This is a genomic window from Bacteroides sp. AF32-8BH, assembly GCF_003435205.1.
Taxonomy (GTDB): domain Bacteria; phylum Bacteroidota; class Bacteroidia; order Bacteroidales; family Bacteroidaceae; genus Bacteroides; species Bacteroides ovatus.
The window spans coordinates 7,477-99,228 of the sequence record NZ_QVLZ01000025.1 but is presented as its reverse complement, the minus strand read 5'-3'; the positions used below and the strand labels follow the sequence as shown (position 1 = coordinate 99,228).

Annotated in this window: 89 protein-coding genes, 2 tRNA genes and 1 pseudogene; 27 read left to right on the top strand and 65 right to left on the bottom strand. The window is 36.5% G+C overall.

What is annotated here, in order from left to right; translation table 11 throughout:
• Window positions 1-229 precede the first annotated feature (229 nt).
• Window positions 230-520: a hypothetical protein gene (locus DWZ47_RS18025; RefSeq protein WP_117514040.1), complete on the top strand. Its 291-nt coding sequence runs from the start codon at window positions 230-232 to the stop codon at window positions 518-520.
• 133 nt (window positions 521-653) lie between these two features.
• Window positions 654-2,192: a carbon-nitrogen hydrolase family protein gene (locus tag DWZ47_RS18020; protein WP_117514039.1), complete on the top strand. Its 1,539-nt coding sequence runs from the start codon at window positions 654-656 to the stop codon at window positions 2,190-2,192.
• Window positions 2,193-2,289: 97 nt separating this feature from the next.
• Here the strand turns inward: DWZ47_RS18020 and DWZ47_RS18015 are convergent, their stop codons facing one another.
• The gene (locus DWZ47_RS18015; protein WP_004303305.1) at window positions 2,290-3,339 is read right to left on the bottom strand and encodes a DUF2776 domain-containing protein; all 1,050 of its coding nucleotides are present in this window, start codon (window positions 3,337-3,339) and stop codon (window positions 2,290-2,292) included.
• A 210-nt stretch (window positions 3,340-3,549) separates the two neighbouring features.
• On the opposite strand from DWZ47_RS18015, the gene ileS reads away from it, so the two are divergent.
• The 5 genes from ileS (at window position 3,550) to DWZ47_RS17990 (ending at window position 9,666) form a co-directional block, all read left to right on the top strand.
• Window positions 3,550-7,038, top strand: a complete 3,489-nt coding sequence (gene ileS, locus DWZ47_RS18010) for an isoleucine--tRNA ligase (RefSeq protein ID WP_008640149.1) — start codon at window positions 3,550-3,552, stop codon at window positions 7,036-7,038.
• 35 nt (window positions 7,039-7,073) lie between these two features.
• Window positions 7,074-7,454, top strand: a complete 381-nt coding sequence (locus DWZ47_RS18005; RefSeq protein WP_004295883.1) for a TraR/DksA family transcriptional regulator — start codon at window positions 7,074-7,076, stop codon at window positions 7,452-7,454.
• A gap of 97 nt (window positions 7,455-7,551) precedes the next feature.
• Window positions 7,552-8,208: a lipoprotein signal peptidase gene (locus DWZ47_RS18000; protein ID WP_117514037.1), complete on the top strand. Its 657-nt coding sequence runs from the start codon at window positions 7,552-7,554 to the stop codon at window positions 8,206-8,208.
• Window positions 8,198-9,274, top strand: a complete 1,077-nt coding sequence (locus tag DWZ47_RS17995; RefSeq protein WP_117514035.1) for a DUF4296 domain-containing protein — start codon at window positions 8,198-8,200, stop codon at window positions 9,272-9,274. The genes DWZ47_RS18000 and DWZ47_RS17995 overlap by 11 nt, the downstream gene beginning before the upstream one ends.
• A 5-nt stretch (window positions 9,275-9,279) precedes the next feature.
• Window positions 9,280-9,666, top strand: coding sequence for a hypothetical protein (locus tag DWZ47_RS17990; RefSeq protein WP_004303301.1), 387 nt, complete (start codon window positions 9,280-9,282; stop codon window positions 9,664-9,666).
• Here DWZ47_RS17990 and DWZ47_RS17985 read toward each other — a convergent pair.
• On the bottom strand, window positions 9,617-10,381 hold the full coding sequence (locus tag DWZ47_RS17985; RefSeq protein ID WP_117514033.1) for a TrmH family RNA methyltransferase: 765 nt from the start codon (window positions 10,379-10,381) through the stop codon (window positions 9,617-9,619). The two genes, DWZ47_RS17990 and DWZ47_RS17985, sit on opposite strands and share 50 nt — an antisense overlap.
• A gap of 143 nt (window positions 10,382-10,524) precedes the next feature.
• On the opposite strand from DWZ47_RS17985, the gene DWZ47_RS17980 reads away from it, so the two are divergent.
• Complete coding sequence (locus DWZ47_RS17980) at window positions 10,525-12,834, top strand: BamA/TamA family outer membrane protein (protein WP_117514031.1); 2,310 nt, start codon at window positions 10,525-10,527, stop codon at window positions 12,832-12,834.
• On the opposite strand, the gene DWZ47_RS17975 is transcribed toward DWZ47_RS17980, so the two are convergent.
• The 4 genes from DWZ47_RS17975 to DWZ47_RS17960 all read right to left on the bottom strand — a co-directional run bounded on the left by DWZ47_RS17975 (window position 12,788) and on the right by DWZ47_RS17960 (window position 14,953).
• Window positions 12,788-13,240: a hypothetical protein gene (locus DWZ47_RS17975; RefSeq protein WP_117514029.1), complete on the bottom strand. Its 453-nt coding sequence runs from the start codon at window positions 13,238-13,240 to the stop codon at window positions 12,788-12,790. The genes DWZ47_RS17980 and DWZ47_RS17975 overlap by 47 nt on opposite strands.
• 93 nt (window positions 13,241-13,333) lie before the next feature.
• On the bottom strand, window positions 13,334-13,885 hold the full coding sequence (locus DWZ47_RS17970; protein ID WP_004295891.1) for a DUF3332 domain-containing protein: 552 nt from the start codon (window positions 13,883-13,885) through the stop codon (window positions 13,334-13,336).
• Between the two features lie 93 nt (window positions 13,886-13,978).
• The gene (locus tag DWZ47_RS17965) at window positions 13,979-14,428 is read right to left on the bottom strand and encodes a DoxX family protein (protein WP_004303298.1); all 450 of its coding nucleotides are present in this window, start codon (window positions 14,426-14,428) and stop codon (window positions 13,979-13,981) included.
• Window positions 14,429-14,518: 90 nt separating this feature from the next.
• A complete protein-coding gene (locus tag DWZ47_RS17960; protein WP_008647909.1) occupies window positions 14,519-14,953 on the bottom strand; it encodes a copper resistance protein NlpE in 435 nt (144 codons plus the stop codon).
• 144 nt (window positions 14,954-15,097) lie between these two features.
• On the opposite strand from DWZ47_RS17960, the gene DWZ47_RS17955 reads away from it, so the two are divergent.
• Entirely contained in the window at window positions 15,098-15,346 is a 249-nt protein-coding gene (locus DWZ47_RS17955) for a DUF6965 family protein (protein ID WP_004295894.1), read from the top strand.
• A 112-nt stretch (window positions 15,347-15,458) separates the two neighbouring features.
• On the opposite strand, the gene DWZ47_RS17950 is transcribed toward DWZ47_RS17955, so the two are convergent.
• The gene (locus DWZ47_RS17950; protein WP_004295895.1) at window positions 15,459-15,881 is read right to left on the bottom strand and encodes a BT0820 family HAD-type phosphatase; all 423 of its coding nucleotides are present in this window, start codon (window positions 15,879-15,881) and stop codon (window positions 15,459-15,461) included.
• A 96-nt stretch (window positions 15,882-15,977) separates the two neighbouring features.
• Between DWZ47_RS17950 and DWZ47_RS17945 the strand changes: the two genes are divergently transcribed.
• The 6 genes from DWZ47_RS17945 to DWZ47_RS17920 all read left to right on the top strand — a co-directional run bounded on the left by DWZ47_RS17945 (window position 15,978) and on the right by DWZ47_RS17920 (window position 20,104).
• A complete protein-coding gene (locus tag DWZ47_RS17945) occupies window positions 15,978-17,366 on the top strand; it encodes a peptide MFS transporter (RefSeq protein ID WP_117514027.1) in 1,389 nt (462 codons plus the stop codon).
• Between the two features lie 82 nt (window positions 17,367-17,448).
• A complete protein-coding gene (locus DWZ47_RS17940) occupies window positions 17,449-18,252 on the top strand; it encodes an MBL fold metallo-hydrolase (RefSeq protein ID WP_004295897.1) in 804 nt (267 codons plus the stop codon).
• Window positions 18,253-18,341: 89 nt separating this feature from the next.
• A tRNA-Lys gene (locus DWZ47_RS17935) sits at window positions 18,342-18,414 on the top strand.
• Window positions 18,415-18,446: 32 nt separating this feature from the next.
• Window positions 18,447-18,519, top strand: a tRNA-Lys gene (locus DWZ47_RS17930).
• Window positions 18,520-18,797: 278 nt separating this feature from the next.
• A complete protein-coding gene (locus DWZ47_RS17925) occupies window positions 18,798-19,937 on the top strand; it encodes a site-specific integrase (RefSeq protein WP_117514025.1) in 1,140 nt (379 codons plus the stop codon).
• Window positions 19,934-20,104 (top strand): helix-turn-helix domain-containing protein, encoded by a 171-nt coding sequence (locus DWZ47_RS17920; RefSeq protein ID WP_083790858.1) that lies wholly within the window; start codon window positions 19,934-19,936, stop codon window positions 20,102-20,104. Before DWZ47_RS17925 ends, DWZ47_RS17920 begins: the two co-directional genes overlap by 4 nt.
• A gap of 136 nt (window positions 20,105-20,240) precedes the next feature.
• Here the strand turns inward: DWZ47_RS17920 and DWZ47_RS17915 are convergent, their stop codons facing one another.
• The 49 genes from DWZ47_RS17915 to DWZ47_RS17660 form a co-directional block, all read right to left on the bottom strand.
• On the bottom strand, window positions 20,241-20,843 hold the full coding sequence (locus DWZ47_RS17915) for a GNAT family N-acetyltransferase (protein ID WP_109115690.1): 603 nt from the start codon (window positions 20,841-20,843) through the stop codon (window positions 20,241-20,243).
• Window positions 20,843-21,010: a hypothetical protein gene (locus DWZ47_RS30685; protein WP_171033286.1), complete on the bottom strand. Its 168-nt coding sequence runs from the start codon at window positions 21,008-21,010 to the stop codon at window positions 20,843-20,845. Before DWZ47_RS30685 ends, DWZ47_RS17915 begins: the two co-directional genes overlap by 1 nt.
• A gap of 181 nt (window positions 21,011-21,191) precedes the next feature.
• Entirely contained in the window at window positions 21,192-21,401 is a 210-nt protein-coding gene (locus tag DWZ47_RS17910) for a hypothetical protein (protein ID WP_128131944.1), read from the bottom strand.
• A gap of 110 nt (window positions 21,402-21,511) precedes the next feature.
• Window positions 21,512-22,528 carry a hypothetical protein gene (locus tag DWZ47_RS17905; RefSeq protein ID WP_055268768.1) on the bottom strand — a complete coding sequence of 339 codons (1,017 nt, stop codon included), beginning with the start codon at window positions 22,526-22,528 and terminating at the stop codon, window positions 21,512-21,514.
• Between the two features lie 2 nt (window positions 22,529-22,530).
• On the bottom strand, window positions 22,531-24,108 hold the full coding sequence (locus DWZ47_RS17900) for a phage terminase large subunit (RefSeq protein WP_008647899.1): 1,578 nt from the start codon (window positions 24,106-24,108) through the stop codon (window positions 22,531-22,533).
• Between the two features lie 92 nt (window positions 24,109-24,200).
• Complete coding sequence (locus DWZ47_RS17895) at window positions 24,201-24,527, bottom strand: hypothetical protein (protein ID WP_008768544.1); 327 nt, start codon at window positions 24,525-24,527, stop codon at window positions 24,201-24,203.
• Window positions 24,528-24,576: 49 nt separating this feature from the next.
• A complete protein-coding gene (locus DWZ47_RS17890) occupies window positions 24,577-25,092 on the bottom strand; it encodes a hypothetical protein (RefSeq protein WP_008647889.1) in 516 nt (171 codons plus the stop codon).
• On the bottom strand, window positions 25,089-25,517 hold the full coding sequence (locus tag DWZ47_RS17885; RefSeq protein ID WP_032846307.1) for a DUF5675 family protein: 429 nt from the start codon (window positions 25,515-25,517) through the stop codon (window positions 25,089-25,091). The genes DWZ47_RS17890 and DWZ47_RS17885 overlap by 4 nt, the downstream gene beginning before the upstream one ends.
• Window positions 25,518-25,521: 4 nt before the next feature.
• The gene (locus DWZ47_RS17880) at window positions 25,522-26,202 is read right to left on the bottom strand and encodes a hypothetical protein (protein ID WP_008647886.1); all 681 of its coding nucleotides are present in this window, start codon (window positions 26,200-26,202) and stop codon (window positions 25,522-25,524) included.
• Between the two features lies 1 nt (window position 26,203).
• Complete coding sequence (locus DWZ47_RS17875) at window positions 26,204-26,407, bottom strand: hypothetical protein (RefSeq protein ID WP_117514023.1); 204 nt, start codon at window positions 26,405-26,407, stop codon at window positions 26,204-26,206.
• An 8-nt stretch (window positions 26,408-26,415) separates the two neighbouring features.
• Window positions 26,416-26,901 carry a hypothetical protein gene (locus tag DWZ47_RS17870; RefSeq protein ID WP_008647884.1) on the bottom strand — a complete coding sequence of 162 codons (486 nt, stop codon included), beginning with the start codon at window positions 26,899-26,901 and terminating at the stop codon, window positions 26,416-26,418.
• Between the two features lie 72 nt (window positions 26,902-26,973).
• On the bottom strand, window positions 26,974-27,255 hold the full coding sequence (locus DWZ47_RS17865) for a hypothetical protein (RefSeq protein WP_117514021.1): 282 nt from the start codon (window positions 27,253-27,255) through the stop codon (window positions 26,974-26,976).
• 3 nt (window positions 27,256-27,258) lie between these two features.
• Window positions 27,259-28,032 (bottom strand): PolC-type DNA polymerase III, encoded by a 774-nt coding sequence (locus tag DWZ47_RS17860; RefSeq protein WP_008647882.1) that lies wholly within the window; start codon window positions 28,030-28,032, stop codon window positions 27,259-27,261.
• A gap of 1 nt (window position 28,033) precedes the next feature.
• Window positions 28,034-28,561 (bottom strand): ATP-binding cassette domain-containing protein, encoded by a 528-nt coding sequence (locus DWZ47_RS17855; protein ID WP_008647879.1) that lies wholly within the window; start codon window positions 28,559-28,561, stop codon window positions 28,034-28,036.
• Entirely contained in the window at window positions 28,558-30,753 is a 2,196-nt protein-coding gene (locus DWZ47_RS17850) for a DNA polymerase III subunit alpha (protein ID WP_117514019.1), read from the bottom strand. Before DWZ47_RS17850 ends, DWZ47_RS17855 begins: the two co-directional genes overlap by 4 nt.
• Window positions 30,754-30,759: 6 nt before the next feature.
• Entirely contained in the window at window positions 30,760-32,061 is a 1,302-nt protein-coding gene (locus DWZ47_RS17845; RefSeq protein WP_008768550.1) for an ATP-dependent RecD-like DNA helicase, read from the bottom strand.
• 206 nt (window positions 32,062-32,267) lie between these two features.
• Window positions 32,268-33,977 (bottom strand): PHP domain-containing protein, encoded by a 1,710-nt coding sequence (locus DWZ47_RS17835; RefSeq protein WP_117514017.1) that lies wholly within the window; start codon window positions 33,975-33,977, stop codon window positions 32,268-32,270.
• A 2-nt stretch (window positions 33,978-33,979) separates the two neighbouring features.
• Entirely contained in the window at window positions 33,980-35,017 is a 1,038-nt protein-coding gene (locus DWZ47_RS17830; RefSeq protein WP_117514015.1) for a toprim domain-containing protein, read from the bottom strand.
• Between the two features lies 1 nt (window position 35,018).
• Complete coding sequence (locus DWZ47_RS17825; protein ID WP_008647873.1) at window positions 35,019-36,374, bottom strand: DnaB-like helicase C-terminal domain-containing protein; 1,356 nt, start codon at window positions 36,372-36,374, stop codon at window positions 35,019-35,021.
• Window positions 36,358-36,963 (bottom strand): hypothetical protein, encoded by a 606-nt coding sequence (locus DWZ47_RS17820; protein WP_225684202.1) that lies wholly within the window; start codon window positions 36,961-36,963, stop codon window positions 36,358-36,360. Before DWZ47_RS17820 ends, DWZ47_RS17825 begins: the two co-directional genes overlap by 17 nt.
• Window positions 36,929-37,573, bottom strand: coding sequence for an RNA polymerase sigma factor (locus tag DWZ47_RS17815; RefSeq protein ID WP_050396634.1), 645 nt, complete (start codon window positions 37,571-37,573; stop codon window positions 36,929-36,931). The genes DWZ47_RS17820 and DWZ47_RS17815 overlap by 35 nt, the downstream gene beginning before the upstream one ends.
• 240 nt (window positions 37,574-37,813) lie before the next feature.
• The gene (locus DWZ47_RS17810) at window positions 37,814-38,314 is read right to left on the bottom strand and encodes a crossover junction endodeoxyribonuclease RuvC (RefSeq protein ID WP_008647870.1); all 501 of its coding nucleotides are present in this window, start codon (window positions 38,312-38,314) and stop codon (window positions 37,814-37,816) included.
• Window positions 38,311-40,629 carry a hypothetical protein gene (locus DWZ47_RS17805; protein WP_109115698.1) on the bottom strand — a complete coding sequence of 773 codons (2,319 nt, stop codon included), beginning with the start codon at window positions 40,627-40,629 and terminating at the stop codon, window positions 38,311-38,313. The genes DWZ47_RS17810 and DWZ47_RS17805 overlap by 4 nt, the downstream gene beginning before the upstream one ends.
• A 1-nt stretch (window position 40,630) precedes the next feature.
• Window positions 40,631-41,677, bottom strand: a complete 1,047-nt coding sequence (locus tag DWZ47_RS17800; RefSeq protein ID WP_109115699.1) for an exonuclease SbcCD subunit D — start codon at window positions 41,675-41,677, stop codon at window positions 40,631-40,633.
• A 72-nt stretch (window positions 41,678-41,749) separates the two neighbouring features.
• Window positions 41,750-43,114 carry a hypothetical protein gene (locus DWZ47_RS17795; RefSeq protein ID WP_109115700.1) on the bottom strand — a complete coding sequence of 455 codons (1,365 nt, stop codon included), beginning with the start codon at window positions 43,112-43,114 and terminating at the stop codon, window positions 41,750-41,752.
• Between the two features lie 10 nt (window positions 43,115-43,124).
• The gene (locus DWZ47_RS17790; protein WP_117514013.1) at window positions 43,125-43,601 is read right to left on the bottom strand and encodes a hypothetical protein; all 477 of its coding nucleotides are present in this window, start codon (window positions 43,599-43,601) and stop codon (window positions 43,125-43,127) included.
• Window positions 43,602-43,721: 120 nt separating this feature from the next.
• Complete coding sequence (locus DWZ47_RS17785) at window positions 43,722-44,204, bottom strand: 4Fe-4S cluster-binding domain-containing protein (RefSeq protein ID WP_008768558.1); 483 nt, start codon at window positions 44,202-44,204, stop codon at window positions 43,722-43,724.
• A complete protein-coding gene (gene nrdD, locus DWZ47_RS17780) occupies window positions 44,201-46,402 on the bottom strand; it encodes an anaerobic ribonucleoside-triphosphate reductase (protein ID WP_008768559.1) in 2,202 nt (733 codons plus the stop codon). Before nrdD ends, DWZ47_RS17785 begins: the two co-directional genes overlap by 4 nt.
• 2 nt (window positions 46,403-46,404) lie before the next feature.
• On the bottom strand, window positions 46,405-46,968 hold the full coding sequence (locus tag DWZ47_RS17775; protein WP_008768560.1) for an FAD-dependent thymidylate synthase: 564 nt from the start codon (window positions 46,966-46,968) through the stop codon (window positions 46,405-46,407).
• A gap of 8 nt (window positions 46,969-46,976) precedes the next feature.
• A complete protein-coding gene (locus tag DWZ47_RS31395) occupies window positions 46,977-47,333 on the bottom strand; it encodes a GIY-YIG nuclease family protein (RefSeq protein ID WP_008647857.1) in 357 nt (118 codons plus the stop codon).
• A 127-nt stretch (window positions 47,334-47,460) separates the two neighbouring features.
• On the bottom strand, window positions 47,461-47,826 hold the full coding sequence (locus tag DWZ47_RS17765; RefSeq protein ID WP_032555565.1) for a hypothetical protein: 366 nt from the start codon (window positions 47,824-47,826) through the stop codon (window positions 47,461-47,463).
• An 85-nt stretch (window positions 47,827-47,911) separates the two neighbouring features.
• A complete protein-coding gene (locus DWZ47_RS17755) occupies window positions 47,912-49,411 on the bottom strand; it encodes a hypothetical protein (protein ID WP_008768562.1) in 1,500 nt (499 codons plus the stop codon).
• Window positions 49,412-49,948 carry a hypothetical protein gene (locus DWZ47_RS17750; RefSeq protein WP_109115703.1) on the bottom strand — a complete coding sequence of 179 codons (537 nt, stop codon included), beginning with the start codon at window positions 49,946-49,948 and terminating at the stop codon, window positions 49,412-49,414.
• Entirely contained in the window at window positions 49,945-50,832 is an 888-nt protein-coding gene (locus DWZ47_RS17745; RefSeq protein ID WP_109115704.1) for a hypothetical protein, read from the bottom strand. Before DWZ47_RS17745 ends, DWZ47_RS17750 begins: the two co-directional genes overlap by 4 nt.
• On the bottom strand, window positions 50,829-51,767 hold the full coding sequence (locus DWZ47_RS17740) for a hypothetical protein (RefSeq protein WP_109115705.1): 939 nt from the start codon (window positions 51,765-51,767) through the stop codon (window positions 50,829-50,831). The genes DWZ47_RS17745 and DWZ47_RS17740 overlap by 4 nt, the downstream gene beginning before the upstream one ends.
• Window positions 51,754-52,434 carry a hypothetical protein gene (locus DWZ47_RS17735; protein WP_109115706.1) on the bottom strand — a complete coding sequence of 227 codons (681 nt, stop codon included), beginning with the start codon at window positions 52,432-52,434 and terminating at the stop codon, window positions 51,754-51,756. Before DWZ47_RS17735 ends, DWZ47_RS17740 begins: the two co-directional genes overlap by 14 nt.
• A gap of 21 nt (window positions 52,435-52,455) precedes the next feature.
• Window positions 52,456-54,285, bottom strand: coding sequence for a hypothetical protein (locus DWZ47_RS17730; RefSeq protein WP_109115707.1), 1,830 nt, complete (start codon window positions 54,283-54,285; stop codon window positions 52,456-52,458).
• Between the two features lie 62 nt (window positions 54,286-54,347).
• Window positions 54,348-54,701, bottom strand: a complete 354-nt coding sequence (locus tag DWZ47_RS17725; protein WP_008647841.1) for a hypothetical protein — start codon at window positions 54,699-54,701, stop codon at window positions 54,348-54,350.
• A complete protein-coding gene (locus DWZ47_RS17720) occupies window positions 54,692-56,113 on the bottom strand; it encodes a reverse transcriptase domain-containing protein (protein ID WP_008647839.1) in 1,422 nt (473 codons plus the stop codon). The genes DWZ47_RS17725 and DWZ47_RS17720 overlap by 10 nt, the downstream gene beginning before the upstream one ends.
• Before the next feature lie 12 nt (window positions 56,114-56,125).
• Window positions 56,126-56,527: a hypothetical protein gene (locus DWZ47_RS17715; RefSeq protein WP_008647838.1), complete on the bottom strand. Its 402-nt coding sequence runs from the start codon at window positions 56,525-56,527 to the stop codon at window positions 56,126-56,128.
• 129 nt (window positions 56,528-56,656) lie between these two features.
• Complete coding sequence (locus DWZ47_RS17710) at window positions 56,657-62,686, bottom strand: DUF1566 domain-containing protein (RefSeq protein ID WP_117514011.1); 6,030 nt, start codon at window positions 62,684-62,686, stop codon at window positions 56,657-56,659.
• A gap of 206 nt (window positions 62,687-62,892) precedes the next feature.
• Window positions 62,893-63,153: a hypothetical protein gene (locus tag DWZ47_RS17700; RefSeq protein ID WP_008647836.1), complete on the bottom strand. Its 261-nt coding sequence runs from the start codon at window positions 63,151-63,153 to the stop codon at window positions 62,893-62,895.
• Window positions 63,154-63,155: 2 nt separating this feature from the next.
• Window positions 63,156-65,570 (bottom strand): hypothetical protein, encoded by a 2,415-nt coding sequence (locus DWZ47_RS17695; protein WP_117514009.1) that lies wholly within the window; start codon window positions 65,568-65,570, stop codon window positions 63,156-63,158.
• Window positions 65,570-67,249, bottom strand: a complete 1,680-nt coding sequence (locus DWZ47_RS17690) for a hypothetical protein (RefSeq protein WP_117514007.1) — start codon at window positions 67,247-67,249, stop codon at window positions 65,570-65,572. Before DWZ47_RS17690 ends, DWZ47_RS17695 begins: the two co-directional genes overlap by 1 nt.
• A complete protein-coding gene (locus DWZ47_RS17685; protein ID WP_117514004.1) occupies window positions 67,249-68,163 on the bottom strand; it encodes a hypothetical protein in 915 nt (304 codons plus the stop codon). Before DWZ47_RS17685 ends, DWZ47_RS17690 begins: the two co-directional genes overlap by 1 nt.
• 4 nt (window positions 68,164-68,167) lie before the next feature.
• Window positions 68,168-69,628, bottom strand: coding sequence for a hypothetical protein (locus tag DWZ47_RS17680; RefSeq protein WP_115484571.1), 1,461 nt, complete (start codon window positions 69,626-69,628; stop codon window positions 68,168-68,170).
• 2 nt (window positions 69,629-69,630) lie between these two features.
• A complete protein-coding gene (locus DWZ47_RS17675) occupies window positions 69,631-70,671 on the bottom strand; it encodes a DUF6046 domain-containing protein (RefSeq protein WP_117514002.1) in 1,041 nt (346 codons plus the stop codon).
• 1 nt (window position 70,672) lies between these two features.
• Window positions 70,673-74,419, bottom strand: coding sequence for a phage tail tape measure protein (locus DWZ47_RS17670; protein ID WP_117514000.1), 3,747 nt, complete (start codon window positions 74,417-74,419; stop codon window positions 70,673-70,675).
• 288 nt (window positions 74,420-74,707) lie between these two features.
• On the bottom strand, window positions 74,708-75,094 hold the full coding sequence (locus DWZ47_RS17660) for a hypothetical protein (RefSeq protein WP_008647827.1): 387 nt from the start codon (window positions 75,092-75,094) through the stop codon (window positions 74,708-74,710).
• 226 nt (window positions 75,095-75,320) lie between these two features.
• On the opposite strand from DWZ47_RS17660, the gene DWZ47_RS17655 reads away from it, so the two are divergent.
• Window positions 75,321-76,211: an Abi family protein gene (locus DWZ47_RS17655; protein ID WP_042994397.1), complete on the top strand. Its 891-nt coding sequence runs from the start codon at window positions 75,321-75,323 to the stop codon at window positions 76,209-76,211.
• 168 nt (window positions 76,212-76,379) lie between these two features.
• Here DWZ47_RS17655 and DWZ47_RS17650 read toward each other — a convergent pair whose 3' ends face one another.
• The 9 genes from DWZ47_RS17650 to DWZ47_RS17610 form a co-directional block, all read right to left on the bottom strand.
• Entirely contained in the window at window positions 76,380-76,841 is a 462-nt protein-coding gene (locus tag DWZ47_RS17650) for a hypothetical protein (RefSeq protein WP_008647825.1), read from the bottom strand.
• An 8-nt stretch (window positions 76,842-76,849) separates the two neighbouring features.
• Window positions 76,850-78,163 carry a DUF2586 family protein gene (locus DWZ47_RS17645; RefSeq protein WP_008647822.1) on the bottom strand — a complete coding sequence of 438 codons (1,314 nt, stop codon included), beginning with the start codon at window positions 78,161-78,163 and terminating at the stop codon, window positions 76,850-76,852.
• 11 nt (window positions 78,164-78,174) lie between these two features.
• Complete coding sequence (locus tag DWZ47_RS17640) at window positions 78,175-78,528, bottom strand: hypothetical protein (RefSeq protein ID WP_032844912.1); 354 nt, start codon at window positions 78,526-78,528, stop codon at window positions 78,175-78,177.
• 79 nt (window positions 78,529-78,607) lie between these two features.
• Window positions 78,608-79,678: a hypothetical protein gene (locus DWZ47_RS17635; RefSeq protein ID WP_008768575.1), complete on the bottom strand. Its 1,071-nt coding sequence runs from the start codon at window positions 79,676-79,678 to the stop codon at window positions 78,608-78,610.
• Between the two features lie 20 nt (window positions 79,679-79,698).
• The gene (locus DWZ47_RS17630; protein WP_115484572.1) at window positions 79,699-80,970 is read right to left on the bottom strand and encodes a Clp protease ClpP; all 1,272 of its coding nucleotides are present in this window, start codon (window positions 80,968-80,970) and stop codon (window positions 79,699-79,701) included.
• Between the two features lie 52 nt (window positions 80,971-81,022).
• Window positions 81,023-81,796: a hypothetical protein gene (locus tag DWZ47_RS17625; protein WP_008768577.1), complete on the bottom strand. Its 774-nt coding sequence runs from the start codon at window positions 81,794-81,796 to the stop codon at window positions 81,023-81,025.
• Window positions 81,793-82,287, bottom strand: coding sequence for a hypothetical protein (locus tag DWZ47_RS17620; protein ID WP_032555571.1), 495 nt, complete (start codon window positions 82,285-82,287; stop codon window positions 81,793-81,795). The genes DWZ47_RS17625 and DWZ47_RS17620 overlap by 4 nt, the downstream gene beginning before the upstream one ends.
• The gene (locus tag DWZ47_RS17615) at window positions 82,272-82,985 is read right to left on the bottom strand and encodes a hypothetical protein (RefSeq protein WP_008768578.1); all 714 of its coding nucleotides are present in this window, start codon (window positions 82,983-82,985) and stop codon (window positions 82,272-82,274) included. The genes DWZ47_RS17620 and DWZ47_RS17615 overlap by 16 nt, the downstream gene beginning before the upstream one ends.
• Before the next feature lie 146 nt (window positions 82,986-83,131).
• Window positions 83,132-84,469 carry a DUF935 family protein gene (locus DWZ47_RS17610; RefSeq protein ID WP_008647813.1) on the bottom strand — a complete coding sequence of 446 codons (1,338 nt, stop codon included), beginning with the start codon at window positions 84,467-84,469 and terminating at the stop codon, window positions 83,132-83,134.
• Between the two features lie 222 nt (window positions 84,470-84,691).
• Here DWZ47_RS17610 and DWZ47_RS17605 point away from each other — a divergent pair, with 222 nt between their 5' ends.
• From DWZ47_RS17605 to DWZ47_RS31050, 11 genes and pseudogenes are all read left to right on the top strand, one after another.
• Entirely contained in the window at window positions 84,692-85,225 is a 534-nt protein-coding gene (locus tag DWZ47_RS17605; protein WP_117513998.1) for a DUF4494 family protein, read from the top strand.
• Window positions 85,225-85,689 carry a hypothetical protein gene (locus DWZ47_RS17600; protein WP_117513996.1) on the top strand — a complete coding sequence of 155 codons (465 nt, stop codon included), beginning with the start codon at window positions 85,225-85,227 and terminating at the stop codon, window positions 85,687-85,689. Before DWZ47_RS17605 ends, DWZ47_RS17600 begins: the two co-directional genes overlap by 1 nt.
• Window positions 85,667-86,014, top strand: a complete 348-nt coding sequence (locus DWZ47_RS17595; protein WP_117513994.1) for a hypothetical protein — start codon at window positions 85,667-85,669, stop codon at window positions 86,012-86,014. Before DWZ47_RS17600 ends, DWZ47_RS17595 begins: the two co-directional genes overlap by 23 nt.
• Window positions 85,995-86,438, top strand: coding sequence for a dUTP diphosphatase (gene dut, locus DWZ47_RS17590; RefSeq protein WP_115484574.1), 444 nt, complete (start codon window positions 85,995-85,997; stop codon window positions 86,436-86,438). Before DWZ47_RS17595 ends, dut begins: the two co-directional genes overlap by 20 nt.
• A 56-nt stretch (window positions 86,439-86,494) precedes the next feature.
• A complete protein-coding gene (locus tag DWZ47_RS17585) occupies window positions 86,495-88,453 on the top strand; it encodes a BRCT domain-containing protein (RefSeq protein WP_117513992.1) in 1,959 nt (652 codons plus the stop codon).
• A 121-nt stretch (window positions 88,454-88,574) separates the two neighbouring features.
• On the top strand, window positions 88,575-89,162 hold the full coding sequence (locus tag DWZ47_RS17580; RefSeq protein WP_008647802.1) for a tyrosine-type recombinase/integrase: 588 nt from the start codon (window positions 88,575-88,577) through the stop codon (window positions 89,160-89,162).
• 240 nt (window positions 89,163-89,402) lie between these two features.
• Complete coding sequence (locus tag DWZ47_RS17575) at window positions 89,403-89,825, top strand: hypothetical protein (protein ID WP_225720544.1); 423 nt, start codon at window positions 89,403-89,405, stop codon at window positions 89,823-89,825.
• A complete protein-coding gene (locus DWZ47_RS17570; RefSeq protein ID WP_055268794.1) occupies window positions 89,822-90,154 on the top strand; it encodes a hypothetical protein in 333 nt (110 codons plus the stop codon). Before DWZ47_RS17575 ends, DWZ47_RS17570 begins: the two co-directional genes overlap by 4 nt.
• Window positions 90,132-90,866 carry a TIGR02757 family protein gene (locus tag DWZ47_RS17565; RefSeq protein WP_008768586.1) on the top strand — a complete coding sequence of 245 codons (735 nt, stop codon included), beginning with the start codon at window positions 90,132-90,134 and terminating at the stop codon, window positions 90,864-90,866. The genes DWZ47_RS17570 and DWZ47_RS17565 overlap by 23 nt, the downstream gene beginning before the upstream one ends.
• Window positions 90,867-91,085: 219 nt before the next feature.
• Window positions 91,086-91,274, top strand: a complete 189-nt coding sequence (locus tag DWZ47_RS17555; protein WP_032846052.1) for a hypothetical protein — start codon at window positions 91,086-91,088, stop codon at window positions 91,272-91,274.
• Window positions 91,271-91,752, top strand: a pseudogene (locus DWZ47_RS31050) (helix-turn-helix domain-containing protein); the annotation flags it as partial. The gene DWZ47_RS17555 and the pseudogene DWZ47_RS31050, both read left to right, overlap by 4 nt.

The following is a 91,752-nucleotide window of genomic DNA, read 5'->3' as shown; positions in this document are numbered from 1 at the left end:
TCATTAGCCTTTTTATTTTAATACACTATATAGAATCGCGGAGACGCTTACGAATTTACTGAAAAAGAATGCATAAAATAGATAGTATAATAAAATATATATTTGTGTAAAAGATACTTTTGTTTTTCAATTTATTAGACTAACTTTGATGAATAAACTTATAGCTAACATTGTTTGCTATTCTTAATTCTCACAAATTAGCTGATTATTTTTTTATATTGCTACTATTATGATTAGAATTATAGCTAGTATAAGGTTATATAAGGATGGTCGTAGAACTCCATTTTCTAGTGGTTACCGCCCTTTATTTGATTTTATTGAGGAGACAAAAACTTCTGGTCAAATAACTTTGCTTGATAGGGAATATTTTTATCCCGGAGATGAGGGGATAGTTGAAATAGCTTTTCTTATTAGAAGAGCTTTAGGAAATAATTTTTCTGAAGGCACCAAGTTTACTTTTGGAGAAGGACGAAAGCATGTAGGAGAAGGTGAGGTAAAAGAAATATTAGAGTTAGAGTAATGTCAAAGCAGATAAGTTTGAATTGAATAACTCAATTTACATAAAATACTATTGTTAAATTTTTCTTGATTTGAAAACACAATTAAAGGAATAGCTATACCTTTGCACTATCTTTTATAAAACACGTATTGTTATGGAACAACATCCGATAAAAATTAATAAAGTGCAGATACGCAATTTGCAAATAGAAGATTATGTACAGTTATCCCAGTCGTTTACCCGCGTCTATTCAGATGGTAGCGATGTGTTTTGGACTCGTGAGCAGATCCAGAAGTTAATTAAGATTTTTCCGGAAGGTCAGATTGTCACAGTAGTCGATGATAAAATAGTTGGTTGTGCTCTTTCTATCATTGTTGATTATGATAAAGTAAAGAACGACCATACGTATGCACAAGTGACAGGTAAGGAAACATTCAATACACATAATCCCGAAGGAAATATCTTGTATGGCATTGAAGTGTTCATTCATCCGGGTTATCGCGGTTTGCGCCTAGCACGTCGTATGTATGAATATCGTAAGGAACTATGCGAAACATTGAACCTGAAAGCTATCATGTTTGGCGGACGTATCCCGAATTATCACAAATATGCTGACAAAATGCGTCCGAAAGAATATATCGAACGAGTGCGTCAACGCGAGATTTATGATCCGGTACTAACTTTTCAGCTATCGAATGATTTTCATGTGCGAAAGGTGATGACCAATTATCTGCCGAATGACGAAGAATCGAAACATTATGCCTGTTTGCTTCAATGGGATAATATCTATTATCAGCCACCTACGCAAGAATATATCAGTCCTAAAACTACGGTTCGTGTAGGATTGGTGCAATGGCAGATGCGTAGCTATAAAACGTTGGACGACCTGTTTGAACAAGTAGAATTCTTCGTGGACGCAGTATCTGATTATAAAAGTGATTTTGTTCTTTTCCCGGAATATTTCAATGCTCCTTTGATGTCGAAGTATAATGATAAAGGAGAATCACAGGCTATTCGCGGATTGGCAAAGTATACCGATGAGATTCGGGAACGGTTTATGAATCTGGCTATTAGCTATAATATCAACATTATAACAGGAAGTATGCCATACGTAAAAGAGGATGGGCTACTTTATAATGTCGGTTTCCTTTGCCGACGGGATGGAACCTACGAAATGTACGAGAAATTACACGTTACCCCCGATGAAATAAAAAGCTGGGGACTGAACGGTGGTAAACTTCTGAACACTTTTGATACGGATTGTGCAAAGATTGGGGTTTTGATCTGCTATGATGTCGAGTTCCCCGAACTTTCCCGCCTGATGGCAGATCAGGGAATGCAGATATTATTTGTTCCTTTCCTGACAGATACCCAGAATGCCTACTCCCGTGTTCGTGTCTGTGCGCAGGCACGTGCCATCGAGAATGAATGTTTTGTAGTCATTGCCGGAAGTGTAGGAAATCTTCCCCGTGTGCACAATATGGATATTCAATATGCCCAATCAGGTGTATTTACTCCATGCGACTTTGCTTTTCCAACAGACGGAAAGAGGGCGGAGGCAACTCCTAACACCGAAATGATTTTGGTATCGGATGTTGACCTGGATTTGCTGAACGAGTTGCATACTTATGGTAGTGTACGCAATTTGAAAGACCGTAGGAATGACCTGTATGAGGTGAGATACAAGAAATAAAAAGAGTGACGCTATGCTGTCCGGATAGCGTCACTATATGCCTTGGATAGCGTCACTATCCGGGGCATATAGTGACGCCCTTTTGATAGAATATTTTTTATTTGGATGACGTGCCACTCTCCAATATACTAACGATAGAAAACAGCGTAAAGCAAATAGCTCCGAGACCTACCAAAACACGTGCCGGAATGAAATAATCAGCATGTATAGTGGCAAACTCGAATACAAAAGCCGCCAGGAACAGGCAAGTCAATGCCGTTAATACCGGAATCATAGGAATACGGTTGGCTAATTTGAACTCTTGCCTCCATATCTTAGCCAGCAGGATTACTTTGCTGGAAATACTGTAACATACCAACCCCAATCCGAGCATAATATATCCGGTGGTACCGTTTGCACTTCCGGAATCTGCCAAAATCACGAATAATCCCCATACAAAAGAGATAGATCCCATTAATAAAACCAGTTTCGGCCATTTATTCCGTTCTTTTTCTGAATAATCATTACGTATCTGGCGTGCTATGGTAGCTACCAGTGCAATCAAACTGGTACAAATACATGCCAGACCGACCATTACATGCCCCGCCACAAAATAAGCAGGATGAGAATGACTGTTGCCCAATAATACAAATGCCCATATCCATGCGATCAGCGAAACGATGATGGCAACAATTACCAATGCCCGTCTCTGATTAAGGGAAAAAGCTCCTTCCGGAACTTCATTACTTGTCGCTTTTGAATTCCTCGGAATTAAAGAGAATCGGGTAGAAGAGGTGGCGGCGGTAGCTACACAAGTAGTAATAAATCCAACGCCGGTGATAACGTGTCCTGCAACAAATGCAGAGGTGGAAGTGGCATTACTGAAAATGCAGATGCCTCCAATAATAGTAATGATGGCTGCCAGATAGCCTATGATCGGCAAAACGTATTTGGCCGATTTATTATAAGTATGTATGATTTGCCGGATGATAGTGGCAGCCGTGCAAAACAGTGCAATGCATATCATACCGAGTGAAAACACAACAGGACCGGCCACAACACGACTCCCGTCATCTCCATAACCATAAATAAACGCTCCGTATCCGAAGCAAAAAATAGCCATCGCCAAAGGGATTGCTCTGAATAAAATGCTAATACCGTAATTCATAAGTTAAAGTGCTTTTAGGTTTCCCACTAAAACAAGGAGATACTTGTTTTGTTTAGGCTGTAGGCGGTTTATAATCGTTAACTTCACACGAATCCGATTAAAAGTCCTAGCTTTTTGCTCAACTAAACAAATGTTTTTGTAAATTTGCACCCTTAAAAATGGGGATACCCCTCAAATTGTAAATTGTAAATAGTAAAATCGTAGACAGCTATGGGTAAGAGATTTACTGAATATTCGCAGTTTGACCTTTCGCAGGTGAACAAAGATGTGCTGAAGAAATGGGACGAGAACCAGGTTTTCGCCAAGAGTATGACAGAACGTGATGGCTGTCCTTCGTTCGTGTTTTTCGAAGGACCTCCCTCGGCTAATGGTATGCCGGGTATTCACCATGTAATGGCTCGTACCATTAAGGACATTTTCTGTCGCTACAAAACGATGAAGGGTTATCAGGTGAAGCGTAAAGCCGGATGGGATACGCACGGACTGCCTGTGGAACTAAGTGTAGAAAAGGCATTAGGTATCACAAAAGAAGATATTGGTAAGAAAATCTCTGTTGCCGACTACAATGCGGCTTGTCGGAAAGACGTGATGAAATATACCAAGGAGTGGGAAGACCTGACTCATCGGATGGGATATTGGGTGGATATGAAGCACCCTTATATCACGTATGATAATCGCTATATTGAGACATTATGGTGGCTATTGAAGCAACTGCATAAAAAAGGATTGTTGTATAAAGGATATACGATCCAACCATATTCACCGGCTGCAGGAACAGGATTGAGCTCACATGAGTTGAATCAACCAGGCTGTTATCGGGATGTAAAAGATACAACGGCCGTTGCCCAATTTAAAATGAAGAATCCTAAACCGGAAATGACGGAATGGGGAACTCCTTATTTTATCGCTTGGACAACTACTCCATGGACATTGCCTTCAAATACGGCTCTTTGTGTGGGACCCAAAATTGACTATGTGGCTGTACAGTCTTACAACGCTTATACCGGAGAACCTATCACGGTTGTTCTGGCAAAAGCTTTATTGAATGTACACTTCAATGCAAAAGCTGCTGATCTGAAATTGGAGGACTACAAAGCCGGAGATAAACTTGTACCATTTAAAGTGATTGCCGAATACAAAGGTACTGATCTTGTCGGTATGGAATATGAGCAGTTGATTCCTTGGGTAAAACCGGTTGAGGTATCCGAAAATGGCAACTGGAAGCCTAGTGATAAGGCTTTCCGTGTAATACCGGGTGATTATGTTACTACAGAAGATGGTACAGGTATCGTTCACATTGCACCTACATTTGGTGCGGATGATGCGAATGTGGCACGTGCTGCAGGAATCCCGTCACTGTTCATGATTAATAAGAAAGGCGAAACTCGTCCGATGGTGGATTTAACTGGTAAATTCTATCTGTTGAATGAGCTGGATGAGAATTTCGTAAAAGAATGTGTTGATGTAGATAAATACAAAGAATATCAGGGTGCATGGGTGAAAAATGCTTATGATCCTCAATTTATGGTGGATGGCAAATACGATGAGAAAGCTGCGCAAGCTGCCGAATCTTTGGATATTGTCATTGCCATGATGATGAAAGCAGACAACAAGGCTTTCAAGATAGAAAAGCATGTCCACAACTATCCGCACTGCTGGCGTACAGACAAACCGGTACTTTATTATCCGTTGGATAGCTGGTTTATCCGTTCTACCGCTTGCAAGGAGCGAATGATGGAATTGAATAAAACCATCAACTGGAAACCGGAATCTACCGGAACCGGCCGTTTCGGCAAGTGGCTGGAAAATCTGAATGACTGGAACCTTAGCCGTTCTCGTTATTGGGGTACTCCATTACCTATCTGGCGTACAGAAGATAATACGGATGAGATATGCATCGAGTCTGTAGAAGAACTTTATAATGAAATCGAGAAATCGGTAGCTGCCGGATTTATGAAATCCAATCCATACAAGGATAAAGGTTTCGTGCCGGGTCAATATTCGGAAGAAAATTATGATAAGATTGATCTTCACCGTCCTTATGTAGACGACGTCATATTGGTATCGAAAGATGGCAAACCGATGAAGCGTGAATCAGACTTGATTGATGTATGGTTCGATTCGGGTGCTATGCCGTACGCGCAGATCCATTATCCGTTCGAAAATAAAGAACTGTTGGATAACCGTCAGGTATATCCGGCTGACTTTATCGCGGAAGGAGTAGACCAGACTCGTGGTTGGTTCTTTACCTTGCATGCTATCGCTACCATGGTATTTGACAGTGTGTCCTACAAAGCTGTTATTTCTAACGGTCTGGTACTCGATAAGAACGGTAACAAGATGTCTAAGCGTTTGAATAACGCTGTCGATCCGTTTACTACGATTGAAAAGTATGGTTCCGACCCGTTGCGTTGGTACATGATTACCAATTCTTCTCCGTGGGATAACCTGAAATTTGACGTTGAAGGAGTGGAAGAGGTTCGTCGTAAATTCTTCGGTACCTTATATAATACGTATTCATTCTTTGCGCTTTATGCGAATGTAGACGGATTTGAGTATAAAGAAGCGGATGTACCGATGGCAGAACGTCCGGAGATCGACCGTTGGATCTTGTCTGTATTGAATACATTAATAAAGGAGGTAGATACATGCTATAATGAATATGAACCGACAAAGGCAGGACGTTTGATTTCTGATTTTGTGAATGATAATTTGTCTAACTGGTATGTTCGCCTGAATCGTAAACGTTTCTGGGGTGGTGAATTTACACAGGATAAATTGTCTGCTTATCAGACATTGTACACTTGTCTCGAAACAGTTGCCAAACTGATGGCTCCTGTATCTCCGTTCTATGCAGACCGTTTGTATACTGACTTGATTACAGCAACAGGACGCGACAATGTAGTTTCTGTCCATCTTGCCGAATTCCCGAAATATCAGGAAGAAATGATAGACAAGGAACTGGAAGCCCGCATGCAAATGGCACAGGATGTTACATCTATGGTGTTGGCATTGCGCCGCAAGGTGAATATCAAGGTACGCCAACCGCTGCAATGTATCATGGTTCCGGTGGTAGATGAAGAGCAGAAAGCTCATATCGAAGCTGTGAAGAACCTGATTATGAATGAAGTGAACGTAAAAGAAGTCAGATTCGTTGATGGTGCAGCCGGTGTATTGGTGAAAAAAGTGAAATGTGACTTTAAAAAGCTAGGCCCGAAATTTGGCAAGCAAATGAAAGCAGTAGCTGCTGCTGTTGCAGAAATGTCACAGGAAGCCATCGGTGAATTGGAGAAAAACGGAAAGTATACATTAAATCTGGATGGTGCGGAAGCTGTTATTGAAGCATCAGATGTCGAGATCTTTAGTGAAGATATTCCGGGATGGTTGGTTGCCAATGAAGGCAAACTGACAGTAGCGCTTGAAGTGACTATTACCGAAGAACTGCGTCGCGAGGGTATTGCCCGTGAACTGGTGAACCGTATTCAGAATATACGTAAGTCAAGCGGCTTCGAGATTACAGATAAAATAAAAATAACAATCTCGAAAAATACGCAAACAGATGATGCGGTAAATGAATATAATACTTATATTTGTAACCAGGTTTTAGGCACATCTCTTGAACTTGTAGATGAAGTGAAAGACGGAACAATGCTGGAGTTTGACGACTTCTCATTGTTTGTGAACGTGATAAAAGACTAATACTATATTGATTAACCTTTTAAAATTGTAAAGTTATGGCAGAAAAGACTAGATATTCGGATGCGGAACTCGAGGAATTCCGTGCCATTATTATGGAGAAACTGGAATTGGCACAACGTGACTATGAACAGTTGAAGAAAAGTTTGATGGGACTGGACGGTAATGATACCGACGATACATCTCCTACGTATAAAGTATTGGAAGAAGGAGCTAATACGCTCTCCAAGGAAGAAACGACCCGACTGGCACAACGTCAGCTGAAGTTTATCCAAGGATTACAAGCTGCTTTGGTACGTATTGAGAATAAAACGTACGGCATTTGCCGTGAAACCGGGAAGTTGATTCCGGCAGAACGTCTGCGTGCTGTTCCTCATGCTACATTAAGCATTGAAGCAAAGAACAGTGGTAAAAAATAACAGATAGCAAGTAGGCTACAGGTAACGAGCTACAAGTAGCTGCGCAAAGTTTACGCACGGCACTTGTAGCTCGTTATGTTTAACTTATAATAAACACATGAAGAAACTATTCACGAAGGGGAGAATTGCCCTTCTCGTTATCTTTTCCGTATTGATTATTGACCAGATCATCAAAATCTGGATTAAAACTCACATGTACTGGCATGAAAGCATACGTGTGACAGATTGGTTTTATATCTATTTCACCGAAAACAACGGAATGGCTTTCGGTATGGAGATTTTCGGCAAGCTGTTCCTGACAACATTCCGTATTGTTGCAGTGGCATTGATAGGATGGTATCTTTATAAAATAATAAAGAAAGGGTTCAAAACAGGCTACATTGTCTGTGTGGCTCTTATTCTGACCGGTGCTTTAGGAAATATCATAGACAGTGTGTTTTATGGAGTTTTCTTCAATGAAAGCACTCATTCGCAGATTGCCAGCTTTATGCCCGAAGGCGGTGGATATTCTACCTGGTTTTATGGAAAAGTGGTGGATATGTTTTATTTTCCGATTATAGATACAAACTGGCCTACATGGATGCCGTTTGTGGGCGGAGAGCATTTTATATTCTTTAGTCCGATCTTTAATTTTGCGGATGCCGCTATCAGTTGCGGTATCATTGCCTTGTTACTCTTTTATAGTAAATATCTGAATAAGTCTTATCATTCGCTGGATAAAGATAAAAAGGAAGCTACGGATCATGAAAAATAAATTTCGGTTTCATCTGTGTCTCATCTGCATGTTCGTTTTTGCGGTAGCCGGGTGTAAAGTGAAAAGACCCAGTGATGTAATCTCGGAATCGAAGATGGAGAATTTGCTGTATGATTATCATGTGGCAAAGTCTATGGGAGATAATTTGCCTTATAGTGAGAACTATAAGAAAGCATTGTATATCGACGCCGTTTTCAAGAAATACGGGACTACACAAGCTGCATTTGACTCATCCATGGTTTGGTATACCCGTAACACAGAGATTTTATCGAAAATTTATGATAAGGTGAAAAAACGCTTGAAAGACGAACAGGAACTTGTTGGCGACCTGATAGCCAAGCGTGATAAGAAACCGAAAATGACTAAGCAGGGTGATAGCATCGATGTCTGGCCGTGGCAGCGTATGGTACGTTTGACCGGTGAAATGATGGATAATCAATATGTATTTACTTTGCCGACCGACTCTAACTACAAAGAACGGGATACACTGGTATGGGAAGTGCGGTATCGTTTCTTGGAGCCGATGATTGCCGACTCTTTAAGAGGTGTCACTATGGCTATGCAGGTGATTTATGAGAAAGATACGATCAATCATTGGAAAAAGGTGACTGAACCGGGTGTGCAACAAATTCGTTTGTTTGCAGACACATTAGGTTCGATGAAAGAAATAAAAGGGTTCATTTATTATCCGATGGATAGCCAGGAAAAAGGCGGGGCAGTATTGGCCGACCGCTTCATGATGACTCGTTATCATTGTACGGATACGCTCGCATTTGCCGTACGCGATTCTTTGAATAAGATAGAAGCATTGAAAGCGGATTCTTTGAAGAAGATAACTACTAAAGAAAATGCCGACTCTTTACATAAGGTCATAGACAAGAATAAAGATGACATTCAGCGTCTGACACCGGAAGAGATGAACCGTCGTCGTACGGGAACTCATCGTGAGAAGAAGCCGGAGCAGATTCAGGTGGAACAGCATATCCAAAAGGAACGGATAGAGCAAAGAAAAGAACGCCAGATGAATCAACGTAGGAAGCAACAGCAAAGACGTTCAAACAACTGATTGTAATGAAACGTTTTGCTTCTCATTATTTGCTGATACCTGCCGTCGGATATATGAAGCAGCAGGTAGTGGAGATCACTGACGAAGGAGTTGTCCGAGGAGTGTTCCCATTGACCGAAGAGATTGAATCGGTTGAATGGATGCCGGGAGTGATTGTGCTGCTTTCTGAAAGTCAGATGGAAGAAATAAAAAACACTGGGATGATTTTAAAAAACATCCCAGTGTTTCAAATTAATCTTCCCAGTGTTTCGAATCAATCTTCCCAATGTTTTAATGAGTATCTGCAGGAAGCAGAAAAGAAGGGGGAAGCTTTATTTCCTTATTTGTTTTATCCTTTTGATTTTACTTCCATGCAGCCTGTCGACGGAACTCGGCACAGATTACTGCGGTAGCAATGGCTACATTCAGAGACTCGGATGTCTCTTGGCCTGCCGGGTAATTGGGGATATATAATTTTCTATTGATTAATGTGGCTACCTCTTTTCCTATGCCATTCCCTTCATTTCCCATTACGATCAAGCCATTGGCCGACAATGGTTGTTCATACATGTTTTTTCCATCCAGAAACGTACCGAACACAGGAGTATCTTCGAGCGACCGGATAAAATCGGGGAGGGAAGTATAATGTACTTTCACCCGGGCAATTCCACCCATAGTGGCTTGTATGGTCTTAGGGTTATATACATCTACCGTATTCTGCGAGCAGATAATATGTTCGATGCCAAACCAGTCGGCCAAACGGATAATGGTACCCAGATTTCCGGGATCCTGTACATCGTCCAATGCAAGGCAAAGTGATGAACGAACTGCCTCCGGATCCAAAGTATATTGTAGTTGTTCGAAAATAGCAAGTACCTGTTGGGGAGTTTTCAATAAACTGGCCCGTGAAAGATCTTCCTGTGAAACTTCTACCAGTTCACTTGCGTCAATACCCGGATGCTCCTGAAACCAGGAGGGAGTGGCAGCTAAAAAACGACAGGGGAAATGTCCGAGTAAATCACCTACCAATTTAGGACCTTCAGCCAGGAATACCCGCTCTTCTTTACGTATTTTCTTCAGTTCCAGCGAGTGGATATACTTTATTTTGTTTTTACTTAATGATGCCATAGATTTGATATTCTTTTGCAAAGCTATAAAGATATTTCCAATCTATCCTTACTTTCTTCGTCTTTTTCTTAAATTATTTTCCCCGTCGGAAAATATAATTTATCTTTGTAGGCGCATTTTTCATGCTATCGATGTAAAACCGTATGAGGAGAAATTTTCTTTGTTTGCTTGCTTCTGCTGCTGTCATGTCACTTGCTTCGTGTACTACCACTAAGTTTGTGCCGGATGGATCTTATCTGCTGGATGAAGTCAAAATTCGTACGGACCAAAAAAATATACGGCCTTCTTCCTTGCGCATGTATGTTCGTCAAAATCCTAATGCCAAGTGGTTCAGCCTGATAAAGACTCAACTTTATGTCTACAATCTGTCGGGGCGTGATTCAACCAAATGGGGAAACAAATTTTTAAGAAGGATAGGGGATGCTCCTGTAATATATAGCGAGGACGAAGCGAAACGCTCTGAAGAAGAGATCACTAAGGCTGTGCACAATATGGGATATATGGCGGCAACCGTGAAGCGTTCGACTAAAATAAAAAAGAAAAAGATTAAGCTGTATTATGATGTAACGGCCGGCAACCCCTACGTTGTTCAATCTATCAAATATGATATTTATGATCCTAAAATAGCCTCTCTTCTCAAACAGGATTCTGCCAGAAGCTTGTTGAAGGAAGGAATGTATTTGGATGTGAATGTATTGGATGCGGACAGACAACGTATCACGAATAAGTTGCTTCGGAATGGCTATTATAAATTTAATAAGGATTATATCGGATATACGGCCGATACGGTTCGTAATACTTATAATGTAGATCTGACTCAACATTTGCAGATGTATAAAGCGCATGCGAGTGATTCGGCAAGGGCACATCAGCAATATTGGATCAATAAGATTAATTTTATTACGGATTATGACGTTTTGCAGTCTTCTGCCTTGAGCAGTGTGGATATTAATGATTCGGTTCATTATAAGGGATATCCGATTTACTATAAGGATAAGCTCTATTTACGTCCTAAAGTGCTTACGGATAACCTCCGGTTTGCTTCCGGCGATTTGTTTAATGAGCGTGATGTGCAGCAAACTTATTCCAGTTTCGGGCGTTTGTCTGCATTGAAATATACGAATATCCGTTTTATCGAGACTCAAGTTGGAGATTCAACAATGCTCGATTGTTACGTGATGTTGACTAAGAGCAAGCATAAATCGGTATCCTTTGAGGTAGAGGGAACCAATTCTGCCGGTGACTTGGGAGCGGCAGCTTCCGTTTCTTTCCAGAATAGGAATCTCTTTCGCGGGTCGGAAACGTTTATGATAAAATTCCGTGGAGCGTATGAGGTTATTTCCGGGCTTCAGGCAGGCTATTCAAATAATAACTATACGGAGTATGGAGTGGAAACGAGTATCAACTTTCCTAATTTCCTGTTCCCATTCATTTCCTCTGATTTTAAACGGAAAATCAGGGCTACAACAGAGTTTGGTTTACAGTATAATTATCAGTTGCGACCGGAGTTCTTGCGTACGATGGCTTCTGCTAACTGGAGTTACAAGTGGACACAACGTCAGAAGATACAACACCGTATTGATTTGATAAATATTGCTTTCCTTTATTTGCCCCGTATCTCTGAAAGGTTTAAAGAAGACTATATAAATAAAGGACAGAACCATATATTCCAGTATAATTATCAGGATCGACTGATTATAAATATGGGATATAGCTATAATTATAATAGCGTGGGAGGATCGATTATCAATAATACGATTGCTTCTAATTCATACTCCATCCGTTTTAATTTCGAATCGGCGGGAAATGTAATGTATGCTCTGTCAAAGGCTGCAAACATTCGGAAGAACAGTAATGGTGAATACGCTATTCTGGGAATTCCTTATGCTCAATATCTGAAAGGGGAGTTTGATTTTGCTAAGAATATCAGAATCGATTATCGTAACTCTTTTGCGTTTCATGCTGGTGTGGGAATAGCTGTACCTTATGGAAATGCGAAGACTATTCCGTTTGAGAAACAATATTTCTCTGGTGGAGCCAATAGTGTCCGCGGATGGAGTGTTCGCGATTTGGGACCGGGCTCTTTTGCAGGAAATGGGAATTTGCTCGATCAATCCGGAGATATTAAACTGGATGCCAGTATTGAATACCGAAGCAAGTTATTCTGGAAGTTTCAGGGGGCGGTATTTATTGATGCTGGTAATATCTGGACCATCCGGAGTTATGCCAATCAACCGGGAGGGGTTTTCAAGTTTGATAGGTTTTATAAGCAAATAGCAGTGGCCTACGGATTAGGTCTCCGCCTGGATTTGGATTTCTTTATTTTGCGTTTTGACGGAGGTATGAAAGCTGTCAATCCTGCCTATGAAACGAGGAAAGAGCATTTCCCCATCATTCATCCTAAATTCAGTCGTGACTTTGCTTTCCATTTTGCTGTGGGATATCCTTTCTAATCAGCCATTTATTATTTACTCTTACTAATTCGAGCGTATCTTGCAGGGAACTTACGTATTCCATTTTTCCTCCGATGGGATGAATGACGAATGCATTTTTGATTTGGCAGACAACCGACGCTTCTTCTAAATTAGCATCTATCTCACTTGAAATAACAGAAACTTTTGCAGCGCCTCGTGTCTTAAGTTGCTCCAGATGGGTTTGCCCGACATTAGATGCTAAGAAACTAAGATAAGATTGAGAAGAAGGCGTGCTCCATTCTTTGGCGACCGTATAATTGAAATTATAAAAGGTTTCACAGAAATCTATGGCTGTCTGTTCTATTTGAGTTTGAGGAGTTTGTTGCTGACAAGATAGACAGGTGAAGATTAGAACAGAATAGATAAGTGTATATAGTTTATTCATAGTACAAAAGATTCTTGATAGAAGAAGATAAGATTGAAAAAGGAGATGAAACTCCTATATGATGTTTCATCTCCTTCGTATTTGTTTTTATTTTTAGCGGGCGGCAAACATAAAATTGCTCATTGTAGCCTGGCGTGCTGCCAGCATGCCTTGAGCATCCAGCGTTACATTCATCTTTTCGCCATTTGGCAAGAACAAATCAGCAGTGCCATCATTGTTCATTTTTACTAATTCAGCGCTTTCACCGTTTGCAACGACATTCCATGTGTTGGCTTCTTTGTTGTAGATCAGGTCCATTGAAGCAGTTTCGCCCTCTTTAGTAATGGAATATCCATTCTCAAGAGTTTTCACCATGTAGTTGCCGTTTTCTCCTTTTACTTTCTTTACGTCACCTACATTAGCCATCGGATTGGAGCCACTCCAGAATTCGATTGAGTTGATAACTAAAGCATCAGCCAGGTAAGCTACACCATAAACTGGAACAATGTTGAAAGCAAGGAATACGAGTTCGTTTACAAACTTGTTTCCAACTGATTGATTCCAGGAAGACAGGCGGTTGAATAAACCAAATGATCCTACACAAGAACTGAATAATAAGCTACCACTAAGTACTACTGCGACTAAAGTCAGTTTTCCTCTTTTCATGTTAAAATGTTTTTGATTAATAAAAAATATTGATAATTTCTCTCTTATGTGTATGCAAATATAATATTTTTTAATTAATCGGGGCTGTTATTTCTAATTTTTGTATGCTCTTGACTTCCGCCGTGACAATTCGTTTCCTATGATATGGTCTATTGAAAATTTACCGGGACCGGCAATATACATCAATATAAATACAACTAAATAGATGAAAGCTAGCTCTTTAACCGCAAATACGTCATTAGCATGAACAACAAAGAAGGCTACTATCATTGTGAAAATCATCGGGATCATTGCCAAGCGATACAGGAATCCGATGATAAATGCCATCGAACATACGAGTTCGCCAAAAATTGCTAATCCGAGAGATAGGGGACTTCCTATTCCAAGCGGATCAGGAAATACTGCTGACATCTCCTGGAAGTTACTCCATTTCTGGATACCGTGGTTCATTAATAATATACCGAAGATGATCCGGACAGCCAATAGCAACAAAGATACTTTCGTTGTATTCGATTTTGTGGGAAATAAAAAACTATAAATCATAAGTTGTTCTATTTTTAAGTTTATATCTATTTATATAAACATAAAAAATATTGAATTTGTTCTCTATTGATAGCAAAATTTGTTTGGACCTTATTTCTTATTTAAAACATAATGGTCTGCAAGTTCTCCGGTTATTTCTTGTTTATCCATTGTTAGTTTGCGTAAATGATTTTCTTCTACTTTATAATAAGAAAGTTCTCCGCCTTCTTCATTAAGAGTCAATAGGTTGTCTTTTAAAGTATATGTACCTTTTTCGTCAAATGAGCTGTCTCTATCGATATATACGGAATGGAGGCTGAATGTTTTGTCCGGATTTAATGTCAGGGTTGTTTCAATACCCGGACAATCGGCAGCGGGGAAAACTCCTTTATAAGTTCCTTCGTAATCAAGTGAATTTTCCGCATTATGGATATCGGTTACTTCGATTGAAGTACTGTCTGCACCGGCACTCTTGTTTGTTTTCGCGCTATTGTTGCATGCTGCCAAAAGAGCACATGAACATACTAAAATGAAAATTTTCTTCATTATTATTGTTTCTATTAGTTAGCCTAATTGAGTATATTGGACGTAAAGGTATAAATTTAAAATGGAATCTTTATAGTAAAAAGAAACGAACAACTTTATTTATGAATAAATAAACTTTGTATCTTTGCGGAAAATTCTAAAGATATGGCACAACATACTTATGACAATGAAGCTGTTCAGGAATTATTGAACTGGGCAAAAAAGATGATTGAGACAAAGAATTATCCAACAGAAAGATATCAGGTCAATAAATGTACTACCATTATTGATGGTAAATCGTATTTGGAGTCTTTGATTGCAATGATTTCCAGAAACTGGGAGAATCCGACTTTTCATCCCACTATTGAGCAATTATGGGAGTTTAGGGAAAAGTGGGAAAATAAAGAAGCGTAGCAAATTGCGATTCAATGTTGAATGATAAATCATTTATGAATATAGAAATGCACTCTTATCTGACATGATTAGAGTGCATTTCTATTTTATTAGTTTGATATTTATCAGCTTCCTAAAAAGGCAGCCATCTTTTCTTCTTTTTCAGGGATGTTTTTTCTTCTTCTCCGTTTTGGCTATAGATATCTGCAAACGTCTTTTTCTCTTTAATCATTTCGTAAATGACTCCCCAGTCTGGTAAACCACCCAGATTTCGATCGTCAATGAACATGTCGGCTTTCAACTTTCGAGAGAATCCCTGATGGCCTTTCTGCTCTTCAGGATAATCCTTATTAACGGCATAAAATTCTAAACCTCTGGCTTTACACCATTCGACAGCTTCGTCCAGAAGTGCTCCTTCACGCACACTCCACAGTATTAAACGATGCTTTTCTTGTTGCAATAACTTCAATGTGTCAACAGCGAATGGAATCTCTTCACCAATGCGTGGATAACGATGTTCTACAATCGTTCCGTCAAAATCAACAGCTATAATCATAGTTTTTAATTACCTAATTTGGAACAAAGATACGGACAGTAAGCCAAAAAAACGTATCTTTGTCTCAAATTAACATTTTAATAAAAATATAAATACATGAACAATTCCCCTCAGCGTGCTGCTAAAGGCTTTACGAGAGCATTTTGGGTCAGCAACACAGTCGAACTGTTTGAGCGTATGGCATATTATGCCGTTTTTATCGTTCTCACTATTTATCTATCTTCCATTTTAGGTTTTAATGATTTCGAAGCAAGTATGATTTCCGGGCTTTTTTCCGGTGGATTGTATCTGCTTCCTATTTTTTCCGGTGCTTATGCTGACAAGATCGGTTTCCGGAAATCAATGATTATAGCATTTTCCTTATTATCCATCGGATATTTAGGGTTGGGTGTACTGCCCACTTTACTGGAAGCTGCCGGTTTGGTTAGTTATGGTGCCACTACTCAATTTAATGGTTTGCCTGATAGCTATACCCGGTGGATCATCGTGCCGGTTTTGTTTGTACTTATGGTGGGAGGTTCTTTCATTAAGTCCATTATCTCCGCTTCTGTGGCTAAAGAAACAACGGAAGCAACCCGTGCCCGTGGTTATTCCATATTTTATATGATGGTAAATGTGGGTGCTTTCACCGGTAAAACGATTATCGATCCTTTGCGTAATGTCATTGGTGAACAAGCGTATATCTATATTAATTATTTCTCCGGTGCGATGACAATAGTTGCTTTACTTGCTGTTATTCTTCTTTATAAATCGACGCATACGGCAGGTGAAGGAAAAAGTCTCCATGAGATTGGACAGGGATTTATGCGAATCATCACAAACTGGCGTTTATTGATTCTTATTTTGATTGTTACTGGTTTCTGGATGGTGCAGCAGCAGCTTTATGCCACTATGCCTAAATATGTGATTCGTATGGCTGGCGAGACGGCAAAACCGGGTTGGATTGCCAATGTGAATCCGTTTGTGGTGGTTTGCTGCGTTAGTTTTATCACCCGTTTGATGGCCAAACGCAGTGCGATTACTTCGATGAATGTGGGAATGTTTTTGATTCCTATTTCGGCATTACTGATGGCATGTGGAAATTTGTTGGGTAATGATCTTATTACAGGTATGAGCAATATTACTCTGATGATGATTGCGGGTATAGTTGTGCAGGCGCTTGCCGAATGTTTCATTTCACCGCGTTATCTGGAATATTTCTCTTTACAGGCTCCTAAAGGAGAAGAAGGAATGTATTTAGGATTCAGTCATTTGCATTCATTCCTTTCTTCCATTTTCGGTTTTGGTCTGACGGGAATTCTGCTCACTAAATATTGTCCGGATCCGGCTTTGTTCGAGACGCGGGAAGCATGGGAGGCAGCTAGTGGAAATGCCCATTATATATGGTATTACTTTGCTGCTATAGGCCTGATTGCCGCTGTAGCGCTACTCTTATTTGCAAAAATCACCGAATCCATCGACAAAAAGAAGGAGGCTTCTCGGTAATTCTCTGCTTTTTTATGTATATTTGCCGTCACTTTGCTGTAAAAGTTGACGGCATTTTGCATTTTAATAAAGAGGATAAAACATGAAAGTAAAATTTATAAGCCTGGCGAGTGGCAGTAGCGGGAACTGTTATTATCTGGGCACTGAAACCTATGGAATACTGATAGATGCCGGAATCGGCATACGTACTATCAAAAAATCACTGAAAGATTATAATATCTTGATGGATAGTATTCGTGCGGTATTTATAACGCACGATCATGCTGACCATATTAAAGCAGTAGGTAATCTGGGAGAAAAAATGAATATTCCTGTTTATACAACCGCACGTATTCATGCTGGAATTAATCGTAGCTATTGTATGACGGAGAAACTTAGCTCGTCAGTTCGTTATCTGGAAAAGCAAGAGCCTATGACGCTGGAAGATTTTCACATCGAATCTTTTGAAGTGCCACACGATGGAACGGACAATGTGGGGTATTGCATTGAAATTGATGGCAAAGTCTTTTCTTTCTTAACCGACCTTGGAGAGATTACTCCTACAGCTGCTCATTATATCAGTAAAGCCCATTATTTGATACTTGAAGCCAACTACGATGAGGAAATGCTCAAAATGGGGCCTTATCCTCAATATCTGAAAGAACGGATTGCAAGTAAAACCGGACACATGAGTAACTCTGATACTGCAGAGTTTCTGGCGGAAAATATCACTGAACATTTGCGATATATCTGGTTATGCCATTTAAGTAAAGACAATAATCACCCGGAGCTGGCTTATAAAACGGTGGAATGGAAATTAAAGAACAAAGGTGTTATTGTAGGCAAAGATGTGCAACTACTTGCTTTAAAGCGAAATACGCCTTCCGAGCTTTATGTGTTCGAATAAAGACGAAAAAAAGATAGTAAAAAAGCTGCATGATTGTTTGGTCAAATAAAATAAAAGACCTACTTTTGCAACCGCAAACGAGGAATTAAGCACTCTTAGCTCAGTTGGTAGAGCAACTGACTCTTAATCAGTGGGTCCAGGGTTCGAATCCCTGAGGGTGTACAAATTCAACGTTGCAATAAAAATAAAATGTTGCACTCTTAGCTCAGCTGGTAGAGCAATTGACTCTTAATCAATGGGTCCAGGGTTCGAGTCCCTGAGGGTGTACTAGGAAAAAGGAGGTTTTTACCTCCCTATTTTGTTGGTTTACAGCAGATTAATTGAATAGATGTTATATGAATTGACATCTAAAGGAGTATCAAAAGATAGTACTAATTACGTCAAACTATGACAAGGTATAGTAAATAGTGACATATTTGTGATACCAATGCGATACTAGGGGATGATACCGGTGTGATACCAATGTGATACCCGGTGTGATACCAGACGTAAATCTTCCCAATTTCTCCTTATCTACATTTATCAATCATACTTAAAGTAAAAGTATGAACAATGTATCTGTACGGCTCGTCTTTGATAGAAAGCACGTAGCCACCAAAAAACGTCAATCCTCCGTACAAATGGAGGTTACTTATCAGCGGAAACGCAAGTATGTCGGAACTGGCATAAAACTCTATTCCGACCAGTGGGGCAAAGACCTGAAAGTTAAAAATCACCCCCAGTCATTAGTGTTCAACCAAAAGTTGAATGATATGGTATCTGGGATATATGATTTTGTCTATCAGCTCTCTTCTCAAAACATTCCTTTCACCTTTGAAAGATTGGAACGGTATTTGAACAATTCGGAATCCGGAACCACAAATTCATTTCTGTCCTTTATGGAGAAACGGATATACGAACGGCAAGTTACTGATTCAACGAAGCGAAGGCAGAAGTGTGTACTAAAAGCACTGAAAGAATTTGGCAGGATTAAAGATTTTACTGATATTTGTGATGAAAATATCAGAGCATACGATGAATTCGCCAAAAAACGATGCAAATGCCAGTCTTCGGTATATAATTATCACAAGATACTGAAAGTGTTTGTAAGAGAAGCATACGCGGCTCATTTGATTTCAGAGAATCCATATCAGAATTTCAAATTAGATCGCGGCAAACGTGTAGCAAGAAAGTTCTTGACTAAAGAAGAACTGACTAAACTTGAAACTAAACAGATTGATGATATGTGCCTGAATCGTGTGAGAGATCTTTTCCTGTTTTGTTGTTATACTGGTTTGGCGTATGCGGATTTGGCAATTTTTAACTTCAAAGATGCTATAATGACAGACGGAATGTATAGAATACGAGATGAGAGAATAAAAACCGGAACTCCTTATAATATATCACTCATGGATAAAGTTATGAATATATTAAAGAAGTATGAGTTTAAGTTGCCTGTTATATCTAACCAGAAGTACAATTCATATTTAAAAATTCTGGGGGCGTTCTGTGAAATAAAAAAGAAGTTGACGAGTCACGTTGCCCGGCATACCTTTGCCACTACTATTGCATTAGCCAATGGTGTGAGGATTGAGGTTATCAGCAAAATGCTTGGACATACGAATATCCAGACTACGCAGCTATATGCGCATATATACCAGGCTGAAGTAGACAAAGAGTTTGAACGACTTAACAATATTGTATGAAGGTGAAACTTGTCACTGTAAGAGAAGCAGCTGATTTTCTTCGTATATCTTACAGAACGGCTCAACGATACTTGGCTGAAGGAAGAATACCGTACACCAAGCCAGCCGGTAGAGTATTGATAAAGGAGCAAGACTTGATGAACTTCGTCAATATGACGAATAGATAAAAATATATGCCTCGGTTACTTTGCACTGTGTGTCATTTATGACTTACCAAAATAGGTAAAAGCCCAGATTACTGTTTTGACACATGGTATTCACCCTAAGTGACCGGGGTATTTTTCTTTGTTAGAAGAAAACAAATTATGATTTTAGGATAATCAAATCAAAATACATTAAACGAGTACGTTTATACTCTGGTTCTAGGTCTAGTTTCATGTATTCTATTTCATCTGCAATATTTTCAAATATAAATTTGAATCCATTACGCTGATAAAAATCTATCACTTTTTGATGATTAGAGGCATCAACAATAATATAACGGCATCCAGTCTTATTTAATGGATCAATAAACCAACCTTTTATAAAAGACAAAATTTCATCACCAATATGTTTTCCGGCAAAGGAATCAAATACAGCTAATTGTCCAACTAATACAGCTGGATATTGAGAGTTGCGTTTAATATTGGGTATTGGGCGATTTATTTTGTTTTTTATATTTTTAGGTAAGGACGAAACGGGCAACATTGAATTGGATACGGTAAATGCTGCAACTAATTCTAAAGAAGTGTTAGCCTTGACGAAACCGTATGATTTACCAAGTAATTGATTGTTGTAATTTTCAAAATCATTTTTGAAGAAATTTTCAATATCCTTATCGTGAGTGCATGAAAAGTCAGAACAGTTCTCTATTAGAGGTCTGCTCCATTCAACAAATTCGCAATTATCTTCGATAAATGTACCCACTATTTGAATTTACGAAGGTTTGATTTTTCCAAAATTCTTTTGGTCATTTCTACTTCACGCGAAAAATCAACGGTCCCTCGTTTTTTCTCATTCTCACGGGCAATCTTTTCAAATTTTTCTGCGACTTTGCCGGTTAATGTTGGTATTGGTTTGATATAAATTGCCATAAATCAATTGTTTTACGAGACAAAGATACAACATTAGTTTTACTTTTTATTTCAGCACCATTAAAATCATCTTTATCAGCACTACTTTTAACACAAAGTTCAGTATCTACAGCATCATTAACAAGAATACGGTGAGCAACATCACTATTACCCACCGTATCATTTACTCTAAGAGTAGTACTTACAGCACTCCTAACAGAAGTCCTATGACTCCCCAGATTATATCATGCCAATCAGCTACTCCTTTCCTTATCCATTTGTCTAAAACAACTTCTTTGGCGACAAGTATAATCAGAGTGATTAGTATGGCACTCCAAACAGGTATAAGGTATTTGAGTACATCATAAATCAAGATACCGGCAATCAGATGCTGGGCACCGTCCATTCTCATGTGGTTAAAGCAGAATTCATCTATTTTCTGCCTAATTCTTTTTAGAAGATCCATGTAATTTTTGAGGTTAATTTTTAATTTTGAGATGATGCTATCATATTAAAACCATTTCATACATGCCAAGGGTTTTGATATGGGTCATAAGATGTTTGAAAGGTTGCCATCTGCCAGTCTGTAAGAGGCTCTTTCTTGTTATCAATTTTTCTCGGAATTTGAGGATTTAATTTTAGCCTGGAAGCGTCTTTTAGCCATTGCATAGAATGGTCGTAGTCATCTATTCGTACAGTACTGATATTGTTAGGAGAAATCAGTTTGTGCAACTCGTATAATGACAGTTGAACCATGTGACGTTTCAAGTTATAGTTTCTTGGGTCATGGTATCTGATATTCCTTTCCAGTTCCGGTACATCAGCATTGGGATTGATTATAGGATAATAAATTTTTCCTTTATATTCTACATATTCGTGTTCTGACAACTCATAAGAATTGAGTGAAGGATCATATTCTCCAATCATCCCCCAGCAGTCAGACTCCATTGGATTGACCAGACAGTCATAATTATCCATTGTTAGCAAGGTGAAGAATTTGCCTTCATATTCTACAACTTCCCATTCATTGTATGGAACGGTGTCCCACTTGTATGTATCAACCATTTCCCAGGCATTAACTTCCGGAATACGAATATCGTTGAAGTCTATGCCATTGGCGATGTCACATATATATGTCCTTCCTAAGAACTTTGTCACATCTCCGGGACGATAGTTTTTCATCTGGCTGTATTGTTCTATTTTTTCCAAGTCAAGTATCTCTTCTGTTTCGTGCCAATAAGATATAGGACAAGGAGCTTTGTAGCCATTGATAGCTTGAATTACCTCGCATATTTCTCCGTCAAGGTAAAAATGACATCCTATAGGATAACTGATTCTTCGATCATATTCAAAGATGAATTTACCTCGATTTAGTTCGCGTTCAATTTCGTAATTTTCAGTAAGGTAATCCATAATAGATGCTTCAGCGGCTTGTTCTGCCTGCACAAAACAAATATCTTTCCCACGGGTAAGCTGCGATAAAGCATCCTCCGTAATGATACCCAGATAATCGTTTTTGTTTAAAAACCTTCTATACATAATTAATATTCAAAAGTGTTATAGACTGGTGCTGTATATGTTTCAATTGTTGTCTTTTGATTTTGGAACCGTCTCCATGAGTCGCAGAGAAACAATACCAATACATAATCCAAGATGTCCGATAAGTGCCCGTATTTTTCTTCTTTTCCACCCGTTTTGGGGTTTAATACTTTTTTCTTGGATTTGGTGCCGTCAGAGTTCTTCTGCTGGTATATCATATCTTCAGTAAATTTACGACACCGTAGGTCTGCCATGAATTTCCAACCGTCAAACCCGTTTAATATTGCATTAACAAACTCCAACCTGGTACTTTGTGGCGGCTGCTTCTGAAGCAATTTTATACGTGGCCTTAGCACATTATTTTTCATATTGTCCACTATAATAGTATAGTTGTTGACACCTTCTTCTGTTTGCGTGCTACGTGCTAATCCTGCTGGGTCTCCTGTTATAATTATTCCACCTATATGCTGATTCTGGAGGTGTTTGTCCCTTATTTTTTGAGATAATTTTGGGGTATTGTTTTCTTTGTTCTCTGGTTTACCTAAATTTTCTTCCAGCAGATATATTTCTTTCTTCTCATAATTAATCTGCAACTCCATCTCACTCATATATGGAGCGACATTAAAGTCCCATCCTGATATGATTGGTTTCATCGGATCATAAACTTTTTCCCGTAACCGTTCAATAAGATGTTTTTCGCCATCAAAATTCCAATATGCAGCCATAAGATTTGAGTCAACAAAATCCCAGTTTCCATATAAAAGCCTTTCTCGTGTTGCTCGATCTGTAATTTTGTTTAATGCTGCAACATAGGTCTGTACAAACTGAATATCTGGATTATCAAAAACAGAGAATGGTACGTATGCTTCGCCTTCTTTGCATAATACAGGATTTCCTTCATCGTCTTGAACAAAACGCGAACGTACCCAATTGATGCAAGGGTTGGTTGACATCATCATTCTAGCAGTTTTAAATGTTTCTGCTGTGCGCCAACGAAGACGAGAAAATAATACCTCAATAGCTCTTTCTGAAATCTCTGATACCTCATCTATGAATGCAATAGTATATTCTGAAGACCCGAAACGTTCAAAGTTTGGATCTGAAGGTAAGTCAACCATTTCTTGCATGATGATGACTGAATCATTCCAAAATGTCAATATCCCATCCAGATTGTTTATTTTGTAATTCACCCCTTCTTTTAGCCCCCATTCCTTACATACTTTCTTTATGGTATTCCAAGTAGAACCTTTCAAGCTCTTTAAGGTTTTACGAGCTACAACGGCACGTATATCTGGAAATCTCATACAGCTACTAACAAGCCAGCAGCTTCCTAAATAAGATTTTCCACCTCCGGCTGCACCGCCTCCTAAAATAAGTTGTGGTAGATTCTCAGAGCCGCATGATGTGCAATATGGTTTATATTGTGGGTTTCCTTTAATATCATGTCCGACCATTTTTTGTGATATATGCCCTCCACAATGAGGGCAATAGTCGGGTTGAAGTAATTTCCATAATTCATATTGTTTGGGAGATGGCTTGAAATCAATTTTTATGTTTGGTGCTTTTAATCCTACAGCCATATTGTTAATTTAAAACAATAAATGGGAATCCGTACAGTAAGACAGATTCCCATTCGTATGGAAGATATGATTGTGAGTAAAGAAGTAAGAAATCAATTTTGTGCTTCGTTATAGATGCGTTCAACTACAGCCCACATTTCATCTGGCATTTGTTGTTCTGCAATAGCTTCACAAGACCTACGCATATAATCCAGTTCTTCTTTAGAAAATTCTACCACTAATGGGGTTTCTGCGTCTTTTTGAACGTTCCATTCAATTCGCTTTTCTTCCTTTTTTTCGACTATTTCATAGTCCTTTCTGTCTTGCTCTGAAATAGCAATTTTTCGGGCGATAGACTTTTTCAAATTAAAATCCATAAAATTTCCCCGTTCTGGAAAAATAGAAGGAATAAGCAATCTATCTTTAATATGTAAATCCATAACTTCTTAATGTTTTATCAAGAATAGTCTTTTGCTATAGAGGTGGTTGTTATAAATGATATGATTTTTTGATTTTAACAAGAAATATTGTTATTAGCATTGTAATTATTGCCGATAGATAAATCTTATCTTTATGTAAATCCCACCAACTTAATTCTATAGTCTTTCCTGACGATTTGCTAAGTTCATTAACCCTTTGGTATAGAGAGTCTAGCTTGGATGATATTTGTGAAATGGATATTGATAATGTTTCAGCTGATTCTGTATGCTCGGTATCTTGTTTGTTTATATTAGTTATGCTTTGCTTTATTGGATATTGTTTCCCGGTAGAGTCTGGCATTGATAAATACACAGTTTTATTTTCTAACTTTAAATTACTCAATTTGTCTGCCGTTACTTTAGATTGTTTGTCAATATCCATGTGAAGAGAATCCAGTGAGTTGCGAAGTTGTTGCAGTTCACTGGAGTAATCTATCTGTTGTTGATGCTCCGTATTTTTAGAAGTAGCGCATGAACCGAGTAACAGAATACAAAGAATACAACTTATGATAGTAATTGGTTTCATACAATACTGATAGTAATTGGTTCCCCTTTTTTTTGTGCCTCTTCAATCTTTCTGTTAAGGCAATCAGAAGTATATCTTGATTCAGATAATCGACCTACCGCTGAATTTTTTCCCACTAAAATACAACCAGCACTGTCTGCGGCGGTATTGCCACTATGTATGAGAATACCTTCAAAATGAGGAACGTTTAATAATCTTGGGAGATTACGACCAAATTTTGGAGACCAATTATAGATTATCTTATAAGTACCATACGGAATTGCCGACTCTCCATAAACTTTTTTTTCTCCATTATCGAATATTCCATTTTTATTTTTATCAACTATTTTGTCTTCTAGTGTATTACAGAAAAACTCATTGTTGATATATAGTCTGCCAATTGTATAAGCCTCTTTTGGCCATAGACGTTCTAATCTTAATTCCATAGTCTTAATCATTTATTTGTGATAGTAATGTGGCTACTTTTATGCCACTGCTTCTGATATGTTTTCCAACCAGTTGTTTGTCCATCTTTTTACCGTTACAAAACGATAGACCAATAATTCCAGCGGGCTTTTCTCCATCATACAATGTTAATAAGGCTATTTCGCTAATGTCGTTGGCTTGAAATTTGTAATACAAGCGTTGGTCTATTTTTTGAATATCATCCAACCCACCATAAAAATATCCATCGTCCAATACTTTTGCCACAAGTTTGTATTTTGATAAGCTAAAATCCGCATAGTCTTCGTCAACATTTGATATACTATCCCTAACTTCTTCAATTCGCATCGAACCGAAAAGGAATGGCAATCCTGTTGTCAGATTTTTACTTCCATTATGAAATTCTATTAACCATGCCCGGTCAGCATTAGTGGTAAATATCATTTTAGATAAAATATGGCGAATATTGGAATCCGCAGATAACCTTGTATTTACTAGATGGTCATGTTGGGCAGTTGTTATTTCGGACATGCGATCCAAAAGATACTTTGGATTTAATGCGAAAAATATGATGTAACCGCTTAAAAACAACAGAAATAGTCCTTTTATAATGCTGAAAAAGCCATATCTCTTTTGTAGGTTAAGCAATTTTTGAAGCCATCCGATGCCTTTATCCAACTGTTCCATATTAATGTGAAGTAATTTGTACTGATTGGGTTGGGATAAACCATTCTAGTTCATTTGCAAATGGCTCATTTAAGCGTACCCATACGCCTTTTGTTTTTTGATTTTGATTCTTTTTAATAATAACCCCATCCCTTCCAATTAACTTTTTCAATTTCCATTCTTTCAATAAAGGGGAGGCAATGATTGTAATTTTTCGTCCTACCATTTGTTCTTTTATTCAACATTATTATCATTATTAGATTGAGGAACAATGACATTGAAAACAATACCAGAGTCACCGTTACCTTTCAATTCAACTTTACTTTCTTGTGCTACCTTTACTGGATACATTTCCATTAAAGCTTTTGATGCTTGCACAGCTACAGAACGTAATGGAGCTGGTGATAGCTCTGTGCCTCTTCGATCTGTATATTTTGCTGTAGAAGTTTCGTCTATAATATGCAGTAGTTTTTCTGTTAGACGAGCTTTTAGGTCGGCTGTTTCATAATTAGCGATAGCTCGCAACTGATTGATATACTCTTGTACATCATCCCGTGCCATTAATTGTTTTGCCTTTCTTAAAGAGGTATGACTGGAATCATAGAATATATCTTCGTAGCATTTGCGAGCATTTCCGGCATAAGGGTCACAGCCGAAAATGAATAACTCGCAAAAATCAATTTCTTGTTTATTCAACGATTCTGGTTTCTTTAGTTCCATTCTTTAATTGTATTAAAGCCCAGCCGATATGTTCAACTGGGCTTGGTTTACTAAGAATAGCTAGGAAAGGTCTTATGAGTTTGTTTTTTCAACGTTACTTTCTAATAAATCTTGCATAACAACCCGTCTGAATAGGTCCTTGAGTCCATCTAGCATACTTTCTATATCTGCAATATTCTGTAACTTATCCCGATTAAAATTTATTTGTAAATCATATCCGGAAATTTCCATAATAGTTTCATGGGTATCTTCGGTTTGTACAGCTAGGATTCTTCGGTCTGAAAGAGTGTTGAACACTACTTCTGGCTCCAGTCCAATTGATTGCACTTGTTGCTTTTCTTCTTCTGTTACCATATTTTATATTTTGAAATGAACACGTGATTTTTCTGTTTTGGTCATAACCATACTACCATCATCTATGCCGGAAGCATTACGCATCCTTTGGGAACATACCATAGCCACATTGGTCGTTGCTGTTACATCAGCATCTGCATCATGGGCATCATCTAGTTCGATACCAAATTTTTCTGCCATGATTTCCAATTTATAACTGCTCATGCCATCTAAATGAGATAAAGCCAATTGTCCTAAAACGATTGTGTCTATATATAAAGGCTGGAAGTGCCCATAGAAATCTGTTTCTCCTCTCATTAATTTGGCAAATTCTTTCATTTGTCCTCCATATTCCATTAACTGTTGCATGAATCCTATATCAAATCCAATGTTTTGACCAATTAAGAAGGGTTTTATGTTGCGACCTTTTGATAATATGTTTTTGCGGATAAAATCAATAACCTCTGCCGCAACTTGCTTGATGTCCATACCAAGAGATTCTAACATATCCATTGTTATGGCGGAATAAGTCAGAGCTTTTTCTTCATATTTCATGGGCTGTTCATCGTCTTTATCAAATTTACTCTTCAATACTTTACGTTTAGCCACACCTTTATCCGGCTGTTTATTATATGGGGATATGTATTTTACATATCTGTCAATTGTTTCAAAAGTATCTATACGTACTGCATGGATTGCAATCTGGGTACATGCGCAATCTTGGCAGTCCAAACCGCCAGTCTCAAAGTCTAAGGTAAAAGCCACGATAATTGGCTTTTCGTTATTAGGAGTTGCCATATTATTTTAATAAACTTAGTGTGAGTTGTTTAACTTTTTGTTTAAATTCTTCGAGTGAATAATTATTATGAATAACATAATCATATTCATTTAAAGGTATCTCTATACGATTCAAATCGCGTTCACATCGCTGTTGGTCGATTCCACAATTTATACGATCATCCATACTTCTGTCGATATATACAGAAAATATAATAAATGAGTTTGGAAATTTTTCTTTTAAATATTTCAGACCTTTTTCATCAATTACGTATGTACATATCTTCTGCTTTGCCTGTTGCAATGTAGCCCAATATTCATGTTCGCCGAATTGTGTATAAGCTATCATTTCAGACATTTGGGGCTTGTCTTCCGGAGTTACAAACCAATGTTCTTTTCCATTTGTTTCTTCTTCCCTCATGGGACGTGTTGTATATGATACTATTGTTGGAATGCCGTTTTCAGACATGATGTTTGCCATTGTTGTCTTACCGCTTCCAGATGGTCCGACAATAGTTATAATAATTGGTATATTTGCTTTTATTTTCATAATATGTCTATAATTGAAGATTTATATAACTGAAGATTGTTTCCACCTGTATAGTCACTGTACTTGACTTGGGCGGAACATATAAGCATTTTGTTCTTTGCACTGCTAAGAGAACCACCCTTACAAAGTGTTGCCCGGACATTCATCCATTCATCATTCCAGATGACCATTTCTACCAGATCATTGTTTTGTTGAAGTAAAAGTTTGCAGAAAACTCGATTCTCACCTGTTTTCTTGTCTTTAAACTTTTTCTCCTCAATATCTACAATGTTAGCACAAATAGCAACGCGTTTTCCATCATAATCGGGGTCTTGTATGTTTTTTAAAAGTGCCCAAGATGCTTTTCCTTTTATTTGGGGCTTTGCTTCTGAATTGTCATAAATACGTTTATAGTCGATAGCTCCAATGCCACTAATTGCGATTTGCTGTTGACTCCAGAAATAATGTTTGTTTCTCAAATCTTCCGGTATATCTTTTTCGGATATTTCAAAACCTAAACATTTTGCGGCTTTTTCTAAAATGGCATATCGTTCTATGACTGATTGGGCATTTTCTACTTTGTCAAAACATCCGGATAATATTAAATGACGGACATGTCTTGCATTAACTGGGCATTTAGTAGCTTCATTCGGGTTGTCTGGATCATCCCAATATTTGTACAGCTTTAATTTATACCGGAATATTCGTTCTATAAAGTTTTCAATAGAACTAAATTCTCCGCGTACATTTCGTTCGTTTATAATCCATTCTGTAGCTTTAGCTCCCAACATTTTAATACGAGAAAGAGACCAAAAAATTTTATTGGTTTCATAGTCTGTAATAAAGGTTCCGCCACTTACATTTATATCTGGTGGAACTATTTTTGCTTCACTGCATAGTTCCATCTCACTCATTAATGTAGGAATTTCATCATCTTTAGCCCATTGAAGAGCTATGGTATAAAAAGCTGTAGGGTAATTGGCTTTAAGGTAGGCTCCGGCATAGGCGGTAACAGCGTAAGCGGTTGCATGACTTTTGTTAAAAAGATAACCACCAGCTACCTCAAACATGTGCCATATTGCTTCTGCATCTTCTTTTGGGCAACCATTTTCATTAGCTCCGGCCATAAACTTGTCTCGTAAGGCAAGAATCTTATCTACTTTTTTCTTGGATATAAGTTTTACCAATTTGACACCTTCACTTAAACTGAATTTTCCAACTTCGCGTGCAATCTGTGCTAGCTGTTCCTGGTAACACAGCACACCATAAGTATTCTTCATGGCATTGTATGTTCCCCATAGATATACAGGATCTGCATCTCCCAATTTGCAGTCTACATATTTATCTGTAGATCCGGAATCTAGTGTTGCTGGACGAAATAAGGCATTGGCTGCGATTAAATCTTCAATTTTATCTGGTTGCATACTTACCAAAAATTTAGTCATCCCTTTAGATGAAAACTGGAAGATATTTTGGGTGTATCCCTTTTGCAGTAGTTGATATACTTTAGGATCATCTAGTCCGCTTTGCACGATATTTTGAAAAGTAATATCGGTATGATATTTATCATTACATATATTGATGACAGCTTGTAGTTTTGACAATTCCTTAATACCAAGACAGTCATTTTTTAGTAATCCCTGTTCGTCTAATGAATAACCGTCAAATTCAGAAATCAACACACCGTCTATTTTTTTTATAGGAGTAAAATCAAAGCATTCCAAATCTTTTCCATCTTTTGAATCTGGGGTTACTAGTAGGGCAGAGGCATGAACTGATGAAGAACGAGGTTGTCCCATCAAAGTACGAATATCTTCAATTACTTGTGGGTATTCCATTATGAAGCTATGTACCTTTTTATTAGTAGCAGCCATTGTAAACAGGTCTGTCCAGCTCATATTGTCATCTTCAAATATAGCTGTGATATAATTTACAATATTTACCGGAACTCGATGTACACGCGCTACATCTTTAAGCACTGCTTTCAACTTTAAAGTCGTAAAGGTTCCGGCAGAAAACACACGTTGTTTACCATCATGGTTATAACGGCGTTCAATATACTCTTTTACCTCTTGTCTACGGTCTGATTGGAAGTCTACATCCACATCTGGAAGGGAACCTCCAGGACCTTGCAAATAACCACTGTCCACAAAACAATCTATGGCTTTCACCTCTGTTGAAGATGTTTTATATTTAACTGATATGACTTTCATTTTTAATTAATCTAACCGTTTACCATAATAGTTACCTTCTGATTTGTATGCCCTTTCAAAATCAATTAGAGCATATTCTGGAATAATCATTTGTTTGGTGATAAAAGCATCTGAAACGATGCCTTCCAGCGTTCTACATCGGCTAAGGGCTACATATAGTTGTCCAGGACAAAAAGTATGTGATACATGAATGATAATTTTATCGAATGTAAGTCCTTGGCTTTTATGAATGGTAATGGCCCATGCCAATGTTAATGGGAATTGAGTACATGAACCAATTTCTTCTTTTACAATCTCATTATCTTTTAAAGTATATTGCGTATTACTCCATGTATAACGCTCAAATTTGATAGTCCGGCCATTATCCATACGTACTGTAATTACGTTATCTTCTAATGCGGTCACAATTCCAAGCATACCATTATAATAACCCTTTAATGAGTCGTTAACCAATGACATAACTCTTGCCCCAACTCGAAGTTTTAAATGTAAATCACATGGTATAGATGATTCTGGGAACTTATCCTTGATAACTATATCATAGTTTCGTATCTCTTGTTCCCCTAATTTGTCGGCATTAATTTTCTCAACATCAGCTTTGTGTGTACAAATATGGATGTATTCGTTATCATAACTGCTACTAATTTTGCGGTCTTTCAATTCGCTTAATAAATCCAGTTCATCGGATGTTACTTGGTAATTACGAATATTGTTGAGTACATTAATAAATTCAGGTTCTGTTTGCCTGAATATTTTTGTTAGCTCTACAATGTGGAAACCTGTGCGTTTGAAAACTAAGGCGTTGAAAAAGAAAAAGCCATCATAAAAGTCAGACAATATTTCTCTTTCTTGTTTCTTTGTTACTGGAGGCAATTGAAAAAGATCGCCAAACATTACTACTTGTACACCGCCAAATGGTTCATCACTTTCGTAAACCCACCGTAGTTTGCGATCAATGGTGTCCAGAATATCTGGACGTACCATGCTTATTTCATCAATAATCAGCAACTCCATTTTGAGCAATAGTTCTACCTTGTATTCTGAAAATTTGTTTTCCAGTCGGTCGTAAGGCGTAATAGGTCCAAAAGGAATGCCAAATAGACTATGCAATGTAACGCCCCCTGCATTAATGGCTGCTATGCCTGTTGGGGCAGCTACAATGCAATTCTTCCCGGATTTTTCAATTAGATATTTTAGAAATGTAGTCTTTCCAGAACCGGCTTTACCTGTTACGAATACATTATTCTCATCATCTTGAATGAGATTCATTATTTTTTGCATCTCTTCTGTCAAAATCATATCTTCCATACCTTTTTATTTTTCGATTTTTACATATAAATTGCAATGACAAACATCATGTTCTCTATACGAACTGCACGGACATCGTTTGTCTTCGGAGTCATTGTGGCATGGACACTCGCCATTATTGGCTTCACATCTTTTGAGGATGGCATTAACTACCTTGTCATTGGGATTTAAATCCCATCCCACTTTTCTTAAAATTGGAATCATAATCAAATTTCGTTTAGAGTAAATAAAAGATCTCGATTATCAAATTGAATATCATCGTCAGTTTGCAGTTCATCTGCATATACTACAATAGGATCATCCATTCCGGCACGTTTCACAAGTAACTGTGCGTCTTTGTCTATTTTATAAGTTTTATGATTTTCTAATGTAACTTCGATATATTGATTGGAATCTACGTCATCTCCAATAATGGTTACATCTGAAGGGTATAGTCCGGCACGTTCAGGGAGAAGGAAGCGTTCAAATAACAAATCGTATTTTATTGGATCTATAAGTGTTATTCCTAATAGGTATAAAACTAGACACCCTCCAGCAGAACCACGTCCGCATCCCACTAATATTCCATTTTTGCGTGCCCAATTAACAGTATCATATTGTACGAGCATGTAATCTACGTTGTTGGTTGATTCCAATACATAAATCTCATAATCTAATTGTTTGCGATATATATCTTCTTTACCTTTGGGGACCAGTTTGTTGAACCCATCTTCCAGCAAATCCAAAAACATTTCATGTCGGTTGGCGTACTTTGATTTTTCATTGTCAGCCATGTCATATTGAGGCATAAAGTTGCGTTCAATTTCATATCTAGCTTTTGCCCCTTCAGCAATCTTAACAGTATTTTCACACGCCCAATTGAATATATCCTCTATGTCCCATTTGTGTTCATCAAACAAGCCAGACATAGTAGTCCAATGTTCGTCCAAGTCCTTAAAATATTGGTCATCACTTTGTTCATGTGCTGCCCCTTCAGCAATTTTGTTAAGGATGATTTTGTTTTTTGCATCATCTTTGTCCAAATAATAGCAGTCACAAATTAATACTGGAGGTAGATCGCCTGTATCATATATGTAGTCAAAGTAACATTTTGTGGCATCTAGTACTTTAATATCAATACGTTCAGCTTTGAATTCCGATAAATCTAATTGATAAAAGCAATCGTCAAAACTATCGAAAAAACGGTCAAGATTATTACCTATTTCTTTCAACCAAAATGACGCATATTTGCTAAATACAATTATATTACCGGCTCCATGTTTTAGAAGATCTTGTAAATCAATGATTTTATTTTCTGAATCTACATTTATACATTTTTGAATTCTAAGCAAATTTTGAAGTCCTTCTTGTGACTGACAGTATATTTTGGCATCTATCTTTTCGATACCATCAGTGAATGTAAGTGAATATCCAAACACCCATTGAATGCCAGCAGCTTCACACTCTTTTTGAAGAATAAGGGTTGCTGCCATTGTATTGTAATCACAAATACCTAATGCGGATTGTCCTAAGTATTTGGCTTTTTTTATCCAATCTGTTAGCGAAAAACTTCCATTGAGCAATTCAAAAGGGGTATGTATGCCTAAGTTTACAAATTCTTGGGCATGGTTTAATGGCTTCCTATTGCCTACATACTTTAAAATTTGAAATTCAAAGTCTTTTCTTGTGTCATAATAATACCAGTTGTCTCCAAATTGAAATACTATATAATTAATGTCTTCTTCTTGTAATGTTTGAATGTTTTCCATTGTATTGAACTTGATATTGTTGTCAGTATCAGTACGGAAGATGGACTTAATCATACTAGTATCTTCATAGTACATTTTACCAAAGCCCGTGATTTCAATAACATCTTCATCTATGATATTGAAACACATCTTATTATTATCTAGCCAATTTAATAAATCAGGATTCATATTTAAATTTTGTTTAATTTATATTCGGTTAAAGTTTTCAGTCTGAAAGCGAATGTGTCATATATCTCCCAAAAGTCCATGCTGTCGAAATCTTGGCTGGAATCTTCTATATCGGCAACATAGCAATCAAAATATTCATTTAGTTGATCACCTGTCTTTTTTATAGCTTCTGTAGCGTCTCCATCATATCCAATGACTATTGTATGAACCCCTTTTGCCTGTAACTTATAAATTTGTGTATCAGAGATTTTCTTCCCGAACGTAGCAACAACAGCCACAGATGGGTTATTATACAGGTTTAATTTTCGCGTAAGTGCAATGACATCAAACACTCCTTCTACAAGGATTACGGTATCTGTTTCGTCTTCAATTATACTATCATAGTTGTATAATAATTTGACAAAATCGTTTTCAGTACTATTCCTATAACGCATAATTTGGAATTTTCCATTATGACTTGCTTTACGGTTATATTCATCAATATCAGCTTTATCCCAAATATGCCGAGAAATATACCCAACAATATCTCCACTGTCTATAATCGGAAATATTACATAATCATTAAACTTGAAGTTCATGTTACGTGTAGTGCCGACTGGAAAGAAATCATAATCTTCTTCAGTAAATCCACGTTTTCTTAAATACCGATTAAAATGAGTGCGCTTATAATATTCAGGCATTTCCACAACACACAGAGAGTCATCTATTTCCCTGTCATCGTTTTCCAGAAAAGAAAAATCATTAATTTTTTTATCTCCATCAAGATCAAAAGTATCTGTTATAATTAAGTCCTGACGGCCTATATCTGTTAGCAATTGTTCTAATGTCTGGGTTGAACGTCCACACGAAAAGCAGTGTGCCATAAAAGGCTTTTTCCTTTCGGTTGCTTTACCTATATATATACCGTATTTCCCCCCTTCATGCCCACAATAAGGGCACTGGGGGACAATCAAGTTCTTTCCGCTACCATCCGGTTTTGCATGTAGTTCAATAGAAAGTTCTTGGATTATATACTCTTTTTCTTCTTTACTCAATTCCATATTACGCAACTTTGCTGATATTTAATGTTCTTGCTCTGTCATAAAAACATTCGTTATCATAATCAGTAGCAATTTTAAATGGGTCTCCTTTTTTGAAGAATCGTGATTTTGCAACATTTAGGCGCATGACATTTTCGCGCATTTCATTGATGCTTTGATTAAGAGTAATAAGATGAGTCATTGGTCTGCTCAAACCTTTGGCTTCTGAACAATTATATTCAGTCAATACATTTTGTTCATCGTTAAGCCACTCTCTATTTTCTATAGTTGCCTGATAAGTCACAACCATCCAGACATTTTCGTCACCTGCCAAGTCCTTTAAATCATTAGCTACAGCAACTCGTTTGTGGCGTTCTCCATTTTCTGACCATCTACGTCCGCTGGAATCTGTTAGCAAATCCATAGAATCTATGATAACAACGTCTGGAGATATGCCATAGATTTTTTTGTATTCAGCAATACCATTTTTTATATCAATGGTAGACACTTGATTAGCGAACTTTGGAAAGGATTTGACTTTTAGGGTGCCAGACATTGCTTTGATTTCTTGTATCATTCGTTCTAATTCCCGGTCTTTTAGTGTACCAGTACTATAACGATAAGAATTACAGGAAACTAGTGACGCGGCATAAGCATCCACAACTTCATCTTCAGAACCTTCTAACTGGAAATGAAGTACGTTTAATCCGTCTATTTGAGAGGCGCATTTTCCAATCCAACGTGCGGCATGACTTTTCCCAACACCAGTAGGGGCTAAGAGGCATGTTAATTGAGTACGTAAATCTCGTCCACCGTTCATTTCATCCAGACCATCAATATAAAATCTGGTGATTGGTTTAAATCTTGACTCTTGATTGTGTTTTTCTCTATTACGCCTAAAACGGGATTCAAAGGTTTCGACTACATCAACAAAAGAGTTTTGACGCAAGCTGAAATCATTTTGCCATTCTGCAAATGATTGGAGCAACTTCATTGCTTTGTCACGATCCTGTTTTGCATAAAGTTCACCTATCTCTTTGTAAGTCTTTTGAAATTTTACTTGTCTTAGATAATTTTCAAACTGTTCCAATATAATTTCCGGCTCAACTCCTTCGGCGCAGTCTTTTATATCTTCTAAAAGTGCTGAAACCTCTCTGTTGACAGAAACTATCTGGCTGATAATATTAAGGGTAGGAGATGATTTGTGTTCTGCGAAGTATTTGCACAGATACCCCTGCAATGCTTGAAAATCTCTACCAGGCAGGTACGATTTCTGCATATATTCACACACTAAGCTACATACATAGTCGTATGTAAAACAAGCGTAATATAATTCAAATAAGAAATCTTCTGTTAATACGTTATCTTCTTTCGCCATATTCTTCGAGTCTTATTCGGTATAACTCTGGATATTTTATCGCGGTTTCTTGCTTGCATTTCTCAACATTTGTGCATATTTGACATGCTGGAGAGAATGGACTCCACATCAATGTGGATGTAGAGCATATTAGAAACCCAATATCTGTGTTGATACTCCGTTTCTTAGTGCATTCTTCAGATGGCATATAAATATACTTAGACTGAGGATGCTCTTTTTTACAGATTAGTGAATTTAGATAGGCTCTGGTTAGATTGGCTTCAGATAACCATTGGTCTTCCAGATATTGCTTGGATTTGGAAGACATTGATAGATATTTTTGAAGAGCGGTAGTCCCAAATGTTTTTGGAGCTAATGTACGTTGATATTGGGCATTCCTGTTTTTATGAAGCTGGAATACACAATAGTCTACAAGTCGTGAAGTATTAAATTCTCCACCACAAATTTGAGTAAAGTTGACAATAAATTTGGATAGTTGGCGTTTGGCTTGCCCTCCCTCTGGGAATGAGAAGGAGGGGTCTACCAAACGCTTGGCTATTTCTGTATATACTGTCTTAATCTGTTTCGTCAGTCGTTCTTCTTTTTCCATCACGAGTCAATAGTTGTTGAAGTTGTTGACGCGCCAAGAATAATCGACTTTTGACAGTTTCGATATTGCGAGATTCTAAGGCACCGTTCCGATATTCGATTTCGGCAATTTCTTTGAGTTTATATCCTGCCTGTTGATACAAAAGTGCGCTTCTGTATTGTGGTTTCAACTGTTTTAATGCAGCTAAAACATCATCACTGTATAACTCTTGATAATTGTCAATACCCATTACGTTAGAGCTTACTTCGTCAAAATCTACAATAGATTCACTGGAAGAAAATGTTTCCACATCGTTATCATCACTCAACATGTCTTGATGCCTTTTTTTACGTTGATCCAAATCAAAAACACATCGTTTGGTTACAATATGGAGCCATGTTTGTACAGAACGCTCTGGATTATATGTCTCGATATATTTATACATGTTGGTAAGCACTTCTATGTAATTGTCTTCTATGTCAGAAGGATTAAAAGTATAGCGCATACATAACTTGTATATCATTCGGTTGTACGGTGTTACGTATTTATCAAATAGGGCTTTTCGCCGTGCAGCTACTTCATCACTTATTATTATGGGTTCTGTGGTAACTGCTGAGTATGTCTCTTCCACGCCTCTTGAACATTGAACACAAACAAGTGATCCGAGTTCATCAATTTGTGGACTTTACAATACTTCTTCCACTTATTATTACTAGAGATAAAATTACTTCTTACCTCGTTGTCTGTTGGCTGGGGTTGTTTACTAAGGAATTCGTAAAAATCTCCTAGCAAGCTTCCTAGCATCATTAAATGGGGCTGGCCTTCTCTTTGTTGCCTACGCCTTATGTTTCTTGCGTAACTCATTTTCTGTCTAAAGTTTGTATATTCTTACATAATATTTGAAGATGTGGGTTGCATCAGCCATGTTGTCATCGACTGGTGTAATATTCCATCGTTTGATGCAATATTCAATCATCTTCTTTTTGTCAGCTTTTCCGTCACCGGTAGCCCATTTTTTTACTGTGCTAACGTTTATGAATTTTGGTTCCGGGAGTCCAAGCTGGGCGCATATCAGATATAATATGCCTCTAAATTCGGATAGTTTTCGCGCTGCAATGAAATGCTTTGAAACGCATACATCTTCAGCGATAATCAATTTGATGTTGTATTTTTGGATAAATTCAACCAGTGTGTCATAAAACATTTTATGTTGCTCGGTCGCATTTTTGCCTTTTCTTTGGGTAAAATTCCATGTTCCCGATTCATGGGTTGAGTAATATCCACAGTGCTCTGCTATATCTAATGCAAGCACATTATCACGTGTAATTTGATTTATTGACTCATTTTTAATGTTTTTTGATTCGTTAATCATTCTATGTATGAAACGCCATTAAGTTTATTGACTACAGTCTTGTATGGGTAGCCTTCAGCTATATTTCCATGACTGACTACCAAAGATGTAATCTGTAATTGATTGAGGGCATCAAAAATGTTGGAAAGCCCTTGTTCGTCAGTGGCTTCTAATATTTCATCAAGTATCAGGAGATCTAGTCCTTTATCGTCATCGCAATTTACATTGGTAAGTTTGTGCATTGCCAAAATATTAGCTAGATTAACTCTTGCTTTTTCACCTTCTGAAAATTTATCAAAAGAGCCACAATCTACACCATCGCGAATAAGAGAAATGGAAATCTTATCTCTGATTTTTCCGCTTTTTAAGACTGTAAAACCGGAAAATGCAATACGAATGTCACTACCAATGGCTTCCAGAAACTCGTTAGTTATGTGACTAAGAGCATCAATTTTAGTATTAGCCAGATGGGTTTTAAATTCAGTAAAGGTTGCTTCTTGCTCTTTATATGAATTTAATTTCCGTTCAATAGTTTCTTTTTCAGAAATGGCTAATACCAATTCTTTCTCATATTTTTTCTTGTTGGCTTTGAGAGATTCTATCATGTCAGTTTCGGAAGAGTTTTCGATGTCACGAATAGATTCTTCGTATGACTGAATAGCTCCATTAGCATTGTTAATATTCAACTCGGCCTGCTTTGCTTCGTATTCTTGCTTTCTAATAGCTTCATCTAATATTGCATAAGAATCATCAAATAAATTAGTACGCGCATCATCAATGGATTTCTGAAGGGTATTCATTTGATGCTGGAGGTTTTGCATTTTATTGGTTAAATAAGACGTATTACGTGATAATTCATCCAATGCCGTACAAGTCTCGGTAATCTTATTCGACCATTCTATTTTACTGCGATTCAATTCATCCTGTTCTTTACGAGCTTCGCGTCCTTTTGTTGTAATATCTGAAATGCGTTTTTCATTAGCCTCAATATTTTGGAGAATGTCTTGTGTCTCTCCATTTCGGTCTTGCAATCTTAGTTTAACCTCGTTTATATCTATATCATTAGCCAATGTGAATTCATGTTGACATTTAGGACAAACGATAATTCCGGCAAGTTGTTTTTGGAGGCTGGCTATATCTGCTTCCAACTTAGTCCTTTGTGATCTAAGATTACTATTCTCGGCATCCAACTTTTTAATAGAATCCAATAATTCATTTATTTGATTCTCAATTTTGGTGGATTTCTTTTTGAAGTTTTCTTGAAACTTCTCATGTTGTTTTAACAGCTTCTCATAAGAGGATTTGGCTGTTGCAATCTTTTTCTCATGCTGAATCAGCTGTTGTTGTACATTGGAATATTCTGTTGTAACAACCTCCAATTCTTTCTGATTTTTAATTGATATAGCTGCAAAATCCTTAGGTAATGGCAAAGCGCATGAAGTAAAACGTTCTGAAATAATTTCAAAACATGCACCGGTATCTTTTTTACTGTTTTCCAGTTTTTGCAATACTTCATCTGTTTTATCATATTGCTCCAGTAACTCGTCACTTTTATTTATGAGAACATTTTGCTCACGGATATAAGCTCTTTTCCCGGCAATAGCTTCATTCCAGTTTGCTATACGTTCAGCTTTCTTTTGTGAACGCTCTGTTGATTCTGTAATAGCTGTGTTGATTTGCTCTTGTAATGTTTCAACACGTCCGGTATGATTCGCTACATTCAATTCTGCTTGTTTTAATGATTCTTGAATCGGTATCATATCCTCTTGTAATGCAGCGATAGATTCATCCACCATTACACCATTACTGAAACGATTAATGATTTCTTTTTTCTCGCGATCAGAACTGGAGAGAAATGACGAATATTTGTGCTTAGAAAGAATGAAGTTTGAGAAAACATCATCTTTAGTCAGCCCCAGTGTTTCAAGTATAAATTTATTGTAATCTGCAACTCCGGCTTGTTCTATATGTTTTATGTTACAATCAGTTTCATCATCATATATAGAAACTTTGATTATCTGTGCTGTTTTACGGGAGATAACACGTTTAATAGATAAGTACTCTCCTGTAGTATTATTCTGGAGCAAAAGGGAAACGGTCGCTTCATCTTCTGCATCATTGATTATCTCATCCATTTTTATTCTACGAAGAGTTTCTCCGGTTATCCCAATGGCGATTGCTTCTAACATAGCAGATTTTCCGGAACCATTTGAACCTTGCGAATCATTATCCATATTGTTGCCAAAAATCAGCGTTGTATGTTTTTGCAACAATGTATAATCCAATTGCTTAAAGGCGCATAGATTTTTTGCGTAAACTTGTCTTAATGTCCACATACTAACTGATTTTATCGAGGTATTGCAACCCCATTTCTATATTTATGATTCCTTTGTTAGCACAAAAACTAGTATATTCTTGTTTAATACCAGATTTGTCGAATTTTTTATCTAAAGAGTGGGCTGTTGTTTCTGTAATTTCTACGTCTTCAGTAACAATTTCCACTTTTGAAGATCCCGCTTCCAGAAGTTTTTGTTTATCAATATTTGGAGCTTCTTGGCTTGTACAACTGATTCTTGTTTTAATCTTGTATCTTCCATCCGCTTTCATATCATCCAGCTTATCAATTAGTTTTGAATTGATTTGACTAGCTTTTATGTCCAAAACTTTGTAGCGAATATTAACTTGGTTCTTTATGAATTCATGGCTACCATCATCATATATAATGGTATAGCCCTTTTCTTCATCTTCGCCAAAATTATGTTGCCTGGAAGAACCTATGTATTCAATGTTGGTACCTTTGATAATACAACGATTGTGATAATGTCCTACAAGAACTGTATCAAAATCACTGAAAATGTTCGTGGGCAGTTCTTTTTCATTAGGCGTGCTAAGTGCCCCGTTTATTCCTTCGTGAATATATAGGATATTATGTACAGACGCGTTCAATTCCGCCTTTACCATTTTTTTCAGCCGTTCTACGAAACTTCCGTTTTCTGGAAAATAGCTCATTATATATAGTTCTACATCGTTGCTAATATTAATAATCGAATAGTCATCAACAACATAGACATGGGGGTATTCACTAAACAAATGACTATACCCTAGAACTGATTCCTGGTCAACTTTACAATGATTTCCTTCGGCAACGGTAATGCTTATTCCGGCTTTAGTGGCTTTTATGATAGCTTGGCGAACAGCCATGAGTGTGCTAAGTGTTTGAGAAGAGCGTGATAACCACAAATCTCCACCAATTATCATATCTTCAATCCCATATTGATCGCATATATATAAAGCCTCGTCCCAGTTTTTTTGAAATTCTGGAATATTGTCTTTTGATACATGTATATCATTCAACAATAAGGCACTTGGTATTTTCTTGCTCATTGTGATTCAATTTAAATAGGGACATATTAATATTAGTTAGATATGCCCCTATAATGCTAATACAAAAATGAATTATCTTCTTCTACGTTCAGGACGTGCGGCTCTGCGTTCACGGACTGGGTTTGCAGCCGGTTCATTGGTGTCGTCATTATGTTCACCACGTCTACGAACAGTATGAGTAGGAGCGGGGGTTGGTTCTGGTTCCTCTTCCGGTTCTGGCTCTAAAGGCGTGTCTTCCGGTTTGGTGTCGTTTTGTGTATTGTCATCTTCGTTGTTGCTGCCATCTTTAGCAACTTCCAACGCGTCTTCAATGTCATTCAGCAAATCTTCATTTGTTTTTCCACGAGTGACACGGACATTTAGCTCATTGGCATCAATATATTCGCGAATTGCATCACGTAAGTCTTGCCCTTCTTCGCTCTTATCACCAATACCGCGTTCATTTAGTTTTTCCCAGAGGTTCCACAATGAATCCAATTCGTTGTCTGATGGTTCCTCATTATCACCGCTGTTACGTTCTTTTTTGTCAAAAGAGAAATGGGATTTATCATCAGGATGAAGCTCCATTTTAATCTTTTCAATAGCTTCTGTGATCTCTTTGCTGCTCATCACATCCATTTCCATTTTAGCATCGTATTGCTTCAAGAACTCAATGGTAGCCTCCATGTGGAAACGTGAGTAACGGTAAATAGCTGCCGGGATACGCTGTGTTTCCAACAACGAACTGACTTCCTCTTCAGATAGAGGTTCGGCACCGGAAATTGTATCAATGTTGAATGTGTAAGTGGTTTTCTTGTTTTCCTCTTTACGAGTAATTTCTACCGGGAAAGCATCTTCCAAAGAAGAGATAGGGCACAAACATTTAGGATTCTTTTCCAGAAGCTTCTTCCATATAGCCAGTTTGCGATCCTCCAAATCTTTGTATTGTGAATAAGACAGGATAAGTAAATGAATACCTTCTTCACGGTTGTCCAAATCTAAAATATACATGGCACGTTGAGAGTTCCATTTTAGACCACCATCAAAGCCTGAACCTTTAATCTTTTTCATCAATTTTTCATCACTGCCATACTTATTTTCAGCAACTTGAAGATAAGTGTCAATTAGGTCTACAGATAATCCGGCATAGCTGGAATGACAGATATTTACAAAGAACTGTTTGTCTTTTTTTCCTGTTGGACGTGGGTTGTCCAGTTTCAACACCTGTGTTTTGACCGGATATTCGTACCCCTTACGTTCTAATTTGTAAGAACCGTCTGGTTGCTCGGCTGGTGCCAAGGGAAGGATACGCACAGTATAAGTTCCTGCGGAATCCATACGGAAATGTTTGGTACGTTGAAATGATTGGCTCTCATCGGTACTTTTTTTTACCGCCTCTTCATAAGTTTCTTGATTCTCCGCAAAGAGGGCATACGGATTTTTAATCATCTCTTCCATAAAATGAAAATTATTTGTTTAATTTAGAGAGGGGAAGATTCCACTGTTCGGTATAAGCTCCAGCCCAAAGTTCTTTTGCTTCTGGCATTTTGGTTTTATCTTTCAACATAACCTTAATACCCCATTCAGTGTTTACATGATGAATGATTCTCTCAATAACTTCATTCATCTCACTTGCTTTTTCATTTTTGAGGTAAAAGTATTCATACTTTTCACCTCCGGGAAGATCACAGACATGAATCGGAGCATAAATTTCCTCAAAATATCTGTATAGGGCATCTACTGGCGGGTGTGTAGGCAATTGTTCTGAAATTGTCTTCAGTACTACACCAAATAGATACTTCAATTGTGGTAGAGATTTGTTTTTGGTATCGTCCATAATAAGAATGGTGTAATCACCATCTTTCAAATTTCCAATAGCCAATTCGATCTCTTGTTTTGCTGCCTTATTGTCTTGCACAATAAGACGTGCTTGACCATGCAACATACTATCATTTTTCAAAGAACACTGCAAAGATAATTGTATCAATTTAACTATCAAAATAAAACCAAAAATATTTTTTGAATAAAAATATATATTACTGTGTTACAGATGTATAATATATATTTAATTATTATATTGATTATTTGTAAAATAAGAAGTAATATCAAATAGGTTAATATCATTCTCCCTTTTAACAACTTGATATAATCTTTGGTTAGTGTTCGGATTATTAAGAGGTCCCTTGCTGGATATATACGGGCCTAATTTAATATAATGAAAGAAATCAAGTTTGATCTCTTCGGATAATTTATCTCGTCCAGAATACCAGCCAATTTTTAAATTAGGATAGTTATGATAAAGGTATTCGGCTAATTTATTTATATATGCCGGATTTGCATCACCGCCCATAAATAATATAGCTGTTATTCCTTTATTTTTGCGTATCAATTGTTGAAGTGCTTCTTTTGTTAATGATTCTCCTATATCCTGTGACAGATAAGAAGAGTGGCACCCGATGCAGGCGCATGGGCAACCACTTATATTTATTGCCAAAGTAATTTCATTAGGCAATTCTTGAAACACTATTTTTGTATCTACATATTTCATACCTGGGATTTACCATCACTATATATACGGTTTCTAGCCTCTTGTTGTCGATCACTTCCAAATGCTTTTGTTGGGCGTAAATATCCGATAACTCGTGTATATTGAGTAATATTATGGCTACCACAACAAGGGCAAGTATCAATGGGTCTTTTTATGATTTTGCCACAATCTTCACATTTACTGTTTGGTATATTAAAGGTAAAGTAATTGGTTCCATTGGCTATGGCAAAATCAATTAATTTCAGATACTGCTCTTTTGATAAATGATCTTCCAAATTAATGTGAGCTGCCGAGCCTCCATCAGTGTACTGATAGGTTTGGTGCCCATGTAATATAAATTTATCTAGTATAGAAGTGTCATCATGGGCATTATAAAAATATGAGTTATATAAATTCTCATCCTCTGGAACAACATATCCACCTTCTTTATCCCATTTATAATTCTTTCCTCCCAGTCCTTCTGCTGGCACAACTTCTGAATTAAACAAGAAAGGTCGTTTTCTGTCATGGATAGAATGCAGTTTATTTTGTTCTTTAATAGTGCCCAAAATGAGTTGAAGGAACTCAATATATTCCGGGTTATTACTTACCTTCATTCCCAAGAATCTAGCGGCTTCATTCAACCCATTGATGCCTATGGTGCTATATAATTTACTGATATGAATATAACCGCCATTTGAAGCGGCAAACATTCCCTTGTCTTCAAGGTCGTATAGCATTGTCTTGAAAGCAATATGATACTTATAGACTCTTTCCAAAATCCTAGTTACATAGTTCTTTAAATCATTTTCAATTACTGTTACACGTAAGGGATTACCTATAAGTTTCTTACCCTTAATTAAAGGTGTTCCATTTAATGTGTGGGTCAATGCCCAATCTTGAACGATTCTATTGATATTCAAAGTAATCACATTACAACTACCTGTCATAACACCGGTCAAGCCAGAAGTGGGGCTAAAGGTATTTTCTGCCAATTCATTTCTAAGCCTACAGCATGATGCAAGGCTGTCTGCACTATCGGAAATATAAGTAAAGAACGAGTGCCCTTCCGCATACATTTCGGCACAAAGTTGTTTGTAATTTAGGTCGATTATATCATCGCCATTATGAACCATCGCAAAAGTTTCTACCGGAAAGGTTAATACTTGCTTTAAACGTATTTGATTAAACCATTTCATAAACATACGTTGCAATGTATCAATAGCTATCCATTCAGGCTTACTTCCATCCGGATAACAAAATTCTCCAAAGAGCGATGTGAAATATGTATGGTCATAATAAGAAATATTTGTAAATGGGCTTTGATAGCTACGATTTCCGGCTGGTTGGTTAACGCCCCACACAAACTGTTTGAACGCTTTCAGGATATTATCACGTACTGTTCTTTTAATTAAGCAATGTGGCGAGGAAGCCTCGCAGTCAAGTTTTTCATACCATTTATCTCCAAACTCTTTAACTACATAGTAATTTAGTGCAATGAAATATTCACCTACGGCTACCGCTCCTTTACATTGGGAAGAAAGTAAGAATATCAAGTTGGTTATTTGCCCACTAAACGACTGTAAATCGTTAGGCTCTGAAGGGGTAACACCATCAATATTGCCTACGCCTTCTGTTAGTAATGGATACAAACTAACCGCCATACAATATTGTTTTAATACTGGCGTAGATGCTTCATCATGTGTATAAATAATATGATTATCAAGATCTGTTTCGTATTGCTTTGCTACTTCTGGAAAGAGAATGTTCAACTCATCTTTCATACGTTGGCGTTGGATTATCCGATTAGTAGTTTTATAGACTTCACCTTCCAAGTTAGCTACATTTTTCATAGTTACATTAGCATTCCCATCGGTTTCTGATGAAGAAGCTGCATTGTCTGTTGATTGACTATATTGATTCATATAATCAATACGTTCTTTGACAAAACGCGTACTTTTACGTTGTTCACGATATAGGATAAAAGTCTTGGCTATATCATAATATCCAAATTGCATTAATACGCGTTCTACGTAATCTTGGATGGTTTCTACAGATACGGGAACATTAGTGTAGGTAAGGCTAATTAATTTATCAACCGATTTTACAATTGCTGGGTCGTATTCAACTTGTTTGCTATCAAAGGCTTTTTTTATCGCATTTCCTATTTTTTCTAGGTCAAAATCTACAATTTGACCTGTTCTTTTTTGTACTTTCATAATTATTCAGTCTTTCTATATTTTTCAACAGCTTCATGGAATTGATGAGTATTGGCATATCCGCAACATTTTAGCTCTGGACAAAAACCGCGATAAACACATGTTGGCACACACTTACTAACAAGAACCGGATCTATCTTTTTTAGTTCTTGCAACATTGCTGTCCATGCTTCTCTAGTTTCTTTTGAAGCACAATTACATAAACGTACTCGTGAAATAGCCATTATTTCTTGTGCATTTGCAGTCATATCCATTTCATTTAATTCTCCTTGCAAATGTTCTCCTCTAGGAATTTGTGAACCGGTACGATCCGGTCGTTGAGTATGAACAAACTTTTCACATCCTATATGATGACGAACGAAATGCACTGTTACCCATTGAGGTATTTGTTCCCATGTCCATTCATATTCTACCAAACGAATGGGAGAATGTTCTGCTAATAACATTTTTGCTTTCCATGAGTCTGAAGGTTCTTTTTTTAATGCTGACTTTCCTACGGTTCTGCGTGCTGCATTTAAAGCACGGCTCCAAGAAGTAACCGCATTTAGTCTAGTTACTTTAATCATATTTTCCTCTATGTTAAACTTGAAATAATAGATTCTACAGTCCGTATTAGACTGGATTCATCACTTGTGAATTTAAACCATTCTGTATGTCCGTTTTTGTAGAAAGGATGAGAAACCTTTAACTTAGCAAAACTGTTGAGTATATAATACTCACAATAGCCACACTTCTCCCAAACTTTTATAATTTTAATTGTTCGTTGATCAGTGTGGCTATTATAATACAGCTTACTAATACGATTTTTTACATCCTCGCTTGTTGCTCCAATTTTATATAATCCAGTTGCTTCGCATTTTAATAGGTACAGTTTTTTAGGAGCTGGGGTAGGACATGGTAAAGGCTTGAAAAAGCGCGATACCTTGTGCATGAATTTACTGTGTTAAAAGTCAATATAAAAGATCGTGTGTATCAATTGTGATGCGAAATTACTAATTATTTTCTTATTTACAAGATTATAGATATAAAAAAGTATCTAAATTGATTTATATAAATTATCAAATTAGATACTTTTTAAATCTTATATGTATATAATATAATTCCTTATTTGCGTTTGTATGAATACTATATGGAGGTCTTAAACCATACTTTTTATAATCCATTAAGCATCTCCAGAACTTAGCCTTTTTGAAGAATATGTCATCTGAAGCATAACTTATTGCTTCAATCAGTTCCGGAGATGGTGCATGAATTTTTAGGAAGTCAGATACTTCCATTAATAGTTTATATTCTATAGGAACTTCATGTTTCATCAGAAATCCGATCCGTGTCTGGTCGAAGTTTTTCAGACTGTGCCCCTTTGGTCTTCCGGGCTTTTTTTTGCGGCGTTTTGGTTTCTTTCTGCTGTTCGGAAACGTTTTCATTAGGTTTATTTTTTTGAGACGATGTTGACCGAGAATTTAAAAGTTGACTCTCAATATCAACGCTAATATTAATAATCTTCATAATTTAAATAATATATGTCATTAAAAATCCGATGTATTCTGAACATCCATTATTACAATAATCAACTACACAATTACGTTGTCCGCCTTGTATTGTACAATGCCAATTTCCACGTCCTTTATTATGGGAATAACCTATTTTATATTTAGGAGGATCAATGGTGTTTGGTAATGTAAATATGGTACCACTGTGATGGGTATGTAATTCTCCTTGAATGGACACTACTTTTCCAACTTGACGGACATACAGTTTTGTTGTAATACCACAGTTCTGAACATTGATTGCAATCCATCCACTATCTTTGGGATATTCTATAGTTCTAGCTATAACATCAATTCCACCAACGAATAGTTTTCCTGTTACATATACGTCATTGTTGAGAACCAAGTTTCCAATGTTATTTTTGATATATAAATCTTTGTTAGAGATATTGGAATACCCCATATAACCGATTTGTTCTGAATTTTTGTCTTCCCAATTTAAACAGGTTATCAATTGATTGTCTGTCTTAGGAAGAGAGGCATTCTTTAAACTTAGGAGCGAAGAATCCGCATGGGATATTTTTACTGGTCCATAAAAAATACTAGCTTTAGATTTTCCTGTGATTTCTAGTATAACAGTATTTTTTCCATCGCCAATTTTGGTGTCCCGATAATAGGAATCTCCTTCATTGTACCCTAACATATTGATATTTATACTACCAGTATCAGCTGCAACGCCTGTATTATATATATGATTACTAGCTACAACAATATTTCCTGCCTTAATAGAATTTAAAGACATTGTGACTTTTAGCGTCATACCATTGGAGTCAAGCGAAGCCAATAAAGTATCTCCAATATAAAATTGAATAGCTCCGTCCTCTGTTATAGTTACTTTGTAAACAGGCTTTCCATTTAATTGGGATTGAATACTTAATGCTCCAGAGGCATTATAGGTGATGCTAGCTTTAGCTGTTCCTGATGTTAAATTAATCCCCTTTTGGGCTGTAAGGTCTTTATTTGCCGTTACTGTTCCATCAATAACAACATCCTTCTGTACAGTCTGAACTGAATTAGGGGAATCTATCATTAAAGCATATTTACCAAATAACGCTTCTTTAAGTCGAAGTGCTGTACCATCTGATGTAATACTGATAAATTGGGGTGGTGCTTCAGTTAGTACATCATTGGCTATTGGTACACTGGATGATACAGCACATCCGTATATATTCCGTCCATTTTTATCTCCGGAATCAGCATAAGACACACGTTCAACCGAGTTGTTCTCATACAAATACATAGGCCATTTAGAGACTCCAGATGTTCCTGCGCAATAACGTATTTTACCATTGATATAGACATATCCAGCACTAATACTTGTACCTGATACTTGACATCCGCTGATAATAAAGTTATCACACTCATCAAATATACTTGTAAAAGCTAATGCAAGATTCTGTAAATTCATAATATCATCAATGTAGGTGTAACGCCCACCTGTTTGTGAAGTAAACTCTTTCATTTAAGCGTATGTAACTTTAAATTTTTTTCCTGCAATACGATAACGATCTACATAATAAGTAATCATAGCTGTAAGTTCCTCTTGTGAGATTGTCTTGGTATTAATAGCAGGACAACTTACTACAAAACTTACATCACTTGTTGGCATCTTTTCATCTTTCCAACGCAATGGAGTGGTTGGGTGTCCGCTAACTTCGATTTCGCCTTCGTTATACAAAGGAAATTCGCATATATTTTTATTAGCATCTTCCCAATATATTGGTACTCCATTTATAGCACCATCTGAAATGACAATATGTTCAGAGGTGTCTAAAAAATACTTCCTAAATTTATGATTTAAAAAATATTCCATCATAATAACCTGGGAGGTCATTGCTGCTTCTATTCGTTTTTCGTCAGCCCATTCTTTCCATTTTATATTCAAAGAGTTTAACGGTTGTAAAATGGCTTGAAGAAATAATATCAGTTTTCGTCCTCCAAGATAATGAGGAACTAACTGATTTACTATACGGTCAGTATTAATACGATAACTTCTCATTCTGTTTCTAGTTTTATAACAATTGCCTCACGAAAGGTGGGAAGTTCACTTTCTGCATCTTGCTGTGTACTTTGTTTTGCATAACCGCTTGCTAAATAACACTTCCGCTCAATTTTGGTTAATGGTCCGAGTTCATTATTGTCATTGTATTGAGCGATAAATATTCCTTGTTCTACACTAGCTTCATGATCAATATGAACATCTGTAACATGCTCTACTTTTTGAATGGCATCTATAATTTTTTGTGAGTAGACAAGAGAATCAAATTTCATATTTACAATAAAATCAATAAGTGCTGTATCAATATTATCATAAAGTTCCTCTTTCGTAATGGCTCCATCATAATACACGGTGAGTCTGGGAACAAGCACATCGCCTCTGCGACTAACTACATTACACTTAACACCTGCAAATTTAATCTGATTAAGATATGCACGTGCTGCAATTAGTTCCTCATCAGACAATTGGGACAAAGAACGACCTTCTCCGGAAGCAACTTTTAATATCAAAATATTATCTTTGAACTCTTCATTATAATACTCTTGATAAGATACATGTGTAATCAATCTTTTTGTTGTATCTTCAGTTGCATAATGAAATGCTGTACCTTCATCATTGATAATTAGATCATCTCCATATTGCCATTTCAACATGGCATTTGCGTAATATGCTGAAGTCCCATTAATTCGTTGGGTAAAGGTTTTAGCAATATCTGTGGTAAAAACGTCTAACAATGTTTCAAATGAGTAAATTGCAGCAGCTGTTACCCATGTGAAAGCATTGATTATTGACATCTTTGAGTCATTTGTTAGCTCTGTAAGTTCCAGATATTTGTTTCTGGTCTCCACGGCTTCATTGTATATTTCTGTTAATGTACGGCTCATGCTATGTCTGAATTTTCATATTGATAAATCGTTCCATTTATATCAAAGCTCCATGAACCCGCTTCATTCCATGCAGTTTCATGGGTAATCACGTATATCGCTTCCATACCAGTTGTAATAACATAATTGCCATTACTATCTTTAAGCGGCTCCTTATATGTTCCAGAGGGTTGTGTATCTAATATAACTTTACAATTCCTCCGTTGATTATTATGCTTTGCAATATAGATTAAATAGTCATTGATAACTGTGTCTTCTGTATAATCAATATTTCTTAACTCTAAATTAGATAAACTCATATCCTGAATGGGAGCAAGGCTGGATAAACTCATGTCAGCCAGTTTCACCAAATATGTACCTTTACATAAAAATAGTCCTTGTAGAGAGAGATTGTTCTTCTCCGAAATTATCTCGTCTACCACCAAGGGCATAGTTGGCATGATTAAGCCATTAATAGAAGACAATTCCCAGGTTTTTAAATTGAAATCACCATACAATTTAATTGATCTTTCATCGGTATAATTATCGAAAAAATGCACATATTTCTGTAGAGTGGGAGATAGCGTTATAGTTTCCAGATCGCTATTATCTCCCCAATCAACAATAAGATTTCCGTCTCCGGCCATTTGTAATGCAATGGATGCTTCTTTGGGGGATATGTACACAACACATCGTAATGAGGCTGTTGTACTTTTGTGATATACATGTCGTTCCCCGTTTGCCGGTACAATATGTTCTGATTGTAATGTATTTACAATGCTGTCATATATAATAAATTCTTCATCCCAATATATTTCTTCATCTTCTTTTAATTGTGAGTGGAAGGATAAATCAGGATTGTTGATTAACAAATCGAATATACCTTCTATAGAACCATGTGTGCTTACTGCAACATCAAATATGTTCTGATTTCGTTTTACTTTATACACCTGCATCTGCTTCTGAAAAATCTAAGTCTAATTCCAGATCTCCTGAATAGGAATTAAAAGCGGCATTAATAATCTCCACTTTATCATCTTTGAATTCAGTTTGTAACTTTTCTGCTAATCCTGAATGACTAAGGTTGGCATGAAGATATTTAATTAAACCCACACCTGAAGTTGGATACCTATAGTTGTTGGACGGAACACATTGTAACAATAAGTTTCGGTTCTGAATATTTGCATTTATATTTACCATATCAGATATTGCATTGGACCATAAATATGCCACCCCTTTATTTATTTGTATAAGATAATAATCTTGACTAACCATTATTAATTGTGAAGCATACAAAATCTTATCTTGTAGGCCAAATAGCCTTGTATGCACTTCAAACCATTCAGAGTTATCAGTTGGGTTTATAACTATACGAATATTACCACCACCAAAGTCTCTACTAAAACGTATTTTTATTGGTTTATAGATTGGTGTATATGGTATCTTTATTTGCACACCAATCGTGTAAAGTTGCTTTATATCAAAGTTGGAAGGGAGTATTATTTGAGCGGTAAGTTGTAAATCAGTTTCTTCGATCCATTCAAACAAATATTCTTCTAAAGAGTTTTGATTTTTTAAAACTATATCACCCGTAATTGTATTTACATAAATATCTGTGCGCATTTACATCAATTTATTATTGACTTACTGTGGATTAAAATCATCATTTGTAAAGTCACAGAAATTTTGTATATACCAAAAAACAAAATCCCCCAGTGAAATACATCTTAAAATAATTTCTTTATTTGATACACGCACTTTTGAGATTTGTATTGGAGAACCTAGTACTGGAATATATCCTGGATAGAAAAATATACCATTTCCTTTTATTATTATATCAAAGTCACTTCTGGAAGCTCTTGTTGTCATAAATCCGGAATATATTCTAATTTCTGAACCATTATATTCTTTAATAGGGGTGGGAAGTTCTATAATTTGATCACCATATATATTTCCATATCTCGCTATAAAATATCTTCCTTGTGATAAATCCATAGGAGTTGGGGTTGAATCTGTGTTAATGTAAAATTCTTTATATGGTAATGATAATGAAGCTAATACATTTATATTACCAAATTCATCCCAAGTTAAATTTTTTGAAGCTAAATAACCAGAACCATCTTTTAATAATGCCCAGGCATCTCCATTTGATAATATTGCATCTGTGTTAATAAGAGACGTATCAATTTTTCCAGATATAATTTGAGAAGCATCAATTTTACCTTTAAAATTCATATTTCCGTCTTTATCCCATGTGATATTATCTCCTGCTAATGCTCCTGAACCATCTTTTTCTAAACGCCATTTAAATCCTCTAATACCATTAGAACTAATTGTTATGTCTCCAGATTTTGTTGTAAATCCAGAATTTGTTTGTATTCCACTAAAAATAGCTTTCTCATTAAAGTTCCAACCTGCAATAAAATTATCAGAACCTGCTGAAAACACTTTTTCGTTATTTTTATATCCTATCAGACCATAATTAGTGTTACTGATGCAATACATTGCAACACCGCCATATTCTTTTACCCAGTCTAATTGATTACCAATATCTTGGACAGAAGCAACATTAGCGATGGCTATGAATTTTTTTAATGAATTGATTCCTATAGTTCCATTGTAAATGCTATCGGCTCCTATGATCCACCCTGCAATACTACCACCAGATGTTTCTATTGTTCCTTTGAATGAGGCATTTCCCTCAACATCCATTGTAACATTACCATTGGCAAAAGAGGCTGAACCGTCTTTGTTTAATGACCAATGAATGATGCCTTCACTTTGAGCAGAAATGGTTCCTTCTGATTTTATGGATAATGTGCCATCTTCACATTGAATACCACCAGATGTAATATCCCAACCGCCTATTTTACCTCCGGTTTGGTCTATATGAAAAATTTCTTTGTTATCTTTATATCCATATATACCGGCTCCGTTATTTTCTGAAGGACCAATATATACCCCCGTTAATCCTGGAACATCTTCAAGACTGTCGTGACTACCAATTATTTTTTTTCCAACAAATATTTTGGGAGTAATCACATAAGAAGAGCCAATAGTTGTTTTATTGTTTTCCCAATCTTGAATCCAATCCAGCATGGTACTTTCGCGTACAATAGAAAATGTGAAACGCCCAGTTAACCCTGCACTTACTCCAGAAAGAACTGGAATTTCAATATATCCTTGTAATATATCAACTGGGAGTGATATAATGGATAATCGGTATCTATAGCTATCAACTTTTATTAGTTGACATTCTATATTATCGTTACTTTTTATAATAGTGCTGGAATCAATTTCTATTGGGGTTTTCTCATCTCCACAATATGCTGAAATAATAGTATAAGCATGTTCTAATTTAGGGTTAGAACCATCGAAATCTGCTTTAATCACACACGAGTTTGGGGTTAGCGACAACGAATAAGCATCGCTAATAGATACAAGTGTGATAGAAGATTTTGCTACTGTTCCCATAAATTACTTTTTCAAAAGAATAGCCTTTGAACAAAGTATTTGTTGATGCGAGAAGAGATAAACTATTTCTTAATCTCTTCTAATATTTCCTTGGCCATACGCTTTGCTTCCACTCTCCACATTTGCATGTCATTCCATTCTTTTTGATGCTCACTATCTTCATCTTCTAGGAGGTAATTATTAATAATGGCTTGCATTGCATCATCGGAGTAACGTCCATGAATAATAGCTGAAACCAATTGGCTATATGTGGGTGTTCCAACTGGAAGGGTTATCTCACACCATTTGTATTGTTCGTTTTCACCTTCTTTTACTATATGAACATCAAATGCAATTGTGTATTGACGCAACCCTAATTTTATATTGTGTCGTATGCGTTGAGGTTGCTCATTACCTTGATTATAAGTTATAAACATTGTACTGTGTTTTTTATTTTTACAACTTGAAATTTTCCTTGAATATAGCAAGCCTTCCAAAAATAATGTAGTTCTGAAAATGCTTTGCGCCTGATTCCGTATGACTGATAATGAATTAAGAAACCTAAATAAGAGTTTATAGACCTCACATTGGCATATATAGCTTCTTTGTCACAGTTTTTACATGCTTCTTCTAAATAACTTACAGCATTAATAAAGTTTCCAACAGTTCGATTCGATAAGTAAGCTCTACCCGGCTTAATTACTCCTCCTACCATTTTTATTCCTTTTTTAACTTCTTGAATATAGATTTTATTAGGGTGCATTTGAATATTTAAAATATATCGTAGTTGATTCCTAGAAGCTCTTTTGAAATAAATTGCATCTTCCTTAGTTTTGCACACAAAGCTAAAATCATCTACAAAACGTACATATTTGGCTCCTCTTTCTTCTGCTGCTTTAATAGCCCATTCATCAAAAAATGACATGTAAAAATTGGCAAATAATTGACTAGTTAGGTTTCCTATTGGTTCGCCTTTCATCCATTCATTGTAAAACAGGCTTTTGTTTTTAGGCAGTATTCTCCATAATTTTAAATTTCCTTGACGTATACAATCATCTTGTGGTCGATGTCGTACAATTATTTCTGTAAGCCATAGCACTAAATCTAAATCTTGTTCATATATGGTCCCTTTCCAATAATTCCATTTTTCTTTGATAAATGGTAATAAGTGTTCTAATAATCGTTCGCAATCAATTGACATAAAAAATCCTTTAATATCAAATTGAGCATACCAAGCCTCGTGCGAATAATTATCAGAGACTTCAATTGTATTTTTTGTCAACTGATCAATACATGCAAATGTTCCAAAACCCTTTCGACAGTTAAATGATACATTTCCGTGTTCAACAAAACGTGCCTCAAACAGTGGCTCTAAGCGTAGGCACAACCAATGTTGTACAATACGGTCACGGAAATTTGCAGCAAACACTTCCCGTAATTTAGGACGGGTAACTATAAAACAAGTACTTGTTGTTGGTCTATATGTTCGTTCATAAACTTCTCTCGCTAAATCTAATAGATCTTCATGCCAAATAAGTCTATACATAACACATTGTGAACTTGTCTTTTTTTGGGCACAGCAATCATCTAACGCATCAAACCATCCCTCAACATATTTATCGTTAAGTGCTGCAACCGCTCTCACCATGTTACTGTTGTACTTGTTGTTGTTGTTGAAGTTGCCATTACTAAAGTTCACGTTCCAGCTGTTGTTCTGACTGTTCTCACTGCTACTCCAGTACCGGCTTGCGGTTATTGCGTGTACTATCTTGTTCTTAACTAGGTCTTTAACGCTTGGTAAAGGCCCAGTGACACGCCCATTTTTCAATAAAGATGTCCCTGTTATCATAGTCGTAACCGTTCAACAGGTCTGCTGCTCCAACACTTTGCTTCTCCAGCTTTTAATATGCTTTGAAATTTCCTTTAAAGATTCAGCAAAATGTGGCATTTGCTTGTTGCTAATTATGCGTGTATGAGGACTCCGATTTGACCACTCTTTTAAGGTGTCAATGCAAGTTTTCACTGTACGCATTTGCAAATAAAATGAATTAATAAGTTCAAGTTTGGAATCAGGATCTTCTTCATTTAAAGCCAATCCTATCACTGTTAATCCATCAAGCAGAGTGTCTATGAGACGTTTGCTTAATTGACGAATTCCTACACTATTAGGGGTTCGTTCTACCATTTCTATACAGAGTAACATTAAATTTTCTGTTTCTCTGTAAATAGGTGCACTTCCTGCATTACGAATTGTTCTTGCCATAATTAAAAGATTTTATTCACAATGTGTCTTATTACATATAGTTTATTTACGAATACTTTATTTTTTCTGTAGAGGTTTACAATTATGGCATATTTATTTTTGTGGAGCGTCAAAAGACGCTCCACTATACTAAAATGCTGCAACCGCTCTCACCATGCCACTGCTGCACTTGCTGTAGCCGTTGAAGTTGCCATAACTAAAGTACGCGCCCCAGCTGTAGCCCTGACTGTACTCACTGCTACTCCAGTACCAAGAATTAGAAAAATCGTTCAAAATACCGGCATCTATTGCTTTTTGAAAAATTGCACCTATTTTATCATCGTCATAATTCACTCCTTGCCTAGCGTGCCAATACATACGCATAAGTTCACCAACAGATGGTAGGTACCAATTATGATATTTAAATTTATCTGCTAATTCTTCGCCTGCTTTCACTGTAGGCTGATAAGCATAGCATTTGCTGACAGCAGGATAATAAAATTGTTGATATTTACTAAGATTCTCATTGTTAGCAATTATGTTATTTATATACTGGGTCAACATTGCTTGTTCAGTATATAAGTCAGTCGCTTCAGGTATCGGCAAATTAACTCCTGAATCTTCTAAGATTTTATTTCTATGTTGAATAATTTTTAAAGTTTTTGCTAAACCGACAGGAACTTCGTCACCTCTTTTATAGGCACCTGATAAAATAGCTAAATCCGCAGCCAATTCCTCTTTTCCTGTATTAATTGTACCTGGAGCAGCGATACCATCTCCAACAGCAACTGTTTTAACATCTGAATTTACAAATCCGTCAATTGTATTTTCATCTACATAATTATCATACCTTATGTAGTTAGGAGAGGTATTACCTTGGTCGTCATATTCTGTAGGTTGTAAGCCAGTCTGTGTAATGTTAGCAATTGAACCTATATCATATACACTATAATTAACATCATCTTGTAATTCAATAGGATAAATTGCATATTGTTCATTCCACTCTTCCGTTTGTCCTGTATTTTGAGGATAAAGCCCCCATACTATACCTGAATTTTCAAGATTTGATAATGCTACCATACGTCTATCATTGGCATCTGCTGGATTTATGTAAAAACAAATTCCAACTACGGTTTTTCCAGCAGTTGTAGGACCATAAGTTCCATCATAAAATACATAATCTCCGAGATGAGCACGTCTGGGGTATAAACCAATATCCCATGATGCTTCAAGCACTTCACCATTTGTTTTTGTTAGATAACATCTTAAAGTTGTATGTGGAGCCAATGTATCTTCATCTCCTAATTGAGATACATTGATAACGCAATAATCTTTTGACGTATTGACTATTTTTGCATACAAATTGGTATCCAATGACCAACGAATGCTAACCACATCATTCCCATTAGCGGTATTCGGCTTACAGTAAAAAGTGTGTTCACCTGTAGAATAAATGTATTGGCTTCCTTTGATTTCTATAGCTGCAATAGGAGTTGAGTAGTAAGTAATATGAAGATTGTTGTTCTCATCATCTACATTTCCCCAATGATACAACCAATCAATTTTATTGTTAAAATTAGGTCGGTTGGTAGTATTGTTTATTACTGCTATTTTTCCAGATACACTACTGTCTGTAATAGAAGCCAAATAGTTAATCATATAAAGAGAAACCTCGGTCCAGTTTATACTTGCTAACTTTAAATAATTCAGCGGTGCATTGCCTGTAAAGCATAAATTAAATATGGTACGCGAATCTGCAATCCCTGCGCCAATTGATAAACTTTGCATTCGGTCAGCTCCTTCCAATGTGATGGTTTTCAAATTAGGCTGTTGATCTAAAGACAAAGATGTTAAAGTCCCAGGAAGATGAACCTCTTCTAAATATTCGGTAGCTGGAAGAACAACAGAAGACAACATTGTTCCTACTAAATTCAACATTCTAAGTTTAAGCAAAATAGATAAATCTAAACCACCTACTAAACTAGCGACACGTTTTAATACTAGTTCTTGCAACAAAGGGGCAGTAATAGTCATACCGGTAGGACGGAATTCAACAACATCTTTTCCATCCACATGAAAGGCTGTTAGGCGAGCACCGCTTAAATTAAATGTTTCTCCTAAACTTTTGTCTGTAAAGTCACCAATGGAACGCATATAATCAATACCATTTAAGAAAATATTAGTATTGCCATCTGAAGTTCCAACATTGACATCGTATGTTTCTCCGGCTTTAATACGTGGAGACAGTGCGTTACCAACCCCATAAGATAGTGTCGAACCTATGGCAAATGAGGGGTACATCCAAATATGTGGTACAATAGAAAATTTAAATTGTGGACGTGTACCATCTGTTTTTATTATAGACCGGAAGTTTAATGAGCCTGCTGATCCTTCACCGTCACGCCTTCCAAAGTCTCCAAAGGCTGCATAAGAAGATATGTAGGTAAGTCTGCGTGCAACCCATTGCATTTCTGCTTGTAATCCATCTCCTAAACTTTGTGTTATGGGATCTGTACCATTTGTGTATTTATTTTCCGGGTCTGAACTCACATAGGCGGTTCTGGCACGTTCATATACAAGACGAGCCACTTCATTGTAAGCAACGGCTGGGAAATAACGTTGTACGTAAAAATAATATTTTTCCATACAGCCCATTAAAGTTCCATCATCACTTAATTTAAGCATTGCTTGTAATATAGAGCGCATATTGGTACGCAATTCATCTGGAAAAGCGTTTTCCATTTGGTTAAATAGTGCATTCCCTTCGCTATTCCAATAAAAGCCTCCATCATTATTTTTATCATGTTCTTCTACATAGTAAGGTTTTTCTCTTTGCCCTACATTATTTACAGGAAATATTGTGTCCAAATCATCTTGATGCCAACCAATTAAATGAGTTTTTGGGTCAACATAAAAATATATATTCTTTCCTCTGTTATCACTGGCTGCAATTAACTTACAAAAATTCATAGCAAAATGAGTTTCTGTAAGATTAAAATATTTTCCTGCATCAGCCTTGAACAATGCTATTCTAGCCGTTTTGAACGATGAGTTAATTGCATCCCAATCTGTACCGCTGGCAATATTCCCGCATTGTTCGTTGATATTTACAGTCGAATATCTTCCACTTTCAATCTTTTCAGTGCCTGCACCCACCCAAGTAGAAGTAATGAAATCATACCTGAATAAATCAAACTGTTCATTGTTACGCCCCGATTTAGTCAGCCAATAATGTTTGGAGGTATCAAGATTTTCTGCTGCATTTAAATCTTCGATGGTACCGTTGAAATAATCTATATTGTCATAATGCTTAAAGACAAAGTTAAATCCACTTTTGATAGGGGCGATCTTATTGGTATCCCCAAAGACCAGACTCATTTGCTTTTCGCCGTTATACATCCAATCTTCTTCACCTTCTAAAGTGACATCTTCATCAATCCAAGGTACGCGGCACATCACCAAAGCACGGTCATTATCAGCTCCTTCTAGGCATACATAATCTGGAAATTTTGTTTTGTCGTATCCGAATGTCGGTTTGTCTCCCTTACCTGGTCCAAAAGTCATAAAAGATTTAAATTGTGGTTCGGAATTCTCATCTTCTTGTACAAAGAACAAAAACGGTTTTTGAAGTACAGCTACACGACAATTTTCAAAACCTTCTGTATTAGTAATGGAATTACCTCCACATACAGCTTTAAATAAATCATTAAATAGAGCTGTAGAACCTATTTTATGACTTTGTGCTGAACTTGCAAAATTTACTTTCCCTACCAATTTGAGTGCTCCGGGTACATCGTTGGTTAACTGATAACATTTACCACGATTTGCTCCATTCTCATCAACCCAATACCCATCTTCATTGAAGCCCCATTGTCCATTCCACCACCAATACAACATGGATGAGGTTCCTTGACCTTTTTCGTTCATGTCGTACAATGTTCCACTATTCTCCGGTTCTCCAGGGATATGGATAATTAAAGTTCCGTTGAATTTGTCCTTTTTAGTATTGCCATAAGTAGCATATTTACCTTTCCAAAGAATAACATTGTATTTTTCATAAGCAAGATCGTAGCTGATAGTATTACCATCAAGAATGTTATTAGAATCTCGGAATGCTATTTTTTCTTCACTATTATCTAAGGATGCCATATAGTTTTGGCGCACATCATTAGCTGTGAGTGCTTTCTTATACACCTTAATACTGTAAATGTCAATGTCGGCTCCAGAACTACCAATACGGATACCTTGTGAGGTTTGTTTGCTATCCACGTATTGTACAAAGGTGTCATCTGTAGCGTAGTTAATTTCACGGTTAATGATTCCATTCACAAAAATGCGACAGTAATTTTGTCCGGTACTGGACAAATTGTACAGTAAGTTAACTGCCACTTTAGTACGTGTTCCTTCTCTATACCCAATGTCTTGGTTTTTTCGAGTAACTTTAGCTAAAGTCATAAAACAAGCCTCTGTAGCTTTCATTTCCCACCCTAATGGGTTGTTGTCTTTAGTATAAGAACACATGCGTAGAACTGGCTCATCTTCGTTGGTTATATTACGAGTTGCAAAATCTATTTCAAATGTAAGTGAACCTGTCTTCTGTGTTTGGATGAAATCAGAAAAAGTTTCATAATCAATAGTTATACTTCTTCCACTAGGAACACGCAAACATTTGATCCCATTATCGTCTTCAACCCAACCATCACTAATAAAACCAAAATTTTCAAAGGTCGCGGGAACATTCTCGCCTGAAACGGTATTAATAATAGTATCTGGGTGGGTTTCAGTATTACTACGTAGTTTTGGATTGATAATTAAATCAGCACCATCAGTCGGGGCAAAATTTTGTGAGTTATCGATATTAAAACTAATACGATCACGCAAGTATTTTTCTCCAGTGCTAAATAACATATAAGCACTGAAATTCGTTTCTTTGCTTTCGATTTCTATCATATTGCCAAATGTGTAAACCACACCATTTTGGGCTTGCTGTTCAGTGTAAGACAGATAATTCTCAACCTCTTGAATGTCTGTTAATTTAAAAGTAACAGGTAATACATCTGAACCTGGGTTATATATTGCCCATTGGAAAAATTGAACGGATGTCCAGTTTACAAGAGACTTGACTATCTGGTTTAATATGATATATGGAGTCTTATTATCAGGGTCTGAAACTATCATTACCTGTGAAACAATGTGTTCACTTTCCACATCTGTGCCATCTACAGATAACCAGGCCTCAATTTCATGTACTCCATGAGACATAACTTTAACAGAATCCCCTTCAGTGTCGGTTACATCAAACTGATTTGGGGTTTCCGTGTACTCAACTTTGCCAACAGCGTATTGGACAGAACGTACACCACCTTCACCACTAATTTTTAAATTTAATGTTTTAGCTACAGCACCAGTATATGTATATAATAAAGACATAGTGGCACCAGTAATAGGTTGCTGCCATTCGTTTCGGAACGTAAGTTTCAATTCTGTTTTTGTAACACTTTGGAACACTACATAAGTTGTGGTACTTTGTGTTTGGTCTCCAGTTACAATGATACGTAATTGACAGGTTCCACTGTTAAGTAATCCACTAATATCTACATCCGTATAAGTGTCGCTTTCGGCTTCTACACTCTTGATTGCCATTGTACCAATTGTACGCCAAGAATCGGAAGCGGAGGCACGCCTTTGGATAGTCATAGTACCATCTTCATAGGTATTTGCATATTTCCCAGTAACAGGATTGTATGTTTGAGAAGTAAAACGCATTTTTAGAACTACACTACCATCAATGCTTACATAATTTGTTTGATTGCTGGCCGTGGTTAATTCTACAATATTCATTACACCCTGTTCGTCACTAATAGGAATAGTAACATCAAGCAATTTTAATGCTTGATTCTCATCAGGGTCAGCAAGCCATTCATTATATGTGTTTTTATTAGCAAATGCTCGAATATGATAAAAACCGTCCGGATCTTTTGTCATAGGAGGAATGTGACCAATTTTATTGTTTTCATGGTCTTGCAAATAGCTCTTTATAAACTTTTGGACAGCCTCCCCAGAGTAGGGGAGAAGGTTCGTTTCGTCAGGTGCTGCGGGGATGGTATTGTTTTTATTGCCACCCCAGTCCTCTGTAAATTTACCAGCAGGAATTTCGTCAGTTCTGAATTTCTTAGCCATAATTAATTATTTTTTTGTAAAGCGTAATTTAAAAATTTGTTAGTTTTTCCAGCCTTCATCATTTTTCCAAGGAGATGAGTTAATCCAGAAACCAGATCCAAAGCAGGAACGTATAGATTGCCAAACTAATTTTGTCCCTATGTAAACTGCGGTAATTATTTTGTTACCAACTCTTATTTGACTGACATCTTTACCATTTATCTGTATCATTCTTCAAGTATGAAATACACGGTGTTTTCATCTTTGGATTCGATTTGTTCAAAAGCCTCTTCATTTTCAATTACATCAAATGAAAGATTACCTACTTGTTTTTTGAAGGAAAAGGTGTCATTTGAGTTATTGTTTACGGCATTTATCAATTGATTAAATTCGTGAGCTGTTAAACGTCCACGGTTATTAGTTCCATTGTTTTCTTGCTTATTATTAAAATCAAGCAGGTTAGGGGATTGCTCTTGTTCTGCCGCCATACTTAAAATATTAAAGGGAATTCATACGGGAACATGTTACCGTTTAGAAGTTCACACATAAAACAGTCTTGTCCTGATATTCCATAATTTAATGTGATACTTGGTTTTGATCTATCAATTTCTTGTTGTACTATATTGCCTTCATTATCTCTTTGTTCTTTCCACCAATCAATCACTTCATTTTCCATATCAGGAAGATGATACCTAGTCCACTTGAATATGTAGTTTTTAGCTACATAATCCGGATCAACTAGTTTACCTTGATAATAGACGTTAGCGGTTAAAACAGTTTGACAACTATTGTTTTTATATGATACTCCTTGACTGGAAGTAATTTCAAGTGAATAGCCCACTATATATTGTTTCCGTATTGTGAATGTAGCGGAATACTCTTCATCACTAAATTTCACGATACAACGAACTGTTAGCGAGTTACCATTATCCCAATAAGGTTCAAAAGGCCATATTGTTAATGTCTTTCCATTTTCTCCTTCAAACGGTATATAATCATATCCTTGTAAATAATACCATTGTCGTTGACTGGAAGTAGACTGTAGGTTCTCTTCTTCCAGCGTTAAGGTAATGTCTGCCGGATTAGTAACAGGGTCGGCTCCTGTTAAGTCTCCTAAAAGAGTAAAGGTATCAGTTCCAACAATACGAATAGACTTACTGACTAATTCGTCTTTTACAGACTGGTCAAGGTTATCCCAAGTCATTGTCACATTTTTGCCAAATGTTACATCGCCATTTTTATTCCATTTAATATTTTTATTGGCAAAATGACCAGAACCATCCGTTTTGATTAATACAGAATTACTACGAGTACCAATACTGCCTTCTCCGTCAAAATTTAATTGAAGCAATGGGTTCTGGATGGTCCCACCAATGCCACCACGATTAAACCAAGCTCCATAATCCTCTGTGTAATTAAGTATAGTGTCAGTAGGTTGGTATTGTGTGACTAGTTCTCCTGCCTCTAATTGTGGTGAAGAAAAATAAAATATTGATTCTCCTGCATTATCAGAGGTATCAAAAGTTGGGACAATGGATAGAACCAATGCTTCTTCTGCCTGTTTCGGAGCTTGTAATTCAAATGTTACTTTTTTACGAGACCATATATTCGTGTCAGCAATAGGTATTTGAACGGTTCCTATTGCTTTATCATTTTGTAAAATAGATAATTGACATGCTTGCCCCGCATATATCCAAAAAGAGAATGTATATTTTTTCCCGATATGTTGCGCGAACCACTCTTCAGATTGGGCTATCATGCTTATGATTTTAGAGGCACTATATACATTGCCGATTCCAGTAGGGTTTTCTATTTGAGTGTCAATAGTAATTGCAGATGTAAAATTAACATCTAAAGAATTAACGAATACATTCCTATGAATTTTTCCGGCATAAAAAGTTGCAGCAAAACCATTCTCATCACCAGCAGTTAATGTTCCAGAAATATGAGCAGATTTTGAAGCAAAAAGTTTCTGTAAGTAACCTCCATATCCTTCTAATTGACCAAATACCGGATCTGTTATTCCATTCAATTTGCCAACACGTATTTTACTGGCATCGCCAAAGTTAGCAACACTAGACAGTAAGATGATATTGAAATCCGACACCCAAACTTCATCTGAAGGAGACATCTCACTTAAATCCAGTTTTACTGTTCGCAAATAACGTCCAGAATAATCGACAGTTATTGTGTGCAACTTATATTGCCAATCTGTTGTAATAGAAGTGGTTTCTTCTCCATCTGTTCTTGTTCCATCTTGGTATTCTAATGAAACTTTACAATTGACAGCTTTATTGGCTTTGATCTTATATGAAATAAGAACGCGGTTGGGGTTTTGAACATATTTGTAGAAATCTTGTTGCAGACCAATGAAACCGTAATATATAGCGTCATTTCTTTTAAAATGACAAATGCGATTATTGTCCGCTTCTGATAGTATGTAATCAGTGGTTACTGCTTCTGTTCCTCGTACTATATATTGTGATTCGGAATCTTCATAATCAGGAGTTGCAATATTTGAAGGCCAACATAAACTCTCATTACGTCCAATACCGTCAATCACATCCATATATGGGGCATTATCGTCAGACCCAGTTAAATATATGGCTCCAGATCTATTTATATCAAACAGATTGGTAATTCTGGCAAAGTCTAAGATTTCTTCTGTTTTGGGCACATCGCCTTCTAACAGTGCTCCGATGAAATACTGTTTTTCGACAATATCATTTGTATTAGAATCTACAGTCTTATCTATTCCATAATCCAATACACACATTAACGAATAAATAAGATTCTTTCCATCAAAATATTGTCTTCTAACTATATCCCCAGTCCGTAATCCTTGTATCTTTTTAGAATCGGACTGGAGAGAAATTTTATATTTCTTGTATTTATATACAGACATTATGATATTTCTTCTACTAAGTCTCCGGAACAGGCATCGCTGACCCACCAAGACCCGTTAGTCACTGATTGCTTCTGCACTTCCAATTCGTATATTCTCATTTTTTTACGAATTGTCAGATCATCAAATGTTGCACTGATGTTGCCGGTCAATTTGTTTTGAATGATACCCCAGCCATTTCCGGCAAAACCACTGGAAAAAGTGACAGAACCTATGTCGTTGACAAAATAGGCATTACCATAGTGCTTAACTCCATTATCTAAAGCCAACCAATAGATTGAATCATCAAAGAATAGCTCGTTGGGGAGGAGACGGGTTTTAGAATCTGCTATTCCAATTGATTTTTTTCCTTCAATCGGTTTGTCAAAAACAAAAAAATCAGCATCTGTAGAAAACATTAAGCTGGATGATTTGCGATTTAATGGAGCATATAAACTTAACGATTCTACATAGCCAAATGATGATTTTATTATTTCAGAGATTTGTACTGTATCGTCATCAGCTACTTTATTATATTTAAATGGAGCTTCAAAAAATACGCTATCACCATCACTGTAAAATCCTGGTCCATCTTCTGATTTTAATCTAATATAACGTCTGAATATTACACCAGAATCTTCAGACGATTTTTTATATGTTTCAATCAATATATTCCCTAGATTGTGTCCTGCCTTAAATGATTCTGGGAAATATGCAGAACCAAATTTTGAAATCATTTCATATTCACCATCATCATCATAAATACTGGTTTGCAGGTTGATTTGTTTGGTATTATCGTCTCCCAGATTTAATATTTTGTTAGACGCAGAAAATGAGATAACATTGTTATTCTTGACATGAATAATGTAATTATCATCAAATTTTATGCCTCCTGTTACAATATTTAAGTCCCCCGTTAATTGAGCTAACCGTTTGGCAGAAATAGACAATACACTTGTATTATCAAATCCCAGATCTACACCATGCAAGGCGGTAATGCCAGATTGGAATGTGCTTGTACCTTTTACAGACAGATCCCCGGTAAGCGTTCCGTCTTTCATAGTCCAGTTTACATCTTCTTTATTTGAATTCCCGGAATGATAAAACTCATTTCCTTGATAGCTTATGCCATCCTTGGATATTTCTAAATCTCCAAGTCTAATATATCCACTACAAACAACATCACCGTTTAATGCGATTATATCATTATCATAACCTATAACATTACAACCGTTAATGTATAATCCATGTGTAGGGAGATGCAATTCACCGTTAATAGAAACTATATTTTTTCGCTCTTGTGGATTACTTTCGGACGTTTGGTAAACATCTAATATTTTTATTCCATTGTCTCCGGCTGTAAAACCATACAATGCTTTTAATAAACCGGCCATAGAGTCACCATTTATGGAAACAAACCCACCGGTGCCACTTCCGCCACCTTCTTCACTGCTTAAACTACTTATAATAGTATTTGCTAATAGATATGCAGAGTTCTTCCTGGTTATATTTTCATATTCATATATTTCAAGATTGATTTTTTCTTCATTCACAACATAACCATCCACATAATCCGAACCTGTGAAATCTGGAAGGGTTTCGTGTGAAGCTTGTTCCATCCCTGTTAAGAGTCGATTGTACATTGTTTCCAATGCACTACCTTTCTTAATTTGTGATATACCTTCATTTAACTTTGCCATTATTCTGCCACTTTTACAGTTTTTGATAAAAATCCTGATATAGATGCTTTATAGGAGTTAACTTTTGCTTGAAGGGATACAAACTTTGCCAAATTAGCTGGGGGTTGAGGTCCCATCATAGTTGGGGTCATCATTTGAGATAATGCTCCTAGCCAGTCAACCAATAAAGTTGCTAATTGATTTCCAAGTACTGCTGGTTCATTGGCACTACCGCTACCCAAATACACTCCATCTTCTCTGATTATAATTTCTTTTGTATTGTATTTTGCCAAAATTTGTTGGGCATCAAGAAGTATTTGACTTTTATCATGTTGGGATAAAATATCGTCAGCGGTTATTTTGAATATACTTTTATCACTTTCTCCTTCTCCTTTAGCAACTTCCGACAATATCGAAACAGGGGTATAAGTCGTGTGAGCATGAACACCTGTCTTTTCCAATTCATCTACATCTGGAGCATCCTCTGAATCTTCCCATTCTTTTGTTTCTGTTGCTCCAATAATTACTTTGTTATGCGCGTCTACTTGTATTGTGTCTGCATGAGAGTATTGAATAACATATTCGCGTAATGTTTCAGGGTCTGTTGTTATTACGACATCCGAATAAAGATAGGGGATAACCACTAAACCATTTTCATTATTTTGAATGGCTGAAAGATATACGCCTTCATGTAAACCAACTGGAAGCCCGTCATCAATAGCCTGTTTGTCTGTAAGTGTATGAGTATATTCCTGTACATCAACAGTTCCGCACAGTTCTCCATCTGTATGTATTTTAACAACAAAACCAGATATTTTGGCTGTGTTTTTTATAACGTTGTTTCGTGGGTTTACCAATTTATGAAATGCAATTTGTCGTATAGCATCATAAATAGCACTGTTTGCGCTTAAATCGCTTGTAATTTTATCTGCCATAGTTTTATTCTTTTTCTGGTTTGGCAATACAGTAGGGGAGTTTTAAAGTCTGCCTAAAACCGTTAACACCAAATTTTGTGTTGATTTCTTCAATAAGATACCAACCTTGTTTTTCAGGTTCGCGTTTATCAAGTAAAACGACTTTCATTCCAGATTCCAAATGCCTCATGCCTAAATTAGTTCTATGTAAATCTCCGAAGATAGTAATACTACCCTCAACGCCATTTCTATTATATCCTTCAAAAAAGGCTTCGGCTTCTTTTATTAATTCGTCCTCGCTAATGCCAATTTTTGATGATACATAAGGGATAACGTTGTACGCACTTAGGTTTACTCTATCCTTAGTCTTTGATTTGGGGATAGCTCCAAGTTTTAGGGATTTCTTACTAAGTTTTGTTTCATTCAGAATTTGGAATTTCTTATGTTCTGTATCATTTTGTCCGGTCCATTCTGGATTTAAACGAACTGTTACATTATACTTGATTTGTTTGTTACCCTCAAACTTGAATCCTTCAGCGGAGACTGCTAAATATCGCGGATCACAATTCATTAAAGTTAAATTGTCTTGGGCTACATGATAATCAAACTGTATTTGAGGAGTATCAGAACTTCCATCTGTATTTAAAATAGAGCTGGCAACATTTCCTGATAAATAAGTATGCCCTACCATAACATAAGGAGTTCCATCTGTATCTTTCCTAATAAAACTATATAGCCCGTATTTATTCCATTCTGTTAATACATCCGCAACTGTCAAATCTTCTGTTAACTGAATCTTTCCAATATTAATGTCCCTTTCTGCTGTTTTGGGATGCAATTTTAACCCTGTTCCTCTTAATAAATCGTATTTTCCTCCCTCTTTCAACAAATTATTTACTGTAACAGCCATTGGGCCTAATTTAACGACATTTTTTCGCTTTAACCCACTTGCCAGATTCTCACATTTGATTTCAATAGGTGTGCTTACACTGCATTTTACGATATAACCGTCAAAATCGGGAACGTTCTTGACAAATGCCTCTTTCTCCATTGCTTGAAGTCTCTCGGTCGCATTTTTGAAGACCTTTCCTCTATCTTTATAATAGCCTAAATATATCCGGATACGTTGTCCTACCTTAAAATCAGTCGGCTGGGCTGTCGAATATCCTTTTCGCTTTTCTACAACTGTACCGTCTATTAAACGCTCTGTATAAACAGTAGTTGCACCTTCTTTTTCTATGTTCTCGGAAGTTATAGTGCGTTTAATTACGGTTCCTCTTGGGAATCTGACAGAAGCTGAATTAATAAGTTTCTTATAAGTATCGTTTATCTCAATACTTTCACATTCCCGAATAACAAGGCATTTATTTTCATCTGGATCGTTAATTTCTATAACGTCACTATTAGCTTCCCATATTAGGATTTTACAGCACAATATATCAAGGCATTCTTTACCATCTATAATTATTGCTTCTGGAAGTTTCATACTTAAATGGTGTTAGAAGTTAATGATTCAATCATTTGAGCGGCTTGATTAGCAGCAGATGCTTTAACCTTATCAAGAAGAACTTTGGCCCAACCTTGTTTTTTCATTTGAGAGATTTCAAGGTTTGTTCCATTTATGGTATCTTGCACTACATTAACCGCGTCATCCGGTTCAACGGCAACACATGTAAAACTATATGGTTGAACATTCTTAAAGCCTTCATTTTGCCCCATATTGAAGTCTTTTATCAGAATTTGTGTCACATTGAACTGTTGAAACATGAGATTAAATACCTGGATAACTCCTTTATGTTGCATCAATGTTATAAATTTGGAAACTTCTGCATACGGATATACATCCGGATAATTGCTAACAATCTTTCCTGTTACAGTAAAATTTATATCGCCTCCTGAAATCAATTCTTTACGTGAATAATCTCTTCCTTGTACCTTGGTTAATATAAGATTGTTAGAACTTTGTACTTGCACTATAGCACCTAAGTCTAAGAAAACAGGATCGCCTGGCACCTTTACTTCCGTAGCAGTGTTAAGTGATGAACTGGCAGCAGCTTCATTGCTCAATCCTTTTATTTTATCCCAATAAGTATTGAATTGAACCGTTTGAACTTGGCCGCTTTCATTTTTAATCCAAAGAAGTAAACCTTCATTGGCAGGTTTGCCTTGATACTTTAATACAACTCCTTGTTTATTAAAGGTATCTTCATCTGCTTTCTGACCGTTCGTTATGATTTTCTGAAGCTCTTGACCTTGATTCTTCTGATAGGCTGCGGTGGCATTCTTTCTGTCCAACTGGCGTATATATTTGGGATAAAGATCGTTGATGGTAGCAAAAGTCATTTGCATCATCGTTCTTTTGGCCGCATAAACAAATACATTACTATATCCTCTATTGGATATAAATTTCAATTGTCCATCTCTTTTTCTATAGTTAGCTGCATAAAAGGCGGCATTCACACCGGTGTTTGCTAGCCCTTTACCAACATTAATCGTTAAATTAGAAAATGTAGAGCTTATAAAACTCATATTACATCATATTTGCATTAAAATCTTGAACTACATCTAACAAGGCGGTTGCTAATTCTTGTTTTACGTTTGCTATTGCCGCAACTTGTCTATCATCTGTCATATCAATTGTTTGATGCTCCACGTGCATTAGATTTTCTATTCGTACTATTAATTGTTTAGGAGCTGCATTATAATTATTATGACTCCTATATTGAGACTGGTCGGCTCCATTATGAAGGCTGGAAGCTAAATCTTGCTCTTTGTTACCGGTCGTAGGGTCCCACTTGAATGTATCCTTTGCATTTTTAGGGGTATATATTTTTCCGCTTTTATCTACCCACTGTGGAGTTGCGTATGGAGCTATTGTTTTAGCTATATATTGTGCCCCGTCAAAAATCGCTTTATCACCTTCTTTCTGTGGACCATAAAAACCGCCCGTAGGAAGTTCGTACCCATTTTTAAGTATATTTTGGAAAGAAGATCTATTTATAAATGGGGCAAAAAGTGGTTTGTATTTAACATCAAGTTCATTGTAAAAGGCTAAAATATCATCAAATGTTTTTGTGATATGACCGGAAATTTCTTTAACATTAGATTTTTCAGGTAATCCAAATTTAGAGGGGTTATTGTATATATCCTGTACATACTTCAACCATCCTTCAGTTCCAAATAGACCGGCTTTAGTATCAAACAAAAGTCCGAAACGGTTTTGCAATACAGTTTGGATCTTCATTGGATCAATAGTCTTTCCTGCATCGGCATCTTTTAACACAGAAGCAAAATCATTCCATGTATTTATTGTTTTCTGCATAATTTGCATAAGGTGCCGGATATATGCTTGTGAACGATGCACATCACCTTCAGTCATCTCGTCATGGAATGTTTCTGTGCTAATCCAGTCCCATCGAGAATCCCAACTATTCATCTTAGGTATAAAACGCTCTGCTGCATTATCTAATATTCTTGATAAATCTTCTGAACTATTAGCAGACACAGCGTTATGCAAAAGATATTTGCTCAAAGCCATATTCTCTTTAGAATTATGGTCTGCTAATTGGGCCAGCATCATTTGGACAGCCACTTGTTCGCTTATATCTCCGTTTCTTGCAAAAACATTTGTATTCGTTCCACTTAAAGTACGGCCATGTAACTCATACGCATAATAATTTTCGCCGTTCAGACCTTTTTTGACAGTCTGTTTCATGCCTAGTGCACTGGACAATGACTGGAAGACTTTATCTACACCTGTCCATTGGTCTGCTGCTTCTAATCGTTTTAGTAATTCCGGGTCTCTACCTGCGGCTGTGTCAAAGAATTTGGTTTGGTCGTCTACACTTTGTTTGGGACCATTCTTTTCTATCCAGTAACGATGCCATAATTCCGTAGACTGGGCGATACGCTCGTTTTGGGTTAACAATTCATTATTGAAAATACGCATATTTCCAATCATTAAGGCATCTGGATCGGATAGATTCAACTTGTCAACATTCAAATTACGATAGCTTTGTGCCCATGCTTCATTAGCTTGGCGAGCAGCTTCTGTTATTTTATATGCATCATAAATTTTATAACCTATATAAGTGATAGCTCCTGCTGCCATTACCCCCCAACCAATTGGATTAGTTAAGAAAAAACGTGAAAACCCTTTTATTGCTCCCCATAATGTTGTATTGCCTATTTCCGTGAGGGTATTTATAGTCTTATTACTACTATTTGCTACAACATTACCGACTGTACTTCCTCCAACAAACCATTGTTTAATTTTACTTCCACCATGTAGTAAACCTCCACCTAACGCATTGAATATAGCCTGTCCTTTATTTAAATTATGGCGGCTTTTTTCTATATTATATATACGTACCATATAGGTAAGTGCGGTAAATAGCGGTTTTAAAAAGAATTTAGACAACCAATCTCCCATAAACAATCCACGAATCATTAATGTCGTACTCCATATACTTTGAACTACGCCTGCTGCAATTCCTAACGACATTTGGATTCTTATAAAATATTGAAGAACGGTCTTCCCCCAATTTGGTATCCAGTTCCAGACAGTCATAATGCCTTTAAACACACCAACAATAACATTTGCTATTTTCAAAAACATGTCCATTGCATTTCTCAATGCAGTTGCAAACTCTGTGGATTTCATTAACTCAATCATGCGTTGCAGGAAGTCTCGTATTACTCCTTGCATTTGTTCAAACCCTTGCATTCCAGTTTCTGTAAATGCCGAGGTCATCTGATACCAAAGACCCTGTATGGTGTTTTTCTTTTCGTCGGCAAGGTCGGATGCAAGCCCCATTGACTTTTTATTGAGTCCGGTTACTTCTTGCATTTTTGCTACATTATTTATTAATGCTAGTGCACCTGGAGCCGCTGTTACCCGAAACATCTTGTTGATTAGTGTTGAGAAATCACCAGCACTCATGGTTTGCTGTTTTTCATGTAAATCACTTAAAATGTCAGAGAGATTCCGAAGATTTCCGTTTTTATCTTTTGTGTTGATGCCTAATATGTCCCATGCTTCTTGACCTCTTTTAGTAGGGTTCATCATATTTAATAGCATCATACGTAACGTAGTACCTGCGTGAGAACCTTTGATACCGGCATCGCCTAATACACCAAAAGCTGCCGAAGCAGTTTCAAAATTTAACCCTGATTGATGGGCGACAGTACCGGCATATTTAAATGATTCAGCTAATTCTAACAATGTTGTATTCGTTTTTGTGAACGTCATCGTAAGAATGTCTGCTGTGTTATCCATCTGTTTTGCTGGGATTTCATAAGCGGTCATAATGTTGGTTACAACATCCGCTGTTTCTCCCAAGTCTGTATCACCTACTAGTGCAATATCTGATATAGGCCGGATAGCATGTTTTATTTGATCGACATCATATCCTGCCATAGCTAAGAACTTTCCAGCTGATGCAACTTGTGGGGCTGTATATTTAGTCTCAACACCGACTTGGCGCATGAGTTGGTTCATTTCATTAAACCGACCTTCAAACCCTACACCTTTATCGTGAGTTTGGAGGATATTTTTTGTCGTTTTGGCTATATTATCATAGGTAGAAGCATCTCTAAATACAGAAGTTACCCCAGACATTAAAGAGCTAAGCCCATAGGCAATTCCCATACCCTTAATCATTTCGCCTGCAACATTTGTACCTGTGTTGGCGTATGTTGGACCTAATACTTGCCGAGTAGATGGATACAGATAAGTACTTCGTCCTGCTCCAGTCTGTCGTGTTGAAGTGGAAGTCGTATTTCTAGTTGTACTACCAGATACCCCCTTAGATGCGCCAGCGGCACTGGCTGTAATGGTTATTTTACTATTCGACTTAATCTGTTCTATTTTCTGTATTAACTTATCAAGACTACTTATTGCTCTTTCTGTATTAGCCTTTGGCTCAATCGTTTTACCATTTATAGAACTAATAGCTTGATTCAATTTCTTTATATCCGAAGTTGAATATAAAGGTTTACCTAATGCAGTCTTAGCCTGTGATTTAATATTGCTTAGTTGCTTTAAAACACGTTCTAAACTAGCTTCTGCCGCGCTTGTGTTAATCTGTATATTGATAGGCTTAGTTTTAATAGAAGCCAATGCTGAATTAACCTTACCGATGCTTTTTGCTACAATATCAAATCGCTTTGTTAATGACTCCATTTCAGCTGTGGCCTGCTGAAATTTGCGTATAGACTCTAAAGCTGGGTTAGAGTTAACGTTTATCTGATAATTAACAATATAATTTTCTGCCATCTTTTTGTATTTTGATTTTCTAAAGAATAGCGGTTTGGTACCCTGAAAGATTGAAAAAGCCCCTTATCCGACAGAGGATAAGGGGCTACGTAGAAAAAACGAGTAATAAGACACTTTACGCAAGCATTCCAAGTGCACTTGCTTGTTGAGTTATGAGCATTTTGCTGTGGAGCCATACGGCATCTTCAGAAAGCATTGCAAATTCTTCATCGTTTAACTCATCAAGGTTTACGCTGGGAAAATAATGACGGATAAATATCAGTCTATGACGAATAAGTTGATCGTCTTTTACTTCCCAGCTTTTGATAAATTTACGAGTTTTCCTTTGCGCAACTCGATGATTTGAGCCAGATGTGGCATCAAGCCATAGATGAATAAGGAATCATCTTTAATCAGTTCTTTGTCGCCATCGACAAAACAATCTTTTGCCAATTCTCGCATGGCACCGGCTTGGTCCTTTTGGGAGAGGGACAAATATTTACTGAATGTCGGGAAAGGCGGCTGTTTAAAATAACCGATATAATATGGCTTTTCGCCTTCGTCTTCATCTCCTTCCACAAAAATCGGGAATACACGTTTTAGTTTGGGATCTGAATCTTTCAGCTCTTTTACTTTCTTTTCAATCTCGGTCTGAATATCTTCAGGCAAGAAAAGGTCTTCGTTTACATTTTCCATTATAATTATGATTATTGATGTTTATCCAAGAATAGAAATTATAATGCTGGTAGGTTGTGTGTGAGTACAAATAAAATGTTAAAAATATATTCTCTATATAGTTTTTCTTTGATAGAATAAATAAATCTATTACTTTTACAACATATAAAAGCAACGCCTTACTTTCTTGTAAGGAAATGAGCCACTTATGAGTGGCTTTTATTATTTTTATGAGATATTTTGTTATATGAAACACGCATTGAATATAGAAGAACAGATAAATAAACTCAAAGAACATGGTATGGTCTTTGATAATGAAGAGAAGGCAAAGGAGATTTTGCTAGATGTGGGGTATTATAGATTGGGATTCTATTCTTTTCCGTTTGAAAAAACTTTTCCCAGTCTAAGGAATCGCAACCATAAACTGTGTGAAGGCACTTCTTTTAAGGAAATTGTGGATCTATATTATTTTGATTATGATTTGAGAAGGGTTCTATTGAACGCATTAAATAGAATAGAAGTCAATATCCGCACAACTATCACATATATTGTATCAAACCATTATAAAAATTCTCCTACATGGTTTGTAGATCCTGCAATTATGCTTTCATCTTTTATCAATACATTTGACGATATGGTGTATGCACAGATTTCTAAGAATCCGGTGATTCTGCGTCATCATAAAACTCACATAAATGACCGATATGCACCTGCATGGAAAACGTTGGAATTTATGACAATCGGCAACGTTTGCATGTTGTACAAAAGTTTGCGAGATAAAGGTGTTCAATTACGAATAGCAAACAAATACGGTTGTACAATAGGAATATTCAAGAATTATCTTGAAACAATCATGTTTATCAGAAACAAATGTGCACATGGTAGTTGTTTGTATAATATCACATTGCCATTGGGCGTAAAGATACATCCAGCAAATATTAATAATCAATCCCGGCAATATGTTAGTGGTATTATTGGTGTTATTGATTATATACTTGGTAAAATATCAATAAATCGACAAAAAGAGCTTGAACAAGACATAGATCATCTGGTAAACATAAAAAGAAGTGGTAAAACAAATCAAATAATAAAGGATTGCTCAAAAATACACTTACTGAATTTTGTAGATTGGAAATAAAACGTTATTTTTGCAACGTAAAAAGTGCATATTTGAGCTTAGTCGTCAATTCTGCACTATAAAACGGATAATAAGGGGATGTGTTAACGCATCCCTTTTTTATTTTATCTATAAAATAAAAAGCGAGCCGTTTTCAACTCGCTTTTCGAAACAATATTATACCGGAAGTTATAGCCAAGAACTAGTTCCTTCTCCTGTGATAATATCGAAAGGATTCAAATTGAATTCTTTCGTAATGTTTGTATCATCTTGTTTACTTTCCATTCCGTCTTCGTTAAAAAGGCATCCCTTTAGCGTTACAGTTTCAGCGGTCCAGTCTTCACCGGCATAAGCATTAGTAAATGAGATGATCAAGTCAAATTCTCCCAAATCCATTAAAGAACCAGCCAATGCTCGGAGTTGGGAAACGGTATTATAATCCATTGTAATGGAGGCTGTACAGGTTTTGTTGCCAAAACCACGATTGATAGCATTTCCTCCAATACCGTAGTTGTTTTCAACTTTACGAGTCTTGTTCCACTTGATTTCAGAAACTCCTTGCATAATAGTAGAATCTTCTGAAATATCCAATGCTGGTATGGAAATGCGGATCATAGACCAGCTGTATGCTACATTGTTAATTATTGCCATCTTGTTAATTATTTATTGGTTAATGCCAAGCCCTCGACTACTTCAATACGGGACGCTACACCCACCGGAACAAGTGAATATTTAATGATCAGTGTATCATTCTTTAATACATTTTGATTCTTATCAATTGTTACAGAAAAACCTGAAATTTCTTCATTATTCTGCATAGTTGTGAGGATGTCAGAGACAATGTTTTGAAACATCGTAATCTTGGCAGAAGATAGGTATCCAGTGCTGGGATCTACTTTCAACGGAGAGTTGACATAAGGCAATAATGCGTTACGTACAGCGCGTCTTGACTTATGAATTGTACGGTTTCTAGCAACTGTTCGGTAATCTCCGTTTGAACATGTTTGGTCTTTAGAGAAAAAAACTCCACTTTCCAAACCAGAATATTTGCACAAGAAGATATATCCCTTATCGTCCAGATCATCCAATTGGATTTTATTCAAAGATGAGTACTTTAATGTACTTGTCAACTTACTTTCGCTATTCAAAGTGACATCTCCGAATCCCATTTCAATATCTGGGAAATAACCAATCAAATTGAACTTATTTACCCATGCGAATGATTCTTGTACACTTGCCGAAGCGATACATCCGAGTGCAGCTCCAATATTTCCTATAGGAGTGAGATTTTGATTAGCAAGTTGCATCGCTGATACATCAGCGTCTAGTCCCTGACCAAGTAATACACTGACAAACCGAGCATTAATAACACATGTTGGTATTTTGCCAAGTTCTACTTTCTTCACAGATTCTTCATCTGTTGCGATTACTGCGGAATTTGCACATAACAAAATTGATAAAGGAGCATTTTCATCAGCTAAAGACGCTGCTTTGGATTGCAGATCTGTAACTAGGTCAATGCTATATGTTTCTGCTTCCGGATCTGTTTGTTTCCACAACGATTGTTCAGTCCAAACACCGAGTTGGTTAATCATACCATGTGCTGCGCGTTGCATTTGTTCTATAGCATTCCAATCTACACCACAGTCTGCAAACATGATAAACAAACGTCCTGTGCTTCCTTGTATTCCAAAGAAATGATTGATATGATAATAAGGAATTCCAAACAGTAAATCCTTTTCAGTGTCACCGGAGTATGCGGTAATGCCAAGTTCTTTCAAATCATCCATAGAATTGATTTCAATAACATTACCTTGTAATTTGTCTTTTACGGCCAAACCAGCACCTTCTTCGAAGAATTTAGCTTGTTTGGAAATATCAAACAGCAAACCTGTGACTTTTTCAGTTGAGGTTGTAGAGCTTGTTCCAATGTTTCCATCGGTATCACTCATAAAAACGCCACCTAATGCCATATTTGTAAATTTTATTGTTTGTAATACGGATTTTGATAAAGAATAGCATCCTTCACCCAATTAGGTTGTGCATCTGCGGTGAATACACCACCTTTGGAATCAATATACAATGCCGGATAGCCAGGATATTTTTGTAATAGTTCTTTTACGAATTCTGGTATTTCATCCTCTTCTTTTGTTTTGTCTTTTTTTTCAGGTTTTTGAGAAGACTCTTTGATAGAGGAGGTATCTGGAGTTTCAACAGTGTCTTGCTCTTGTTTTTCAGATTCTTCATTTGAAATAACCGGTGTTTCTGAAGTAACTGTAGGATCTTGTGTTTTAACCTCTTCTGTAACCGGAGTTTCTGTATTCTTTTTTCTAGCCATAACTTAAATTAAAAAAGGGAATGGAGTACCGACTCCACTCCCTTGTAATAAACTATGATGAGATATTTAATTCAATTTGTTATTCTGCATTTTTGTAAGCGGTCCATGCTACAATTTCTGCCGGACGAACGATGTTTACGTCCATTTTCATTCGCATCTGGAAGAAATATAATTCGCTGTTAGCTTGTAGCCGTTCAACCTTTACTACTTCAGCGTCATTTGCATAGTCAACCCCCATCCACAGGTTAGATTCCATGCCGGTAGTAAATTCTCCGAGTACGATAGTATGTTCTGGAATGCCGACAATAGGTACAATACGCTTACCTTTAAAACGATACTCGTTAACCTTAGTGTTGTCGGAGTATTTCACAGTTTTGTCACTTAGATATTGATCATATAAATCCCAAATATCCCAACCACATACAAATACCAGTCCTGCTTTTTTACGGATTTGTTTCGGGCATTTCTTCCACATAGCATTGAGAGCGGCTTCTACATTGGCACCTGTACTCAATTCTGTAGTACCGGCAATAATAACTTGTCCACCAGCTTTCTCTACCTCTGTTGCATTTGTTGCGGTATTTGCCAGAATACGTTTGATTGCACCATCAAAGTATTTCATTGGGCCACCGGCATTTTCACCTCCAATCGTTGTACAACCTTCAGGAGCGGTAATTTTTGCGGCAGCTGAACCACCTTTTGCGGAGCACCAAATAGACTCACCGATATACTCATTCTTTCGATCCATCAAGAGGCGCAGCATTTTAGCTTGTACTTTGGGGTCTAAGTCACGGAATACCAAATTACCTTCCGGCTGGGCAAATTTGTAATACTTTTCATAGTCACGGGGGTTAAATTCAAGGTACACCATGAATTCTTGCGGTTCCAGGTAACGTTCTGTTAATGTGTATTGGTTCAATCCACCAGTAGTTCCTGCTCCTGCGCCATGAGTTGAGTTTGGAGTGGGGACGTTATCTTGAATTACTTTTCCCAATTGGATAGTGGGGATGGTGTATTTGAACTGGATTCCAGATTTGATATGAATCAAACCTTCTTTGTATGTATCATTCCCTTGCGCGGTATATGTCAGGAGGTCATTAAGGACCTCACCAGAATATGTGTTTTGCGCAAAATTTACTGAACTTGCCATGTTGTTTATGTTATTTTGTTTTAGTCAAGTGTTTTAAATTGGAAATCTGTTCCTACGACAGCTTCAACAGCCTTAGCCATTTTCTTTTCTGCCTCGGTCATCTGATTTTCTGCATTTTCAATGTTGGCAGGATCATTTGCAATTTCAGCAGAAATTTTATCACGTTTTGGAATGGAATTCAGTGTTGCCTGTACCATCTCAAAATCGTTTTGAGCCATTTCCACCCATTTAGGTTTTGCATCAGAATTGATTTTACCTTCAGCAATTGCATTGTCAACGAACTGTTCGATAGTTTCTTTACGTTTTGCTTCTTCAGCATCTTTGTAACTTTTCAATTCGTTCTTGACAGTTGTCAATTCGTTTTGAACATTGGTAAGTTGCGCATCCAATCCTTCTTTCTGAATTTTCAAAGCATTGTATGAAGCCTGAATTTCTGCTGCCTTGTTTTCCGCATTTTTCAATGCATCAATTCGGGTAATAACAGCTGAAACTTCAGAGGTTTTCTCCAAACCAAGCTGGGCGCATACAGAACCAAATGCAAATTCTTGTTCTTTGTCCATTGTTTTTTGTGAATTTGAATTTTCTATTTGATTTTGATTAGGAATAGAACTGGAATCATCAAGTGGTTTAAAATTGCCCAGTTCTGTATTGATAGAAGCCATGATTTTTTGAAGGGCGTTCGCTTCCACTACTCCTTCAATTTGATCTTTTACTTTATTACAAACCTGTTTAGAGGTTTTTAAAACACATTCTGCTGATAATATACCGGCGTTTACGGCAGATTTTGCATCAAAATAAGTTCCATCACAACCTTCTTTGCCATCCATGATTTCTCGAACCTTAGCTTTCGTAAGACCAAATCTTTTATGATATATGGTCTCAATCTGTTTCTGAAAAGCATTTACAATTTGTTCATTGTCTGGGTTGCGTGAGTTTTCGTCACGTATGAAGGGGTTATGGATCATTAAAATAGAATAGTCACGCATGTAAGAACGAGTTCCTGCCGCCCACAGTACTGAAGCCATTGATGCTGCCAATCCTTCTACAATTGTTTCAACTTCAATGGGACATTGCTGTATAATGGAGAATGTTCCCATTCCGTACAGAACGCTTCCACCTTCACTATTAATGCTGATTACAATTTTCGAGGGTTTAACGTAATCTTGTATCCATAAAAATTCATCATTGAAATTACGTGTGCTCTCTTCGTCAATTTTGCCATAGAAGCGCATATATACCGGTTTTGCTTCTTGCGCTTCTCCAACTACATATTTTAATTCATCTACTTTCATTTGAGCTTTTTCACAAGAATAGGTATCAGCTTCTTTAATGGTTGTAAGTTTGTTATTCGACTTGACCGGTTGGAGGATCAGTTGAAGGCATTTCTACAGAAGGTTCATACTTAGCTACATCTTCGATTTTAGGTTCCTTGTGATTACCATGTGCTTCTGAATCATGTTCTGGTGCATCAGAATGGTTCGTGAATGGTGGCATAACTAAATACCTGTCTACCCATTTGCGATACTGGAAAGAGGATGATGTTCTAAACCATATCTCGTAGTCAATCCAGTATGGCTGTAGCCCATGATCTAAAGATTCCGGCATATCAAAATAGGTAAGATTGCAACGTTCATTTAATGCTTCTTCGTAATCTTTCGCATCTTGAATTGCATCATTGATCTGTTGAAAAACGCGAAATCCATGTGTCTCAACAATATCGTCACTATTGTTTAAATCATTAAGCACAAATCTGATACGCATAGTGGCACGCCCTTCTCCAATTCTTTGTTGGGCAACTAAATAACGTACATTCACAAACCGAATAAATGCCGCAGGAAAAGGTATAGCATATTCTGTATTACCACGAGTACGAACAATACGTTCAAACTGTCCGTTATCTATTTTTACAGTTTGAAATAGTTTAGGCGAATTATTATCGTTAGGGTCTGTATGTAAGGACTCTAATACACGTTTTACAGCTAAATACACATCCTCTAAAGGGTTGTTGTCTACTTCCTCCAAAGTAGTATCGTCATCATCGGGAAGGGGAGAGGTGTCTTTTGCAAACGTGTCTTTTAAACTGTCCGGTAAATCTGTTTTATATTTATCTACTATCATTTTGGAAAGCCATCAAAAATACGAATACTGTAAGATGAAATTTTATCAGCTACGGTTGTAGAATATCCTATAAATTGCCTTTGTCTAATATAGGATGCTGGAGAACCTGGTTTGGCAATTTTCCCTCCTTCATTATGTATTGCTGCATAACAAAAGTTTCTTCCATATTGCCTATTACTAAATTTGAACATGTCTGGATCTGTGAATAATTTAACACCACGATTCTTATTAGAATGAAAGCGTTCCCATATTATTGAATGTTTTAATGCTCCTGTTTCTTCCAATATAGGGTGTGGCTTATGATTACGTCTGGATTGCCAAGAAAAAGTTCCGGCTGAATTGAACCGCCGGAGATAAAAAGAGTCTCTAAATATTTTTTTTGCGGCATTACCTACCAATGTTTCAAAATTGAATACATTAACTTCAAATTTATTAGGCAATCTCAACCATTGTTGAGCTAATTGTCTTGGAGTTATTACTTTTCCAGCCATTTGTCCTTAATTTTATTAGCAATGGTGCGCAGCCTCTTTTTATGCTTTTTAGGAATAATAAAGTATGAATGTGCATCACTAAATATTCGCCCACCCTTTGCTACACTTTCTTTAAATACTGGATTAACAAAATCGGGCATCTCAATAATTTGTCCCATCACCTGTGATAATTTGGATTGGTTGAGAACGTCAGCACTTTCTTCTACTAGAAAACAACGGCATCCATGTTCAATTGGGGGGATTAACCATGCTGGGAAAGATGCTTTGCGGTAGCTAGTCCCTTCTAATGCAAGGTGCCAAGGGCGCACCCTATTATCTCCCTGTGTCATATATGTTAACACTGTATTATTGCTATACAAAATCCAACCAGCAGCAATTCCCATCGCATATTCAATATCTTCGTTTTCAATATTCGCGTATATGCTATTGTATCTGTGAAAAATATTTTCAGCTTCTGCCAGATCTACTTCATTGGTAATATTAAAATTGTCTGGAAGGTTCTCCGACATCTGAAATTCTTCAGCTACTGCAAAATCAACAAGATTATCTAATGCAGCTACTAATATATTACGTTGCTCTTTTTCTAATTTGGTTAATCCATCATTGTGATTACGAAGTAATTCCAGTGCTTTTTCAAAGTCCATACCAAAACCTTTGATTGCATGATTCAATGCAAATTCCGCACGTAACGTCATCATTTCTTCTAATAAATCCCAACGATCCTCTATATTGCCATAGTCCTGTAAAAACTTCTGGAAAACAGCGTAGATAGCAAGGTATTCAGCATTCTCTTCATCTTTGTTCGATTTAGATTCTGCAAGGACGGAAGGAGAAGTGCTATCTTTTATTCTCCTTCCATTAGAAAATTTTCAACGTTGCTTGAATTCTTTCGTTCACCACGCCTATGCCCATATCTTTTGTAATATTCTTCATCGGACATAATGCGTCTATCATTGGAACTTCCATTTATGCTCCCGCTATTACTTGCCATTTCCGATATAGCGTTAAATTGTTTCCCTACGACAATACCAAATTCTTTTTCGATTTCATCTGCTGATACTTCATACTTATCTGTAATAAAAGAATATAAGCTAATCTTGTCTTTGTTACTCATTTCTACACGGTTGGCATATTTGAATTCTAATCCCGGCTTGATATATCCCATAGATACTAATCTAGGAACGATCTCTTCATTCATTACATTTTCAATGAAACCGCGATACATTTCTATGCGCTCCCGAAAAATGTCTTGGTGAGCATTTGTTGATCCAACATAAGATTGGGTTGCTCCAGCCATAGATTCAGAGCCAACTATTAAATTAGAAACTTCTGTATTGGCAAAATTTATTAAACTAGTATATATGTGTTCGGAATTTGACATTGTAAATGTCTTAATGTCAATATCATCGTTCAATCCTGTGACTATTATTTTATTCTGAGCCGCATTTGCAATGTTTTGTGCTAATCGTTGTCGATCTTGGATGCTTTCTGATTCAGTCTTACCATGTATGATAGGTTGACCATAAGTATGACTAAAATTAACATAATTAGCAAGAGTGAATTTTTTTGCAAGGATAGTTGGGGTAGTTGCAGAGAATAGCCCCAAGTCACCATTATCAATAAGTATATAATTCTTGGAGTATTGCGATGAAGCAATATCCCATCCAGGATTCCACTGCCCTTGTCTTTGCACAACTCGTAATTGACTTGCCAATACATTTCTTCGCTCAATAATATTTACTTCAGCTAGCTTTCCTGTTAAAGGATTAATATCAGGCATTATTTCTAATAAGGTGTAACCGTACCATTTGGCTTCAACAATACCTTTTATGATTTTAGTGAATTGAGAACCTTGTATCTTTTTGGTTTCTTCTACATCCTTAATATATTTTCCTCGTTCATTTTGTCTTGCCAACATGTATCGTTCGCCTATAATCTGTGATTCTACAGTTTCTAATACTGCACGTAAATGAGCATCCTGCTCTACACATGCTTCGTATAAATCTATCAGTGGGCCACGATCATCTAAAACAACCCCGCGTGTTACTTGGGATTGAATGGATTTGTATCTACAATGACGGTCAATCTCCCTAACATATTCTTGAATAGTTTTTTTGCTAGTTTTAAATATGCTTTCTAAAGGAGTGCCGTGAAATGTTGTTTCTGCACTAATTACATTCATATTAAGAGTTTTTGAAAGAATAGATAGCGAGTCTAAAGTTGGTTTCTATATATATGATAGGGTAGGAGTATATGTATTATAATTTGTAATTTATAAATATCAGTATTATAGACATATAGCTATAAAATATGTGTTAAATATATGTTTTTGTATTGTCAATATGATAAAATAAAATATCTTTGCGTCGATAATTTAATGTTTAACAAATAATACGTCATTAAAATGAGTAAAGATTTTAATTATTTTCGCATTAAGATGGCATACAAAGGCACAAATGATCTAGGTGCTATTGTTCCCATCAAATCAGAAGATCTGGTAATGGCTACATGCTATACCGAAGCAGAACAAATCGCATATAAGTTGGCTGAAGGAAAAGATGAGTTTGGTGATGTAGATATAGAAATTGTCCGCACCAAAATTTCAGAAGTTGCTTATAACGATACATTTGCTACTGATACTGAACTAATTTGTGGATTAATATCCTATTTTTTTGAAGAAAGTGAAGATACAGAAGTTGGGTTGTATCAAGTATCTCTTGTTTATTATGATGTGGACGAAAAGACTGGTAAAACCAAAAGTTCCAACAGTACAATTTATGTACCGGCTTATTCTTCATCTGAAGCGATAGAAAATATTCGCACTTACTTAAAACGGGCTGGGGAAACACGTGAATATACTATTCGCAATGTCAAATATGACAAAGCACAATCGGTCATGGTTACACCTGAAACTCATCAAAACAACATTAGGGTATAATGACTTCTCCTAAGGGAACCGGGAAAATTATAAATATCAAATGTACAGAAGTCTCACTCCCGGAATTTCCTAATCTCCTTTTTGGAACTCATTTTGATGGTAGCAGAATTTTTGATGCTACATATTATCTCCAATCTAAAGACCCCGACAATAAATTAAGCATAGAAGACTTCTTTCATAAGTTTGATTTCCAAATCAAGGCTATTGCAGAAACTTACAAGTTGCCTTTAGAGAAACTGGTATCAATCAACACGGAGGAGCATCAATTGATTGACGGATGTTTATGCTATCCGTTTTTATCTTATGTTGATCCGCAATTCTGCGCATATATCAATGAAATAATAGACGAAATGTTTGTTACTGGAGTTGTTGTGTCAGATACACATTTAATTTCGTTGGTAAAGAAAAGGCTTCCTCCAGAATTGCTCAAACAAATTTGGGATGGCAGAGAAGATTTTTCGTAAACCCAAAGCTGTCTTAATATTTAATCGCAGAAAAACATTGGCTCTTATGGCTGCTTCAGTAAATGAGGCAGCTAAAATCAGCGGTTTAAAGCCTGGAAATATTTCTAAGGCCTGTGTCGGTACATTGATTTCCAATGGTATGTATTATTTTAGATATATAGGCAGTAATGTTGAAATAGAATTATCAGATATAGGTTCATTAAAGTTAGAGGAATATGACAAATTATGTGGTATCGAACGTCAGACATATCCTACGATGGCGATGAATCGTAAAAAATGGAAATATAATAAAAACAATAGAACGTATGAAAGTAAAAGTTTATAGTACATCAAAACATCCGTTGCCTCAATACGCAACTAAGCAATCAGCAGGACTGGACCTAAGAGCAAATATTGATGCTCCAATTACTATTAATCCTAGAGAACGTGTATTGGTTCCAACAGGATTACACATACAACTTCCAGAAGGTTTTGAAGCAAGAATTCAGCCTAGAAGTGGATTGGCTCTTAAAAAAGGAATCACTTGTCTTAATTCTCCTGGATGCGTGGATGCCGACTATCGAGGTGATGTAGGTGTAATTCTTATTAATCATGGAACAGAGCCGTTTACTGTTAATGACGGGGAACGGATTGCTCAAATGATTATCTCTAAATATGAACAAGCAGAATGGGAGCCTGTTTCTTCAATCGAAGATTTAGAGGCCACAGAACGCGGTGAACAAGGATTTGGGCATTCTGGAATAAAATAAGAAATATGGGGTACGTTTTATGTGCCCCATTATTTAATTTATAAATATTATAAGATATGGAGCTTAATTTTACAGTTGAAACAAAAGATGCGTTGCTTGATAGGGTCAAGCGACACAATAAAATGTATCGTATGGGTACGCCAGAAATCTCAGATGCGGAGTATGATGCAGAAATAGAACTATTAAAAACACTTGATCCAGACAATGAATGGTTCAAACATACCGAACCCGCTTTTGTGTCTGAAACCCGAAAACGGGCTTTGCCAATCCCAATGAAATCTTTAAATAAAGTAAAGGATATATCAGAACTTAAAAAATGGTATATGTCTTTAGGTTTGAAAGGAAATGCAGGTGTAGTATGTATGCCTAAGCTGGATGGTCTTTCTCTACTATATAATGAATTAACAGGTGAGGCATATTCTCGTGGCGGGATAGAAAATGAAGGACAAGATTGTACTAACCATTATCAAGCATCCACTCAATGTTATAATCCGGCCAGCAGTTTTCATTATACTTTTGGAGAATTTGTCATCAACAGAAGTGATTGGGAGCAACATTTTCATGGAAAACGTTCTAAATTCACAGGAGATATTTTTAAATCACCACGTAATACAGCTGCCGGTCTTTTAAATAGAGATGAGCCGTGTGATTATCTTGAACACGCTTCTTTCTTCAGATATGGAGTGGATGAGAGTTCCCTACATGATTATAACAACTTCCATAGTCTGATAGAAACTATTTGTAATATCTATCAACAAGAGCATCTTTACCATTTCGCTTTTATAGATGAACTGAATGAAGAGCTACTGATGAATTTATTCAAAGAGTGGAGTAAGATATATCCAATTGATGGTATTGTAATTTATGTTGATGATTTGCGCTTATGGGAAATTATTGGCAGACATCAAACATCTGGAAATCCATTATATGCTATTGCCTACAAACATCCAGATTTTACAGAATCTTTTGAAACAACAGTTAAGGGTATTGTATGGAAAGTCAGTAAGTCAGGTGCCCTTAAACCTGTGGTCAATATTGAAATGGTTGATACTGGAGATTGTAACATGGAAAATCCTACTGGATATAATGCCGGTTGGATTAATGATCACGAAATAGCGAAGGGGGCTGAAATATTAGTTACCCGTTCTGGAGGGGTAATTCCTAAGATTCTCTCAACTCTTAGCCCAGCAACACAAGAAGAACAAGAAAAATTATGGGATGAAATGTCAGAGTGTCCTCATTGTGGTTCATCGACTATGTGGAATGAGAATCACATAGAACTGTGTTGCACTAATCCTAGTTGTCCAGGTGTTCAATTAGCTAAAATTATATTTTTCTATTTGACATGTGGGGCTGAAAATATGGGAGAAGAAACATTATCCAAAATATTCAATGCAGGCTTTACTTCTATACCGGCGATTCTTAACGTTACTTTTAACGATCTGATAAAAATCGAAGGATTCGGAGACAGTATTTCAAATATAATATTGGAGAATAACAGAAAAATCATGCAAGGAGTTGATTTGGCGACTTTAATGCAAGCCAGCGATTGCTTTAAAGGAATAGGAAAAATAAAAGCCCAAAAAATATTGGATGAAATGGATGATGAGGATTTATGCTCGTTCTGTCAAGGGTGGTATATCAATCACGAACCGGATGTTCAAAGCGAAGACTTTAAAAATTGTCCTATAACTGTACAAAACTTATTGTTAGGGTATTTTCCATTTATGGCCTTTTTAGAGGAAACTAAAATACCTTACAAATTGTCCCCAAAGACCGTTGTGCTGGAAGGTAAATGTAAAGGTTTGTCCATCTGTGTATCAGGATTTCGAGATAGTAATCTTGAAGAAGTAATCACCAACGAAGGAGGAAAAATTGTTAGTGGGGTGTCTAAAAAAACAACACATTTGGTGGTGAAGGACAAATCTGCCAACTCATCAAAAATATCCAAGGCCAAATTATTGGGGATACCAATTTTATCAATTGAAGAATTCTGTGAATTTTTGAATAGTTAAATTGTTGTATTACAATATATTAGCGATTAATATTGATTTAAATTGATATTAATCGCTTCTAAATTTGTATAATTGGATGTAATATCATACTTTTGCATTGAGTAAATGAATTGATATAATTATGGCAAAGAAAAATCAGTTAACCAAAAGTGATTATCTTCCTATGGAAGAATATAAGAAATTACTACGCCTTCTTCATAAGGATCGGCAATATTTATGGGAACTATATGCTCGACTGGCATTCTGCACTGCACTACGAGTATCAGATGTATTGTCTTTAGCATGGGCTGATATTCTCCATAAAGGTTCATTGACTAAAATTGAGAAGAAAACTGGAAAGGTACGAAAAATCCCATTTAATTTAAGTATTCAAACGAGAATAGAGGAACTTTATATATTGCTTAAACGCCCTAATCCGAATGAATTAATATTTAAAAGCAAATTTACAGGAGTATCTGTCTCTTCTCAATATCTTAATCGGATAATGAAAGAATGGAAGGCTAAATATAAATTGGATATAGAAAATTTTTCTACACACACTTTTAGAAAAACATTTGGACGATATGTTTATGATACAAGCGAAAACAAGTCAGAAGCACTGTTACTATTGAACAGGATATTCAATCACTCTAACATTGAAATAACTAAAATATACATTTGCATTAGAGAAGATGAAATAAATTCTATATTCGATTCTATCCGTCTCTAACTTCTTCGCTACATTTTACATTTTGATTTGCACGACATGTGCCCCTATCTTTACTCCATAATTGGATAAATAAAATTGACCATGTTTATACAACAAAAGAGGGGACTGTCTGTATCCCCACCTATCATCATTACTTGTGAATTATGTAATACGCTGGAGAACCTGGATGAATGTAATCCTCCGGGAGATATTTTGCGTATTATGAGTAAACGAAATGTCTGTTCTAAATGTGCTTTCTGGATGGATAAAATAGCTCATCCGGATATAGGTAATGAAGTTATTGGTTCTCATTATTATATTGTATATCCATTTGTAAAACGACCCAATAACGTTATTAAAGGTTCTGAAGGCAAAGAGTTTTATATTCGGCGATTTGATGGAACATTAATCAAATCCAATAATATATGGCATCAAGGTGAAATCCCAGAACATTTTAGAAAACAATTGCCAGATACTGCCAATTTCCTATCATTGATAACTTATACCAAATTATCTAACGACCCTCATAAGTGTCAGGCTAAAGGATGTTGGGATCGCTATAATTGTCTTAGATATAATTTATCTTGCGAACGAGATGGACCTTTCAATAAGATTCCGGCCAATCATACTATTGGCGATGAAAACTGTCCTTCATTTATAAATATAAACGAATTAAAAATATGATATATGCAATTTTTATACTATGCTTAATATTGTTTGCCATTGCCATTTATGCACTTCGTAAACTATCTAAGCAATACAAAACTCTTCAAGAGATATATTATCTTCAGAAGCTAATGTTATCTCACTCTCAATTTACGAATGATGCCAATGAAATGATTTTATGGAAAATCAGATATGATATATGGTGCTGGAATGAAAACTTAGTAAAAGCGGAAAATTATGAAATGGCACAACAAGCCAAAGTAGCAACTAATATTATAGCTGATATGATAACTTTTTATCGTAACAATTTAAAAGCAGATAATAATGATACATACATTAAAAAATGAGATGGAACGAATGTGGAATCAGTTTGACCATAAAGCGTTTATCTCAAATGATCCTATTCAAATAGTACACCAAATACGGAATCTTTCTGGGAGAACTACAGCGGATATTGAGGTTTGTGCAATATTAACGGCTATGGTTTCATGGGGACAACGTAGTCATATAATATATTGTGCAGAGAAGTTGATGAACGTATGTGGATGGGAGCCAGGTAAATATATTAAATTGGGTGATTTTTATGATATTCCGGACGAATGTAGTATTTACCGTACTCTTACAGGAAAAATATTTAAAGAGGTGTGTCATCAATTAAGATGCTTCTACAGTAAACACGATTCTATTCAGGAATATTTAAAAAAACATCCCATTTCACTTGATGATTTATTACTCACGCTATGTAATTGGTGTGAACCGGCCCGTCTTGGAAGTCCATATCGTAACTCTGCTTGTAAACGTATTAATATGCTATTGCGTTGGATGGTTCGTAAAGATGAAATAGATTTAGGAGTATGGCAGACTGACTTAATCAAACCTAAAAAACTATACGCTGTTATGGATACCCATGTTGCGCAGCAAGCACAACGTATGGGGCTTATATCTTATCCTAAAGAGAGCTGGAAGGCTGTTATGGAACTCACTCATGTTTATCGCCAATGGGATGCAGAGGATCCATTAAAATATGACTTTATATTAATGACAAAAAACTTGAAATAAAATGATTGTTATTCTTTTAATTGTATTGTCGCTTGTCTCAATCGCGGCTATAACCATTGTGGTTGCACAGAATACAGCTTGTAAAGATTGTCCTTTTAAACGGACATGCGATGAATTGTTGAGCCAAAATCAACTTAACTTGTGCCAACAAAATAATATGCCAAGTCAAAACGAAGAGAAATAATAAATAGATGTATAACGAACTAATTTAATAAAAGTATGGATATAGAAAATAAAAACAGGGTTTCTGTAGAAGATATGAGAACATGTTATGCTGAAAGATTTCCGTATGCACCCAATAATCAACGCATAGGACGATTTGCAAAACAAATAGGTTTCCGTCTTACCAAACAGATGGTTAAAGGGCAGATTATTAGTTTTTATATAAAAGATGATACAAGTAAATGAGTACGTTTTCCGATAAATTCGATAACCACTGGAAGTGCATCCCATACGCAATGGCAACATTAACATCCAGTGATGGCTTTATGATTTTATTTCATCTGTTACGAAGAGGCTATACGGATGGAGATAAGACAACATGCGCCATATCCAACAAAGAACTAGCTGACGTCATGGGAACTTCTATTAGTTCAGTACGCCGGGCAATAGATACCTTGAAGCAACTTAATCTTATCAGCTGTTCTCAAAATAAAGGGGCACTTTGCACATTCTATGTAAATTGGAGTGAGATACGAGCAATACATAAAGTAAGTTCTCAAATATCAGATAAAGGATGGGTATATCTGCGAGGCTTGTGCTTAAATAGCGAGGTACGTCCAATTTCAGCGATTCCATTGACCATATTGAACGATGTCGTTCGTCAATATCCACACACCTCGCTCAATATGAACACACCCTCGCTCAATATGAACACACCCTCGCT

Bases quoted from the DNA above. Each gene is read 5' to 3' on its own strand.
- DWZ47_RS17940 (WP_004295897.1), top strand. From the start codon at position 17,449: ATGAAAGTAAAATTTATAAGCCTGGCGAGTGGCAGTAGCGGGAACTGT.
- DWZ47_RS17690 (WP_117514007.1), bottom strand. From the start codon at position 67,249: ATGGCAAAGTTAAATGAAGGTATATCACAAATTAAGAAAGGTAGTGCA.
- DWZ47_RS17835 (WP_117514017.1), bottom strand. From the start codon at position 33,977: ATGAATCCTGATTTATTAAATTGGCTAGATAATAATAAGATGTGTTTC.
- DWZ47_RS17980 (WP_117514031.1), top strand. From the start codon at position 10,525: ATGAGGAGAAATTTTCTTTGTTTGCTTGCTTCTGCTGCTGTCATGTCA.
- DWZ47_RS17655 (WP_042994397.1), top strand. From the start codon at position 75,321: ATGAAACACGCATTGAATATAGAAGAACAGATAAATAAACTCAAAGAA.
- DWZ47_RS17880 (WP_008647886.1), bottom strand. From the start codon at position 26,202: ATGGAACAGTTGGATAAAGGCATCGGATGGCTTCAAAAATTGCTTAAC.
- DWZ47_RS17735 (WP_109115706.1), bottom strand. From the start codon at position 52,434: ATGCGCACAGATATTTATGTAAATACAATTACGGGTGATATAGTTTTA.
- DWZ47_RS17715 (WP_008647838.1), bottom strand. From the start codon at position 56,527: ATGGCAAGAACAATTCGTAATGCAGGAAGTGCACCTATTTACAGAGAA.
- DWZ47_RS18020 (WP_117514039.1), top strand. From the start codon at position 654: ATGGAACAACATCCGATAAAAATTAATAAAGTGCAGATACGCAATTTG.
- DWZ47_RS17790 (WP_117514013.1), bottom strand. From the start codon at position 43,601: ATGTTGCATGGTCAAGCACGTCTTATTGTGCAAGACAATAAGGCAGCA.
- DWZ47_RS17830 (WP_117514015.1), bottom strand. From the start codon at position 35,017: ATGGAATTGAGTAAAGAAGAAAAAGAGTATATAATCCAAGAACTTTCT.
- DWZ47_RS30685 (WP_171033286.1), bottom strand. From the start codon at position 21,010: ATGGCAATTTATATCAAACCAATACCAACATTAACCGGCAAAGTCGCA.
- DWZ47_RS17585 (WP_117513992.1), top strand. From the start codon at position 86,495: ATGGAGCTTAATTTTACAGTTGAAACAAAAGATGCGTTGCTTGATAGG.
- DWZ47_RS17875 (WP_117514023.1), bottom strand. From the start codon at position 26,407: ATGGTAGGACGAAAAATTACAATCATTGCCTCCCCTTTATTGAAAGAA.
- DWZ47_RS17595 (WP_117513994.1), top strand. From the start codon at position 85,667: ATGGCAGAGAAGATTTTTCGTAAACCCAAAGCTGTCTTAATATTTAAT.
- DWZ47_RS17960 (WP_008647909.1), bottom strand. From the start codon at position 14,953: ATGAAGAAAATTTTCATTTTAGTATGTTCATGTGCTCTTTTGGCAGCA.
- DWZ47_RS17785 (WP_008768558.1), bottom strand. From the start codon at position 44,204: ATGAAATATGTAGATACAAAAATAGTGTTTCAAGAATTGCCTAATGAA.
- DWZ47_RS17755 (WP_008768562.1), bottom strand. From the start codon at position 49,411: ATGAAAGAGTTTACTTCACAAACAGGTGGGCGTTACACCTACATTGAT.
- DWZ47_RS17970 (WP_004295891.1), bottom strand. From the start codon at position 13,885: ATGAAAAGAGGAAAACTGACTTTAGTCGCAGTAGTACTTAGTGGTAGC.
- DWZ47_RS18025 (WP_117514040.1), top strand. From the start codon at position 230: ATGATTAGAATTATAGCTAGTATAAGGTTATATAAGGATGGTCGTAGA.
- DWZ47_RS17820 (WP_225684202.1), bottom strand. From the start codon at position 36,963: ATGGAAAAAGAAGAACGACTGACGAAACAGATTAAGACAGTATATACA.
- DWZ47_RS17810 (WP_008647870.1), bottom strand. From the start codon at position 38,314: ATGATTAACGAATCAAAAAACATTAAAAATGAGTCAATAAATCAAATT.
- DWZ47_RS17610 (WP_008647813.1), bottom strand. From the start codon at position 84,469: ATGAATGTAATTAGTGCAGAAACAACATTTCACGGCACTCCTTTAGAA.
- DWZ47_RS17745 (WP_109115704.1), bottom strand. From the start codon at position 50,832: ATGAGCCGTACATTAACAGAAATATACAATGAAGCCGTGGAGACCAGA.
- DWZ47_RS17710 (WP_117514011.1), bottom strand. From the start codon at position 62,686: ATGGCTAAGAAATTCAGAACTGACGAAATTCCTGCTGGTAAATTTACA.
- DWZ47_RS17570 (WP_055268794.1), top strand. From the start codon at position 89,822: ATGATATATGCAATTTTTATACTATGCTTAATATTGTTTGCCATTGCC.
- DWZ47_RS17750 (WP_109115703.1), bottom strand. From the start codon at position 49,948: ATGAGAAGTTATCGTATTAATACTGACCGTATAGTAAATCAGTTAGTT.
- DWZ47_RS17900 (WP_008647899.1), bottom strand. From the start codon at position 24,108: ATGGCTGTAGGATTAAAAGCACCAAACATAAAAATTGATTTCAAGCCA.
- DWZ47_RS18000 (WP_117514037.1), top strand. From the start codon at position 7,552: ATGAAGAAACTATTCACGAAGGGGAGAATTGCCCTTCTCGTTATCTTT.
- DWZ47_RS17765 (WP_032555565.1), bottom strand. From the start codon at position 47,826: ATGAAAACGTTTCCGAACAGCAGAAAGAAACCAAAACGCCGCAAAAAA.
- DWZ47_RS17965 (WP_004303298.1), bottom strand. From the start codon at position 14,428: ATGATTTATAGTTTTTTATTTCCCACAAAATCGAATACAACGAAAGTA.
- DWZ47_RS17805 (WP_109115698.1), bottom strand. From the start codon at position 40,629: ATGTGGACATTAAGACAAGTTTACGCAAAAAATCTATGCGCCTTTAAG.
- DWZ47_RS17870 (WP_008647884.1), bottom strand. From the start codon at position 26,901: ATGGAACTAAAGAAACCAGAATCGTTGAATAAACAAGAAATTGATTTT.
- DWZ47_RS17995 (WP_117514035.1), top strand. From the start codon at position 8,198: ATGAAAAATAAATTTCGGTTTCATCTGTGTCTCATCTGCATGTTCGTT.
- DWZ47_RS17990 (WP_004303301.1), top strand. From the start codon at position 9,280: ATGAAACGTTTTGCTTCTCATTATTTGCTGATACCTGCCGTCGGATAT.
- DWZ47_RS17975 (WP_117514029.1), bottom strand. From the start codon at position 13,240: ATGAATAAACTATATACACTTATCTATTCTGTTCTAATCTTCACCTGT.
- DWZ47_RS17985 (WP_117514033.1), bottom strand. From the start codon at position 10,381: ATGGCATCATTAAGTAAAAACAAAATAAAGTATATCCACTCGCTGGAA.
- DWZ47_RS17670 (WP_117514000.1), bottom strand. From the start codon at position 74,419: ATGGCAGAAAATTATATTGTTAATTATCAGATAAACGTTAACTCTAAC.
- DWZ47_RS17580 (WP_008647802.1), top strand. From the start codon at position 88,575: ATGGCAAAGAAAAATCAGTTAACCAAAAGTGATTATCTTCCTATGGAA.
- DWZ47_RS17740 (WP_109115705.1), bottom strand. From the start codon at position 51,767: ATGCAGGTGTATAAAGTAAAACGAAATCAGAACATATTTGATGTTGCA.
- DWZ47_RS17575 (WP_225720544.1), top strand. From the start codon at position 89,403: ATGGATAAAATAGCTCATCCGGATATAGGTAATGAAGTTATTGGTTCT.
- DWZ47_RS17895 (WP_008768544.1), bottom strand. From the start codon at position 24,527: ATGGATTTACATATTAAAGATAGATTGCTTATTCCTTCTATTTTTCCA.
- DWZ47_RS17645 (WP_008647822.1), bottom strand. From the start codon at position 78,163: ATGGCATTAGGTGGCGTTTTTATGAGTGATACCGATGGAAACATTGGA.
- DWZ47_RS17920 (WP_083790858.1), top strand. From the start codon at position 19,934: ATGAAGGTGAAACTTGTCACTGTAAGAGAAGCAGCTGATTTTCTTCGT.
- DWZ47_RS17775 (WP_008768560.1), bottom strand. From the start codon at position 46,968: ATGATTAAAGTAACTAGACTAAATGCGGTTACTTCTTGGAGCCGTGCT.
- DWZ47_RS17795 (WP_109115700.1), bottom strand. From the start codon at position 43,114: ATGGAAGAGATGATTAAAAATCCGTATGCCCTCTTTGCGGAGAATCAA.
- DWZ47_RS17955 (WP_004295894.1), top strand. From the start codon at position 15,098: ATGGCACAACATACTTATGACAATGAAGCTGTTCAGGAATTATTGAAC.
- DWZ47_RS17680 (WP_115484571.1), bottom strand. From the start codon at position 69,628: ATGAAACTTCCAGAAGCAATAATTATAGATGGTAAAGAATGCCTTGAT.
- DWZ47_RS17685 (WP_117514004.1), bottom strand. From the start codon at position 68,163: ATGGCAGATAAAATTACAAGCGATTTAAGCGCAAACAGTGCTATTTAT.
- DWZ47_RS17675 (WP_117514002.1), bottom strand. From the start codon at position 70,671: ATGAGTTTTATAAGCTCTACATTTTCTAATTTAACGATTAATGTTGGT.
- DWZ47_RS17945 (WP_117514027.1), top strand. From the start codon at position 15,978: ATGAACAATTCCCCTCAGCGTGCTGCTAAAGGCTTTACGAGAGCATTT.
- DWZ47_RS31395 (WP_008647857.1), bottom strand. From the start codon at position 47,333: ATGCACAAGGTATCGCGCTTTTTCAAGCCTTTACCATGTCCTACCCCA.
- DWZ47_RS17695 (WP_117514009.1), bottom strand. From the start codon at position 65,570: ATGTCTGTATATAAATACAAGAAATATAAAATTTCTCTCCAGTCCGAT.
- DWZ47_RS17630 (WP_115484572.1), bottom strand. From the start codon at position 80,970: ATGAAAGTAGATGAATTAAAATATGTAGTTGGAGAAGCGCAAGAAGCA.
- DWZ47_RS17635 (WP_008768575.1), bottom strand. From the start codon at position 79,678: ATGGCAAGTTCAGTAAATTTTGCGCAAAACACATATTCTGGTGAGGTC.
- DWZ47_RS17625 (WP_008768577.1), bottom strand. From the start codon at position 81,796: ATGATAGTAGATAAATATAAAACAGATTTACCGGACAGTTTAAAAGAC.
- DWZ47_RS17860 (WP_008647882.1), bottom strand. From the start codon at position 28,032: ATGGCAACTCCTAATAACGAAAAGCCAATTATCGTGGCTTTTACCTTA.
- DWZ47_RS17950 (WP_004295895.1), bottom strand. From the start codon at position 15,881: ATGATTATAGCTGTTGATTTTGACGGAACGATTGTAGAACATCGTTAT.
- nrdD (WP_008768559.1), bottom strand. From the start codon at position 46,402: ATGAAAGTACAAAAAAGAACAGGTCAAATTGTAGATTTTGACCTAGAA.
- DWZ47_RS17825 (WP_008647873.1), bottom strand. From the start codon at position 36,374: ATGGCGAAAGAAGATAACGTATTAACAGAAGATTTCTTATTTGAATTA.
- DWZ47_RS17600 (WP_117513996.1), top strand. From the start codon at position 85,225: ATGACTTCTCCTAAGGGAACCGGGAAAATTATAAATATCAAATGTACA.
- DWZ47_RS17890 (WP_008647889.1), bottom strand. From the start codon at position 25,092: ATGAAACCAATTACTATCATAAGTTGTATTCTTTGTATTCTGTTACTC.
- ileS (WP_008640149.1), top strand. From the start codon at position 3,550: ATGGGTAAGAGATTTACTGAATATTCGCAGTTTGACCTTTCGCAGGTG.
- DWZ47_RS17800 (WP_109115699.1), bottom strand. From the start codon at position 41,677: ATGAGCAAGAAAATACCAAGTGCCTTATTGTTGAATGATATACATGTA.
- DWZ47_RS17720 (WP_008647839.1), bottom strand. From the start codon at position 56,113: ATGATAACAGGGACATCTTTATTGAAAAATGGGCGTGTCACTGGGCCT.
- DWZ47_RS17555 (WP_032846052.1), top strand. From the start codon at position 91,086: ATGGATATAGAAAATAAAAACAGGGTTTCTGTAGAAGATATGAGAACA.
- DWZ47_RS17615 (WP_008768578.1), bottom strand. From the start codon at position 82,985: ATGATGACGTTACGTGCGGAATTTGCATTGAATCATGCAATCAAAGGT.
- DWZ47_RS18005 (WP_004295883.1), top strand. From the start codon at position 7,074: ATGGCAGAAAAGACTAGATATTCGGATGCGGAACTCGAGGAATTCCGT.
- DWZ47_RS17640 (WP_032844912.1), bottom strand. From the start codon at position 78,528: ATGGCTAGAAAAAAGAATACAGAAACTCCGGTTACAGAAGAGGTTAAA.
- DWZ47_RS17730 (WP_109115707.1), bottom strand. From the start codon at position 54,285: ATGGGAACAGTAGCAAAATCTTCTATCACACTTGTATCTATTAGCGAT.
- DWZ47_RS17850 (WP_117514019.1), bottom strand. From the start codon at position 30,753: ATGAAAGTCATATCAGTTAAATATAAAACATCTTCAACAGAGGTGAAA.
- DWZ47_RS17865 (WP_117514021.1), bottom strand. From the start codon at position 27,255: ATGGTAACAGAAGAAGAAAAGCAACAAGTGCAATCAATTGGACTGGAG.
- DWZ47_RS17910 (WP_128131944.1), bottom strand. From the start codon at position 21,401: ATGAGAATGGACGGTGCCCAGCATCTGATTGCCGGTATCTTGATTTAT.
- DWZ47_RS17650 (WP_008647825.1), bottom strand. From the start codon at position 76,841: ATGGCAATAATTAACAATGTAGCATACAGCTGGTCTATGATCCGCATT.
- DWZ47_RS17620 (WP_032555571.1), bottom strand. From the start codon at position 82,287: ATGGCTGGAAAAGTAATAACTCCAAGACAATTAGCTCAACAATGGTTG.
- DWZ47_RS17605 (WP_117513998.1), top strand. From the start codon at position 84,692: ATGAGTAAAGATTTTAATTATTTTCGCATTAAGATGGCATACAAAGGC.
- DWZ47_RS17565 (WP_008768586.1), top strand. From the start codon at position 90,132: ATGATACATACATTAAAAAATGAGATGGAACGAATGTGGAATCAGTTT.
- DWZ47_RS17725 (WP_008647841.1), bottom strand. From the start codon at position 54,701: ATGTTTATAACTTATAATCAAGGTAATGAGCAACCTCAACGCATACGA.
- DWZ47_RS17700 (WP_008647836.1), bottom strand. From the start codon at position 63,153: ATGGCGGCAGAACAAGAGCAATCCCCTAACCTGCTTGATTTTAATAAT.
- DWZ47_RS18015 (WP_004303305.1), bottom strand. From the start codon at position 3,339: ATGAATTACGGTATTAGCATTTTATTCAGAGCAATCCCTTTGGCGATG.
- DWZ47_RS17905 (WP_055268768.1), bottom strand. From the start codon at position 22,528: ATGTATAGAAGGTTTTTAAACAAAAACGATTATCTGGGTATCATTACG.
- DWZ47_RS17845 (WP_008768550.1), bottom strand. From the start codon at position 32,061: ATGGAAGATATGATTTTGACAGAAGAGATGCAAAAAATAATGAATCTC.
- DWZ47_RS17925 (WP_117514025.1), top strand. From the start codon at position 18,798: ATGAACAATGTATCTGTACGGCTCGTCTTTGATAGAAAGCACGTAGCC.
- DWZ47_RS17660 (WP_008647827.1), bottom strand. From the start codon at position 75,094: ATGGAAAATGTAAACGAAGACCTTTTCTTGCCTGAAGATATTCAGACC.
- DWZ47_RS17855 (WP_008647879.1), bottom strand. From the start codon at position 28,561: ATGAAAATAAAAGCAAATATACCAATTATTATAACTATTGTCGGACCA.
- DWZ47_RS17885 (WP_032846307.1), bottom strand. From the start codon at position 25,517: ATGGAATTAAGATTAGAACGTCTATGGCCAAAAGAGGCTTATACAATT.
- dut (WP_115484574.1), top strand. From the start codon at position 85,995: ATGAAAGTAAAAGTTTATAGTACATCAAAACATCCGTTGCCTCAATAC.